This window comes from Streptomyces sp. M92, assembly GCF_028473745.1.
Taxonomy (GTDB): domain Bacteria; phylum Actinomycetota; class Actinomycetes; order Streptomycetales; family Streptomycetaceae; genus Streptomyces.
This window is the reverse complement of the sequence record NZ_CP101137.1, coordinates 4956944-5068717: the sequence shown is the minus strand read 5'-3', so window position 1 is coordinate 5068717 and position 111774 is coordinate 4956944. Positions and strand designations below refer to the sequence as shown.

Sequence of the window (111774 nt, the reverse complement as noted above, 5' to 3'; positions counted from 1 at the left end):
GTCGATGCCGATGGTGACGATGGTCTGCACGTGGGCGGCGTGCGGGTCGGTACCGCCGACCCGCTGCAGCACCAGCCGGTCCAGCGCGCCCGCCACGGCCGCCGTCACGACGACGGCCAGGGCCAGCGCCCCGGCGAATCCGAGGTCGTCGTGGAGGACGGCGACGAGGTAGCCGCCGAGCAGCAGCAGCGAGCCGTGGGTGAAGCTCAGGACGCCGGAGGCTTTGAAGATGGTGACGAAGCCGAGGGCGATCAGGGCGTAGACGGAGCCCAGGGACAGGCCGTTGAGGAGGGCGTCGAGGAAGCCGGTCATGCCGCGTCCTCCCCGGGGGGCGCCGGTGCCGAGGTAGGCGCGCAGTACCTCGGGGTCGCGCCGGACCTCGTCGGGGGTGCCGTGGGCGATGGCCCTGCCGAAGTCGAGGACGGTGACCTCGTCGGCGAGGCGCATGACCAGGCCCATGTCGTGCTCGACCAGCACGAGGGACAGGCCGAGTTCGGCGCGGATCTCCCGGACGACCTCGGTCATCCGGACACGTTCGGCGGCGTTCATGCCGGCCACCGGTTCGTCGAGCAGCAGTACACGGGGCTCCAGACAGAGGGCACGGGCGAGTTCGACGCGCTTGCGGTCGCCGTACGACAGCAGGGACACCGGCGAGTCGAAGTGGGGGCCGAGGCCGGTGAGTTCGGCGATCTCCCGGGCCTTGGCGAGGTGGGCGCGCTGTTCGCGTACGGCGCTGGGCAGACGCAGGGCGCTGGCGGCGAAACCGGCGCGGGACAGGGCGTGTCGGCCGAGCATCAGGTTGTCGGCGACGGTGCCCTGGGTGGTGACGATGTTCTGGAAGGTACGGGCCACCCCGAGGAGGGCGATCCGGTGCGGGGCGAGCCGGGTCAGTTCGGCCTCGCCGAGGCGAACGGTGCCGGCGCTGGGCCGGTACAGGCCGGACAGGACGTTGAAGCAGGTGGACTTGCCCGCGCCGTTGGGACCGATGACGGCGTGCACGGTGCCCGGGGCGACGGTGAAGGAGACGTCGTCGAGGGCGACGAGCCCGGCGAAGCGCACGGTCACGTCGCGGACCTCGAGCGCCGGTGGTGCGGCGGTGCGGGTGGTCACGCGGCCCCCTTGCCGTTGGTCTCAGCGGCGGCCTCGGTGTCGTCCGTGGCCTCGGCGTTCTCGGCGTTCTCGGCGGTCTCGGTGTCCTCGGCGGTCTCGGTGTCCTCGCCGAGGTAGAGGCGGCGTACGGCGTCCGTCCGGGCGAGTTCGGCGGCGGGACCGGACAGCCGGATCTCGCCGACCTCCAGGACGTGGGCGTGCTCGGCCAGGGAGAGCGCCATGCCGGCGTTCTGTTCGACGAGGAGTACGGCGGTGCCCTGGGCGTTGATCTCGCGGACGACCTCGGCGATGCGGTCCACCATCAGCGGGGCGAGGCCGAGGGAGGGCTCGTCCAGCAGGAGCATGCGGGGCGCGGCCATCAGGGCGCGGCCGATGGCCAGCATCTGCTGCTCCCCGCCGGACAGCAGGCCGGCGGCCTGGCGGGTGCGCTCGGCGAGCCGCGGGAAGAGGGTGAAGACCCGCTCCCGGGCTTCGCGGACCTGGGCCGGGGCGCGCCGGTTCAGGCCGAGTCCCCCGGCCCGCAGGTTCTCGTCGACGCTGAGTCCGGCGAACACCCGCCTGCCCTCGGGCACCTGGACGACTCCGGCGCGTACGGCGGCGACCGGGTCCCGGCCGTCCAGGGCCGTGTCGCCGTAGCGGACGCGGCCGGCCGTGATCGCGCCGCGGTGCAGGCGCAGGGTGCCCGACACGGCCCGCAGCAGCGTCGTCTTGCCGGCGCCGTTGGCGCCGAGCAGTGCGACGACACCGCCGTGCGGGACGGTCAGGGACACGGAACGGAGGGCGGACAGGGCGCGACCGTACGTCACGTCGAGGCTCTCGACGTGCAGCGCGGGCTCGCCGTCCGGTGGTGCTGCGGGCATCGCGGCTCCTTGGGACCGTGCCGGGGCCGGCACGGTGACGGCTGAAGGGGGGAGCTCACGACAGCACGGGCCCGGGTGCCCGTACAGGGGTTGCCGGCCGGGTCGCTGCGGCGTCCCAGTCCGGGGGTGGAGAGTCTGTGCGGGTGCCCAGGGCGGGCCGGCACTGGTGGTGGCGGAGTGGGCGGGGACGCGGGTTTCCTCGGGGTGGGGCGGGCTGCGCGATACGCGGGGGCGCTGCCGCCGGGCCGGGCGGCAGGGGCGGGGTGGTGCGGCTTTGGTCCCGCCGGGCGCGTTGCGGGTACGTTGCGGGTCCGCGCCGAGGACCTGCTGCGGGGCCGGTCACCGTGCCGTCTCGGCCGACGCCGACAGCGCCCCCGACGCCCGCCGCCCCCGACGCCCGCCGCGCCCGCGACCGCCAGCAGCCCGGGGCCAGGGGACCGAGCCGCGGTGCGGTGCGGTGCGGCGCGTGGTGTGCTGTGCCGACCTGGGCCTCCGGGCCAGACAGCGCCGGGCCAAGTCGTGCTGTGCCGCGCCGCGCCAGATCGACCGAGACCGAGCCGCGCCGCGTAGCGCTCAGCCAGACCGCGTCCTGCCAGGTGGCGCTGGGCGGGGCCGAGCCTGACCGATGGCGCCCCGGCCGCTCCTGACCAGGCCGGACCAGGCCGGACTAGCCGCGCTGTGCCGGGCCAGGTCGTGCTGTGTCGCGCCGCGCCAGATCGACCGAGACCGAGCCGCGCCGCTTCTGACCGCTCCTGGTCGCTCCTGGTCGCTCCTGGTCGCTCCTGGTCGGACCGAAACGAGGCCGAGCCGCGCCGCGTAGCGCTCAGCCAGACCGCGTCCTGCCAGGTGGCGCTGGGCGGGGCCGAACCTGACCGATGGCGCCCCGGCCGCTCCTGACCAGACCGGATCAGGCCTAGCCGCGCTGTGCCGTGCCGGGCCCGGATCGTGTCGTGCCTGGCCCAGACCGACCCGGACCGGGCGGGGCCGGGCCGGTCTGGCCGCTCCCGACCGGACCGGACCAGGCCGCGCTGTGCCGTGCCGAATCGCGCCTCAGCCGGGCGGGCTGTGCGCGGCGCGGCCCGTGTGGCGTCCGCGTGCTCCTCAGTCGCGCAGGACCCGCCGGGCGGTCAGCGCCAGGCTGATCTCCACCACGTCGGCCGGGCGGGCCAGCGAGCGGCCGGTGAGCTGCTCGCAGCGGCGGAGGCGGTTGAGGACCGTGTTGCGGTGGCAGTAGAGGCGTTCGCCGGCCCGTTGCGCGGAGCCGTCGCAGTCGAGCCAAGTGGTGAGGGTGTCCAGCAGCACCTCGCGGTCGGCGGGCTCCAGCCGCAGCAGCGGACCGAGCACCCGTTCGGCGAGGGCGCCGCCGAGTTCTGGGCTGGAGGCGACGAGGGCGGCGGGGAGGTGCTCGGCCAGTCTCACCGTGCCGCCGGTCTGCGGGCATATCTCCAGGGCGGTGTCCGCGAACCGGCGGGCGTCACCGACCGAGGCCAATCCGTCGACCGCGCTGCCGATGCCGATCCGGACGCCGTGGACCGGGGCGTACGCCCCGCCCGCGGGCACCGACGGCTCCAGGAACCCTTCCTCGTCGTCCGCGTCGGCCAGGACGATGCCGTAGTCGACGTCCGCCCCCGCGTGCCAGTGGACGCGGGCGCCCGGCGCTACGGCGGCGCGGGCGGCGTCCGACCGGGTGGGGCGCGCGCCGGTGACGGCGACGACGACGTACCGGCCGTGTTCCGGCAGGCCCAGGGCCTGGGCGGCCTCGGGCAGGTCGGCGATGCGGCTGGTGCCGTCGAGCAGGCCCGCCGCCAGCAGCCGGGCCCGGTTCTCACGGAGCCGGCCGATCCGCCACTCGGTCTGCCGGTAGGCGTCGGCGACGAGGGTGCAGTGCTCGTCGACGAAGTTCCACACGTCGGCGGCCACATGGACGAGCAGGCGCACGTCCTCGGGCGCGGTACGGGAGGTCTCCTCGACCAGCCGCTGCCACACCAGCGAGCCGCCGAGGCGGAAGGCGTGCAGCAGGGCGTCGAGCGGGAGGCCCTGCTCGGCGCGGGTGGCGCCGATCCGCCAGGTGCAGCGGTGGGCCGCGTCCCGGGAGCCGCGGGGGTCCAGGAGTGAGGCCACGCTGTGCCGCAGGGAGCGGTGGACCTCCTGCCAGGTGGCCGTCGGGTCCTTGGTGAAGGCCACGCGGTACGCCGGTTCCTGTTCCCGCAGCAGGGCGGTCAGCCGGTCGGTCAGGTCGGGCAGGTCGTCGAGCAGGGCGCGGGCGGCCCGGTGCAGGACCCGCAACGCGTCGGCGTCCATCAACGACGCGACGCTCGGTGTCCGCGGGCGTGGAACGGGCGTCAGTCCGGTGCGGATCGCTGCTCGTGACCGTACGGCGTGCTGCATCGCGGTCCTCCCCCAGGCCAGGGCTTACGGAGGTGCCCCGCGGCGGGCCGTCCGCCCGTGCCGGGCATGCCCCCTGACTCGTCCTGCCCCGAAGGATGGCATACCGTCCGGTCGGTCCCTAGGGTTGTGCACCGGTCTTTTCAGACCTTCCGGCCGCTTGGGCCCGTTCGGCGTGCTCCACCATGCGGGCCAGTTCCAGGCGGGACCGTACGCCGAGCGCGGCGAAGACCTTGCGGAGGTGGTAGTCGACGGTGCGGGTGCTCACCGCGAGGGTGAGCGCGACCTCCCGGTTGGTGGCGCCCTCGGCGACGTGCCGGGCGATGCGCAGTTGCTGCGGCGTCAGGCGGGTCAGCGGTCCGGCCTCCCGGGTCCGCGGCGCGGCCCCGAGCGCGCGCAGCTCCGCGCTGGCCTGCGCCGCCCAGGCCCCCGCGCCGCACCGGTCGAACCCGGCGAGCGCGGTGCCGAGACAGCCGCGGGCCTCGCGGGGTCTGCGCCGCCGGCGCAGCCACTTGCCGTACAGCAGCGCGGTGCGGGCCCGCTCGAAGTCGCCGCCCGCCTCGTCGTGCCGGGCGAGCGCGCGCCGGTAGAGGTCGTCGGCGCGGTCCGGCGGGGCCAGCAGGGCGTGGCAGCGGGCCAGTTGCGCGGCGGCCTGCGGATCGGCGCCGAACGCCGCCCAGCCGGCGAAGTCCGTGAGGACCTCGTGGGTGTCCTCGGGGTGGCCGGCGAGGGCCGCGGCCTCCACGAAGCACGGCACGGCGAGCCGCCACACCGCGAAGTGCCCGCGTCCGGGCCCGGGCAGGACCAGGAGGCCGAGCCGGTCGGCCGCGTCATGGGGGCGGCCCCGGCCCAGGTCGGCGCGGGCCGCCGCCCACTCCGCGAGGGTGGCCGCCTGGGCCAGCCCGTGGCGCCGGGCCGTGGCCAGCGCGGCCGTCACGTGCCTGGCCACCGCCTCCGGCTCCTCCTCGATCGACGCCGCCAGGGCCAGTACGGCCTGGTGGTGGGCCGCGGTGTTGCGCTGCCCGACGCGCAGCGCGGTGCGCAGGCCGTCCTCCGCGTGGACACGCGCCTGGGGGTGTCGGCCGGCGCGCAGTTCGGCGTAGGCGAGGTATTCCAGCGCCTGCGGCACCAACGCGTCCGACCCGGACTGCCGGGCGGCGGCCAGCGCCCGCGCGCCCGCCCGCCGGGCGGCGTCCACGTTCCCGAGCAGCAGGGCGGCGGAGGCGGCCCGCAGCAGCCGCTCGGGCCGGTCGTCGTTCCGGGCCCGCTCCACCACCTGCCCGAGTGCGGGGGCGGCCCGGTCGAGCCGCCCTTCGAGCAGCGCACGCATTCCGGCTCGGTGATCGCGCACGGGGTCGGGTTCCGGGGCGCGCACGTGCGCCCCTCCGGGCCCAGGTCCGGCGGCCGGGTTCGGCCGGGGCTGGACGCCACCGGTGGCGCCACCGCCGTTGCCGCCGGGCGACGGGGCAGTGGGGGGCTGGGCCGTGGGGGGCTGGACCGTGGGGGGCTGTGAGGCCGGAAGGCCATTCAGGTCTGGGGGCTTCACCGGGTTCGAAGAATCACCCAGGACCGGAGCGCCGACCGGCCCAGGAAGCCGACCCTGGACGGACGCCTCAGCCGGACCCGTGAGCTCACCCGGGGCCAGAGGGACGCCCGGGAAAGTAGGGACGCTCGAGCCTGGGGCACCAACCGGGACCGGAGCGCCGACCGGCCCCCGAGACTCACCCGGGACCGGGATGCCGACCGGCCCCCGAGACTCACCCGGGACCGGGGCGCCGACCGGCCCAGGAGGCTGGCCCTGGGCCAACGCCTCAACCCGGCCGGGAGGTTCGGCCGAGGCCGTGGGAGGATCCAGGGCCGTGAGGGCCCCCGACCCTTCGGAGCCGGCCGGGGCCGGAGCGTCGGCCGGTCCGCAGGGCTCGTCCGGGGTCAGGATGCCGGTCGGGGCCGGGGCAGCGTCCGGAACCGATGGCGGGCCGGGCGCCAGGGTGGACAGGCAGGACGGCAGGTCGCCCGCCGCCCAGGCCGCGTCGGCGGCGGCCAGTGCGGCGGTGGCGGCGTCGGCGGGGGCGTCCTCGGCCAGCAGGGTGGCGGCCAGCAGCAGGGACTGGTGGGCGTCGCCGACGGGGCCGTCCCGGAGTTCCGCCAGGCCCCGCACCAGTTCGGCCCGCCCCCGCACCGCGGCCGGTGCGGCGCAGCCGCGGGCCGCCGCCAGCAGGGGACGTGCCCGGTCGGGGCGACCGGCGAGCAGGGCCTGCTCGGCGGCGGCCGTGTACCGCTCCGCCCGGACCGGCGGGTCGGCCGTCAGTTCGGCGGCGCGGGCGTACGCCGTACCGCGCAGCCCGTGGCAGGCAGGTTCCGCTCCGTCCGCGGCGGCCACCGCCAGCCGCTCCGCGAGCCGCACTGCCGGTCCCGGGCCGGGCAGCGACCAGGAGCGGTGCAGCAGCGCCGGCAGCCGGTGGCCGCCGGTCTCCAGTACGTCGGCCAGCGCGCGGTGCGCGGCCCGGCGCCGCTGCGGCGCGGCGGTGACGTGGACGGCCCGGCACAGCAGCGGGCTGTGGAAGCGGAGCCGGTCGCCGGCCCCGGCAAGGAGATCCGGGAGGGGCTCAGGGAGGGGGTCGGCGGTGGGGGCGGGTGCGGTAGCGGCGCGCAGGCGTCGCAGGGCGTCCAGGACCAGGCCGGTGTCCGCGTCCGGGCCGTCCGACGCCCGTACGGCCGCCGCCACCGTCAGCAGCAGGTCGTGGACGTCCGGGGACCGGCCGGACAGCGCCGGGCCGGCCACCGCCGCCAGGGCCCCGGCGTCGGCCAGCGGGTGGGGCAGCGGCCGGTGCCCGCGCAGTTCGGCGGGCGAGAGCCGGCGGACGAGGGCGAGGAGCAGGGCCGGGTTGCCCTCCGCCTCGGCCAGCAGTTGCTCGCGGACGGCCGGGGCGGTGGCGCCGCCGGTCACGTCGTCGAGCAGCGCGTCGGCGTGCGACGGCGCGAGCGGGTCGAGGCGGGCGACGGGGAGGCGGGCGTACTCCGGGGCGACGGCACGGTGTCCGGCGACGGAGAGGAGCAGCGCCACGCGTCCCACGGTGTGCAGGCGTTCGGCCGCGCGGCCGAGGGCGGCTCGGGCCGGCGCTTCCCACAGGTCCGCGTCGTCGGCGCAGACGAGGAGGGGGGCGTCACCGGCCGCCGCCCTCAGGGTGCCGAGCAGTTCCCCGGCGGTGGCGTGCGCGCCGCGGTCCGCACCGGGCCCGAGGTGCAGTACGGGGCCCGCCCGGAAGGAGTGGGCGGCCCACTGGAGGAGGGCGGTCCGGCCGAGCCCGGGTTCGCCGGTCACGACGAGGTGGCCGCTGTGGGTGCGCACCCCGTCCAGCAGGGCCCGCACCGCCTCCCGGTGCGCGCTTCGGCCGTGGATCCGCACGGCCGTACGTACGGTCGTCTCTCCGGTCATCCACGGGAGGTTACGCGTGCGTAACCTGACGCGGAAGCCGTCGGTCCGCCGAGACCCGCCGGGGTGTCGGCCGTGCCACCTGCGGTTGTGCGGCGTACGACCGGAAGGGGCACTGTGCCGCTGCCCAGCGGTCCCGGCCACCGGCCGTGCGGCGGCACAGCGGGCCGGCGGCGGCCGCGACGTGCGCGCGACCGCCGCCGGCCGGTGCCGGGAGGGACGTCAGGAGCCGTGCGGGCAGTTGCCCCGGTACTCCTCGATGGTCAGGCTCGGCCGGGGCAGCGGGCACAGGAACTGCTCGTAGCGGGTGTCGTTGTCGATGAACCGCTTCAGCCAGGAGATGCTGTACTTCGCGATCGTCGTGTTCGACGTGTTCGGCGAGAAGTGGCTGGCGTTGTTCAGCTCCAGGTAGGCGCGGTCCGTTCCGGACGGCAGGCTGGAGTAGAACGGTTCGGAGTGCGAGGAGACGGGCGCGATCGTGTCGCCGTCGGCCCCCACGATCAGGGTCGGCGTGCTGACCTCCGGCCAGCTCTTGTCCAGGTTCCAGGGGGTGAGCGGGATCGCCGCCTGGAGCGAGGGACGGGACTTGGCGGCCTCCAGCGAGCCGCCGCCGCCCATGGAGTGGCCCATGACGCCGAGCCGGCTGCTGTCGATCCGTCCGCGGACGGAGCTGCGCTCGGTCAGGTAGTCCAGGGCGGCCAGCAGCTGGCGGCCGCGGGAGTCGGGCTGGTCCAGCGTGGTGTTGGTGTCGATGGTGAAGACCACGAAGCCCTGCGAGGCCAGCCGCGGGCCCAGCCAGGCGATGGACGACTGGTACGCGGTGAAGCCGGGCGATATGACGACGGCGCCGAAGGTGCCGTCGCTGGTGCTGGTCGGGTAGTAGATGGTGCCGCCGCCGAAGCCGGTGACCCAGAGCGAGGAGACGGTGGTGTCGGCCACGGAGTACGGGCCGCGCAGGGCCTCGATGCTGGACTCGGTGGGCGCCGGGCCGCGCTCGTACGGGTTGTCGGCGGCGGCCTGGGCGCCGGGGCCGGTGAGGGTGGTGAGCGTGACGGCGGCGGCCACGGCGGCCGTGAGTCCGGCGAGCCGCCGGCGGGCACCGCGGAAGGCCGGACGCGCGGCGGGGGTGTGGGGGTTCTGCTGCACGGGGAGTGGTCCTCTCTGTCGTGGCGAGGGGACCGGCCGGTGGTCGCACACGTCCCGGGGCGCGTGGGGTCGCGGCCCAGGACATCCACCGCCGGACGTCGCCGATGAGCTGGCGGTGCCACTGTCGGGGCGGGGTGCGGCCGGGGGGATCGGCTGAATTACCGGTCTTCCGCGACGGGTTCGGGCGCGGGACCGTGGGCTTGCCCGGGCACCCGGTCGGTGTGGCACGCTCGGCGTCGGCCGGGCGGCGCGCGCCGGCCGGTGTGAGGAACGTCAGCGGGCCCGGTACCGGGTCCGGCACGGTGGAGAGGCGACGGTATGCGGATCGGACTGCTCGGCACCGGACCCTGGGCGGACATGGCGCACGCCCCCGCGTTGCGTCTGCACGAGGGCCTGGACTTCGTGGGGGTGTGGGGCCGCCGTCCCGACGCCGCCGGGGAGTTGGCGCGGCGGCACGGCACCAGCGCCTACGACGACCTCGACGCCCTGCTCTCGGACGTGGACGCCGTCGCGGTCGCGCTGCCCCCGGCGGTGCAGGCCGGCATGGCGGTGCGGGCGGCGCGGGCCGGCTGCCACCTGCTGCTCGACAAGCCGCTCGCGGCGACCGTGGCGCAGGGGCGGGCGGTGGTCGAGGCGGCCGGTGAGGCGGGCGTCGCCTCGGTGGTCTTCTTCACCGCCCGGTTCCAGTCGGAGACGGAGGCGTGGATCACCGAACAGGGCGCCGTGGCCGACTGGTTCACGGCGCGGGCGCAGTGGCTCGGGGCGGTGTTCGGCGGGGACAGCCCGTTCGCCGACTCCCCGTGGCGGCGGGAGAAGGGTGCCCTGTGGGACGTGGGGCCGCACGCCCTGTCCGTGCTGCTGCCGGTCCTCGGGGACGTGCGGCGTGTGTCGGCCGCGGCGCCCGGGGCGGGGGACACCGTCCATCTGGTCCTCGACCACTCCGGCGGTGCGTCCAGCACGCTCACGCTCAGCCTGACGGCACCGCCGGCGGCGGCGGGCGCGGCGGTGGAACTGCGCGGCCGGACGGGGGTGACGCTGCTGCCCGAGACGGCGGAGGGGCCGGTGCCGGCGCTGGTGCGGGCCGCGGACGCGCTCCTCGACGCCGCCGAAAGCGGGGAGCCTCACCCGTGCGACGCCCGGTTCGGTCTGCGGGTCACCGAGATCCTCGCCGAGGCGGAAGCCCTGCTGGACGGGCGGCGGTGAACCGGGGTCAGCCGCCCCTCCCCTCCCCCGCGAACGGTTCGTCCCTCCACCTGGACCAGGCCCGTTCGCCCCGGATGCGCAGTAGGAACTCGGCGACCGCGCCTCACCCCTGACGGCACCGTCGCACCCGTGGCGCTGTCGGACGACGGAGCCGACGGCTACACCGACTGCGCGATCCAGGACACGGCGCCCACCGGCTCCGGCTGACCCTCACCGCGTTCCAGCCACCCCGCGGCAGCCCCGTCCGGGCCCGGCGTGCGGGAGGCTGGGCGGCGTAGGACCGTGGTGGGTGTGCGAAAGGTGCCGGCCCCGCCACCGCGCCGGGGCGAGGAGCGGCGGAGCTGGCTGAGCGGTGCTCCGCCGCCCCGCTGGGTGCGGGTGCTCCCGCCGGTCCTCGTCGGGGTGATCTGCGCGGCGACGCTGCTCAGCGACGACCGGCTCGACATCGGCTTCCTGCTGGGCGCCATCCCGCCGCTGGCCGTCCTGTCGTACGGTCCGCTGGTGACGGCGCTCCTGTGCGGGGCGGTGGTCGCGCTGCTGACCGTCCCGGCCTTCCAGCTCGACCGTCCGGGCGACGCAGACCTGCTGACCGTGGTGTTCGTCTCCGTGCTCAGCGTCTTCGTGTCCTTCGTGCGCAGTCGCCGCGACGCCCAGCTGGACCTGGAGCGCACGGTCGCCGAGGCCGCGCAGCGGGCCGTCGCGCCGCCGTTGCCCGAGCGGGTCGGCGCGGTGCGCTGCGCGGGACTGTACCGGGCGGCCCAGCGCGGCACCCTGGTCGGGGGCGACTTCTTCGACGTACGGGACGGGCCCTTCGGCGTACGGGCCGTGATGGGCGACGTACAGGGCCACGGGCTGTCGGCGGTGTCGACGGTCGCCTCGCTGCTGGGGGCGTTCCGGGAGGCGGTGCTGGACCGGCCGGACCTGGCGTCGGTGGCGGGGCGGCTGGACCGCAGGCTGCTGGTGGACTCCTCGGGCGCGCGGCACGCCGAGCTGTTCGCGACGGCCGCGCTGCTGGAGTTCTCCGCCGACGCGCTGCGGGTGCGCGTCGTGGTGTGCGGCAATCCGCCGCCCTTCCTGCTGCGCGGTGCCCGTGCCACGGAGCTGGAGGTCTCCCCGTGGACGCCGTTGGGGCTCGGGCTGGCGGACGCCGGCGCGATCGAGGCGTGCACGGTGGCGCTGCGCCCCGGGGACCGGCTCTTCCTCGCCTCCGACGGGGTGGTCGAGGCCAGGGACGGCAGCGGCGCCTTCTACCCGCTGGCCGACCGGCTGACCGCGCTCCTCGCCGAACGGGACGCGGATCCCGCCGCGCTCCCGGAGCGTGTCTGGGCCGACCTCGTGCGCTTCTGCCCGGACGTGGAGGACGACGTCACGATGCTCGTTCTCATGCCCTCACCGCCGTGACGGGGTGCGGCGCGTCCGGTTCTCCGGATGCGCGGTCCGCTTCGGCATTGAATGGTGATATCGGGATATTCGGGACCGACAACAGCACGGCACCGAAGCAGCGAACCGGATGCGAGGAGCACTGATCATGTCGACGTCACAGCCCGACGCCTCCCGGCCGTCCGAACCCCGCGCGGGAGACGACCGCGCCACACCGGACGACCTGCTCCACGCCCGCACCGGCACCGACGTGTCCCCCGAGGACGTGGTGCTCGCGGCCGGCCGGGACATCACACCGGCCAACCTCGAATGGGCCCGGCGCAAGCTGGCCGAGGAGGGCCCCGCCGCCCTGGACAAGCTGCTGCCCTGACACCGGGCGGCCGTCGGCCCCCGGCGTCGACCGGGCCGGGCCGGTGTGCGGCGCGCACCGGCCCGGCCCAGTCGACGGGTGTGCCCCTCCGGGTCAGGGGCGGATCAGACGGACCGGCCGGGTCGGACGTCCCCGCCCTCCGGCAGCTCCGTCTCGTCCTCCACCACGTGCACGGCGGCCTCCTCCGCGCCCGCGGCCCCGCCGTCGATGCCGACGTCCTCGGCGACCGTCTCCTTGGTGGTGTCGGCGCGTACGCCCTCGTCCGGGGCGACCAGCCGCCCCGAGCGGTCGGTGCCCGCCTCCGGGTCCACCGGCTCGCCCTCGCCGCCGGGCTGGTCGCCCACGCCGTCCCCGACGGGCCCCGGCTCGTCCGGCACCTCCTGGGAGAGCCGCTGGTCCAGGGTCTCGCCGTCGTGCTGCTCGGCGGCCGTGGTGCCGTACTTGGTCACGCCGAGCGGCTTCTCCGGCGGGGAGTAGCCCTCGTCCAGCGTGTCGTCGTAGGTCCGCTCGTCGACGGCGTCCTGGAGGTCGAGGGGCGCGGCGTCCTCCTGCTCCTCGTTGTTCCCGGTGGGCTGGTAGGCGTCGTCGGCCATCGGGTCCGTGCCCATCGCTGCCTCCCTCTCGCGCTGCGTCGGCATGGTGGTCTCGGTGTCCGGTTCGCGTTTCCCGATACGCGATCTCTAACCCGTTCCGGGAGGGTGGTCTTCACCCGCGCGGCGCGACCCGGACGGTCAGATCGGTGATCCGGTACGGCGTCCAGTCGCGGGCGTAGCCGGGGGTGCCGCCGCCCGGGCCGGTGATGGCGGCGACCGGGAGCCGGCGGGCGGTGTCCACGATCTCGGCGGCGGTGATGTTCTCGTTGTTCCCGCTGGTCGAGCCGGAGGAGCAGCCGGTGTAGTAGCCGATCGGGATGGACTCGTGCCCGGTGATCAGGCAGGGCGGGCGGACCCCGAGCCGGTGCAGTTCGTCGGCGACGTGGGCCCAGTCCTCGCGGCTCGCGACATTGCGGTCCACGGTGCCCTCGACGACGGCGAACTGCACGGCCAGGTGACCGGCGACCGCGAGCGCGACCAGGGGCGCGGCCACCCGCCGCCACCGCCCCCGCGCCGTCCTGACCAGGTGCCACAGCGCGTCGGCGACCGGGATCGCCAGGAGGGCGTAGGCGGGCTGGAGGAAGCGCGGCGCCGCGTAGCCGATCATGAAGAGGTAGGGCGCCGCGGCGGTCACCGCGCAGGCGAACGGGATCAGGGTGCGGGCGGCGCGCCGGGCCCGGACCGCGACGGCGACGCCGAGGACGGCGACGAACGGCAGGACGACCCACCAGGCGGTGACCACCGGGTGGGGCATCGAGCCGGTGCAGGGACGGCACAGGCCCCGGCCGCCCAGGCTGCGCATCTGGTCGTCGACGGCGACGTTCCAGCCGAGGCCGCCCTGGATCTCGGAAGCCCTGGACAGTCGTTCGCCGAGGCCGCCGTACCAGCCGTACGCCTCGATCACCCACTCCACTCCCCCGGCGGCGAGGCCGCCCGCGAGGGCGAGCAGCAGCATCCACCGCCGGCGTACGAGGACCAGGACGAGCAGGGGCACGGTCACCCAGACCGCGTCGGTGGGCCGCATCCACGCCATCAGCGCGGCGCCGGCCACCACGCCCCACAGCGCGGCCCGCCCGGAGCGCCCCTGCCGGTACCGCAGGAAACAGCCCACGCAGATCAGGGCTCCGACCGCGACCCAGTAGTTGGGCATGGCCTGCGGACCGTAGAACAGGGTCACCCACAGGGTGGCGAAGAACGCCCCGGCGGTGGCCAGCACGCGGGCCGGGAACAGCCCCTTCCAGGCGCGCAGGGCGAGGTACAGGCCCACGCCGGACAGCACGGCGAGGTAGACGCGCAGCAGTTCGGTGGAGGCGGACCAGGAGGCGACGGGCGCCACCAGCAGGGAGACGCCCCGGGAGCGCGGTGCGCTGAAGAAGGCGGCCGGATGGTGGGTGGTGACCTGACTGGTGTACACGATCTCGTCCCAGCCGAGGCCCATCCACGGATGGACGAAGATGAGCTGGGCGAGCGTGAACACGGCGGCCACGGCCGCGATCAGGGCGTCGCCGCGCAGGCGTCGCGGGATGCGGGGCGGTGTGGCCCGCTCGCCGCGTCGTCCGCCGGCGAGCACGGCGTTCGCGCCGTCGGTCATCGTGCACCCCTTTGCCCCCGCGCGTCGCGGGGTCGTTCGTCCTGTCCTCACCTCCTGCCGCCACTGGCGGGAGCCCGGAAGTCGGATTACATGGTCAAACTAGTGCGTGTGCCACGGCCGCGCAGGGCGGAACTCGGCCAGCCGCGCGGTTTGCGCCGGTCCCGGCCCCGGTCCGGCGGTCAACGGGCGTTGGGGCGGCGGTGCGGGGGCTGTTCGGGTGTGGGGCGCCGTACGGGCGCGGGGATGGCGCGGGTGACGGGTCCGTCGCCGTTCACGGCCAGCGCCTTGCCGTGGTGATGGATTGTCAGCGGCTCGCCCTGGAGCAGGGTGTACGTCGCCTCGTCGGCGCGGACCTCCACGCGCAGGCACCGGCCGCGGAACTGGAGCCGGAAGGCGAGCCGGCTGAACTTCTCGGGCAGGCGCGGCGTGAACCGCAGGCTGTCACCGTCCCGGCGGGTGCCGCCGAAGCCGGCGACCAGCGCCATCCACGTACCGGCGAGCGAGGCGATGTGGAGCCCGTCGCGGGTGTTGTGCTCCAGGTCCGCGAGGTCCATCAGGGCGGCCTCGGCGGCGTAGTCGTAGGCCAGGCGCAGGTGCCCGGTCTGGGCGGCGACGACGGCCTGGCAGCAGGCGGACAGGGAGGAGTCCCGCACGGTCAGCGGCTCGTAGTAGGCGAAGTTGCGGGCGATCTGGTCCTCGTCGCAGTGGGCGTCGAACCAGCTGCCGCAGGTGTACATCGCCAGCACCAGGTCGGACTGTTTGATCACCTGCTTGCGGTAGAGGTCGAAGTAGGGGAAGTGCAGCATCAGCGGGTACTGGTCGGCGGCGGTGCGGGCGAAGTCCCAGCGCTGGTGGCGGGTGAAGCCGGAGTGCTGCTCGTGGACGCCGATCTCGTCGTTGTAGGGGATGTGCACGGACTCGGCGGCGTCGCGCCAGGCGGCGCTCTCCTCGTCGTCGACGCCGAGCCGGGCCGCGTCGTCGGGGTGGCGTTCGCACACGTCGGCGGCGGCGAGGAGGTTCGAGCGCGCCATGAGGTTGGTGTAGGTGTTGTCGTAGGCGATGGCGCTGTACTCGTCGGGGCCGGTGACGCCGTCGATGTGGAAGACGCCGTGGTGGTCGTGGTGGCCCAGCGAGCGCCAGAGCCGGGCCGTCTCCACCAGGAGTTCGAGGGCGGTGTCGCGTTCGAAGGCGGTGTCGCCGGTCGCCGCCGTGTAGCGCACCGCGGCGTGCGCGATGTCGGCGGCCACGTGGAAGGCGGCGGTGCCGGCCGGCCAGTACGCGGAGCCCTCCGAACCGTCGATGGTCCGCCAGGGGAAGGCGGCGCCGCGCAGCCCGAGCTGGGTGGCGCGGTCCCGGGCGGCGGGCAGGGTGTCCCGGCGCCAGCGCAGCGCCTCGGCGACGGCCCTGGGCTCGGTGTAGGTCAGCACGGGCAGCACGAACATCTCGGTGTCCCAGAACGCGTGCCCGTCGTAGCCGGACCCGGTCAGCCCCTTGGCCGGAATCGCGCGCTGTTCGGCGCGGGCCCCGGCCTGCAGCACGTGGAACAGGGCGAAGCGCACGGCCTGCTGGATCTCCTCGTCGCCGTGCACCTCGACGTCCGCCCGTCCCCAGAAGTCGTCGAGGTAGGAGCGCTGTTCGGCCACCAGGCCGTCCCAGCCGCTGTGCGCGGCGGCGGCCAGCGCGGCCTCGACCTGGTCGCTCATCGCGGGCCGGGAGCGGGCGCCCGACCAGCCGTGGGCGACCGTCTTGCGCACCCTTAGCCGCTGGCCGGGTTCCAGGACGGAGGTGATGGTCAGGCGGGCCACGTCCTCGTTGCTCTCGCTGCTGGTGGTGATCTCCCCCGGGGTGTCGACCTCGTGGTCGGCGGCGACGGCGACCCGCAGGCCGCTGCGCCGGGTCCGGTGGACCAGGCGCAGCCGGGAGCCGACGGCCATGTCCTCCTCGGGTTCCAGCGGGGACCTCAGCGCCTTGGCCGTGCGGGGGTCGCCGTCGGGGTCGGGCAGGCTCTCGTTGGCGACGAGTTCGGACTGGATGACGACCCTGGTCCGGCGGTCGAGGGGCTCCACCTCGTAGGAGACGGCGGCGATGGCCCGCTGGGTGAGCGAGACCAGCCGGGTGGAGCGCACCCGGACGGTGGTGCCCGCCGGGGAGGTCCACTCGCAGGTCCGCTCCAGCACGCCTCGCCTGAGGTCCAGGGTGCGTTCGTGCTTGCCGAGCCGGCCGTAGCGCAGGTCGAAGGGTTCGTCGTCGACCAGCAGGCGCAGCAGTTTGCCGTTGGTGACGTTGATGACCGTCTGGCCGGACTCGGGATAGCCGTAGCCCGCCTCGGCGTAGGGCAGCGGGTGGAGTTCGTAGACGCCGTTGAGGTAGCTGCCGGGCAGGCCGTGCGGTTCGCCCTCGTCGAGGTTGCCGCGCCAGCCGATGTGTCCGTTGGACAGGGCGAAGACGGACTCGCTCTGGGCGAGCAGGTCGAGGTTGAGGGCCGTCTCGCGCACGGACCAGGGTTCGACGCTGTACGTACGGTTGGTGATCACGCCTCGCCTCCCAGCTCGGCCAGGTCCTTGACGACGCGGTCGGCGCCGTGGGCGTAGAGGGCGTCGGTCTGGCCGACGCGGTCGACTCCGACGACGTAGCCGAAGTGCCCGGAGCGTCCCGCGTCCATGCCGGCCAGGGCGTCCTCGAAGACGGCCGCCCGGGACGGCTCGACGCCGAGGTCGCGGGCGGCGGCGAGGAAGGTGTCGGGGCGCGGTTTGCCCGGGAGCTTCCGCTCGCGGGCGACCACGCCGTCGATGCGTACGTCGAACAGGCGCTCGGCGTCGATGGAGCGGAGCACGTCTCGGGTGTTGGCGCTGGAGGAGACGATCGCGGTGGCGAGGCCGGCGGCGCGGACCGCGTCGATGTAGCGCAGCGTGCCGTCGTAGGGTTCGACGCCGTCGGTGCGGATCTTCTCCAGGACCAGTGCGTTCTTGCGGTTGCCGACGCCGTTGACCGTCCGCTCCTCGGGTGGGTCGTCGGGGTCGCCCTCGGGCAGTTCGATGCCGCGGGAGGCGAGGAAGGTGCGCACGCCGTCGGCGCGGGGCCGGCCGTCGACGTACTGGTCGTAGTCGGAGTCGGTGAAGGGCCTGAAGCCCGTGCCGTCGCGCTCGCGCAGGAAGGCGTCGAAGGTCTCCTTCCACGCGGCGGCGTGCACCACGGCCGTCCTGGTGACGACCCCGTCGAGGTCGAAGAGGCAGGCCCGGATGGAGTCGGGAAGTCCCAGCTGCGTCGTCATACCCGACACAGTTCCCCGCCGGGGCGGGTCCGATCAGGTGACACACTCTGCGATGTGCCGCTGACTTTCGACGACCTCCTCGCCCGCGCCCGCGCCCTGCCCCGTGGCGGACGGCGCGCGATCCTCGGCATCGCCGGCAGCCCGGGGGCCGGCAAGTCGACGCTCGCCGAACGCCTGGTACGGGAGTTGAACGGGGCCGGCACGCCGTGGGCGGCGCACGTCCCGATGGACGGTTTCCACCTCGCCGACGCCGAACTGGACCGGCTGGGCCGCCGGGACCGCAAGGGCGCGCCGGACACCTTCGACGCGGCCGGGTACGCGGCGCTGCTGGGCCGGTTGCGCGAGGAGGCAGAGGACGGCGGGGCCGCGGACGGCGACGTCGTGTACGCACCGGCTTTCGAGCGGGTGCTGGAGCAGCCGGTCGCAGGCGCGGTGCCGGTGCCGCCATCGGCCCGGCTGGTCGTGACGGAGGGCAACTACCTGCTGCTGGGCACCGGCGCCTGGGCGCGGGTGCGTGCCCGGCTCGACGAGGTGTGGTTCTGCGAACTCGCTCAGGCGGAGCGGGTCCGTCGCCTGGTGGCCCGGCACGAGCGGTTCGGCAAGTCCCACGAGGACGCGGTCGCCTGGGTGCGGGACAGCGACGAGCGCAACGCCGAACTGGTGGCCGCCACCCGGGACCGCGCCGACCTCGTGGTGCCCGAAGGGGCGATGCCGGTCAACCGGTCATGAACCCGCGTGCCTCGGGGGCTTCGCGTGGGGGAAGCCCCCGGCGCTCACGTGCGGCAGCACGCCGCTCGCCACGCGGTAGCGCCCGCCCCCCGGGACGTCGCCCGACCTGGTGACGTGCACGGCCAACGGGCCGGTCCACTCGTAGCCGCGCCGTTCGGCGTGCCGGGCCAGGCTGTCGGTGAGCACCTGGCCCACCTGGCCGCCGCGGCGCGCCAGCTCGTCGTGGACCGCGCCGGCGAGGGCGACGTCGTAGGCGTTGGGGACCAAGACCCGCCCCGCGGGCGAGACGACGGCCTTGCTGTCGCACTCGGTGCGCAGGGCGTCGAGGAGTTCGACGGGGTCCTTGTCGAAGACCCGCGCCCGCAGCGCTTCCACACGGTTCTCGATCGTCTTCTCCAGCGCACTGATCGCGCCCATGCGTATCACCCCGCGGTCATCGCTCGTCGTAGTCGTCGGGGCGGACGTGGGCCTCCTCCAGCGCCTCGCGCATGGTGCGGCCGGTGCCGCCCTGCTGCCGGAGGGTCTCGTCGTTCTCGCGCTGCTCGAGGACGTCGTCGGTGGTATCGGTCTTCGGCCGGTTCTCTTCCGGGACGGTCATGACGGTGCCTCTCGTGCTCGCCGTGGTCGCTTGCCAGACCACGGGTTCCCGGAGGGCGGGGGGCTATCCCCGCCGGATGCGACCGCCCTGCCGGTGACGAGGGGTGAGCTATGTTGACCTCCGTGGGAGACAAAGGAGGCGCACCCGTGCCATCGCCGCAGCAGGCCCGCGCACAGGCATCGGCGATCACCTCGGGACGTACGGCCGAGGAGGCGGAGGTCTCCGCCACGTCCCGGCTCAGGACACTGTTCGACCGGCCGCGTCTGTCCCCGGGGCAGCGGCGCATCGCCCAGTACCTGATCGAGCACCTCACCGAGGCGGCGTTCCTGTCGATCACCGACCTCGCCGACCGGGTGGGCGTCAGCCAGCCGTCGGTGACGCGGTTCGCCTCGGCGGTGGGCTTCAGCGGCTACCCGGCACTGCGCGAGCGGCTCCAGTCGATCGCACTGGGCAGCCGGGGCGGCACCCCGGCCGAGGAGTACCGGGGCAACGAGCTCCAGGCGGCCGTCGACGCCGAGATCGAGAACCTGGAGAACCTGCGGCGCGACTTCGCCGACGCCGACCGGGTGATCGACGTCGGCCGCAAGCTGGCCGGCTCCGCCCCGCTGACCGTCCTCGGCCTGCGCATCTCCGTCTCGCTCGCCGAGTACTTCGCCTACGCGGCCCGCCGGGTCCACCCGGACGTGCGCCTGGTGACCCGCGGCGGCAGCGTCGCGTACGACGCCCTGCTCCAGTCGCGGGAGGCGGGCGGCACCTGGGTGCTGGCCTTCTCCATGCCCCGGCACGCCCACGAGACGCTGAACGCCGTCCGGGTGGCGCGCGGTGCCGGGCTGAGGGTGGCGCTCATCACCGACCTGGCGCTGGGCCCCGTCGTCGACGAGGCCGACGTCACCTTCGCGACGGGCACGGGGTCCCGGCTGGTCTTCGACTCCTACGCGGCGCCCGGCGTGATGTGCGCGGCCCTGCTGCAGGCCATGACCGACGCCGATCCGGAGCGGACGCAGGCCCGGCTGGAGGAGTACGAGCAGGTCGCGGACCAGCACCAGTTCTTCCTGCGGGACTGACCCGGCCGCCGCTCGCGGGTGCGGTCCCGGCGATTGGTCGGCGCAGACAGGGGCCATCCGGTTCAAAGCAGGCATGAATGTTTTCATACGTCTTGCAAAGCGGATGGCATATATAAATACTGCTCACGGATCGCGACCCGGCCGCCCCGGAGCGCGTCCGCACCTGCGCGAACATCCCTGGCCGCCGACTCCTACCCGCTCCGGCGGGTCCGGGATGTTCCGTCGGGCATCGCCTGTGCGAGCGCCCGCGGCGGTCCCGGTCGTCCCCTGGACCGGGACCGCCCCCACCCGTCGCCCACCCCGTCGACGCCGCCACACCGGAAGCGATGATCATGCCCCTGACGACCACGCGCACCCACCCGGACTGGCCCTGCCAGGTGAAGGCGCCCGGCAGTTACGACTGGGAACGCTCGGCGGCCAAGTGGCTGCGCGAGCTGGTGCCGTCGCGCTACGCCGGCTATCCCGCGCTGATCCGCCACCCCGTGCTCCTCGCCCGCCACGCGCAGATCCAGGTCCAGCACGAGATCCGAGTGGCGCGCACCGCCCTGCAGACGGCGCGGGCGGATCTGCCCCGGCTGGGGCTGCACGAGTCGGTCATCGAGCACACCATCAAGCTGTACGCGGCGGAGGTCCTGCAGTTGCAGCACATCGCGCGCAGCGTGCGGGCGGTCACCGAGGCGCTGGTCGAGCGCGGCTCCGGGCGCTGAACCGGCCGGCCCGCCGGGAGCGGGCCTCAGTCCACCGGGTGGCCCGGCGCGATGTCCGCGGCGTCGGAGATCCGCAGCAGCGGGCCGCCGGACTTGCCCCGCCCGCCCCATTCGACGGGGTCGAGGACGAACCCCACGTGGTCGCCGCCGGGGACACGCTCCACGACGCGGCCGACGAACCACGCCTCGGCGTCCTCCAGCACCAACGCCCCGCCGTGGCCGGTGCGCCACCGGGCCCGCTGGAACTTGTCCACCTCGTCGCCGGTCCGCCCGCCGAACAGCTCGGCCGTCTCGTGCTGGTCGCGGGCGAGGAGGTGCACGGCCAGTACGTCGGCGGACCGCGCCACCCGGTAGGTCCGGTTGACCTCCGAGAGCCACACGGCGTACCGGACCGGGTCGAGGGAGCACTGCGAGGAGAACCCGACCAGGCACCCGGCCCGCTCCCCGCCCGCGGCGGCCGTCACCACGCACATGTCCGGGTCGAGCCGGTCGACGAACACGTCCATGCCCGCCATGGTAGAGGCGTTCAGGCCGCGAGGAGGCGCCTGAGGGCCGCCCGCAGGGCGGTGACGAAGGAGTCCCGGCGTGTCTCGTCGAGGGCGTCCAGCGACAGGTAGGGGTTGAGGTCCTCCAGCTCGACCAGGAGCAGCTCGCCGCCGGGGGCGCGGCAGGCGTCGACGCGCTGGATTCCGTGGTCGATGCCGTTCCACTCGATGAACCGCCGGGCGAACTCGAGGTCCCGCGCGGTGGCGTCGTACGGTTCCAGCCGCCAGCGCCGGCCGGGGTCCGGCGCGTACAGGGCGTACTGGAACGCGTCGTCGACGAAGTAGAAGGAGACCTCGTACGCGAAGTCGACGCGCGGCTGGACGAGCACGTCCCCGGCGTCGTCGTCGCGCAGTGCCTGCCGGAGGCCGTCCGCGGGCACGATGCGCAGGCCGGCCGAGTCGGCGCCGAGCCGGGGCTTGACGACGTACTCGTCCGCCGTCGGCAGCAGGTGCAGGTCCTCCGGCCGGCCGACTGTGGGGATGACCGCCTCGCCCGCGGCGCTCAGGTCGAGCAGGTACTGCTTGCCGGCCATGTCGGCCCGGCCGGTGAGCTGGTTGTAGACGCGGGTGGAGCGCTCGGCGGCGCGCTCGCGGAAGGCTTCGTACGCGGCCCGGTGACCGAGCACGGGGCCGCTGTTGCGGACGACGACGGCGTCGAAGGCGTCGAGCAGCGCGGCGGCCTCACCGGGATGGCACAGCGCCAGGTCGAACTCGTCGCGCAGGCGGGAGCTCAGGAAGATGTCCTCGTCGCAGTAGCGCCGCCCGCGCGCCTGGTAGGCCAGGTCCGTGACGTAGAGGAGACGGGGGCGGGCGGACGGCATGCGGAACACCTCGCGGCTGATCGGAACTCCTCGGGACTGACCGGAAGTGATCGTATGCGATCGGCGCTGCGATCCCCACGAGTGCACTCAGTTCCCTCCTCCGGCTGCACTGAGTGCCATGAAGGGCGGTGAGCTGCTACGTTCCCCCTCATGAGCTCCAGCAGTGCGGCGCCCGGCCGCGGGGACGGCACCGCCGCGGCGGGTGCCACGGATGCGGCGGGCGGCCGTCCGCCGATGCGCGAGGCACTGGTCGCGGCGGCGTTCCGACTGTTCCTGGAGCGGGGCTACGAGCAGACGACCATCGACGACATCGTCGCGCTCGCGGGAGTCGGACGGCGGTCGTTCTTCCGCTACTTCCCGTCCAAGGAGGACGTGGTCTTCCCCGACCACGAGCGGTGCCTGGCGGACATGACGGCGTTCCTGGCCGCCTCGCCCGAGGACGCCGACCCGGTGGCGCGGGTCTGCGACGCGGCCCGGCTGGTGCTGCGGTTGTACGCCGAGAACCCGGACTTCTCGGTGCAGCGCTACCACCTCACCAAGAAGGTCCCGGGGCTGCGCGCCTACGAGTTGTCGGTGGTGTGGCGCTACGAGCGCGCCCTCGCCGAGTACCTGCGCGCACGCCTCGGCGCACGGCCGGACGGGACCCTGGAGGCGGACGTGATCGCGGCCGCGGTGGTCGCGGCGCACAACAACGCCCTGCGGTCCTGGCTGCGTTCGGACGGGCGGGACGACGCGGGCGCCGCGGTCGACCACGCGCTCGGGTACGCGCAGTCCGCCTTCGGCAGCTCTCCCGCGCCGCCGCCGGCCGCCGGGCAGGAGGACGTGGTCGTGGTCGTCACGCGGCGCGGCGCACCCCTGTGGCAGGTCGTGCGGGAGGTCGAGGCGGCGTTCGCCGGCGACTGACCGGCCCTCGGCGACGGAACCGCTCCGCCCCGCAATCGAGGGTACCGAGTGCCTTTACCTGTGGCACGCAGTGCCATAGCCTGAGCGTGTGCACGGTGGCACGGTCACCCGCACACGCGTGCCCGGGCGACCGCGCACGCGGATTCCGGCTCGAGTGCAGGGAGTTGACCAGCGTGTACCACCACTCAGGAAACGTCGCTCAGCAGACGGCCGGCTCCGCGACGGGCGTGCTCGACCCCAGGGCCCCGGAGTCCGAGGCGATCCACTTCCAGCGCTGCACCTGGTGCGGCACCGCCATGTACCACCGGGTGCTGTGCCCCGTCTGTCGCGGCAGCGACCTGCGGACCGAACGCAGCGAGGGCACGGGGACGGTGCGGCACGCCACGGTGGTGCACCGCAACACCCCGGCCGCGCGCAACGTGTCCCTGATCGAGATGGCCGAGGGCTTCGTGCTGCGCGGCCGGGTCATGGGCCCGCTCATCGGCATCCACAGCGGCGACCGGGTCCGGCTGTCCACGGCCCAGGACCCGGTGCGGGGCGAGCCGGTCTTCCAGCTGGTCGACGAACCGTACCGCGCCTGGACGTGAGGGACACGGCGCCCCGGCCGCTCAGGGAGCGGAGGTGATCCGGATGCCCACGGTGCCGTCGGGGCCGCGGCGCAGCCGGCTGCCCAGGAGGGTGAGCCGCCCGACGACTCCGTACTTGCGGGCGATGAGCCGGCGGTAGCGGCCGGTGGTGGCCGGGTCGCAGATCTCCGCCGTCGCCGGGACCTGGTCGCCGGTCGGCCGGCCGCGCAGGTCGCAGGGGCCGACCAGGACGTCCGCGCGGTTGCGGATCCGCTTGACCTTCCAGGAGCCGGCGGCCGTCCAGACGCCGAGCGCGTCCCCGTCCCGCACGACCCACACCGGGGTGGCGACCGGGGTGCCGTTCTTCCGGAACGTGGTGACCAGCAGGTACTTGCCGGCACTGAGCCGGGCCATCGAGACGTCGTCCATGCCGGGAGTCTAGGTGCGCACCGGTCCGGTGGGCGGCCCGGCATCTCCCCTCAGTCCCGGTCCAGGGCCGCCGCCATCCGCCGTACCGCCTCCGTGATCACCTCCGTCGACGTCGCGAGGTTGAGCCGCAGGTGTCCCGCGCCGCCGGTGCCGAAGGGGATGCCGGAGCTGAGGGCCACCCGGCCGCGCCGCAGGAAGACGTCCGCCGGGTCGTCGCCGAGGTCCAGCGGGCGGCAGTCGAGCCAGGCCAGGTAGGTCGCCTCGCCGGGACGGTGGACCACGCCGGGCAGGTGCTCGGCGAGCAGGCGGGTGAGCAGCCGCCGGTTCTCCTCGATCCCGGCCAGCACCGCGTCCAGCCAGGCGGTGCCGTCGCGCAGGGCCGCCGTGTGGGCGAGGACGCCGACGTGGCTCGCTCCGTGGCCGACCTCCTCGGGCATCCGCGCCAGGTCGGCGCCGGCACCGGGCCCGGCGAGGGCGAGCGCCGCCTTGAGCCCGGGCAGGTTCCAGCCCTTGGACGCGGACATCAGCGCGAGGCCCCGCTCGGCGCCGGGCACGCTCAGGTACGGCACGAACCGCGCGCCGGGGCCGGTGACGACCGGGGCGTGGATCTCGTCGGCGACGACCCGGACGCCGTACCGCTCGGCGAGCGCGGCGACGGCGGCCAGCTCGTCGGCGGTGTGGACCGTGCCGGTGGGGTTGTGCGGGTTGCACAGCAGGTAGGCGGCGCGCCCTCCCCCGGCGACGGCCCGCCGGAACTCCTCCTCCAGCACGCCGAGGTCGAGGCGCAGGCCGGCGTCGAGGGGCGCCTCGACGACGCGCCGGTCCACGTGGGTCACGAACGCGTAGAACGGCGGGTACACGGGCGGGTTGACGATCACCGGGTCGCCGGGTCCGGTGACCAGCTCGAGCATCTCGACGACGCCCAGCATCACGTCGGGCACGATCGCGGTGCGTTCCACGGCGAGGTCGTCCCAGCCCCAGCGCTTGCCCGCGAAGGCGGCCAGGGCCTCGGCGTAGGCGGTGCCCGCGGGGTAGCCGGTGTCGCCGAGTTCCATGGCGTCGGTGACGGCGCGCACGACGGGCGCGGCGAGCGGAACGTCCATCTCGGCCACCCACAGCGGCAGCACGTCCGCCGGGTGGGTGCGCCACTTCATGCTCGTACGGCGGCGCAGCTGGTCGGGCGTGAGGGCCTGGAGGGGGTTCGTCTCGCCGGACTGGTGCTCCTCGAAGCTGGTCATGGGCACAAGATAGGCGGCGACGGTGCGCGCGGGAAACGGTACCGGAGGGGCGCCGGGGACCGGACGGGGCCGCCCGCACGGTGAACGCGGACGTGCCCGCCCCCGTATGGGAGGAGGGCGCTCGATGTCCGGAGGGCCCCCGCGGCGGTGACGCCGTGAGTACCGGGTTCGGGAGCGCACGCATGAGGCACGCACGACGACGCATCGTCCGGCGAGTCGCACGACTGGCGGCCGTCGGCGGACTGCTGCTCGGGGGGACGATGGTCACCCGGGCCGTGGCGGGCGAGCCTCCCGACGCCGCCGTGCCGCACACCCTGGCGCGGTCCGCGTCGGGCACCGGCGCGGGCCTGGTGTCGCGGCTGGGCACCGACCGTACGGCGGGCCACTGGGTCGGCTCCGACGGCCGGCCGGTCGTCGCGGTCACCGACGAGCGGGCCGCGCGTGAGGTGCGCCGGGCCGGCGCCGAGGCGAAGGTCGTGCGGCACAGCATGTCCGAGCTGAGGTCCGCGACGTCGACGCTGCGTTCGGCACCTCGGGTGGCCGGGACGGCGTGGGCACTCGACTACCGGACCAACGAGGTGGTGGTGCGGGGCGACAGCACGGTCTCCCGGTCCGACTGGTCCCGGCTGACGGACGTCGCCGAGGGCATCGGCGGCTTTGTCCGCATGGAGCGCACCGAGGGAGCCTTCACCACGCGCCTGAACGGTGCCGAGCCGATCCTGTCCACGGCCGGGCGCTGCTCGGCGGGCTTCAACGTGACCGACGGGCGCGGCGACTTCATCCTCACCGCGGGCCACTGCGGGCCGACGGGGTCGGTGTGGTTCGGGGACGGCCGGGGCGAGCGGCGGGTCGGCGCGACCGTCGCCGGGAGCTTTCCGGGGGACGACTTCTCCCTGGTGGAGTACGCGGACGGCGAGGCGGGCGACGGCGCCGACGTGGTGGCCGTCGGCGGGGGCAAGGGGGTGCGCATCACGGGTGTGGGTGAACCGGCCGTGGGCCAGCGGGTGTTCCGCAGCGGCAGCACCAGCGGGCTGCGCGACGGCCGGGTGACCGCGCTCGACGCGACGGTCAACTACCCGGAGGGGACCGTCACCGGGCTGATCGAGACCGACGTGTGCGCGGAACCGGGCGACAGCGGGGGGCCGATGTTCTCCGAGGGCATCGCGCTCGGCGTCACCTCGGGCGGCAACGGCGACTGCGACAAGGGGGGCACGACGTTCTTCCAGCCGCTGCCGGAGGCCATGGCGTCGCTCGGTGTCCGGCTGCTCGTCTCCGAGGAGGAGGAGGGGGCGGCGCCGGGAGCGGCGCCCTCCGCGCCGGCCGGTGCCGGCGGCGGTGCCGCTCCGGGCGCCGCGGCGCCGGTGACGGGTGTCGACGGCTCGACGCTCCTGTCCCGGCTCACCGACCGCAGGAACGTGGGTCCCGGCATGCTCGTCGTCGCGGGCAGCATGGTCGCCCTGGTGGCGACGCGCTGGATCCGCGCGGAGCAGGACCGCAAGGCGTACCGGCGGCGCTACTCGGCGACGTGGGGGTGATCCCGGGCCGGGGCCGCGAGGCGCGGAGGAGGCCCGGGCCGCCGGTCAGGCGGCGTGCTCCGGGTCCGCGGCGGCCCACTCCATGACGAGCCGCTGGTACTCCTCACGCTGCTCGACGCTCAGTGTCCCGCCCGACCGGAGCCACAGGGCCCGGATCTCCTCGTTGACCTCGGCAGCCGATCGCTCGGAGGAGGGTTCAACAGTGGTGGACATGCTGTGAAGCATACGGCGCCGGGCGTGAAGGCGATGTGAGTAATCGCCAGCCAATCGGACATAACGGACCGTGTTGCTGGTCACGTCGATCTTCTCATCTGTCAAGAGCTGCGGGCGAGTTCGTTACCCGCGGCTGTGTTCTGCCGCACATGCCCCGCCCGTTGTGTTCTCCACCACTTCCCCGCCCGCCTCCGGCCCGACCGCGCGCCGGAACCCGGTGTTCACGGCGGTCAGCCCGCCGTCGACGACCAGTGTCGTGCCGGTGATCCAGGAGGCGTCCCGGGAGGCGAGGAAGGCGACGGCCGCCGCGATGTCCTCGGGTTCGCCGACCCGGCCCAGCGGATACAGCCCCCGGACCGCCGCCAGGTCCTCGTCCCGGCCCTCCCACGCGGTGGTGCGCACGGTGCCCGGCGTCACCAGGTTGACGCGGACACCGCGCGGCGCGGCGTGCCCGGCGAGGGTACGGGTGAGCGAGGCGAGGCCGGCCTTGGCGGCACTGTAGGCGTGGTTGCCGAAGTCCTGGACGCCGTTGACCGAGCCGACGCTCACGATCGCGCCGCGTCCCGAGGCCGCGAGGTGGGGCAGCGCGGCGCGGCAGCAGCGGTAGGCGCCGGTGAGGGTGACGTCGAGGTCGCGGGCCCAGGCCTCGTCGGCCTCGTCCTCGAAGAACGGGGCGTCCGGCGTACAGGCGTAGGCGTTGTTGACCAGGACGTCGAGGGTGCCGAAGGTGTCCGCGGCGTGGGCGACGGCGGCCTCCACGGACGCCCGGTCGGTGACGTCGCAGCCGAAGGCCTCGACGCCGAGTCCCTGCTCGGCCAGTTCCCGCGCCGTCCGCCGCGCGGCGGCGAGGTCGACGTCGGTCAGCAGTACCCGCGCCCCCTCCGCGGCCAGCCGCCGGGCGGTGGCCGCGCCGATGCCGCGGGCCGCGCCCGTGACCAGTGCTCCGTGGTTCGTGAAACGCCCTGTCTCCGTCATGGGCACCGACCGTACTGCCGGAACGATCACCGCGGCGGCTAACGTGCCCGCATGTCCGTGTTCTTGCAGCAACTGCCCGCGCTCATAGGCGTCGTGATCGGTGCCCTCGGTTCGTATCTCGCCGTGGTCCGCAGTGACCAGGCCCGGTTCCGCCGGGAGACGGCGGCGCGCTGGGAGGAGCGCAGGCTCGCGGTGTACGCCGACTACGCCCGGGCTCTGAAGGCCTCCGTCACGCTGACGTACCGGATCGCCGCCCACCTCGGCAACGACCCGCACCCCCATCCGCTGAGCCCGGAGGAGGCCGCGTCGGCCCAGGCCGAGGCCACGCTCGCCCGGGACCCGGCCGGGGAGGCGCTGCTCCTGCTGGGCAGCAGGGAGGTCGTGGAGATGGCGCGGGTCTGGGTCGTGGCGGTACTGGACATGGAGCGCTTCCTGCGCGAGGGGACGCGCGACCCGGAGGCCTGGCAGGTTCTGCTGGACCGGCAGCGCGCCGGCCGCGAGGGTTACTACTCGGCCGTACGCGAGGATCTGGCCCTGCCGCCGGGTCACGCGGCCCGGTGGCCGCTGCCGCCCGTCAGCGGTAGCCGGTGACGTCGGCCGGCTTGCCCGCGTCCTGGACCTCGACGAGGTAGCGCCAGGCGTCCGGGCGGCTGCCGTCGAGGTCGGTGAAGCCGTACTCCCGCGCCAGGCCTCCGCTGGACAGGGACTTCCCGTTGAGGCGCGACACGTGCGGGTCGGTGGCGAGGGCGGTGACGGCGCGGCCGACGTAGCGGGGTGTCTCCGAGATGGCGAAGTGCGGGACGCGGTCGAGGGCGTCGCGCCAGTTGTCCTCGCGCACGCCGAAGTGGTCGAGCATGATCTCCGAGCGCAGCCAGCCCGGGGTCAGCGCGACGGCGGTGGCGCCGTGCGGGCCGACCTCGTGACCGAGGGCGAAGGCCATGCGCAGGACGGACGTCTTGGCGAGGTCGTAGAAGAACGAGACGCGGTAGTGGTCGCGGTTGTAGTCGTCGGTGCCGTCGGTGACCTCCACGACCAGTCCGCCGGGGCGGCGCAGCAGCAGCGGCAGGGCGTGGTGACTGGTGACGGCATGGGTCTCGACCGCGAGCCGCAGCAGCCTGAGCCCCTTGTCGAGGTCGTGCTCCCAGACGGGGCTGTCCCATGCGAAGAGGTGCTCGCCGCCCCAGATGTCGTTGACCAGGACGTCGAGGCGGTCCTGCTCGCGGGCGACGCGGTCGACGAGCGCGGCGACCTGCGTGGGATCGAGGTGGTCGGTCGGTACGGCGATGCCGTGGCCGCCGGCCTCGGTGACCAGGTCGGCGGTGTCCTCGATGGTCTCCGGGCGGTCGTACTCGGAGCGGCGGGCGCGGGTGCTGCGGCCGGTGACGTAGACGGTGGCGCCGGCCGCGCCCAGTTCGACGGCGATGCCGCGTCCGGCGCCGCGGGTCGCTCCGGCGACCAGCGCGACCCTGCCCGCCAGCGGCTTGTTCGGTGATTGTGCCATGTCCGGCTTCCGTTCCTCTCCCACGACTGCTGCTGATCTCGTGTTCGAGGGTGCCTCGGAAGCCGGACATCTTCTGTCACCTTTTACGGGTGTTTCCCGCCGGTGCCGTCGCGCACCGGGTCAGTGACCGCGCTTGATCCACTCCTCCAGGTGCGGTGCCTCGGCCCCGATGGTGGTCGGGTCGCCGTGACCGGTGCGGACCTCGGTCTCGGGCGGGAGCACCAGAAGCCGGTCGCGGATCGAGTCGATGATCGTCGGGAAGTGGGAGTAGGAGCGTCCGGTGGCGCCGGGGCCGCCCTGGAAGAGGGTGTCGCCGGTGAAGACGGTGCCGAGGCCCGGGTCGTAGAGGCAGACCGCGCCGGGCGCGTGCCCGGGGGTGTGCAGGACGGTCAGGTCGGCGCCGGCTGCCTCGATGACCTGGCCGTCGGTCAGCCAGGCGTCGGGGTCGCGGTCGGGGTGGGTCCGCTGCCACAGGGGCATGTCGTCGCGGTGCAGCCAGATGGTGGCACCGGTGCGCTCGGCGAGGGCGGGCGCGGCGTTCACGTGGTCGTTGTGGGCGTGGGTGCACACGATGGCGGTGAGCCGGCGGTCGCCGACGGCCTCGGCGATGGCGTCGGCGTCGTGGGCGGCGTCGATGACGATCACCTCGTGGTCGTCGCCGACCAGCCAGACGTTGTTGTCGACGTCCCAGCTGCCGCCGTCGAGGCTGAACTGCCCGGAGGTGACGAGGCGTTCGATGCGGGCGGTCATCACAGCACCACCACCGAACGCAGCACGTCACCGGCGTGCATCCGCTCGAAGGCCTTCTCGACCTCGTCGAGCCGGATGGTCTCGGTGACGAACTTGTCCAGGTCCAGGCGGCCCTGGAGGTGGAGGTCGATGAGCATCGGGAAGTCGCGGGAGGGCAGGCAGTCGCCGTACCAGGAGGACTTCAGGGAGCCGCCGCGGCCGAAGACGTCGAGGAGCGGCAGCTCCAGATTCATCTCGGGCGTGGGGACGCCGACGAGGACGACGGTGCCGGCCAGGTCGCGGGCGTAGAAGGCCTGCCGGTAGGTCTCCGGGCGGCCGACGGCCTCGATGACGACGTCGGCGCCGAAGCCGCCGGTCAGTTCGCGGACCGCCTCGACGGGGTCGGTCTCGCGGGAGTTGACGGTGTGGGTGGCGCCCATGGAGCGAGCGGTCTCCAGCTTGCGGTCGTCGATGTCGACGGCGATGACCTTCGCGGCTCCGGCGAGGTGGGAGCCGGCGATGGCCGCGTCGCCGACGCCGCCGCAGCCGATGACGGCGACGGTGTCGCCGCGGCCGACGTTGCCGGTGTTGATGGCGGCGCCGATGCCGGCCATCACGCCGCAGCCCAGCAGGCCGGCCACCTGAGCGGAGGCACCCGGGTCGACCTTGGTGCACTGTCCGGCGGCGACCAGCGTCTTCTCGGCGAAGGCACCGATGCCGAGGGCCGGGGAGAGTTCCTGGCCGGTCGAGGCCAGCGTCATCTTCTGCTCGGCGTTGTGGGTGTCGAAGCAGTACCAGGGGCGTCCGCGCAGACAGGCCCGGCACTTGCCGCACACCGCGCGCCAGTTGAGGATCACGAAGTCGCCGGGGGCGACGTCGGTGACGCCGGCACCGACCGACTCGACCACGCCCGCGGCCTCGTGGCCGAGCAGGAAGGGGTAGTCGTCGCTGATGCCGCCCTGCTTGTAGTGCAGGTCGGTGTGGCACACCCCGCAGGCCTGGACACTGACCACGGCCTCGCCCGGTCCGGGATCGGGCACGACGATCTTCTCGATCCGCACCGGTTCGTCCTTGCCCGGTGCGATCACGCCGCGTACTTCCTGCGCCATGGTCTGGACCCCTTCTTCGGCCGTTCAGCGTTCCCCCCGAGCCTACGCGCAACTGATCGCCAAGGAACGCTCCGACCGTGTTCGGGGCCCACGTAGCCTGATGTCTCCGCCCACCTGCCGAAGGAGTGCCGTGAGCACCGCTGGGACAGAAGCCGGTCAGCCCGCCTGGCGGCAGCTGCTGACGTACGTACGGCCGCACCGCAGGGCCCTGTTCGCGGGCGCCGTGCTCTCCCTCGTCACCGGCGCCACGGGGCTGATGCTGCCGCTGGTGGCGCGGGAGCTGATCGACGACCTGTCGCACGACCGTGCCATCACCGGCGCGCTGCTGGCCATGTCGGGACTGGTGGTCGCCAACGCGGCGCTGGGCGCGCTGGGCGGGTACGTGCTGCGGCGCACCGCCGAGTCCGTGGTGCTCGGCGCGCGGCGCACCCTGTCGTCGTATCTGCTGCGGCTGCGGATCACCGCGGTGGACCGCACCGAGCCCGGCGACCTGATGGCCCGGATCACCTCCGACACGACCCTGCTGCGCGAGGTCACCACCGACTCCCTCGTCGGCCTCGGCACCGGCGGGCTCACGCTGGTGGCGACCCTGGTGATGATGGGCCTGGTCGACCCGGTGCTGCTCGGGGTCACCCTGGCGGTGGTCGCCGGGGCGGGGACGGTGCTGGGCCTGATCGTGCCGCGCATCAACCGGGCGAGCCGGCAGGCGCAGGACGCGGTGGGCGTGATGGGCGCCGCGCTGGAGCGGATACTCGGCGCGCTGCGCACGGTGAAGGCGTCCGGGGCCGAGCCCCGGGAGGAGCGTGCGCTGCACGAGGCCGCCGAGGAGTCCTGGCGGCAGAGCGTGCGCGCCGCCAAGTGGTCGGCGGCGGCGGGCAACACGGCCGGGCTGGCGATGCAGACCGCGTTCATCACGGTGCTCGCGGTGGGCGGGGCCCGGGTGGCGACGGAGGCGATCGACATCGGCACGCTGGTCGCGTTCCTGCTGTTCGTGTTCTACCTGATGTCGCCGATACAGGAGGTCGTCTCCGCGATCACGCAGTACCAGACGGGCAAGGCGGCGCTCGCCCGCATCCAGGCCGCGCTGAGCCTGCCCGCGGAGCCCGCGGCCCGTCCCGCGCCCCTGCCGTCGCCGGGCTCGGAGCCTGCGTCCGTCGCCTTCCGTGACGTCCGCTTCCGCTACGCCGACGACCTGCCCTACATCCACCACGGGGTGACCTTCGAAGTGCCGTCCCGGGGGATGACGGCTTTCGTCGGTCCGTCCGGAGCGGGCAAGACCACCGTATTCTCCCTGGTCGAGCGGTTCTACGATCCGGTCTCGGGGGAGATCTCGCTGGACGGCCGGAGCCTTGCGGACTGGGACCTGGCCTCGCTGCGGGCCGCGATCGGTTACGTGGAGCAGGATGCGCCGGTGCTGTCCGGTTCGCTGCGGAACAACCTGCTGCTGGGCAACCCGGAGGCGGACGACGCCGCCGTCGCCGCGGTGGTGAAGACGACCCGCCTCGATTCCCTGGTGGCGCGGCTGCCGGACGGCCTCGAGACGCTGGTCGGGCATCGCGGCACCAAGCTGTCGGGCGGTGAACGCCAGCGGGTCGCCATCGCGCGCGCCCTGCTGCGCCGTCCGCGGCTGCTGCTGCTCGACGAGGCCACCTCGCAGCTGGACGCGGTCAACGAGGCGGCGCTGCGCGACACGGTGGCCGACGTGGCCCGTACGACGACGGTGTTGGTCGTCGCGCACCGGCTGTCCACGGTGACGATGGCCGAGCGGATCGTGGTGATGGACGCGGGCCGGGTCCGGGCCGTGGGCACGCACCGGGAACTGGTCACCGCCGATCCGCTGTACGCGGAGCTGGCGGCCACCCAGTTCCTGGCCGCCGGCGGCTGAGTCCGCCCGCGGCACGCCGCCGAGGGCCGCCCGGTGCCGGGCGGCCCTCGGCGGCCTGGTGCGCGCGGGTCGTCAGCCGAGCGCGGGGACGGCTCCGAACAGCGGGGAGACGAGCCCGGTGACCTGCTGGAGCTGGTTGAGGTCGTTGAGCCGGTTCAACTGCTGGGAGGGCCGCGGCATCCGGGCCCGGTCCTCGGCGGGCATGTCGCTCACCGCGAGCGAGTCGAGCGTCTTGGTCACGCTGAGCTTGTCGGCGCCCAGCGCGCCACCCTCGGCGGCGCTCGCCATCGGCGCGGCGAGGCCGGCGACACCGGCGGCGAGCCCGACGGCGGCGGCGATACGTCGTGTTGAAGTCATGTCCTGAGCAACGGTGCCGGGCACCGGACGGACACGGGCGGGCGGCGCCGCTCACCCGACGGGACCAGTCGCCCGGCCGCGTTGCCGTGGGCGCCCGGACGGAGGAGGCTCGGAGTAAGGGCCCGTGCGGCCCGCCCCCTCGGGCCGCGGTCTTCGAAAGGAGGTCGTCATGAGCGCTCAGGCCGGCCCCGGCTTCGACGTCGAAGCACTGCGCCGGGGCATCGAAGGAGAGACGGCGGCGCCCCTGGTGTCGCTCTACGCGCCGGACGCGGAGGTCCGCATCGTCGACCGGTACGACCAGCCCAGCCGCCCCAAGGTCCTGCACGGCCGGGACGAGATCGCCGAGATGCTCGACGACGTGTACAGCCGCGACATGTCGCACCGGCTGACCCGGTGCCTCGTGCAGGGCGACCAGGTCGCCTTCACCGAGGAGTGCGTGTACCCGGACGGCGTGCGGGTGCTCGCCGAGTCGATGCTGTCGCTGCGGGGCGGCGCGATCGCCGAGCAGACCACCGTCCAGGCCTGGGACGAGTGACCGGAAGCGGATCGGTCTCCGGTCACGTCTGGCCGGCCCCCCAGCCGGGGGGCCGGAGCACGGCCAGGAGCTGGCGGACCAGTTCGTCGACGACCTCGTCCAGGGTCGCGTCCACCCAGCCCGCGCTGTAGTCGTGCAGCAGGCCGTTGACGCCGCCGATGAAGGCCGTGGCGGCGAGCCGGTAGTCGCGGGACGCCGCCTCTCCGCGCGCGGCGGCGGACTCGGCCTCGGCGCGGATGAGGTCGACCCAGCGGGCGCGGCGGGCCAGCCGCTGCTCCTCCAGGCGGGGGCTGACCCCGATGATCTCGACGAAGGTGATGCGCACGCGACGGGGATCGGAGGTGACGTCGGCGGCGTAGGCGCGGAAGATCGCGCCGGCGCGTTCGGGCAGGGGCAGCCCACGCGCGTCGGCCGCCGCCGCGAGGACGGCTCGCTCGGCCCAGTCGTTGACCTGGAGGTGCAGGGCGGCGAGCACGTCCTCCAGGGTGCGGAACTCCTCGTAGAACTGGCGGGTGGACAGACCCGCGGCCTCGCTGAGGGCGGCGACGGTCGTGGCGCGGTAGCCGGGGGTGTCGCCGAAGAGCTGGAGCGCGGCGTCGAGGAAGCGCCGGCGGCGCTCGGCCTGGCGTTGTGCGGCGGACTTGCCGCCGTAGCGTCCCGTGGGCGCCCTGAGCCTGCCCGCCACCCGCACCCCCTGCCCGCCACCGCCATTTCCCCACCCGCGGCCAATTTTGTCGTGTACGCGGTCTTGTGGAGAAGGGCGTTCCTTCCTTACTTTGCAGTAAGTTCACTCTGAAAGCGGCTGTGTTCAGAATGCGCGCGCCAGCGCGCCAGCGCCCCCGCCACGCCCACCGCCAGAGGAGAGCAGCATGCCCGCCCATCGAACCAGGCTCCTCCGCGCCGCCGCCGTCGCCACCGCACTCGCCCTCGCCGCCGCTCCCGTGACCGGCGCGGCGGCCGCCCCCGACTCCCCTGCCGCTCTGCGCGAGGTGATGTTCGTCGGCAACAACTGGGACGGCACCGCCGACGTCATCCGGTCCACCGGCGACTTCGCGAGAATCGGCCGGATCGACGTCATCCCGGACAAGGCGGAGCGGATGGCGGAGATCAACGCCGACCCGATCAAGTGGATCTACTTCCAGGCCATCCGCAACAGTGTCGGCGAGGGGCATGACCAGTTCGTCGATGACATGTACTCGACACCGGACGGCTCGTCGGTGGTGGTCTCCCGGCCGAGCTTCGCGGACGTCGTGTCCGTGGACCTCGCCACCGGTGACATCAACTGGCGCTTCCCGGTCTCCGGCTACCGCTCCGACCACATGGCGGTCTCCCCCGACGGCACCCGGGTCGCGGTGTCGGCGTCCACCTCCAACACCGTGCACGTGCTGGACATCGAGTCCGGGGAGGAGCTCGGCTCCTTCCGTACCGGCGACAAGCCGCACGAGAACATCTTCACCCGCGACGGCAGGTACATCTGGAACATGTCCATCGGCGAGGTGAACACCGCGCTCGACGCCCCCTGGCTGGACTGGACCAAGGGCGACCGGCGCATCACCGTCGTGGACGCGACGACGTACGAGCAGGTCAAGGTGATCGACATGCGCGAGCGCCTCGACGCGATCGGTCTCGGCGACCGGTCCGACGCCGTGCGGCCCGCCGTCTTCTCGCCGGACGAGTCCAAGCTGTACTTCCAGGTGTCGTTCTTCAACGGCTTCTTCGAGTACGACATCGCCACCGACCGGATCACCCGCACCAAGACCCTGCCGGAGAACCCGGCCACCGACGACGACCGCACGACCTGGGTCAACGACTCGCGCCACCACGGCATCTCCATGAGCCCGGACGGCACCAAGCTCTGCGTCGCGGGCACGATGGACGACTACGCGACGGTCGTGGACCGCGCGACGCTGCGCGAGGGCCCGCTGGTCAACGCCGCGAAGCCGTACTGGGCCACGGTCAGCGGCGACGGCACGCACTGCGTGGTCTCCGAGAGCGGCGCCGACCAGGTGACCGCCATCGACTTCGCGACCGGCGAGAAGTCGGTGTCCGTCCCCGTGGGCGACCACCCCCAGCGGGTGCGGATCGGGCACGTGGCGGCGGACTGGACGGGCCCGTCCGGCGGCTGAACCGGCCCGCTACCGCCGCGGCAGCCGGTGCAGTTCGACGTCCCCGAGCCGGCCGTCGGCGACCGTGGCCGTCATGTAGGTGCAGTACGGCTGTCGGCGCCGGTCGGTCGGCGAACCCGGGTTGAGCAGCCGCAGGCCGGTGTCGGCGGTGGTGTCCCAGGGGATGTGGCTGTGTCCGAAGACCAGGACGTCGAGGTCCGGGAAGCGGGCGGCGCAGCGCCGCTCGCGCCCCTGGGCGGCGCCCGTCTCGTGGACGACGCCGAAGCGCAGGCCGCCGAGGTCCGCGTATGCCACCTCGGGCAGCCGGGCACGCAGGCCGGGCCCGTCGTTGTTGCCGTACACGCCGACGAGCCGTTGGCTGCGGTGCTCCAGCAGGTCGAGGGTGTCCGTGTCGACCCAGTCCCCCGCGTGCACGACGACGTCGGCGCGCGGGATCTCCGCCAGCAGCGCTTCGGGCAGTTCCTTCGCCCGCTTCGGCAGATGGGTGTCTGACATGAGCAGCAGTCGCACGGAACCAGCCTATGGGGCGGACCCCGTCCTTTGCTTGAGCGTCTCCCACCAGGCCCGGTTGGCCCGGTACCAGGCGACGGTGCCGGCCAGCCCTGCCGTGAAGTCCCGGCCGGGACGGTAGCCCAGTTCGTCGCGGGCCTTGCTCCAGTCGACCGAGTAGCGCAGGTCGTGGCCCTTGCGGTCGGCGACGTACTCGATCCGGTCCCGGCCGGCGCCGCAGGCGTCGAGAAGCAGGCCGGTGAGTTCGCGGTTGGTCAGTTCGGTGCCGCCGCCGATGTTGTAGACCTGGCCGGCCCGGCCCCGGGTACGGACCAGGTCGACGCCATGGCAGTGGTCGTCCACGTGGAGCCAGTCGCGGACGTTGCGCCCGTCGCCGTACAGCGGGACCTTCCGGCCGTCGAGGAGGTGGGTGACGAACAGCGGCACGAGTTTTTCGGGGAACTGGTACGGGCCATAGTTGTTGGAGCACCGGGTCACCCGCACGTCCAGGCCGTGGGTGCGGTGGTAGGAGAGGGCGAGCAGGTCGGCCGACGCCTTGGAGGCGGCGTACGGGGAGCTGGGCCGCAGCGGATACTCCTCCGTGGCCGAACCGGACTCCAGCGAGCCGTAGACCTCGTCGGTGGAGACGTGCACGAAGGTGTCCGCGCCGTGCCGCAGGGCCGCGTCCAGCAGGGTCTGGGTGCCGACGACGTTGGTGAGCACGAAGTCGGCGGCGGCGCCGATCGACCGGTCCACGTGGGACTCGGCGGCGAAGTGCACCACTTGGTCGGTGCCGGCCATCAGTTTGTCGACCAGCGCGGTGTCGCGGATGTCGCCGTGCACGAAGTCCAGCCGGGGGTGGCCGAGTGGGAGGGCGTCGAGAGTGCCGGCGTAGGTGAGGCTGTCCAGAACCGTGATCCGCGGCGCGTCGGGGGCGTCCGGGGCGAGCAGTGTCCGGACGTATCGGGAGCCTATGAATCCGGCTGCGCCGGTGACCAGGAGGTTCATGGACGGTTCGGTGCCTTGCAGGGGGTGGGGCGGGCGGGCGGGAGCCTTTCGCCGACATTACCCGCGGGCCGCCCGTGGCGGCGGCCGGTCCGGACGCGCACCGCGCCGGCACATGGCCGGCGCGCTGGGGTGTCCTTCGTGTCTCCGGGACGGTTCAGTCCTCGCCCCTGACGATGTTCGACTCCTGCCCCGTCCGCGGTGCGTGTGCGCTCGTGCCGTCCTCGACGGCCGGTATCCAGGTGCGCATCGCACCCCGGCCACGCAGCCGTCGGGCCGTGGACCAACCGGTCTCCTGGCGGCGGGCGACGGGTTTCTCACTGGTGTCCGTGGTCACGGAGCATCATCTTCCTTCTGCTTTCTGTGTCCGGCACCGTCGCCCGACGGGTCCCCCGGCGCATTCTCGTGAAACACCGGGCCCGGCGCCTACGGGTTGGGCCGGGCCACGCTGATGTCGCCCAGTGCCGACTCCGGATCGCGCTCCATGGCCAGGTCGCCGAGGGAGACGATGCCGACGGGGCGGCCGTCGTCGACGACCGGTACCCGGCGCACGGCGTGTTCGCGCATCACCTCGACGGCGTGGTCCAGCTGCTCGTCGGACCGTACGGTCACCAGGTCGTCGCTGCACGCGCCGGCCACTGTGGTCTGCTCCGGGTCGCCGCCGTCCGCGACGGACCGGATCACCAGGTCGCGGTCGGTGACCAGTCCGCGCAGTGCGTCGCCGTCCGTGACCAGGACGGCACCGAGGTCCCGGTCGCGCATGAGGCGGGCCACCGCGGTCACGGAGGTCTGCGGCTCCACGGTCACCGGGTGGCCGGTCATGATGTCGCGGACGTACTGGGTCATGACGTGATCCCTCATTCTGCTGCTCGGTCGTGGTGTGGGCGCCGGGTACCCGGCCGGGCGGCGCCGGCACCTATCCACGGCCGCGGCCCACCGGGACCTCGCTCCAGACCTGTTTGCCGCCGCTGACCGGCAGGGTCCCCCAGGTCGCCGACATCGCCTCGACCAGGAGGATGCCGCGTCCGCCGGTGGCCTCCCAGCCGATGCTGGTCGGCTTGACGGGCGTACGGGGCGAGGCGTCGGCGACCGCGACGCGCAGCCGGCCGTTGATCAGGGCGAGGTCGAGGCGGACCTGGCCGTCGGTGTGCACGAGGGCGTTGGTGACCAGTTCGGAGACGATCAGGAGGACGCCGTCGACGTCGACGTCCGGCACGCCCCAGGAGCGCAGGGTGCGCCGGGTGAAGCGGCGGGCGTGGCGTACGGCCTCGGGCAGCCGCCACACCGACCAGCTCTCCCGCAGCGGCCGCACCGCCATCCCGTCGTAGCGCACCAGCAGCAGGGCGACGTCGTCGCTGCGGCGGGCGCCTCCGAGCAGGGCGTCGGCGACCAGCCCCAGGTGGGCGGGGTCACAGACGGCCAGCGCGTGTGCGAAGCGCTCGATGCCCTCGTCGATGTCGGCGTCGGCGGACTCCACGAGGCCGTCCGTGGTGAGGGCGATCAGTGTGCCGGGGCGCAGGCGCAGCGGGCTCATCGGGAAGTCGGCCTGCCGGACCACGCCCAGCGGCGGGCCGCCCTCCACCTCCGCGATCTCGGTGCTCCCGTCGGGGTGGCGCAGCACCGGCGGCGGGTGCCCGGCCCGCACGCACCAGGCGGAACCGGCCTCCATGTCGAGGTCGACGTAGACGCAGGTGGCGAAGAGGTCGGTCTCCATGTCCATGAGCAGCCGGTTGGCGTGCGAGACCACCACGTCCGGCGGGTGGCCCTCGGCGGCGTAGGCGCGCAGGGCGGTGCGCATCTGGCCCATCAGGGTGGCGGCGCCCGCGCTGTGCCCCTGGACGTCGCCGATGACGAGGGCCACGTGGTGGTCGGGCAGCGGGATGACGTCGTACCAGTCGCCGCCCAGCTCCAGTCCGGCCGTGCTGGGCAGGTAGCGGGCGACGGCGACCGCGCCGGGCAGCTTCGGCAGGCGGCGCGGCAGCAGCTGGCGCTGGAGCATGCCGACGAGCTCGTGCTCGGCGTCGAAGGCGTGGGCGCGCATCAGGGCCTGACCGGCGAGGCCCGCGGAGGCGGTGAGCAGGGCGCGTTCGTCGGGGCCGAAGTCGTGCGGGGTGTCCCAGCCGATCAGGCAGGCGCCGGCCATGCGGCCGCCGGCGGGCAGCGGCAGTACGGCGAGGCCGCCGGGGCCGACGTCGGCGAGGGCGGGCTCCAGGTCGCCGGTGCCGGCGGGCCAGATCCGGGCGCGGCCCTCGCGCAGCGCGGCGGCGAGGGTGGGCATGGCCCGCACCGGCGCGTCGGGCCACTCGGTGCGCCACTCCAGCCGCCACAGCTCGGGCCAGGACTCGGGCTCGGGCGGGTCGAGGACGGTGACGACGAGACGGTCGTTCTCCAGCTCGGCCAGCGCGATCCGGTCGGCGCGCAGCGGCCTGCGCAGGGCGGCGACCACGGCCTGGCTGACGTCGCGGACGGTGCCGGCGGTGGCCAGCGCGGCGGCGAGGCGCTGGACGCGGGCCACGTCGGTCACGTCGGGTCGCAAGGTGGAGGCGTCGGCGACGGTGCCGACGAGGCGGGCGGGCCGGCCCTCGCCGCCGGGCAGCAGGCGCCCGCTGAGCCGCAGCCACTTCGGCGGGCCGGTGGGCTGGAGCACGCGGAACTCCAGCTCGCGGTCGCCGATGGACATGTGGTCGGCCTCCGTGACCGACATCAGCGAGGGCAGGTCCTCGGGCACGGTGAGGCCGAGCAGCGTCTCGACCTTGCCGTCGAACTCGCCCGGCGCGAGGCCGAACAGCCGCAGGATGTCGTCGCCGACCTCGACCCGGCCGGTGTCCATGGCCAGCGAGAAGGCACCGGGCCGCAGTTCCTCGCCCTCGGCGGCCACGGCCGGGGCCGGGCAGGTGACGGTCTGGGCGATCAGTTCCAGGCAGGCCCGGTCCTCGGCGCCGAAGCCCTCCGGGCGCTCGGTCAGGACCAGGAGGCAGCCGCCGCCGTCGCCGCGCACGGGCAGGGCGGCGAGGGAGAAGCCGCTCGACGGCACGTGCCGGGACTCCGCGGAACCTGCGAACTCCTCGGGTCCGAGCCACACCGGCGTTCCCTCGCGGTGCGCGTCGGCCACCGGGGAGCCGCCCGAGGAGGGGTAGCCGTCGCGTACGCCGTACAGGGTGCGCGGCACGCCCACCGACTCCGCCAGGCAGAGCAGCTCGGTGTTCTCACCGGGTGTGTAGAGGGCGGCGAAGGAAGCTCCGGCGAAGACCAGCGCCTGTTCGAGCACCCGGCGCAACCGCTCCGCCGGGTCCGGCACGGAGACGATCGCCTTCAGGGCACCCTCGGCACGCAGCGTCCTCGCTCCGCGTTCCACCGCGCCCTCACTGACCACGCCGCCATTACAGCGCTTGTGGGGCATCGGCGCAGCCCCTGCGGGGCGGGAAGAGTCGATCGGGAGGAGAAAGGGGCCGGGCTGGGCGGGCGGCGCGGAACGCGAGCGGGTGAGGGTCGCCTCGCGTGCCGGTCCGGCCCTCCGGCGGGAGGGCCGGACCCGCTACGGGTGCCGGTGCGCGGTGTCGGGATCAGCCCGTGGGACCAGAGCCGTCATCGCCGCCGGCACCCGCGCCGGCGCCCGCGCCCCCGGCTCCGGCACTGTCCTCACCGACCCCGGCAACGGCACCGCCCTGCCCGTCACCACCGCCGACGGTGTCACCACCGCCGACGGCGTCACCGCCCCCGGCCGCATCCTCGCCGGTCTGGTCACCCGCGCCGGCCTCGTCTCCCCCGGCCAGTCCGTCGCCGCCGGCATCGCCGCCCAGCGTGGCGCCCACGGCCTCCAGCGCGGTGGTGACCGGCTGGAAGAAGGTCTCGCCGCCGACCGCGCAGTCGCCGCTGCCGCCCGAGGTCAGGCCTATCGCCAGGCCGTCCTGGGTGAACAGGGAGCCGCCGCTGTCGCCCGGTTCGGCGCACACGTTCGTCTGGATGAGGCCGGTGACCGTGCCCTCGGGATAGTTGACGGTGGCGTCCAGGCCGAGGACCTGCCCGTCGGCCAGCCCGGTCGTGCTGCCCATCCGGAAGACCTGCTGCCCGACCGTCGCCTCGGCGGCCCCGCTGATCCGGATCGTCTGGTCCCCGAGGTCGACCTCGCTCGGCGCCTGGGTCGCGGGATCGTCGTACCGGACGAGCGCGAAGTCCCCCTGGCCGGGGAAGACCGCCTCGTCGACGGTGCCGATCGGCGCTCCGCCCTGCGCGTCGGACCACTGGTCGTCCGCGACGCCGCAGTGACCGGCCGTCAGGAAGGCGGGGGTGCCGTCGCCCGCGGTGACGTTGAAGCCGAGCGAGCAGCGCGCGCCGCCGCCGAAGATGGCGTCGCCGCCCGACACGAAGGTCTTGAAGGTGCCGGCGGACCGCTTGACGGTCGCCATGCCCGCGCCGAGTTCCTCGACCGTGGACTCCAGCCGGTCCCATTCGGCGCCGGTGACGGTGCTGTCGGCGGTGACCAGGATCTTGTTGGTGCGCGGGTCGATCGCCCACGAGGTGCCCGGGATGGTCGCCTCGGACTTCAGGGTCCGCGCGCCGGTCCGCAGCTCGCTCATGCTGTTGTCGACCTCGCGCACGTCCGCGCCGGCCTGCTTCGCCTGCACGATGACCTGGTTGTTGTCGCCGGGCACCACGTTGACGACGAGCTGCTGCTCGTCGGCGTCGTAGTAGGAGCCGGCGAAGGCGTCGCCGAGCAGGCCGGCGAGCTGTGAGGCGAGATCCGACGCGTCCGCCGCCTTGAGGGTCCTCGGTGCCGCCGCGTCGTCGGCTCCGGCGCCGTCCTGGGAGGCGTTGGCGTTGGGCAGCAGGACGGCGGCGGCGCCGAGTGCCACCACGGCGCCCGCCGCCATCGCGGCCCTGCGCTTCGGAATTCGCTTGTGACTCAACCTGCTCGACCTCCTGGGACGGGGTCCGTGCCGCCTAACCGGCGGCTGCCTGGGGGCGTCTGGACGGCACTTGGTACGCACGGGCGGGGCGGGGCGTTCAGCCGGGCCGTGCGATCACCCCGGATCAGCACTCTCCGCATCCGGTCGGCAACGGTCCGTTCCGATCACGGAGCGGAATCTCTGCTTCAGTGAATCTGCACATCGAATGCCCAACCCGGTCACCCCCGTTGGAGGATCTGCACAACCCCGCACCGCGCCGTACGCCTTTGGGGCGGGAGTGCCGGATTCGCCTGGGTACGGGCAAGGGGTCGCGCGGGCCGATGTCGTGGCCCGTGTGAAGAAGTCGCCGCGAAGGCGTGCCCACGCCTGCACGCTTGGGCGCCTGGGCGTCGCAAGTGCCCTGGTGAGAGGGGGTGATTGATTGGAAGGCCGGACCGGCCGCGTGCTTTGATCCATCGCACCGCGGGGGCCGCGGAGGGCTCCGGAAACGGGCGCCCGGCGCCCGCGGTCGCGGCCGTCATCTGTCCCCAGAGGGGGCCGCTCCCCCCTTGTGAAATGGCTATACGAAGGGAAGTTCCATCATGAACTCCACCCCCCAGGTTGAGACCGTCGAGATCTCCGACGCCGACCTCGACAACGTCTCCGGCGGTCTGAACGTGAACGCCGTCGGCACCGTCACCGGCCTGGTGGACGGCATCGCCCCGGTCTCCGGCCTGGTCAACACCGCCGTCGGCACCGTCGAGGGCGTCACCGGCCTGAACACGGCCCCGGTCACCAACCTGGTCGCCGGTCTCTGATCGCGCCCTGGTACCGCTGAGTCCCGGAGCCTGCCAGGCTCCGGGACTTCTCGGCGGTTTCCCCGCGCCTTTCCGCAAGACACTGGGATACGTCCGACGTGCAGTTCCGCCAACAGGCCCTCGCCAAACTCCAGTCGCCGGAGGAGCTCGACCTCCCGGTCCGCTTCGCCCGCCCGCAGGGCTGGCTGGTGCTCTCCGTGACCGTTGTCGCCATGGCCGCCGCGTCCGTGTGGGCGGTCGGCGGCTCGGTGGCCTCCACCGTCAGCGCCCCCGCCGTCCTCACCCACGGCCAGGGCAGCTACCTCCTCCAGAGCCCCGTCTCCGGCCAGGTCACCGCCGTACTCGCCCGCCAGGGACAGCGACTGCCCGCCGACTCCCCCGTGCTGAAGGTGCGCACGAGCGAGGGCGAGGCCGTGGTCCGCACGCTCGAGGCGGGCCGGGTCAGCGCGCTCGCCGCCACCGCCGGACAGATCATCCGGACCGGCGCGAACGTCGCCGCCGTGGAGAGGGTCGCCCACGCCGACGACCCGCTCTACGCCACCGTCTACGTCCCCGCCGAGAACGCCGCCGCCATCCCCGCGCACGCCTCCGTCGACCTGACCGTCCAGTCGGTGCCGGCGCAGCAGTACGGCGTGCTGCACGGGGAGGTGAAGTCGGTGGACCGCTCGGCGCAGTCGGCGCAGTCCATCGCCGCGTTCCTCGGCGACAGCGGGCTCGGCGAACAGTTCACCAAGGAGGGCAGGCCGGTGGCCGTGACGGTCCGGCTGGACACCTCGAAGTCCACGAAGAGCGGCTACCAGTGGTCGTCCGCGGACGGGCCCCCGTTCGAGCTGACCTCCATGACCATGGCCACCGGGTCCATCCGGCTGGCCGATCAGCGTCCCGTCGACTGGCTGCTGCCGTGAGCGCCGCACAGAAGACCACCGCACGGGAGACCCGGGGCAGACGCCGCGCCGCCCCGCCGAAGCGCAGCGTGCCCAAGGCGCGGGCGAAGACGGTGCGCACGCCCACCGTGCTCCAGATGGAGGCCGTCGAGTGCGGCGCCGCCTCCCTCGCGATGGTGCTCGCCCACTACGGCCGGCACGTCCCGCTGGAGGAGCTGCGCATCGCCTGCGGCGTCTCCCGCGACGGCTCGCGCGCCAGCAACCTGCTCAAGGCGGCCCGGAGTTACGGATTCACCGCCAAGGGCATGCAGATGGACCTGGCCGCGCTCGCGGAGGTGACGGCGCCGGCCATCCTCTTCTGGGAGTTCAACCACTACGTCGTCTACGACGGCATGGGGCGCCGCTTCGGCCGCCGCGGGGTGTTCGTCAACGACCCCGGCAAGGGCCGCCGTTTCGTCTCCCTGGAGGAGTTCGACGGGTCGTTCACCGGGGTCGTGCTCACCATGGAGCCCGGTGAGGACTTCACCCGGGGCGGCCGCAGACCGGGCGTGCTCGGCGCGATGCCGGCCCGGCTGCGCGGCACCGCGGGCACGCTGCCCGCCGCCCTGCTGGCGAGCCTGCTGCTGGTGGCGGTCGGCGCGGCCGTGCCCGCGCTCAGCCGTACCTATATCGACATGTTCCTGATCGGCGGGCAGACCTCGCTGCTGGGCGTGCTGTTCGCGTCGATGGGCGCCTGCGTGCTGCTCACGATCGTGCTGACCTGGCTCCAGCAGGCGAACCTGCTGCACGGCCGCATCATCTCCTCCACCCTCTCCAGCGCCCGCTTCCTGCGCCACCTGCTGCGGCTGCCGGTGACCTTCTTCTCCCAGCGCAGCCCGGCCGACCTGGTGCAGCGACTCCAGTCGAACGACGCGGTCGCCGAGACCCTGGCCCGGGACCTCGCGGCGGCGGGCGTGGACGCGATCGTCGTCGTCCTGTACGCCGTCCTGCTGTACACGTACGACCCCCAGCTCACCTTCGTCGGCATCGGCGTGGCGCTGCTCAACATCCTCGCGATGCGGATCGTCATCCGGCTGCGCGCGACCCGTACGGCCAAGCTGCGGGCGGACACGGCGCGGCTGACCAACACCGCGTACACCGGTCTCCAGCTGATCGAGACGATGAAGGCCACCGGCGGTGAGGACGGCTACTTCCGCAAGTGGGCGGGGCAGCACGCCACCACGCTGGAGGAGCAGCAGCGGCTCGGGGTGCCGAGCGCCTGGCTGGGCGTGGTCGCGCCGACGCTGGCGACGCTCAACAGCGGGCTGATCCTGTGGATCGGCGGCATGCGGGCGGTCGAGGGGCACATCTCGGTCGGTCTGCTGGTCGCCTTCCAGGCTCTGGTGGTCCGCTTCACGGCTCCGCTGACCCGGCTGAACGGCGTCGCGGGCCGCATCCAGGACTTCGCGGCCGACGTGGCCCGGCTCAAGGACGTGGAGAACTTCCGCGCCGACCCGCTCTACGACCGGCCGGGCGGCGCCGCCGACTCCACCCGCAGGCTGCACGGCCACGTCGAGCTGCAGAACGTCTCCTTCGGCTACAACCCGCTGGACAAGCCCCTGCTGACCGGCTTCGACCTGACCGTCGGACCGGGGCAGCAGGTCGCGCTGGTCGGCGGGTCGGGCAGCGGCAAGTCCACGGTGTCCCGGCTGATCTCGGGCCTGTACGCCCCGTGGGACGGTGTCATCCGCGTCGACGGGCAGCGGCTGGAGGACATCCCGCGCGGGGCGCTCGCGTCCTCCGTCTCCTTCGTCGACCAGGACGTCTTCCTCTTCGAGGGCACCGTGCGCGACAACGTGGCCCTGTGGGACCCGTCGATCCCCGACGACGCCGTGGTGGACGCGCTGCGCGACGCCGCGCTGTACGACGTCGTGATGCGCAGGCCGGGCGGCATCCACAGCAGGGTGGAGCAGGACGGCCGGAACTTCTCCGGCGGGCAGCGCCAGCGGCTGGAGATCGCGCGGGCCCTGGTGCGCCGGCCGAGCATCCTCGTACTCGACGAGGTGACCAGCGCCCTGGACGCGGAGACCGAACTGGTGGTCATGGACAACCTGCGCCGGCGCGGCTGCGCCTGTGTGGTGATCGCGCACCGGCTGAGCACGGTGCGGGACAGCGACGAGATCGTCGTGCTCCAGCACGGCACGGTCGTGGAGCGCGGGCGGCACGAGGCGCTGGTCGCGCACGGTGGCGCGTACGCGGCGCTGGTCAGGGAGCGGTGAGATGACAGCCGTGCACGAAGGGCAGGGCGACCTCGTCCTCGGGGCGCTCGGTTCGCTGGGCACCCGCGTGGACTGCGCCGGGTTCGGCCGCCTCGACCTGGAAGGGCCGCAGGTGCTGTGGCTGGTGGCGTCCGGCGCGGTGGACCTGTTCGCGGTGGACGCCGGGGAGCAGGGCCACTGGCACCACCTGGGCAGGCTGGAGGCGGGCTCGGTGCTGCTCGGGCCGGTCGCCGGCCCCCGGCACACCCTGGTCGCCCGTCCGCTGCGGGACTGCGTGGTGCACCGCATCGAACTGCGCGAGCTGTACCAGCCGGCGAGCACCCAGACCTGGTCGTACGACGAGTACGGCGATCCGCAGTACGTGCCGCCCACGACGAGCCCGCTGGAGTACGCCCTCGCCCTCGGTGTGGGCCGCGGTCTGACCGTCCTGTTCCAGGCGCCGATGGCGAGCGAGCGGGCGGCGGCGCCCACCGACGACGACGTGTTCTGGATGCAGGTCCCGCCGGGCAGCGTGCAGTACGGGGCGCTGTACGGCGAGGAGGCCGCGGCCGACCTGCTGATGGACCCCGCGCTGTGGCAGAGCATGGTCGACCAGCAGCACCGCCTGCTGACCACGCTGGACCGCTGGATCGAGCAGCTGGAGCGCACCCACGAGACCCGTACGGCGGCCGGCATCAAGGCCGGTGAGGCGGTGCGCGCGCAGGCGGACCGGACACTGCTGGCCTCCATCGGCAAGCGGTCGGGACAGCGGAGCACGGCAGCCGACGCCGACGCCACGTACGCGGCCTGCCAACTGGTCGCCCGCGCCGCCGGGATCCCCCTCGCCGAGCCCGCGCGGAACGGCACGGAGAGCGACCGGATCGATCCGGTCGAGCGGATCGCCGTCGCCTCGCGCCTGCGCACCCGCACCGTGCGGCTGGACGGCCGCTGGTGGCGGGACGACGTCGGGCCCCTGGTCGGCCACCGGGCCCTGTCGGGCGCGCCGGTCGCGCTGCTGTGGCGGCGCGGCGGCTATGTGGCCGTCCATCCGGCGACCGGGCGCCGGACGCCGGTCGAGAAGGCGAACGCGGAGGAGTTCGAGCCGCGTGCGGTGATGTTCTACCGGCCGCTGCCCGAGCGGCGGCTCAGCCCGCTGCGGCTGCTGCGCTTCTGTCTGACGGGCACGCGCGGTGACCTGACCGGGCTGGTCCTCGCCGGGCTGGTGACGGTGGCGCTGGGCGCGCTGGTGCCGGTCGCGACCGGCAAGGTGCTCGGCGAGTTCGTGCCGAAGGCGCAGACCGGACTGATCGCGCAGGTGTGTCTCGCGGTGATGCTCAGCGGTGTCGTCGCGGCGGCCTTCATGCTGTTGCAGAACCTCACCATCCTGCGGCTGGAGGGCCGCGTCGAGGCGACGCTCCAGCCCGCCGTGTGGGACCGGCTGCTGCGGCTGCCGACCAAGTTCTTCACCGAGCGCTCCACCGGCGAGCTGGCGAGCGCGGCCATGGGCATCAGCGCCATCCGCAGACTGCTGGCGGGCGTCGGTCCGACGGTGGCCCAGTCGGTGACGGTCGGGGCGATGAACCTCGCGCTGCTGCTCTGGTACAGCGTGCCGATGGCGCTCGCGGCGATCGGCATGCTGGTGGTCGTCGCCGGCGTGTTCCTGGGGCTCGGACTGTGGCAGGTGCGCTGGCAGCGGCGGCTGGTGAAGCTCACCAACAAACTGAACAACCAGGCGTTCCAGACCCTGCGCGGGCTGCCCAAGCTGCGGGTGGCGGCCGCCGAGAACTACGCCTACGCGGCATGGGCGGAGCAGTTCGCGCGCAGCCGGGAGCTCCAGCGGCGGGCGGGGCGGATCAAGAACCTGAACTCGGTACTCGGCGCGGTGTACCTGCCGCTGTGCACGCTGCTGATGTTCATGCTGCTGGCGGGTCCGGCGCGCGGTTCGATGTCGGCGGCCGACTTCCTCACCTTCAACGCGTCGGTGACGATGCTGCTGACCTCGGTCACCCAGTTGACCGGCGCGTTCGTGTCGGCGGTGGCCGCGCTGCCGCTCTTCGAGGAGATCCGTCCGGTTCTGGACGCCACGCCCGAGGTGCGCACGGCCAGCACCCGGCCGGGGCCGCTGTCGGGGGCGGTCGAGGCGCGGCGGCTGTCGTTCCGGTACACCGACGACGGGCCGCTGGTCCTGGACGACGTCTCCTTCGCCGTACGGCCGGGCGAGTTCGTCGCGGTCGTCGGCCCCAGCGGCTGCGGCAAGTCGACCCTGCTGCGGCTGCTGATCGGCTTCGACCGGCCGCTGTCGGGCAGCGTCCTGTACGACGGCCAGGACCTGGCCGCGCTCGACCAGTCGGCCGTGCGCCGGCAGTGCGGGGTGGTGCTCCAGCACGCCCAGCCGTTCAACGGCTCCATCCTGGACGTCATCTGCGGCACCGAGCCGTACACGCCCGAGGAGGCGATGGCGGCGGCCGAGATGGCGGGGCTCGCCGAGGACATCAAGCGGATGCCGATGGGGCTGCACACCATCGTCTCGGGCAGCGGGGCGGTATCCGGCGGCCAGCGGCAGCGGCTGATGATCGCACAGGCGCTGATCCGCCGGCCGCGCATCCTCTTCTTCGACGAGGCGACCAGCGCCCTGGACAACGAGACGCAGCGCCGGGTGATCGAGTCGACCAAGGCCATCGACGCCACCCGGGTGGTGATCGCGCACCGCCTGTCCACGGTGCTGGACGCCGACCGCGTGATCGTGATGGAGGACGGCAAGGTCGCCCAGCAGGGTCCGCCCGCCGAGCTGCTCGCGGACACGGGGGGCCGGCTGCACGAGCTGGTGCGGCGGCAGCTGGCCTGACCCGGACCGTGCGGTTTCCGGCCGTACCCGCCGGGAAGGCCCTTGGACCGGCCGGAAACGGGTACCTGCGCCTCATGCGTATCAGCGTGGTGGACGTGGGGTCGAACACGGTCCGGCTCATGGTGGCGGACGCGGAGGGCGGGGTACCGCTGCCGGTCCACACCGCGAAGTGGCGGCTGCGGCTGTCGGAGCAGGTCAAGCCGGGTGGCCCGGTGCCGGAAAAGGCCGTGGAGCGGCTCGTCGAGGCGGTCGAGGGCGCGAGCCGGACGGCGGCCCGGTGGGGCGCGGCCGGCCCGCTGGCCTTCGCGACGGCCGTGGTGCGGGCCGCGCCCAACCGGCGGGAGGTGCTGCGCACCGTTCGTGCCCGTACGGGCGTCGCCCTGTGCACCCTGCCGGGCGAGGTGGAGGCGGAGCTGACCTTCCTCGGGGCCCGGCGCTGGATGGGCTGGCGGGCCGGGCCGCTCGCGCTGCTCGACATAGGCGGCGGCTCGCTGGAGATCGCCTTCGGCCGCGGCCGGCTGCCCGACTTCGTCGCCTCGCTGCCGCTGGGCGCGGCCCGGCTGACCCACGAGTTCCTGGAGGGCGGCGAGCAGGCGCCGCCGCCCGAGCAGGTGCGGGCGATGCGCCGCAAGGTCCGCCACCAGCTGCGGGACGTCGCCGCGCGGATCCGCTGGGAGGGCCCGCGCACCGCGGTGGCGACCTCCCGGACCTTCCAGCAGCTGGGCCGGCTGTGCGGGGCGCCGCCGGGCCGGCACGGTCCGTTCGTGGAGCGCCGGATGCTCTGCTCGGACCTGGGTGAGGCGGCCGACCGCCTCGCCGCGCTCACCGCCGACGAGCGGGCCCGGCTGCCGGGCATCTCCGCGCCGCGCGCGGCGCAGAGCCTGGCCGGGGCGGTGGTCGGGCACACCACGATGAAGCTGACCGGCCTGGAGTCGGTCACGCTCTGCCCCTGGGCGATCCGCGAGGGCGTCCTGCTGCGTCACATCGAGGACGGCCCCGCCTGGTGGGCGGAGGTCACCCGCCACAGCGACGAGGTGACCGCCCCGGCCGCGGTGCCCCTGCGCATCGCGGGCACGTCGGGCTGACCGCGTGAACGGGCCGGGCCGAAGGGGTCCGGTCGTACGAGGAGAGGAGCATCCGTGTCCCGGAACGGCGATTCCGACCACAACGAGCCCGAGACCGCCATCGACGAGGTCCTGCGTGAGATCGAGGAGGTCAGGCCGCGCGACGCCGAGTCCGACGAGGGCCCGCGCCGGGGCGAGGCGGGCGACGCCACCTCGCCCAACACCGGAGCCCAGGAGGACGCCGAAGGAGAGTGAGACGCCGCCCGCCGTGCGCGGGCAGGGGTGCCGCGGTGCCGTCCGGGTACCCGCCGCACATGGAGTTCGACCGCGAAGGACCACGGCCGCCGACGGCCCGGGGCCCGCTCTCCGAGGCCGTCGGCGCCCATCTGCTCGGGACGGGCCCGCTCCCGGACCCGGAGACGGTCGCCGCCGCGTCACCCTACGGCGACGACCTGCAACTCGCCCTGTACCAGTGCTACGAGCTGCACTACCGGGGCTTCGCCGGTGTGTCCCCCGGCCTCGAGTGGGACCCCGCCCTGCTGCGTGTCCGGGCCGCGCTGGAGGACCGCTTCCTGTCCGCGCTGCGGGCCGACGCCCCGGTCCACGACAGCGTGGCGGAGGCGGTAGGGGCGCTGCTCGTGGAGCCCGTCGACGGGAAGGGCGTCAGCCACTTCCTGCGGGACGAGGGCGAGCTGTGGCAGCTGCGCGAGTACGCGGCCCAGCGGTCCCTGTACCACCTCAAGGAGGCCGACCCGCACGCCTGGGTGCTGCCGCGGCTGTGGGGCAGGGCGAAGGCGGCGATGGCGGCGGTGGAGTTCGACGAGTACGGCGGCGGCCGTGCCGAGCGGGTGCACGCCCGGCTGTTCGCCGACCTGATGACGGACCTGGGCCTGGAGACGGCGTACGGGCGGTATCTCGACGCGGCCTCGGCCGAGTGCCTGGCCACGGTCAACATGATGTCGCTGTTCGGTCTGCACCGGTCCCTGCGCGGCGCCCTGGTCGGCCATTTCGCGGCGGTCGAGATCACCTCGTCGCCCGGTTCGCGGCGGCTCGCCGAGGCGATGCGCCGCACCGGCGCCGGTCCCGCCGCCGAACACTTCTACGACGAGCACGTCGAGGCCGACGCGGTGCACGAGCAGATCGTCCGGCACGAGGTGATCGACGGCCTCCTGGAGCAGGAACCTCAGCTCGCGGCGGACGTCGTCTTCGGCATCGACGCCACCGGCTTCCTGGAGGACCGCTTCGGGGCCCGGCTGCTCTCCGACTGGCGAAGCGGCAGGTCGTCCCTGCGGACCCGGCTGCCCGACCGGTCCCCCGAGCCGTCCGGCGCGGCCCATACTCCGTGACGGGCGGGGTACCTGGGTTCCGTGAATTTCATGGTGCTTCCGGGCGTCTACGCCCCTCAGGAGGACACCGCCCTGCTGGCCGGGGCGCTGTCCGACGAGTCGCTCCCGCCGGGCGCGGCCGTACTCGACGTGGGGACCGGCACGGGCGCCCTGGCGCTGGCGGCGGCCCGGCGGGGCGGCCGGGTGACCGCGGTCGACGTGTCGTGGCGCGCGGTGTGCGCCGCCCGCCTGAACGCCGCGCGGGCCGGGCTGCGCGTCCGTGTCCAGCACGGCAACCTCTTCACGCCCGTGCGCGGCGAGACGTTCGATCTGGTGCTGGCCAATCCGCCGTACGTGCCGGCACCGGGTGCGAGGCGCCCGCCGCGCGGTGCGGCCCGGGCGTGGGACGCGGGCCACGACGGCCGGCTGGTCCTGGACCGGATCTGCCGGGAGGTGCCCGGCCTGCTGCGCCCCGGCGGCGTGCTGCTGCTGGTGCAGTCCGCCCTCAGCGATCCGGAGCGGACCGTGGGCAATCTGCGCGAGGCCGGGCTGAAGGCGGCGGTGACCCGGCGGCGACGGATCGCGTTCGGTCCCGTGGTGCGCGGCCGGGAAGGCTGGCTGCGGCAGCGCGGGCTGCTGTCCCTGGCCGACGACGAGGAGGAGCTGGTGGTCGTCCGTGCCGAACTCCCCGTCTGACTCTTCTCGCCCCTCGTCCGGCGACCCGGTCCGGGTCAAGGTCCAGCGCCGGGGGCCGCTGCTGGTGGAGGGGCCGGTGGAGGTGGAGCTTGAGGACGGGACGACGGTGTCCTCCGATCGCTTCCGGGTCGCGCTGTGCACCTGCCGCCGCAGCCGGCGCTACCCCTGGTGCGACACCAGCCACCGCGCGAGGTCGTCCGGCCCCGGCGACGGGCCGTCGGCGGGGAGCTGATCCCCCGGCGACGGGCCGTCGGTGAGGAGCTGATCCCCCGCCGACCGCCCCACTGCCTCCCGGTCCCGGAGAACGGCGGACGGCCCCACTCCGTCCGCCGTCCCCGGTGCGGGGCCGCGCCTCCCGTACGGCGGCCGCTCGCACTCCCCAGTAGCGAGCAGCCGGTCACACCGCACGGGCCGGGCGGCCCCGGTCCTAGAACGTGAAGACGCTGTCGCTGCCCGCGTTCTTCACGCACTCGTTGGCGAAGGTGCGTTCGTAGGAGACGTGCCTGCCCTGCCAGACGCCGGCGACGGTGACGACGACGGGGGCGTACTCGCGGGTGCAGAAGACGCCGGGGTCCGCTCTGAGGGCGTCGAAGTCGCCGCCCGCGCCGCGCAGTTCGGCGCAGGCGGCCTCGGCGTCGGGATGGGTTCCCAAGGCCCTGGGGGTACAGGTCAGGGTGACCGCGCGTACCGGTGCGGCGACGGCAGCGCTCTCTCCGTGGCCCACGGTCAGCACGAGGGCCGAGGGGGCGTAGAGCGACGCGGGGGCGGTGGCCGGGGAGGCGAGGGAGGCCCCTGCGAGGGGCCCGCAGACGGCGGTGGCCGTCAGGCCCAGAGTCGCTGCCCAGCGCGCGGTGTTCCGCATTGTGTGCATCCTTCCGCTCGGGATGAGGGTGGTCGCCGGTCCGCACCGGTGGGTGCCGGAACGGCGAGCGCGAGTCTGCCGAGTCCGGCCCCGAAACTCATCTCGACCCCATGGATTTCGGTAACCTTGCGTATTGAATCAGTGGCGCGAAGTCACAGAGTTCGAACGTTCCAAGTCCGTAAGAGACCGGTTCTTGATCGGTACTTGAGTCGCGAACTGACCGGATGGCGTGATCCGCACGTTCCTCAATAGGCCGGAAACGTCCCCGAAACAGGCCCGTCACCCCAGGCCGCGGGGTCCGGCATACCCGTGGGTATGGTGCTGGCGGCATGCGAGCTCGACGACGAGAGGCGGGACTTGGGATGGCGAAGCACTGGGCGGACTTCCAGTACGAGATCTACCTCAACGGCATGACGGGGGCCGTTCCTCGCCTGCCCACGGACCTGACCCGGCTGGAGGAGCTCACCGAGCGGCGCCTGGGTCCGGGCCCCGTCGGCTACGTCGCCGGCAGCGCGGGCGACGGCAGCACCGCGCGCGCCAACCGGGCGGCTCTCGACCGGCGCCGGATCGTCCCGCGCATGCTGCGGGACGTGCACGAACGGGACCTCTCGGTCGAGGTTCTGGGTCGCCCGCTGCCCGCCCCGCTGGCGCTCGCGCCGGTCGGCGTCCTGTCGATCATGCACCCGGACGCGGAACCGGCCGCCGCCCGGGCCGCCGCCGCGCAGGGCGTGCCGTACGTCCTCTCGTCCGCGTCCAGCACGCCCATGGAGCAGGTCGCCGAGGCGATGGGCGACGGGGAGCGCTGGTTCCAGCTGTACTGGCCCAAGGACCGCGAGGTGGCCCGCAGTTTCCTGGAGCGGGCGAAGGCGGCCGGGTACAGCGCGCTCTTCGTCACCCTGGACACTCCCCTGCTCTCCTGGCGCCCGCGCGATCTCGACCAGGCGTATCTGCCGTTCCTGCACGGGGTGGGCACGGCGAACTACTTCTCCGACCCGGCGTTCCGGGCCGGTTTGGCCAAGCCCGTGCACGAGGATCCGAACGCCGCGGTAATGCACTTCGTCGGCATGTTCTCCGACCCCGCCAAGTCCTGGCCGGACCTGGCGTTCCTGCGGGAGAACTGGGACGGCCCGATCGTGCTCAAGGGCATCCTGCACCCGGACGACGCCCGGCTGGCCGCCGACGCCGGGATGGACGGGGTGGTGGTCTCCAACCACGGCGGCCGTCAGGTGGCCGGCTCCGTGGCCGCGGCCGACGCCCTGCCGCGCGTGGTGGAGGCGGTCGGCGACCGGCTCGCCGTGCTGTTCGACAGCGGCGTGCGCACCGGCGACGACGTATTCAAGGCGCTGGCGCTGGGCGCGCAGGGGGTGCTCCTGGGGCGCCCCTACGTCTACGGTCTGGCGCTGGACGGGCAGGCGGGCGTGGAGCACGTGATCCGCTGCCTGCTCGCCGAACTCGACCTGACCCTGGCCCTGTCGGGCCACGCCTCCCCACTGACGCCGGGCCCCGGGGACCTCACGGAGAGCCCCGTGTAACCCGCCGGGTTCGACGACGAGCAGCACCGGCGAGGTATCAGGAGCGGAGGCCGTCCTCCGATCTCGCGCCGCCGTCGCGCCCGTGGCCGCCCGACGGCGGTCGCCGGGCCCGCCACCGCTGGGGACCACACTCCGGGGACCTCGACGAGGGCATCGTGTACCCCCCTGCCGGCGCCCGTCCGCCGTGTCGAACCGGACGGTCCCGGCCTGACTCCTCGGCACGGCCTCGGTCCGCGCCCCTGACATCCGTTCCCGAAGTCTGGCGAACGTGCCGTCGGCTCCCCACCGCTCTCCGGACGCCGGCGGCGCACCGGATCTGGCGGACCCGCTCGGCCGCCCGGCAGTCCCACGACCGGGCCGGGCCGCCGACACGGACGACGGACCCCGTCGCACGGGCGCGGAACGGGCCGCCCCGCGCGAGGACCCGGCCCCCCTCGTCCGGCACCGGGCGCGCACACCCGACGCACCCACGGCGCACCGGCAAACCCCCGCGCCCCCGTTCAGCCGCCCGGCAGTCCCACCGCCAGCCCGCCGACACGGACGACGGGCCGGGAACGACCGGCGCACGCACCGGAGGCAGGCACGGAACGGGCCGCCCCCGCGCGACACGGCCGCCCGCAGGGTCCTGCCCCCCCCTCGTCCGGCACCGGGCGCGCACACCCGACGCACCCACGGCGCACCGGCAAACCCCCGCGCCGCCGTTCAGCCGCCCGGCAGTTCCACCGCCCGGGCGGCCGGAGTCCCGGTGCGGGCGACGGTCAGGGAGCCCTCCGCCGGTGCCGGGTCGATCCGCCAGCGCTGGGTGTCGGAGCCGTCGTGCACCTTGACCACGACGTCGGTGTCCGGAGCGGTGGTGGTGGCGGCGAGGGCGAGCTGCCGCTGCCAGCGCGGCACCAGCTCGCCCCGCCCGGTGAGGTCGTAGCGCACGTGGTCGCCCCGCTCGGTGCCCTCGTCGGCGCAGGGACCGAGAATGACGACTCCGGCGTCCGCCTGCGAGTCCAGGCACAGCCCCGGGTCGGCGACGCTGCGCAGCAGCCCGTCGTCCTCGTGGGTCCACTGCTGGGTCCAGGCCTCGGAGCACTGCGCCAGGCGGGCACCCGCACCGGCCCTCGGCTCGCCCCGGACGTCGAGGCAGAGGTCCGCGGCGACGTTGCGCAGCCGCGCCCGGTCCGCCGCCGTGGGCAGTCCGGCGGCGCCGGGCGGCTTCGGCCGGCTGGTGGCGGAGGCCGTGCCCTCCTCCCCCGCCGCACTGTTGGAGGCGGCCGGATCGGCGCCGCCGCCGTCGTACGACCACACGCTCACCACGAGCACGACGGTCAGCACTCCCGCCGACGCGGCGCCGAACTGTCTGAGCATCGCCCGGCCGGAGCGCGGCCGGCCCGGCGGCCGGCGTACGGGGACGGGGATGCGGGCCAGCAGGCCCGGGCGTCCGCCGCGATGCCGGGCGTTTCCCTTGGCGAGGCCGCCCGGACTCGCCCGTCCCGGACGGGAGTCGAGATAACGCCGGGCGCCCCAGCCGAGCACCGCTTCGGCGATCAGCGTGTCCAGCCCGCGCTCGAAGTGGCCGAGTTGTTCGGCCGCGTGCCGGCAATGACGGCAGTCGGCCAGATGCCTGCGGACGTCCGGGAGCAGGGCACCGCCCCGGCGGATCGGTACGTCGAGGAGACGGCCGTGGAAACGGCAGTCCTGGGAGGGAGCGAGTTGCCGGTGGGCGTCCAGGCAGCCTTCGCGGAATTTCTCCCGCGCCTGTTCGAGAGTGACCGACGCGGTGTCGGTATCCATGCCGAGCAGACCGGCCGGGACACTTATGTGTTCGGCTTCGACCTCCGTGTGCCAGAGCAAACAGCGGGCCGGTCCGGGAAGTGACGCGAATGCCCGGGCGGCCAACGTGCGGTTTTCCGGAGTCATGGACTTCGCCGCCCGCATACCGCGCCCGCCGGCGGGTTTGAGCAACTCCGGGAGAACGGCGGACACCCCCTCGTCCGCGGACCACTGGCGGACCGTGTCCCGCACGGCCACCAGCAGCCGCGGACGCAGGGCCGTGGCCTGCTCGCCCTCGGCCAGCCGGTCCAGGACCCGATGCCAGGCGGCACCGGTGACCATGCCGGTGACCTGGGTCGACGTGGCGAGACAGAGGGTCGCGTAGTCGTGGGCGGGCCGCCAGTGCCGCGCCATGAGGAGGGCCGCGGCCCGGGATGCCTCGCTCTCCGGACCGTCCCGCAGGCACGCGGCCAGCAGCTCGTCGGACTCCCCGGGGTGACCGCCCGAGGGCGGATGGGCGGGTCGAGGGGGGTGGGGGGTGGGCACTGAGGTCGTTCCTTCCCACGCACATGTGACTCAGAAGTTCCGGTCGCCGAAAAGGGATCGCCGATTGGTGTATACCTTTTGGACGTGGTGTGGGGAGCGTGAATTCGCCACGGCGAAATTCGGACTGGGAACCTCAACGCGCGTGCGAGACCCGGCCTTTACCCCCCGCACGGGTGCTTCACTCTCGCACAAACCACTCATGGCCAACAAGGCGACCGGGAAACATCGGCCTGCTTTGAAAGAAGGTCAGATTCTGCGGCAACTCCTGCCGCCCGCACCGGCTTTCGCTTTTCCTCCCGCCCTTCCGCGCGGGCGGAGATCAGATCTGCCAGGAGCGCAGCCGGTCCGCCGCGCCGTAGACGTCGGCCTTGCCCGACATCAGGTCGCGGGCGAGGTCGACCAGGGCGCCGTAGGGCGGGTCGATGCCGACGTCACTGGCGTACATGTAGGCGACGGCCGTGGCGCAGGCGAAGCGGGCGTTGGCCGCGGGCAGCGGCTTGAGCACGGCGAGAGTGTGCAGCAGGGCGGCGGCCCGCCAGGCCGGGTCGGAGTCGACCCCGAGGCGGGGCGGGTCGACCCGGTGCCGCGCGACGGCGGCGACCAGTGCGGAGAAGTCGTTGATCGTGGGCTGCTCCGGCAGCACTTCCTCGTGGCGCTGGAGCAGCCAGGGCACGTCGATGTGCAGGACCGCTGCCATGGGTCAGGCGGCCCGTCCCTCGCCCCTGAGGGGCGGTGGCTCGTCGTCGGGGAAGGCGGCCGCGAACTCGTCGGCGTGTGCCGAGAAGAAGCGGCGGAAGGCCTCCGCGCCCTCCTGCAGGGCCCGGTGCCGGGCTATGTCGGCGGCGGCGGCCTCCCGCACGAGCGCCTTCATCGACGTACCGCGTTCCTTGGCGATCTGCCGCAGGTCCTCAAGCTCGCGGTCGCTGAACTCCACGTTCAGAGCTGGCATGCCTCCCACGGTACCGCGCGGGTACTGACCAGTAAATAGCCACAGGTCAGGACGGTGGTGCAGCGGTACCGCGGGAGGCGGGCGGGACGTGCGTGCCGGTCAGCCCTGGTCCGCCACGAAGGAGGCCATCCGGGCCAGTGCGGCGTTCCAGTTGATGGTGTGCTCGTTGGTCGACCAGGACTGGATGTCGTCGATGAAGCAGAACTGGGCGACACAGCCCTGGAGCTTGCTCTGTGCGTAGGGGTCCTGGATGTTCGAGTTCGGTCCGCCGGACAGGGTCCCGTCGGGCGGGGCGGGCAGCGTCGGGTCCAGCTGCTTGGCGTACCAGCGGCTGTGCTGGTTGTGCGCGTTGACCTCGCCGTAGCCGGTCACGTACGACATGTTGAGCGCGTTGCGGCCCAGGATGTAGTCCATGCTCTGGAGCGCGCCGTCACGGTACTTCGAGGCGCCGGTGATGTCGTAGGCGGTGGCGAGGACGACGGCGTTGTTGAGGATCTGGTGGCTGGAGCCCCAGTCGTAGACGTTGTCCTCGGGGGCGTACGGCATGCCGTACGGGTGGGCCCTGAGCGTGGCCAGGTACGTGTCGGCGCCCTGGACGACGGAGCGGCGCACCTTGTCCCGGCCGGGGAGCCGGTTGGGGACGGTCGCCAGGTCCAGGCGGGCCGCCGCCGCGGTGCGGGCCCAGTCGAAGCCGAGCGGGCCGAAGATGTCGGCGGTGTGGACCGGGGAGTTCAGCACGTACTCCTTGAAGTCCCGCTCCCCCGTCGTCAGGTAGAGCTCGGCCGCCGCCCAGTAGAACTCGTCCTCGACCCGGCCGTCGGGGTAGGCGCCGCCGCCGATGCCGTCGCTCTCGTCGGCGAGCACGTCCGGGTGGGCCAGCGCGGCCGACCACGCCGTGCGGGACGCGTCGAGTGCCTTCGCGGCGAACTCCCGGTCGTAGGGGCGGTAGAGGCGGGCCGCCTGTGCCGCCGTGGCGGCCAGGTTCAGCGTCGCCGCGGTGGTGGGCGGGTGCAGCTCGCGCTTCTGCGGGTCGTCGCTGGGCAGCAGCGGAAGGCCTGTCCACGCCTCGTCGTGGATCTTGTGGTGGGCCATGCCGGCCAGCGGCTGCCCCTCGGGCACCTGCATCTTCAGCAGGAAGTCCAGTTCCCAGCGGACCTCGTCCAGGATGTCCGGCACCTTGTTGCCGCTCTCGGGGATGCCGAGGGTGCCGTCGCCGAGCTTCGACGGCTCGCCCGTGCGGGCGTGCAGCGAGCGCTCGTAGGTGCTCAGCAGCTCCCAGGTGGAGATGCCGCCGTTGACGACGTACTTGCCGTGGTCGCCCGCGTCGTACCAGCCGCCGGAGACGTCAAGGGTGTAGTCGCACACACCCGGCTGGCAGGGGACCTCGGTGTCGCCCTGGTTGGGTGCCACGCCCACGTGTCCGGCGGGGCGGCCGTAGCCGGGGCGCAGTTCGTCGCTGATCGGGGTGCCGCTGCGCTGCGTGTAGTAGTACTTCGCGGAGTCGGTGCGCAGCCGCTCGTAGGCGGCGGTGCCGATGTCGAAGGGGCGGCTGGTCTCGCCGTCGGCGACCAGGGTGTAGCCCTCGCCGCGCTTCTTGTAGCGGCCGAAGTCGATCGAGTGGACGTTCTGCCCGGAGGAGGCGTCGACGCCGCGCGGTTTGCTCCAGCCATGGGCGACGACCCGGCCGCGGTCGTTCTTCAGCTGCCAGCGCAGGCGCGAGGTCGCCTCGGTGACGACGGTGGCGTTCTTCGGGCCGGAGGGGAGGTAGCCGACCTGGTTGACCCGGACCCGGGGCCCGGTGTCCGGCACGTACGGCTCGGGCGCCACCCCGCCCAGCAGCGACACGTCGTCGACGCAGAACCGCCAGGCGTCGGGTGTGCCGCCCAGCTGGAAGCCGACCTGGCCCTGGGTGGTGTCGACGGGCGAGGTGAAGGTGTAGGAGTAGGTGTTGCCGGAGACGCTGAGCTGCGGGCTGACCTCGTGGTAGGTGTCGTACGGGGACACCGACAGGCCCACGATCGCCCGGACCACGTGGTCGGCGGGCGTACCGGTCGCGGTGAAGGAGAAGCGGTACGACTCCCCCGCGACCAGGGTGATGTCGTTCTGGCCGACGGCCGCGTCCCAGCGGTTGGCCGTGCCGCCGGGGGCGTCGGCGCACAGCCGGCCGTCGGTGACGGCCGCGGTGACGTTGCTGCTGGCCCACCAGGACTCGGTGCCGTTGTCGAAGGTGCCGTTCTTGACCTGCTCGGCCTCCTCGGCGCCCGCCGGTGCGGCGGGCAGCGCGGTGACGGCCGCCGCCAGCAGCGCGGTCAGGGAGACGAGGGCGGTTCTGCGTCGGGGCAGGCGTTGCGTCAGGCGTCTTGTCACGTCCGAGCTCCTAGGGGAGGCGGCGCTCAGTTATGGGAGCGCTCCCAACACGGTCGCGGAACATGCTTGTGCGAGACATGACACCCCGTCAACGGTGCGGACGGGACTGGTTCCCGTCCGCACCGCGGACCCTGCCCGGCGGGCCGCATACGAGACGGGGAAAGACGGGGAAAGTGCCCTCGCTTTGTCTAGACCTTTTTTGTCTAGACCTCTTGCCCAGCCCATGACCTGCGGGCTACGTTTCGCGCTGTTCGGAGCACTTCACGTTTCCTTCGATTCCCTTGACGAGCAAGGCTGGAAGGAGCATGTCCGCATGCAGGACCGGAGTCTGTCCAGACGAACCGTTCTCGCCTCCGCGACCGTGGTCGCCGCGAGTGCGACGGGCGTCGTGGGTGTGACGGCCACCCCCGCGGTCGCACGCGGGCGCGATCACCGCCTCAGGAGAATCATCTCCCGGATGAGCGTCGAGGCGAAGATCGGCCAGCTCTTCGTGCCGTACTTCTACGGCACCTCGGCGACCTCTCCCAGCCGGTTCGACCAGGACCGCAACCTCAGGGAACTCGGCGTCCGCACCGTGGCCGAGCTCATCGCCAAGTACCACATCGGCGGTGTCATCTACTTCTCCGGCTGGGCGAACAACATCGAGGACCCGCGCCAGGTGGCGGAGTTGACGAACGGTGTGCAGCGGGCCTCACTCGCCCTGCCCACCCCCGTCCCGTCCCTGATCTCCATCGACCAGGAGCACGGTGCCAACGTCCGCATCGGCAGCGGCGCCACCCAGCTGCCGGGCGCGATGGCGCTCGGCGCGGGCCGCTCGCTCTCCGACGCGCGCACCGCCGGCCGGATCTCGGGCACCGAACTCGCCGCCCTGGGCATCCACCAGAACTTCGCCCCGGTCGCCGACGTCAACGTCAATCCGGCCAACCCCATCATCAACGTCCGTTCCTTCGGCGCCGACCCCAGCGCGGTCGGCCGCATGGTGGCGGCCCAGGTGACCGGGTACCAGCACGCCGGCGTCGCGGCCTGCGCCAAGCACTTCCCGGGCCACGGGGACACCGGGCAGGACAGCCACACCGGACTGCCCGTGATCACCCACAGCCGCGAGGAGTGGGAGCGCCTCGACGCCCCGCCCTTCAGGGCCGCGATCGCCGCCGGCGTCGACTCGATCATGACCGCGCACCTCCAGGTCCCCGCGCTCGACCCCAGCAACGACCCCGCCACCCTCTCGCCGGCGATCCTCCAGGGCGTGCTGCGCGGCGAACTCGGCTTCGACGGCGTGATCGTCACCGACGCGCTCAACATGCAGGGCGTACGCACCAAGTACGGCGACGACCGCGTGCCCGTCCTCGCCCTCAAGGCAGGCGCCGACCAGTTGCTGTTCCCGCCGGACATCGACGTGGCCTACAACGGTGTCCTGGCCGCCGTCCGCAGCGGAGAGATCACCGAGGACCGGCTGGACGAGTCGGTCCTGCGCATCCTGCGGCTCAAGGACAAGGTCGGCCTGCTCAGCGGCAGCCCCTACGTCTCCCGGAGAGAGGTCGACCGGGTCGTCGGCGCCCGCCGTCACCTGCGCGCCGCCGCCCGGATCGCCGAGCGCACCACCACCCTGCTGGTCAACGAGGACGAGGCGCTCCCGCTGCGCCGCGGGCAGCGGAAGCTGCTCGTGGTCGGCGCCAGCCCGGCCTTCCCGACCGACGCCACCCGCACCACGGTGCCCGAGCTGGCCGGGGCGTTCGACGAACTGGGCTACAGCACCGCCCACCTCGCCACCGGCCGGGCGCCCGACGCGGCGAAGATCGACGAGGCCGTGGCCGCCGCGCGGGGACGGGACGCGGTGGTGGTCACCACCGACAACGTCGGCGCCACCAGCGCCCAGCGCACCCTGGTGTCCCGGCTGCTCGCGACGGACGTCCCCGTCGTCCACCTCGCGGTGCGCAACCCCTACGACATCGCCCACCTCGGTGACGTCCCGGCCTCACTGGCCTCCTACTGCTGGACCGAGGTCGAACTGCGCGCCGCCGCCCGGGTGATCGCCGGCCGGGTCGAGCCGCGAGGCAAGCTGCCCGTGCCCGTCCAGCGGGCCGACGACCCGGCCGAGGTCCTGTTCCCCGCCGGGCACGGCCTGTCGTACGACGACTGAGGCCCGCGTCCCCGCACTGTCTTCGCGCCCCGGTGCCCCTGGACATTCGCCTGGGGGAGCGCCGGGGCGCGACGTCGGAGGAGGTCGGGTGCTCGGCGCCGGGCACTTCGGTCGTGCGAGACCGTCGGTTCCGGTCCGTACGGGCCCCGGACGCACTACGCTTGTGCTCAGGTGACGCGCTGTTCACTGTGGGTGTGCGCAATGGAGTGGCGACGATGAGTCCGGTCAACCCGTCCGACGATGCCGCCACCGCCCGTGCGGTCGTCGACGACTCCGGCACCCTGCGGGAGTGGAACGAGGGCGCGAGGCTGCTGCTGGGCCACACTGCCGCCGACGTCGTGGGGCGCCCCGCGGCCGGGCTGCTGGCCGACGGCGCGCAAGGCACCGCGCCCGGCCCCGGTGACGAGAGATGGAGCGGCACCCTGACGCTGCGGCACCGCGACGGGCGGGCGGTGCCCGTGTGGGTGCTCGCCCACCGCAGACCGTCCGAGGACGGCGGCCCGGGCACGTGGCTCGCCGTGGCCCCGCTGTACCACGGTCCCGAGCACCCCGACGACCCGCTGGTCAGGGCGGCCCTCACCCAGTCGCCCTGCGCCACGATGATCTTCGACGACCGGCTCCGGCTGCGCGGCGTCAACGACGCCATGGCACGGCTGCTCGGGCTGCCGGCCGACCGGCTGCGCGGACTGCGGCCCACCGACATCGGCAGCCGGACGCAGCACACGGAGCTCGAAGAGCACATGCGCCAGGTGCTCGCCACCGGCCGCGGGCACGACATGCACACCCACCTGAAGGCCACCGGCGAGAGCCGTGCCCACGCCTGGCACGCCCGCGTCGCGCCCCTCACCGGCACCGACGGACGGGTGCGCGGCATCTGTGTGAGCGCCCACGACTTCACCGAGCAGCACCTGGCGCGGGAGCGGCTGCAACTGGTCAACGAGGCCAGTGTGCGCATCGGCACCACGCTCGACGTGACCCGCACCGCGCAGGAGCTGGCGGACGTGTGCGTGCCCGCGCTCGCCGACTTCGTGAGCGTCGACCTGCTGGACCCGCAGGAGCACGGCGACGAGCTCCCCACCGTGCCCACCCCACCGGTGGGCCTGCGCCGCTCGGCCCACCAGTCGGTCAACCCGGGCTGCCCGGAGGCCGTCGCCGAGCCCGGCCGGCTGGACTTCTACCCGGCCGGCTCGCCCCAGGCGGACTGTCTGGCCGCCGGGCGCGCGATCGTGGCCGCGGTGCCCTCCGGCGACCTGGAGCGGTGGCGTCAATGGGACCCCGTACGGGTCCGGCGGGTGGAGGAGTACGGCATCCACTCCACGATGTCCGTGCCGCTGCAGGCCCGCGGCACCACCCTGGGTGTCGCGGTGTTCACCCGGCACCAGCGGCCGTACCCCTTCACCGACGACGACCGGCTGCTGGCCGAGGAGGTCACCGCCCGCGCCGCCGTCTGCATCGACAACGCCCGCCGCTACTCCCGCGAGCGTGAGACGACGCTGACCCTCCAGCGCAGCCTGCTCCCCCGCTGGCTGCCGCCCACCGCCGCCGTGGAGGCCGCCTCCCGCTACCTTCCGGCGGCGCGCTCCGGGGTCGGCGGCGACTGGTTCGACGTGATCCCGCTGTCCGGGATGCGGGTCGCCATGGTCGTCGGGGACGTCGTCGGCCACGGCATCCAGGCCTCGGCCACCATGGGCCGGCTGCGCACCGCCGTGCGCACCCTCGCCGACATCGACCTGACGCCCGACGAACTCCTCACCCACCTCGACGACCTGGTCGTCCGGCTCTCCGAGGAATCCGGCGACAACGGCGCCGGCGAGGTCGGCGCCACCTGCCTGTACGCGGTCTACGACCCGGTGTCGCGGCGCTGCTCCCTGGCCCGCGCCGGACATCCGCCGCCCGTGCTGGTGCCGCCGGACGGCCCGCCCCGGCAGGTCGAGCTGCCCTCGGGGCCGCCACTGGGGGTGGGCGGGCTGCCGTTCGAGTCGGCCGAGCTGGAGCTGCGCGAGGGCAGCGTGCTGGCGCTGTGCACGGACGGGCTGATCGAGGGCCGGGACCGGGACGCCGACGCCGGTCGGGCGCTGCTGCGCGAGGCCCTCGCCGGACCCGCCGAGTCGCTGGACGCGACCTGCGACCGGGTCCTGCACGCCCTGCTGCCGTCGGGCGGCGCCGCCGACGACGCGGCGCTGCTGCTGGCCCGCACCCGGGGGCTGCCCGCCGGCCAGGTCGCCACCTGGGACATCCCGGCCGACCCGTCGCTGGTCGCCCCCGTACGCAAGCAGGTCGTCGAACAGCTGTCCTCCTGGGCCCTGCTGGAGGCGTCCTTCACCGCCGAGCTGGTGGTGAGCGAACTGGTCACCAACGCCATCCGGTACGGCTCCCCGCCCATCCGGCTGCGGCTGATCCACGACACGGCCACACTGATCTGCGAGGTCTCCGACACCAGCCACACGGCGCCCCATCTGCGCCGGGCCAAGACCTGGGACGAGGGCGGGCGCGGGCTGCTGCTGGTCGCCCAGCTCACCCAGCGCTGGGGCAGCCGGCACACGGCCGAGGGCAAGACCATCTGGGCGGAGCTGGGTCTGCTCGACGAGGAGTGAACCCGCGGGGCGCGCGCCGTGGATCGCGTACGGGCGCCGGGCAGTGCCCCCGGGGAATGCTCGCCCCTCGTTTCCCGGCCGGTGCCGCGGGACACTCGAACCCACGGGGCACACCGTGCGCCCGCGCGGCAGCCCCGCGCGAGAAACCGACGGGAGTGTGGAGAAGCGATGGCCAACACGTCACGGCCCGTACGCCGCACCGCCCTGCTGGCGAGCGCGGTCGCGCTCCTCGGCCTGGTGGGCGCCTGCGGTACCGAGAGCGGTACGCCGAGTGCCCCGCAGCCCACCAAGGCCCCCCGCACGACCGGCCCGGCCACCGGCACGGCGGCCGGCAACGCCACCGCTCCGGCGACGACCGCGGCACCGAGCGACACCGCCGGTTCCGCCTCCGCGCGCACCGACGGCCGCTGCCACACCTTCGAACTGCGCGCCGCGGTCGGCCGCGTGAACCCGGGAGCCGGTCAGCGGAACTTCCCGATCGTGCTGACCAACACCTCCGAGCGCACCTGCACCCTGTACGGCTACCCGGGCGCCGCCTTCGTCGACGCCTCCGGCGAGCAGCTGGGCCCGGATCCGGAACGCGCACCCGCCTCCCCTCAGACGGTCACGCTGGCGCCGGGGAAGAGCGCCTGGGCGGGCCTGTCGTTCTCCAGCCCGCAGATCAGCGGCGCCCGCACCGCCACACCGGCGGCGCTGCTGGTGACGCCGCCGGACGAGCACGACCCGATCAAGGTGAAGTGGACGGCCGGCGAGGTCCCGGTCGGCGGCAACGAGTCGTCCGTGAAGGTCACCGCCGTCGAACCCGGCACCGGCCCCTGAGACGTCCGTGGACACCGGCCGGCGACCGCCGGGATCAGTGCCCGGCGATCGGGTGCGGCGCGTACGGCCGCTCCAGCTCCTCGATCTCCTTCTCGGTGAGCACCAGTTCGGCCGCCGCCACGGCGTCGTCGAGGTGCCCCGGCTTGGACGCCCCGACGATCGGCGCGGTCACCGTGTCTTGGTGCAGCAGCCAGGCGAGGGCCACCCGGGCGCGCGGCACGCCGCGGTCGCCGGCGATGCGGGTGACCGCCTCCACCACGGCCCGGTCGCCCTCCTGGTAGAGCGTGCTGCCGAAGTTGTCGGTGGCGCTGCGCTCGGTGGCCGTGTCCCAGTCGCGGGTGAGCCGGCCGCGGGCCAGCGGGCTCCAGGGCAGCACGCCGACGCCCTGGTCGGCGCAGAGCGGCAGCATCTCGCGCTCCTCCTCGCGGTAGAGGAGGTTGTAGTGGTTCTGCATGGAGACGAACTTGGTCCAGCCGTGGCGCTCGGCGGTGTACTGCATCTTGGAGAACTGCCAGGCGTACATCGAACTGGCCCCGAGGTAACGGACCTTGCCGGCCCTGACCAGGTCGTGCAGCGCCTCCATCGTCTCCTCGACGGGCGTGTGCGGGTCGAAGCGGTGGATCTGGTAGAGGTCGACGTAGTCGGTGCCCAGGCGCGCGAGGCTGTGGTCGATCTCGGTCATGATCGCCTTGCGGGACAGTCCGGCGCCGTTGGGGCCGGGCCGCATCCGGCCGTTGACCTTGGTCGCCAGCACGATGTCGTCCCGGCGGGCGAAGTCGCGCAGCGCCTTGCCGACGATCTCCTCGCTGGTGCCGTCGGAGTAGACGTTGGCCGTGTCGAAGAAGGTGATGCCGGCCTCCAGCGCCTGCCGGACCAGCGGGCGCGAGGCCTCCTCGTCGAGGGTCCACTCGTGGGTGCCCCGGTCGGGAACGCCGTACGTCATGCAGCCCAGGCAGATCCGCGACACGTCCAGGCCCGTCGAACCGAGCTTCACGTACTGCATCGTTGCTGCTCCTGTCTTCGGGATCATCAGTACCGGGGGCGAGCGTACGTCTTCGTGCGGGCTCCAGGCGTGGCGGGTCAGCCGCGTTCGAGCAGGTCCAGCGCCCGCTCCCAGGCGAACCCGGGCCGGCCGCCGTCCTCGCCCTCCCCCGCGTACGGGTCACCGAAGCGCACGCCCGTCCCGCGCAGCCGGGTCAGGCTCTCCCGGTAGGCAGGGTGGGAGGCCAGCGCGTCGGCGACGCACGGCAGGACGGCGACGGGGACGCCGAGGCCGCACGCCTCGCACAGGGTGGCCAGGGCGAGGTTGTCGGCGATCCCGGCGGCCCACTTGTTGACCGTGTTGAAGGTGGCGGGGGCGACCACCACGGCGTCCGGCGCCGGGAAGGGGCGCGGGTCGCCGGGGCGGCGCCAGGCCGACCGGACGGGCCGTCCGGTCCGCGCCTCGACGGCGGCGGTGTCGAAGAAGCCGTTCAGGGCGGCCGGCGTCGCGAACACGCCGACCGCCCAGTCTCGCTCGTGCGCGGCGGTGATCAGCTCACCGACCCCGGAGGCCACGCCGGCGGCGCAGACGACGACGTACAGGAACGGCTTGCGGGTCTGGTCGCTCACCCGGAAACCCTACTGAACGGGCAGGGGTCGGCGGGCCCGGCCTCAGCCCGCCCGCTCCGACACGCTGACGGCGCCGACCGGGCACGCCCGGGCCGCCTCCCGTACCAGGGCGCCGCCGCCGTCCTCCGCTCCGGGCCGCACCGTGCTGTACCCGTCGTCGTCCTGGGCGAACACGTCCGGGGCGGTCAGGGCGCACTGGCCCGCGCCGATACAGGTGTCCCTGTCGATGGTGATGTCCATGTCCGAAGCCTCCTACCAGGCCACGGGGAGTTCGAGCATCCCCTGGATCGTGTCGCCGGGTTTGAAGGGGATCTCCTGCGGCGAGGCGGCCAGGCGCAGCGTGGGCAGCCTCTCGAAGAGGGTGCCCAGGGCGATCTCCAGTTCGGCGCGGGCCAGGTTCTGGCCGAGGCACTGGTGGATGCCGAAGCCGAAGGCCACGTGGTGCCGGGCGGGGCGGTTCCAGTCGAGGGCGTCCGGCTCGGGGTAGACGGTCTCGTCGCGGTTGATGACGGAGGTGGAGAAGACGACCCCGTCCCCGGCCCGGACGGTGGTGCCGTCCACGTCGATGTCCTCGGTGGCCAGGCGCAGCAGCCCGTCCGCGATCGACAGCACGCGCATCAGTTCCTCGACCGCGCCGGGCAGCAGTGACGGGTCCGCGCGCAGTTCGGCCAGGCGCCCGGGATGCCCGAGGAGGGTGTAGGTGCCCAGCGAGATCATGTTGGCGGTCGTCTCGTGGCCGGCGACCAGCAGGATGACGGCGAAGGCGACGAGCTGCTCGCGGTCGAACTCGCCTTCGGCCACCTGTTTGCGGACGAGGTCGTCCAGCAGGCCCTCACCGGGCGAGTGCCGCTTGCGGTCGATCAGCTCGCCCAGGTAGGTCTCCAGCCGGTCGCGGGCGTCCTGGACGTCGGCGGGCCCGGGGCCGCGCAGCAGGCGGCGGGACTGTTCCTCGAAGAAGTCGTGGTCGGCGTAGGGGACTCCGAGCAGCGCGCAGATCACCATCGAGGGCACGGGCAGGGCGAAGGCCGACACGAGTTCGGCGGGCGGTCCCTGCGCGGTCATCGCGTCGAGCCGTTCGTCGACGATCCGCTGGATGCGCGGGCGCAGGGCGGTGGCGCGCCTGAGGGTGAACTCGGGCAGCACCAGCTTGCGCTGGGCGTGGTGTTCCGGGTCGTCGACGCCCAGGAGGGCGGTCCTGCGCGGGCGTACGGCGGCGAGGCGGGCGGAGGTGGCGGGGAAGCCGTCACGGGTGCGGTCGGTGGACAGCCGCGGGTCGGCCAGCAGCCGGCGGGCGGTGGCGTGTCCGGTCACCAGCCAGGCCGGGCGGCCGTCGAAGAGGGTGATCCGGGCCAGCGGCCGGGTGGCGCGCAGCGGGTCGTAGGCGGCGGGCGGGTGATAGGGGCAGGTCCGGTCCTGGGGGAAGGCGACGGGTCGCGTCGCGTTCCCGGCCGTCGTCGTGTCGGTGTCCGTCATGGAAGACCTCGCAGACGAAGTGTGCGTCGTGCCGATCTTCATTAGATGCCCCGGGCACCTATGCGACGACGTCAAGTTCGGCCAGATCGGCGGTGGGGACGGACTGGCCGGAGTTCGCCGTAGCGCCGCCGCACGGTGAACACCTGTGCCCCCGTCGGGCCGTCCGCGGACGGCGGACGTGGCGCGATAGGACCGCCCGCCCGCCGTGGCGGTGCGCCGGATTCCGTCACGGTGACGGCGCGCCGGGTCGTGGACCGGGGCGCGGCGGCGGGTATGGATGGATCGGGCACCGGCCGGTGTTGAACCACGGTGCCGGTCAGCCGTACGACGTGACGATGGGACGGATGCCATGCCTCTGGACGGCGAGTACGAACCCAGCCCGACGCAGTGGGTGCGCGAACAGGTCGAGCTGTACGAGAGCTCGGGCGGTACGAAGGGCACGACCCTGCTGGACACGGGCATGCCCGTGATCGTGCTGACCACCCGGGGAGCGCGCAGCGGCAAGATCCGCAAGACGCCGCTGATGCGCGTCGAGCACGAGGGCCGGTACGCCGTGGTCGCGTCCCTGGGCGGGGCGCCGAAGCACCCCGTGTGGTACCACAACGTCAAGGCCGATCCCCGTGTGGAGCTCCAGGACGGGCCGGTGAAGCGGGACATGACGGCCCGTGAGGTCACGGGCGCGGAGAAGGCCGCGTGGTGGGAGCGCGCCGTCGCGGCGTATCCGCCGTACGCGGACTACCAGAAGAAGACGGACCGGGAGATCCCGGTCTTCGTGCTGGAACCGGCCGGCGGGAGCTGAGCCGGGCCGGAACGTGTTGTCCGGATTCGGTGCGCATGGAGCGGCGCCGACCGGGCACACGTGGGTCAGGCCCCGCCGCGTTCCCCCGTCGCGGCGGGGCTTTCCGCCGCCTCGCGCGCCCGCCGGTCGGTGACGTCGAGGAAGATCTGCTCCGCCTCGGGGACGGTGTGGGCGATCGACCGCTTGATGCGCACGGCGACCTCCTCCACCTGCTCGCTGTCCAGGCCTGGCATCAGGTCGACGCGGGCGGCCACCAGGGTGGAGTCGAGTCCCGTCTTCATGGTGAACAGCGCCTCGACGCTGTCGATCTCCGGCTGCGCCCGCAGCAGCGAGCGGATCCGGCCGCTGGCCTCCGGGTCGGCGGCCTCGCCGATCAGCTGGTCGCGGGCCTCGCGGCCCAGCCGGTAGGCCACGTAGACGAGCAGCGCGCCGATGGCGAGTGAGGCGCAGGCCTCCCACACGACCTGACCGGTGACCATGTGCAGGATCATGCCGGTCATGGCGAGGGTCACCCCGAGCACCGCGGTGCCGTCCTCGGCGACGACCGTGCGCAGCGCCGGGTCTCGCAGACCGGCGGCGACCCCGCCCTGGCCCCGCACCTGGTACAGGGCGCGCAGCAGGGAGCCGCCCTCGGCGAGCAGGGCGACCGCGAGCACGATCAGACCGGCCACGTAGCCGCTGAGCTCCTCCTGCCCTCCGGTGCGCAGGGCCTCCACTCCCTGGTAGAAGGAGAAGCAGCCGCCCATGACGAAGATGCCGACGGCGGCCAGCAGCGACCAGAAGAACCGTTCCTTCCCGTAGCCGAAGGGGTGCCGCCGGTCGGCGGGCCGACGGCTGCGGCGCAGCGCGGCGAGGAGGAAGACCTCGTTCAGGCTGTCGGCCACCGAGTGCGCCGCCTCGGACAGCAGGGCGGGCGACCCTGCGAGGAAGCCTCCCACCGCCTTGGCCACGGCGATCACCAGGTTGGCGGCCAGGGCCACCAGCACGGTGACGCGTGTCCTGCGGTCGGTCTTCCGCTCCGGCGCCCGTTTTGAGGCCGTCACGCTCGCTGTCGCACTCGTCGTCGCACTCACGAGGGGCCGACTGCCCCCACCCGCGTGGCTCACACCCGCCTTGCGGGTGGCCCGCCGGGGCCCACCAGTGCCGACGGCCGAAAACGGGGAACGTGTCCACCAGAGCACACGGACGACCGGAGGGCAGGGGTATGAGCGGTGACGACGGGACGCCCGGCAACAGCGGCTACGGCAGGAAGGCGTTCAAGCGGTCCAGGAGCCACTTCGCGGACCGGATCACCGCGGACGGCCGGGACGGCTGGCCGGTGGCGCCCGGCCGCTACCGGCTGGTGGTGAGCCGGGCCTGTCCGTGGGCGAGCCGGGCGCTGGTCTCCCGCCGGCTGCTCGGCCTGGAGGACGCCCTGTCCCTCGCGGTCGCCGACCCGGTCCAGGACGACCGCAGCTGGCGGTTCACCCTGGACCCGGACGGCCGCGACCCGGTCCTCGGCATCCGCTACCTCAGCGAGGCCTACGACCGCCGGGAGACCGGCTACCCGGGCGGGGTCAGCGTGCCGGCGATCGTGGACGTGCCCAGCGGGAAGCTGGTCACCAACGACTTCCAGCAGATCACCCTGGACCTCGCGACCGAGTGGACGTCCCTGCACCGGCCGGGCGCCCCCGACCTGTACCCCGAGGCGCTGCGCGACGAGATCGACGAGGTCATGGCGGGCGTCTACGAGGACGTCAACAACGGGGTCTACCGGGCGGGCTTCGCCACCGGCCAGGAGGAGTACGAGCAGGCGTGCGCGGGCGTGTTCCGGCGCCTGGAGCAGTTGGTGCCCCGCCTGGAGCGGCAGCGCTACCTCGTCGGCGACACGATCACCGAGGCGGACATCCGGCTGTTCACCACGCTGGTCCGCTTCGACGCCGTGTACCACGGCCACTTCAAGTGCAACCGCTGGAAGCTGGCCGAGAACACGGTGCTGTGGGGGTACGTCCGCGATCTGTTCCAGACGCCGGGTTTCGGCGACACCGTCGACTTCGACCACATCAAGCGTCACTACTACCAGGTGCACACCGGCATCAACCCGACCGCCATCGTGCCCCTCGGCCCGGACCTGTCCGGCTGGCTCACGCCCCATCACCGTCAGGAACTGGGCGGCAGCCCGTTCGGCGAGGGCACCGCGCCGGGGCCGGTCCGCACCGACGAGGAGGTGCCGGTGCGGGGCAGGGCCTGATCCGGGACATCCGTACGACCATTCGGCGCACACGAGACAACACGAGACAAGGAGACCCCATGGCGAAGAAAAAGAAGAAGCTCCCCCTCGCCTACAAGCCCGTCGGGTTCGCGCTCGGCTGGCTGGGCGGCACGCTGGCCGGGATGACGTTCCAGAAGACCTGGAAGATGATCCGGCACGAGGACGACGCGCCCGACGCCCTGGACCCGGACCGCGGCTGGGGCGAGATCCTGCTGGCCGCGGCGATCCAGGGCGCCATCTTCGCCGCGGTGCGCAGTGCGGTGGACCGCACGGGCGCCAAGGCCATCGAGCGCTCGACCGGCGTCTGGCCGGTCCCCGAGAAGGGCGGCCGGGACTGACCCGCACCCTTAAGGACAGCCCCTAGCCCTGCTTGGGCGCCGTCGGCGCGGTACGACGCAAGGTGAACGAGTGGCCCGAGGGGTCGGAGTAACCGCGCTCCTCGTGCATGCCGAGCGCGTCCTTCGCCTCCACCGGGCGCCCGCCCAGTTCGACGACACCTCGTTCCGCCTCATCCAGATCGTCCACCCAGAAGTCCAGGTGGGCCTGGAGGGAGTTCTCGGGGCGGGGCCAGCTGGGCGGGGTGGCGTTGACGTCCCGGCGGAAGGCCATGCGGAAGCCGTCGGGCCCCTGGATCTCGATCCGGTTGGCGGTCGCCTCGCTCTCCTCGGCGCCCAGCAGTCCCTTGTAGAACTCGGCGAGCTTCTCGGGCTCGGCGCAGTCGAGCACCACGACGCCCGCGTTGACCAGTGCCATGTCTCCTCCGAAAGGTTCCGGGCGCGGGGCGGTCGTGCCCCGCGTCCCGTACCTTGCGGATAACCCGGTCCCGCCGGATCAGTCGGCCGGCAGCCACCGGCCCTCGCGCATCAGGTCGCGGCCCTCCAACTCGTCGGCCTCGCGCCAGGCCTGGACGCGCCGCGGGTGGACGCGGAAGTACAGGTAGGGCGTGGCGAGCGACCGCGGGTCGAAGCCGGTCTTGGCTGCGAACAACTCGGCGTCCTGCTCGGGAAGTTCCTCGGGGGCCACGGTCTCCACGGTGCCTTCGACCATCACCACGTCGCGGGTCGGCCCGATGCCGACCCGCGCCCGTCCGCTCGCGGCCAGGTTGCGTCCGGTGGGGCTGGCGGCGGGAGTGGAGAACAGCAGGCAGGAGCCGTTCCAGAGGAAGGACAGCGGGACGAGCCAGGGCATGCCCGAGGCGCCGTCGGCCGTGGCCACCCAGGCGTCCACGTCGTGGTCCAGACGGTGCAGGGTGTCGTGCCGGCGCTGCTCGGCACTGCGGGCCGGTGACGGGGTCATCTGCGGGGCCTCCTGATGTGGCGTCGTGATCGACCGAACCCGATCGTGCCACGGCTCCCGGGCAGTAACGAAGATCACGACCGGGCGTCGTGCAGATCATGTGAGGTCGGGCGGTCTCGCACCGCTTGCCGGTTCGATTTTCGACCCGGGAAGCCCAGTTCGAGAGTGCGGGCGGTCCGGTGACCGCCCGCTCGCAGGGCGAGGGCTCTGCGTTCCGCCTCCCGCCGACGGCCGGGTGAGGTCCGCTCGCGCTTCCGGGTGCCCGGCGCTGCGGGGAATGACAGGATCTCGTCGGAGGTTGCAGTCCGTGCCGTTGGAGCCCCTCTCCCCTTTGCGAGGTTCTTGATGAACACCATGCGCGCCGTCAGCCAGGACGTCCTCGGCGGTCCGGAGGTCCTGAAGGAGGTGCGGCGCGACCGCCCCGAGCCCCGTCCGAACGAGGTGCTGGTGCGGATGCGGGCCGCCGGGGTCAACCCGACCGACTGGAAGCACCGGGCGAACGGCGGCTTCCTCGGCGAGCCCCCGTTCGTCCTGGGCTGGGACGTCTCGGGCGTGGTGGAGGCGGTCGGGATCGGGGTCGCCGCCTTCCGGCCGGGCGACGAGGTCTTCGGGATGCTGTCCTACCCCTTCGGCCACGGCTCCCACGCGGAGTACGTCACCGCCCCCGCGCGCACCTTCACGCACAAGCCGGCCGGGATCGACCACGTGCAGGCCGGTGCCCTGCCCCTGGTCTCACTGACGGCGTGGCAGGCCCTGGTGGAGCGGGCCGACGTCCGGCCGGGACAGCGGGTGCTGGTCCACGCGGCGGCCGGAGGCGTGGGCCATGTGGCCGTGCAGATCGCCAAGGCCCGCGGCGCCCATGTGATCGGCACCGCCAGCGCCGCCAAGCACGAGTTCCTGCGCTCCCTGGGCGTGGACGAGCCGCTGGACTACCGGGAGACGGACTTCGCCGAGGCCGTGAAGGACGTCGACGTGGTCCTGGACACGATCGGCGGCGACACGTCCCTGCGGTCGCTGCGCGTGCTGCGCCCGGGCGGCGTGGTCGTGTCGATCCTGCCGGTCGGGTCGGACGAGTTCTACGAGGAGGCCGAGCGGCTGGGTGTGCGCGCGGTGCGGATGCTGGTCGACGCCGACCGGGCCGACATGCGGGAGATCGCCGCCCTGGTGGAGTCGGGGAAGCTGCGGGCGACGGTCGAGCGGACGTTCCCGCTCGCCGACGCGGCCGAGGCGCACGCGCTGGGCGAGACGGGCCGTACGACGGGCAAGCTCGTGCTCGTCATGGACTGACCGACTGATCGACCGGCCGACCGGCCGACTGGCCGACTACTGGCCTCCGGTGTGAGATTTCGATGACATATGTCAATCGAACATGCTCAAACTCGCTCGATCGGGGTAACTTCCCGAGCGGAACAGACGGTTGTGACCCGGAAGGCTGGAGGCGAGGTCGTCGTGCGGCAGTTACCCGCGTCGCCCACCCGGCACCTGCGTGTGCGCCGGGAGCGGGGGCACACCGTGCTGGAGTTCCGGGGGGAGATCGACATCGCGTCGGCCTCGGAGATGGCCCCCTTCCTGGACCGGGAGACGGACCGCCCCGGCGCCCGGGTGGTGCTCGACCTCGGCGGCGTCGAGTTCTTCGACTGCTCCGGGCTGCGGCTGCTGTACCGGGCCCGGCACCGGGTGCTCGACGGGGGCGGGGAGGTGCACCTGGTGTGCGCCCACCCGCTGACCCTGCGCATGCTGCGGATCACCGGCCTGGCGGGGGTGCTGCCGCCGCGGCCGACCCTGGAGGAGGTGTTCGGCGTCAGCCGGCCTGCGGGGCGTCGAACAGGGCACTGACCGACTCCCCGTTGTGGATGCGGCGCACGGCCTCGGCCAGCGCCGGGGCGATGGACAGCACGCACAGCTTGTCCGTGTGACCGTCCACCGGCACCGGGACGGTGTTGGTGCACACGATCTCCAGCACGTCCGGCTGCTCGCCGAGCCGCCCCAGCGCACCGGCCGCGAACAGCCCGTGCGTGCAGGCGAGGCGGATGGTGCGCGGCCCCGCCTCCCGCAGCCGGTCGAGCAGCTCCAGCACCGTGCTGCCCTTCGCGATCTCGTCGTCGAGCACGATGACGTCGCGCCCGGCGACGTCCCCGATCACGGCGCTGATGCTCACCCGGTCGTCGGCGAACCGCTGCTTGGCACCGGCCGCGACCTGGGCGCCGAGCATCCGGGCGAACGCCGCGGCCTCCTTGGCGTTGCCCAGGTCCGGCGAGACGACCGTCGTACGGGAGAGGTCGTACCGCCGGAAGTGCGCGGCCAGCTCCCGCAGGGCGTGCAGGTGGTCGACCGGGACCGTGAAGAAGCCGTGGACCTGCGGCGAGTGCAGGGTCATGGCGAGCACCCGGCTCGCGCCCGCCGCCACCAGCAGGTCCGCGACCAGCCGCCCGCCGAGCGAGATGCGCGGCGCGTCCTTCTTGTCGGAGCGGGCGTAGGAGTAGTGCGGCATGACGACGGTGATGCGGCCGGCCGACGCCCCGCGGGCCGCGTCGCACATCATCAGCAGCTCGACCAGGTGCTCCTGGACCGGCTTGACCAGCGGCTGGATCAGGAAGACGTCCCGCTCCCGGCAGTTGGCCCGCAGCTGCACCTCCAGGCAGTCGTTGGCGAACCGGCTGACCCGGGTGGGGCTGAGGGGCACCCCCAGGTGGGCGCAGACCTCCTCGGCCAGCTCGGGGTGGGCGCTACCGCTGAACACGGCGATGTCTCGCACGGACCGCTCCTCGCGTGATCCTGTCCGGCCGGGAGCCTCAGCTTACGGAAATCCGGTTGCGGAGAACCCGGGGCATGACGCCATGATGGCGCCGTCCGTGTTCCCACAGGTCAGGATCGTTCGCATGCGCCGACTCCTCGGAAACCCCCAGTGCCCCTTCCGGCCCACGGTTATCGAGGAGTCCACCCCGCATGCAGACCCCGCACGCCCCGCGCACCCTGAACATCGGCATCCTGGCCCACGTCGACGCCGGTAAGACCAGCCTCACCGAACGGCTGCTGTTCGACCACGGCGCCGTCGACCGGCTCGGCGGCGTCGACACCGGCGACACCCGTACGGACGACGGCGCGATCGAACGCCGCCGCGGCATCACCATCCGCTCCGCCGTCGCCTCCTTCACCGTGGGCGACACCCAGGTCAACCTGATCGACACCCCCGGGCACTCCGACTTCGTCGCCGAGGTCGAGCGCGCCCTGGAGGTCCTCGACGGCGCGGTGCTGCTGCTGTCCGCCGTGGAGGGCGTACAGGCGCGGACCCGGGTGCTGATGCGCACCCTGCGCCGGCTCCGGCTGCCCACGCTGGTCTTCGTCAACAAGATCGACCGGGCCGGCGCCCGCACCGACGGCCTGCTCGCCGACGTCCGACGCCTGCTGACCCCGCATGTGGCGCCGCTGACGGAGGTGACGGACGCCGGCACCGCGCGGGCCCGGGTGGCCCGGCGCCCCCTGGACGGGCGGACCGCCGAGGCGCTGGCCGAGGTCGACCCGGGCATCCTGGCGGCACTGGTGGACGGTCCCGCGCCGACCGCCGGGGACCTGGCCGCCGCACTGGCCGCCCGCACCGCCGACGGGTCCTTCCACCCGCTCCACCACGGCTCCGCACTCGGCGGCCAGGGCGTCGCCGAACTGGTCGCGGACCTGGTCCGGCTGGTCCCGGCCGCCCAGCCCGCGACGGAGGGCAGCACGACACCCCGGGGCACGGTGTTCGCCGTGCGCCCCGGTCCCGGCGGCGGGCGGACGGCGTACCTGCGGCTGTACGACGGTGAGGTGCGCCCGCGGCAGCGGCTGACGTTCCTGCGGCGCGAGTCGGACGGCCGGACCACCGAGGTCCCCGGCCGGGTCACCCGCCTGGACGTGGTCGGCGGGGCCGGCACGCTCACCGCCGGGAACATCGCGGCCCTCGGCGTCCCCGGCGGCCTGCGCGTCGGCGACCGGCTCGGCGGCCTCACCGGCCGCGCCCCGCAGTTCGCCCCGCCGACCCTGCAGACCCTGGTCCGGGCCCGGCACCCCGGGCAGGCGGCGCCGCTGCGCTCGGCCCTGCTCGCGCTGGCCGACCAGGACCCGCTGCTGCACGCCCGTCCCGAGGCGTCCGGCGCCACCGCGCTCCTGCTGTACGGCGAGGTCCAGATGGAGGTGCTCGCGGCGACGCTGGCCGAGGACTACGGCATCGCGGCCGAGTTCGCGCCGGGCCGCGTCCGGTTCCTGGAGCGCCCGGTGGGCACCGGCGAGGCGGCGGAGGAGATGCCGTGGCTCGACCACACCCGGTACTGGGCGACGGTCGGGCTGCGGGTCGAGCCGGGGCCGCGCGGCTCGGGCGGGGTGTTCGCCTACGAGACGGAGCTGGGCGCCCTCCCCCGCGCCTTCCACCAGGCCGTCGAGGAGACGGTCCACTCCACCCTGCTGACCGGCCTGTCCGGTGCCGCGGTCACGGACTACCGGGTCACCCTGACCCGGTCCGGTTTCAGCTCCCCGGTCAGCACCGCCGCCGACTTCCGCGGGCTCACCCCGATCGTGCTGCGCCGGGCCCTGCGGCGGGCGGGGACGCGGCTGTACGAGCCGTACCACTCCTTCGAGGCGGAGGTGCCGGGGGACGCACTGGCGCCGGTGACGGCCCAGCTCGCCGCGCTGGGCGCGGACTTCACCGGCACGACCGGCGGCGACCCGGCCTGGCTGGTCACCGGCGAGCTGCCGGCCCGGCGGGTGCGGGAGGCGGAGCTGCGACTGCCGGGGCTGACCCGCGGGGAGGCGGTCTGGTCGTCCCGCCCGTCCGCGGACCGTCCGCTGAAGCCGCCCCACTGAGCCGCCGAACGCTCCCGCATGCCCCGCGCTCCCCCGCCGGGCGCCAACTGCCCGGTCTGGCACGGGAGATGGGGGGCATGCGGACAGCAGGAAGGAGGGCCGTCGCCATGACGACTCCCGTCAGGAAGCTCCCCGGGCGGATGCCCGGCTGGGCAAAGGTGCTCACCGCGTTGTTGCTGGTCCTCGTCGTGCTGTTCGCGGGATTCCGGCTGAGCCTCGTACCGGGGCTCAAGGACGTGTTCGGCACCGAGACCCACGACCGCTCGGGCCCCGCGCTGCTGGATTCCGTCCGGGACATCAGCCGCTACGAGGCCGCCTCCGGCAACTTCCAGGTCGTCGTGGACCTGGAGAAGGACGCGAAGTTCCTGCCCGACGCCGTCCGGGGCACCCGCACCCTGTACGTCGGCGCGGGCACCGTCGACGCCCACGTCGACCTCGGGAAGGTCGGCGAGGACGACGTGACGGTCGACGGCGACCGCACCTCGGCCACGCTCCGGCTGCCGCACGCCGCGCTCGGCGAACCGGCCCTCGACCCCGAACGCTCCTACGCCGTGTCCAAGCAGCGCGGGCTCCTCGACCGCCTCGGCGACCTGTTCTCGGACAACCCGAACGGTGAGCAGGCCGTGCAGCGGCTCGCGGCCCGGCACATCGCCGACGCCGCGAAGGAGAGCGAGCTGAAGGCGCGCGCGGAGAGCAACACCACGGCGATGCTCAAGGGCCTGCTGCACTCCCTCGGCTTCGAGAAGGTGCGGGTGACCTACGGGCCATGACGGGCGGGAGCCGCTTCCCGCATCCTCGCCGTGCCCGCGGGTAACCGCACCACGCGAGGAAGCCGACGACGACTGGAGGACCGAAATGGCTCGTACCGCTTCAGGGCCGCGTTCGTCGCAACGCTCCCGCGCCACCGAGGCCGACGACGACGTCGACCGGCGCGAACGGCGTCCGCTCGCCCTGCTGTTGCGCCTGCTCGCGACGGCGTGCGCGTTCGTCTTCATGGTGGCGTTCGCGGTGGTGCTGGCACGGCTGACGCTGCACCCCTCCCCCGCCTCGGAGGCGCTGACCCACACCAACTTGCGTCCCGGCAGCTCGCTGCGGGCCTATCTGGACCAGCCCGCGCTGCGGGACGCCGTGAAGCAGATCGGCGGCAACCTGCTGCTGGGCGTCCCGTTCGGCGTGCTGGTGCCGCTGGTCGCCCCGCGCGCCCGGGGGCTGCTGAGGGTGCTGCTGCTGACGGCCGTGGTGATGCTGCTGGTCGAGTTCGCCCAGGGCGCCCTGGTCACCGGGCGGGCCTTCGACATCGACGACGTCATCCTCAACACCACGGGCGCGCTGGCGGGCTACCTGCTCCTGGGCCGGCGGATGAGCCGCGCGGTGCACGCGCGCCGGCCCACCCCGGACGGCCGGGGAGCCGGCCCTAGTGCGGCGTCCAGGTGAACTTGTCGCCGCCGACCCAGCGGACCACGTCCGGGTCGTCCAGGTCGTGGACCGTGATGCCGAAGGCCGCGGCGGCCTCCAGCACGTCGGTGACGTCCCTGGCCTCACCGACCACCTGGCCGTCGATTTCCACGATCCGGAACGGCGGCGTTCCCGGCTGCACGCGGAGCACGAGGATCCGCGGACTGCCGATGTGCGGGCTCCTGATTTCGGTCATGCATCGAGGGTAGGCCGCAACCCGCGGTGGCGCGGGCTCACGGACGCCGCCAGTCGTCGCCGCGCAGATGGGACCCGGCCATCGGGCCCATCCGGAGCATCCCGCCGTCCACGCTCCACGACGCGCCCGTCACGTACGAGGCGTCGGGGCCGGCGAGGAAGGCGATCACAGCGGCCACCTCGCGGGCGTCGCCGGGCCTGCCCAGGGGCACACCGGGGCGGCGCTCGGTGTGCGGGTCGGTGTCCTCCTGGCCGGTCATGGGCGTGGCGATCTCGCCTGGGGCGACCGCGTTGACGGTGATGCCGTGCTCGGCCAGCTCGATCGCCATGACCTGCGTGAGCAGGCCGAGGCCACCCTTGGCCGCGCAGTACGGGGCCGCGCCCACCCGCGGCTGGTGCTCGTGGACGGAGGTCACGTTGACGATCCGGCCGCCCCCGCCCTGCTCGATCATGCGCCGGGCCGCCAGCTGGCCGCACAGGAACGGACCGGCGAGGTCCACGTCCAGGACGCGCCGCAGATCGTCCAGTCCCAGGTCGAGGAAGGGCGTGGCGGTGCCCGTGCCGGCGTTGTTGACCAGGACGTCGACGCGGCCGAGCCGGTCGCACAGCCCGTCGACGGTCTCCGCGGCCCCGGGCAGCCGGGTCAGGTCCACCCGGGCGGTCTCGGCCCGGCGGCCCAGGGCCCGGACCTCGTCGGCGGTCCGTTCGGCACCCTCCTCGTCGGTGTGCCAGGTGATGCCGACGTCCATGCCCGCCTCGGCCAGCTTTACGGCGGTGGCGCGGCCGATGCCGGAGTCGGAGCCGGTGATCACGGCCACCTTGGCGGCGGACGGGCTGGGGCTGGGCATGGCGGCCTCCTCGTGGGCGCTCCTCGGCTTCTCGTCCCGGTACCACGGCCCCGCGGTGGCCGGCGGTGCGCAGGGCGTCGCAGTACCCGGGGCACGGCACGGACAAACCGTCCGGCCCGTGGTGCGGTAGCCGGGACGGTGGGGAACCCTGGACGTGCCGGAGGAGGAGGTGGCGATGGAGCCCGTCGAGGCGCTGGAGCGCATCGCGTTCCTTCTGGAGCGGACCCAGGCACCGACGTACCGCGTCCGCGCCTTCCGCACCGCGGCCCGGGTGCTCGCCGAGCTGCCCGCCGCCGAGCTGCGCGAACGGGCCGGGTCGCTGGAGTCGCTGAAGGGCGTCGGGCCCAAGACGGCGCAGGTGGCGCGGGAGGCGCTGGCCGGGCAGGTGCCCGGATACCTGGAGAAGCTGGAGGGCGAGGCGGACACGCCGCTCGCCGAGGGCGGTGAACGGTTGCGGGAGCTGCTGCGCGGCGACTGCCACCTGCACTCCGACTGGTCGGACGGCGGCAGCCCGATCGAGGAGATGGGCCGGGCCGCGGCGGCGCTCGGGCACGAGTGGGCGGCGCTGACCGACCACTCGCCGAGGCTGACGGTGGCGCGCGGTCTGGCGCCCGAGCGGCTGCGCGAGCAGCTGGACGTGGTGGCGGAGCTCAACGAGTCCTGGGCGCCGTTCAGGCTGCTGACGGGCATCGAGTGCGACATCCTCGACGACGGCTCGCTGGACCAGGAGCCGGAGCTGCTGGAGCGCCTGGACGTCGTCGTGGTGTCGGTCCACTCCAAGTTGCGGATGGACGCCCGCGCTATGACGCGCCGCATGGTGCGGGCCGTACGCGATCCGCACGCGGACGTCCTGGGGCACTGCACCGGCCGGCTGCTGACCGGCCGGGGGCGGCCGGAGTCGGAGTTCGACGCGGACGAGGTGTTCGCCGCCTGTGCCGGGTCCGGCACCGCCGTGGAGATCAACAGCCGGCCAGAGCGGCTCGACCCGCCGCGTCGGCTGCTGCGCCGGGCCGTGGACGCGGGGGTGCTGTTCTCCGTCGACACCGACGCCCACGCGCCCGGCCAGCTGGACTGGCAGCTCCACGGGTGCGCGCGGGCCGAGGAGTGCGGGGTGCCCCCGGAGCGGGTGGTCACCACGTGGCCGCTGGACGACCTGCTCGCCTGGACCCGGCAGGGCCGCGTTCCGTCCGGAGTGGCGGGCCGCTGACGTGGTACCCGCCGGCCGAGCCACGGACAGGAAGGGAGCGGTGCATGGAACGAGCAGCCGTGTTCGACGTCGACGGGACCCTCGTCGACACCAATCACCTGCATGTGACGACCTGGTGGGAGGCGTTCAGGCAGGCGGGCCATCACGTGCCGATGCACGCCGTTCACCGGGCCGTGGGACTCGCCTCGACCGACCTCATCGGCCATCTGCTGGGCGAGGACCGGGACACGGACCAGGACGCGCGGCTCAGCGCCGCCCACAAGGCGCTGTACGGGCAGTACTTCGACCGCCTGCCGGCCCTGCCGGACGCCGGGGAGCTGCTGCGCCGGCTGGCCCGCGACGGCTGGAAGGTGGTCCTCGCCACCTCGGCGGGCGGCGCGGAGCTGGGCGCCCTGCGGCGGGCGATCGACGCGGACGACGCCATCGCCGCCACCGCGAGCGCGGACGACGTGGCGGCCGGGAAGCCGGCGCCCGAGCCGGTTGAGCAGGCCCTGGAGCTGGCCGGGGTACCGGCCGAGCGGGCCGTGTTCGTCGGCGACACCGTCTGGGACATGCGCGCGGGCAGCAGGGCCGGGGTGCGCTGTGTGGGCGTGCTGTGCGGCGGGCTGCCCCGCGCCGACCTCGAGGAGGCGGGCGCGGACGCCGTCTACGCCGACCCGTCCGGCCTGCTGGCCTCGCTGAAGGAGAGCCCGTTCGCATGAACCACCGTGTCGAACCCCGCCCCGGGACGGGTCGTCCCGTCGAGCGGATTCCCGGCGCCGCATGACCGCTGTGACGCGTACCGTCCGCGAGGTGTTCCGGGGACGGCGGCCGCTGGCCGCGGTGTGGTGGGAGGCCTGTGCCGTCGGGCGGGCGGTCCGGGCCGCCTGGCAGGGGCCCGGACGGGAACGCGATCTGGTCGTGCAGTCCCTGAAGGCCGCCGGCGCCGCCCTGATCGCCTGGACCGTATCGGGTGTCTGGCTGGGCGATCCGATGGCGCTGATGGCGCCCTGGGTGGCGCTGGTCCTCGTGCAGGCCACCGTCTACAGCTCGGTGCGGCAGGCCGGGCAGCAGTTCACGGCGATCTGCGCCGGTGCGCTGGTGGCGTCCGGGGCGCAGGCCCTCACGGACGACAACACCGGGGCGCTGGCGCTCTCCCTGCCGGTGCTGATGCTGATCTCGAACTGGTCCCGCTTCGGCGGACAGGGCATCTACACGGCCACCACCGCGGTGTTCGTGCTGGCCTCCGGCACGGCCGTCTCGGCGTCGGCGGTCGGGCACCGAGTGGGCCAGGCGGCGCTCGGCGCGGTGATCGGTGTCGCGGTCAACGCGTTCGTCCTGCCGCCGATCCACCTGCGCGACGTACGGGAGAACCTCGCGGGGCTGGCCCGGGAGGCGGGCGACGTCCTGCACACGGTCGCGGCGGACCTGCCGGAGTCCGAGTGGGACACGCAGACCGCGGCCGGCTGGTCGCACGACGCCGCGCGGCTTCAGCGGCGGCTGGCGGCGCTGGAGTCGGCCCGGTCCTGGAGCCGGGAGAGCCTGCGCCTGACCTCCCGGCCGCTGCGTGCCCTGCACCGCCCGCCGACCGCCGTACCGCCCGAGGAGGAGGACCGGCGCTGGAGCCGGGTCACCGGGAACATCACGGCACTGACCCGGACGCTGGCCGTGGCCGCCGACGAGAACCGGACGCCGAAGCCGCCCGGGGGCCCGGCGCTGGACCTGTACGCCCGCCTGCTGCGGCTGATCGGCGACTCCTGCCACGCGGAGGCCGACCGGCTGCTGGGCGAGGCCGCCGATCCGCGTCCGCGGGAGGCGACGGAGGAGACGATGGAGGAGCTGCACCGGCGGTTGCAGGAGGGCCTGCAGGAGCACGCCGGGCAGGGAGCGGCACGGACAGCGGTACTGGGCACGCTGCTGCTGCAGGCGGAGAACCTGTGGGCCGAGATCGTCCCCGAGACCCAGTCGCAGTGATGCGCAGTGACGCACATCACCTCAAAACGTGACAGACGGTGGAACACCGGCAGGCCCCGCCCCGTTGAAGAGGGCGTGGGTACGGATGGGACAGTGTCCCCGGGCCTCACCTATTGCCCACAGGGACGATCGTTCGGCTGAAGCCCTGTGGAGCCTTTCGCCGAGAGGCGACCGCCATCCGTATCCACCTCGGGCCGCCCCGACCGTGATTCCCCCGTCGCGGTCGGGGCTTCTTCCTGCGTGCCCGGCCGACCAGGCGGGTACCCGGTGACGTCCGCAGGGACGAGTCGCCGAGAGGAGCGCAGGGTGAGCAGCGCAACGGGCACCAGGATCGTGGTCACGGGGGCCACCGGCAACGTGGGCACCAGCGTCGTACGGCTGCTGTCGGAGGATCCGGAGGTGGTCTCCGTACTGGGGCTGGCCCGGCGGATTCCCGAGTGGTCGCCCGCGAAGACGGAGTGGGCGGCGGTGGACCTGGCCTCGGACCGGGCAGATCTGACCGGACACTTCGCCGGCGCCGACGCCGTGGTGCATCTGGCCTGGGCCTTCCAGCCGACGCACGACCCGGCGACGACCTGGCGCACCAACGTGCTCGGCTCCATCCGGGTCTTCGAGGCGGTGGCCGCGGCCGGGGTGCCGACGCTGGTGCACGCCTCGTCGGTGGGCGCCTACTCACCGGGGCCGAAGGACCGTGCGGTGGACGAGTCGTGGCCGACGCACGGCTGGCCCGACGCCGCGTACTGCCGGGAGAAGGCCTATCTGGAGCGGGCCCTGGACACCTTCGAGCGCGACCATCCGGGGATCCGGGTGGCGCGGATGCGGCCTGCGTTCCTCTTCAAGCGCGAGTCGGCCAGCGAGCAGCGCCGGATCTTCGGCGGCAAGTACCTGCCCGGCCCGCTGGCCCGGCCGGGTCTCCTGCCCTTCCTGCCGGACGTCCCCGGCCTGCGGGTGCAGGCCCTGCACACGGACGACGCGGCGAAGGCCTACCGGCTCGCGGTGCGCTCCCAGGAGGCCAGGGGGCCCTTCAACCTCGCGGCCGAGCCTCCGGTCGACGCGGCGCTGCTGGGCGAGATGACCGGCGTACGCCCGGTGCGGCTGCCCCGCACCGCGGCCCGCTCGGCGATCGCGGCGGCGTGGGGGCTGCATCTGCTGCCGGCCTCCCCGCACCTGTTCGACGCGGTGCTGCGGCTGCCCTTGATGGACTGCACCCGGGCACGGGCCGAGCTGGGCTGGCGTCCGGTGCACACGGCCACGGAGGTGCTGGAGGAGTTCCTGCGGGGCTTCCAGGAGGGCGCGGGGGCGGCCACGGAGCCGTTGCGGGGGCGCAAGGTCGGCTGACGCCGCGCCCCCGACCAGTGCCCGGCGGGTCCTCAGCCGGAGGACTCGTCGGGCACCGGGTGCTCCGGGTGCACGGCGCCCGACCGCGGGGCGCCCTGACGGCCCGTGCCGGCCTCGTCCGTGTCGGGGACGTCGGCGCCGTCGTCGTCGCCGGTCGCGTCGTCGCCGGCGTCCTCGTCCGTCTCGGGACGCTGGCCCTGCTCCATCTGCTCCCGGGTGGGCGCGGCGGCCTCCCACGGATCGTCGCGGGTCCCGGCCTGCTGGTCAGGCATGTCCCGCGGCACGGGATCGCCGCTCTCCCCCGGTCCTTCGAGGCGGTGGTCGGCCACTGCGCACTCCCTTTCTGCGGTCCTTCGGGTCGCCGGCGGTTCGGGCCGCCCGAACGCCGACGGGTACCACCGCCCCGGTCGGTGAAACGCGGGAACGAGACGCCCGCTTCGAAAATCACTGGCCCGCCCGCATGCGGCTACCTACGCTAGGCAGAAACCTAGGAGCCCTAGGTTCCTCACTGCTCCAGTACTGCCGAAAGCACGGGAAGATCCATGAGACCCCTCACCGAGCGGGACATCCGCGCCTCCTTCATCAACTGCTCCAAGGGCGAGGCCAAGCGCCTGACGGTCCCCCGCGATCTCGACGAGCGCCCCTGGGACCACCTCGACTTCCTGGGCTGGCGCGATCCGGGAGCACCCGACCGCAGCTACCTGGTCGGCGAACACGACGGGCGCCTCACCGGCGTCGCCCTGCGTTTCCAGCCGGGCCGCAGCGGCTTCTTCCAGCGCAGTCTGTGCGCGCTGTGCCTGACGACCCATCCGCGGGGCGGGGTGTCCCTGATGACGGCACGCAAGGCGGGCCCGGCGGGAAGGGAGGGCAACTCGGTCGGCCTGTACATGTGCACCGATCTCGCCTGCTCCCTGTATCTGCGGGGCCGGAAGGCGCCGGAGGGCGGTGCCCGCTTCGAGGAGAGCCTGACCCTGGAGGAACAGGTCGCCCGGACCATGGGCAACCTGTCCGCCTTCCTCGCCAAGGTGATCACCTGACGATCACGGACGCGCGGCGGCGCCCGGCGCGTGAGACCCCTGTTCGCCCCCTTCGTCCGGTTACCGTCCTGTCCGGATACGTTCGAGGCGCCCGGGGAAGGGAACGGCCCGAGGATGCGCGATGTACGCAAGAGTGCCGCGGCGGCCCTGCGGCGGGTGAAGTGGCTCAGGGACCCCATGGTCGTGCAGGCGCTGCGCTCGGCCGCCGCCGCGTCGATCGCCTATGTGATCGCGGTCCGCCTGACCCCCGACAAGTCGGCGGCGCCGCTCACCGCGCCGCTCACCGCGCTGCTGGTCGTCCAGGTCACCCTGTACGCCACGCTCAAGATGAGCTTCCGCCGGGTCAACGCCGTGGTGGCCGGCGTGCTGGTCGCCATTCTCTTCAGCCGGCTGGTCGGACTGAGCTGGTGGAGCCTGGCCCTGCTCATCGTGGCGGCGCTGGGCGTCGGCCACCTGGTGCGGGCGCACGAGTTCGTGGCCGAGGTGGCGATCAGCGCGATGCTGGTGCTGGGCGTGACCTCGCACGGGAGTCTGGCGTGGGCGCGGGTGGTGGAGACGCTGATCGGGGCGGTGGTCGGCCTGGCCTTCAACCTCGTGCTCGCGCCCCCGGTGTGGGTGGAGCAGGCGGGCGAGTCGATCGAGGGACTGGCCCGGCGGGTGCGGCAGCTGATGCTGCGGATGGGCGAGGAGGCCGCGGGCAGCTCGGCGTACCACGAGGCGGCGGCCCGGCTGCACGAGGCCCGCCGCCTCGACCACGACATCGGCGAGGTGGACGAGGACCTGCGGCAGGCCGAGGACAGTCTGCGGCTCAACCCCCGGGTGCGCGAGGGGCTGCTCCACCGGGTGGTGCTGCGTTCCGGTCTGGACACGCTGGAGATCTGCACGGTGGTGATGCGGGTCCTGGCCCGCACCTTCACCGACCTCGCCAAGGAACGGGAACCCGAGCCGCTGTTCCCGCCCGAGACGGGCGCCACCATCGAGCAGCTGCTGTCCGAGATCGCCGACGCCGTGGTCAGCTTCGCGGTGCTGGTCACCACCAGTGCCAGCGATGACGCCGAGTCCGCGGAGGAGCGGCTCTCCGCCCAGCTGCGGCAGGCCGCGGTCACCCGCGACAGACTGGCCGGGCTGCTCCTGGAGGAGGTGCGGCGCGACCAGCGGCAGTGGCAGTTGCACGGCGCGGTGCTGACCGAGGTCAACCGCATCATCGACGAGATGGACACCGAGCACCGTTCGCGCCGGCTCCTGGAGGAGCTGGACCGGCACACCCGCGAGCAGCGCGAACGCATGCCGCGGCTGACCGGGCTGCGCGACCGGGCGCGGTCCCGGCTCCGGAAGCGGAAGCGCGGCGCCGCCGCGCGGCGTTCCTCCTGAGAACACCCGACGACGGCCCGCCCGGCTCAGCCGTCGCCGTCGGTGCGCTGCCGTTGCAGGGGGCGGGGGCAGGCGGCGGCGCTCGCCTGGGACAGCAGTACGTGCATCCGCTCCGTGAGCTGGGCGACGTCGTCGGCGGGTGCGTGGAAGGGGAGCCGTACGTCGCCGTGGGCGCGGACGCGTTCGATGCGCAGCGTGAGTCCGTGCCGGTCGACGGCGAGCGGCCGCACCCGGACCGCGCCGTGCAGGCTGTCCACCTCGACGAGCTTGGTCAGCCGCTCCACCGCGTCACCGTGGCAGTCGGCGAGATGGGTCAGCAGCCGGGCCTCGGCCAGGGCCAGCGGGTCGGGCGCGGCGGCGGCGAACTCGTCGGGGTCGACCACCACGGCACCGGACGGCTGCCGCAGCACCACGCGCGTGGGCGTGAACGCCAAGTGACCGTCCTGAAGGGCGAACCAGCCGGCCAGCCAGAGCCGCGCCCTGATCCGGCCCCGGACCGGTACGGGCGCCACGTCGGCGAACTCCAGCACGGCGGACGGCTCTCCGCGGGGCGCGCAGATCGCCGCCGCGAGCAGCGCGCTGTCCTCGGGCACCTGGAGCGTCACCCGGCCGTCGTCGGCGACACCGTGCGCGCCGACGAACTCCTCGCGCCCGCCCTCCGCGGTCACCGCACAGGACCAGGCGGCGGCGAGCACGGAGCGGGCACGTTCCGCAGCGGCAGGCGCGGCCGTCCAGGAGTGGCTGTCGCCCATCCCCAACCTCCGTCGTCAATTCGGTCGTCACTTGAGCCGTCACCTCATTAGGTAAGGCTCACCTAACCTATCGGAGATCGGGGCGTGCGCCAACCAGAACCCGGACACTGCGGTGTTTACGGCGCGATGGCGCCCAGCAGGGCCCGTGCGCACAGGTCGCGCACCTGCTCCGGGGCCGGCTCCGGATCCCGCAGCCACTCCAGGCAGACCGCGGTGGTGAACGCCAGCCACCCTCGCACCGCCAGCCGCACCTCGGCCCGTTCCCCGAAGGCCGGCCCGAACTCCGGGTCGGCGGCCAGGGCGGCGAGGATCTGCCGCTCCTGCGCGGCCAGCGCCTGCCGGTAGACCCTGCGCACCGCCTGGTCCCCGGTCGCGTCGGCACGGTGGAAGGCGCGGTAGCCGTGCGCGTGGGCCCGGACGTACTCCAGGTACGCGTCGAGGCCCGCCGCGAGCTGTTCCCGCACCGGCACACCGGGCACGGCGGCCGTCATCCGCAGCATCCGCCCGCTCTCGCGCTCGACGACCGCCGCGAAGAAGTCCCGCTTGTTCGGGAAGTAGTGGTACAGCAGCCCGCGGGAGACCCCGGCGATCTCGGCGACCCGCTCGATCCAGACGTCGTCGTAGGGGCTCTCCGAGAACAGCCGCGCGCCCACCGAGAGCAACTGCTCCCGGCGCTCCCCGGTACTGAGCCTGCGGCGGGTGCGCTCGCCCTGGTTCGCGGCCATGCCCCGCACCTTACTTGACGTCGGTTCAACAACGGGTCGAGACTGAGCCACGTTATTGAATCCATGTACAACACGCTTGCCCGGCACGTGCAACACGCCGCTGCGTAAAGGGAGATCGCGTCATGGCTCGGACGACGGAACGACTGGCACCGGACGGACTTCCGAAGGGATTCCGCAGCGCCGAGCTGGGCTGGCCCGAGCTGCACCGCATCCCGCGCCCGCCCTACCGGCTCCCGTTGCTCGGGGACGTGGTCGGGGCGAGCCGGAGCACCCCCATGCAGGATTCGCTGCGGTACGCCCGGCGGCTGGGGCCGATCTTCCGGCGGCGGGCCTTCGGCAAGGAGTTCGTGTTCGTGTGGGGTGCCGCGCTCGCCGCCGACCTGGCGGACGAGACGCGCTTCGCCAAGCACGTGGGCCTGGGCGTGGCCAACCTGCGGCCGGTCGCCGGCGACGGGCTGTTCACGGCGTTCAACCACGAGTCCAACTGGCAGCTCGCGCACGACGTGCTGGCCCCCGGGTTCAGCCGGGACGCCATGGCGGGCTACCACGTGATGATGCTGGACGTGGCCGGACGGCTCACCGGGCACTGGGACCGGGCCCTGGCGGAGGGCCGGCCGGTGGACGTGCCGGGGGACATGACCAAACTGACGCTGGAGACGATCGCGCGCACCGGGTTCGGGCACGACTTCGGCTCCTTCGAGCGCTCCCGCCCGCATCCCTTCGTGAGCGCGATGGTCGGCACGCTCAGCTACGCGCAGCGGCTGAACACGGTGCCCGCGCCGCTGGCGCCGTGGCTGCTGCGCGCCGCGAGCCGCCGCAACAGTGCCGACATCGGGTACCTCAACCGCACGGTCGACGACCTGGTACGCGCCCGCCGGACCGCCGGCGGGAGCGGCACCGGCGACCTGCTCGACCGGATGCTGGAGACGGCCCACCCGCGGACGGGCGAGCGGCTGTCGGCGCAGAACGTCCGCCGCCAGGTCATCACCTTCCTGGTCGCCGGGCACGAGACCACCTCGGGCGCGCTCTCCTTCGCCCTGCACTACCTCGCCCGGCACCCCGAGGTGGCGGCCCGGGCCCGCGCCGAGGTCGACCGGGTCTGGGGCGACACCGAGGCACCCGGCTACGAGCAGGTGGCCAAGCTGCGCTACGTGCGCCGGGTGCTGGACGAGTCGCTGCGGCTGTGGCCCACCGCGCCCGCCTTCGCGCGGGAGGCCCGCCGGGACACGGTGCTGGGCGGCACCCATCCGATGCGCCGCGGGGCCTGGGCGCTGGTGCTGACCGGCATGCTGCACCGCGACCCCGAGGCGTGGGGGCCGGACGCCGAACGGTTCGATCCCGACCGCTTCGACGCCAAGGCCGTACGGGCACGTGCCCCCCACACCTACAAGCCGTTCGGCACCGGCGCGCGGGCCTGCATCGGACGGCAGTTCGCGCTGCACGAGGCGACGCTGGTCCTCGGTCTGCTGCTGCGCCGCTACGAGCTGCGGCCGGAGCCGGGCTACCGGCTGCGGGTGACCGAGCGGCTGACGCTGATGCCGGAGGGACTGCGGCTTGGCCTGGAGCGGCGGTCCGCGCCCTCCGGGCCCGCCGCCGCCCCGGAGGGCACGTCCGCGACCGAGGAAGCCGCGTCAGCTTCCCGCTGTCCAGTGCGCGGGGTGGGTGACTGAGTCCGGCAGCCTGGTGCCGGCGCTGCCCCGAGCCGCGGTGAGCTGCGGCTGGGTCAGGAAGAAGGCGCCCGTGAGGTCGGCGTCCGTCAGGTCGGCGTCGCGCAGGTCCGCGCCGATCAGGTCGGCGCCCCGCAGGTCCGCACCGGTGAGGTCGGCGGCGATGAGGTAGGCGCCGCGCAGGTCGGCGCCGGTGAGGTCGGCGCCCACCAGCCGGGCGCCCATCAGGTCGGCGCCGCGGCGGTTCTTCTTCCGGCCGCGGGCGCCGGCCCGCGCCAGTTCGCTGGTGCGCAGCAGGAGCACGTTGACCCGCTGCCGGTGCGCGGCCACGTCCAGGGCGGCCAGCTCCTCGGGGGTCCCCTCGGCGAGCCGCTCGGTGTCGGCCAGGAGCCGGCGCAGGTCGGCGTGGACCGGGCGGGCCGCGGGCAGGGCCAGCGCCTCGGTCAGGTACCAGAGCAGCTCGTGCAGCTGGCGGACGACCGGGAACACGTCGAACATGCGGCGGCCGTGCTCCGGCGGTCCGCCGCGCCAGTCCCGGCCGCCGAAGGTGACCTGCGAGACACGCTGCCCCGCGCCGAAGCAGTCGTAGACCGTGCAGCCGGTGAACCCGCTCTGCCGCAGCCGTGCGTGGATGCCGCAGCGGTGGTCGTCCCGGAGGTTGGCGCAGGGCTTGCCGGCCTCCTTGTCGACCGCGAAGTCCGCAGACCGGGAGAAGGGCAGCGCCACGCAGCACAGACCGAAGCACCGCTCGCAGTCGCCGCGCAGTTCCGCCTGGTCAGCAGTGTGTTCTCGCATGCCGTCGAGCATACGGGCCGTTGGAGGGGGCGCCTTGGGGGCGCCCCCTCGCTCGCCGTGGACGGGTGCGGGCGCATGGGGCCCCTCGCGCCCACGCGGCGCAGCCGCTCCCGGACACAGCCCCGCGTCCCAGGCCTCGGCGGGGCCTCGGCCCGGTGGTCTCGATCCGGTCCGGCGCAGCGCCGGGTGAGGGCGGCTACGGGGCGCCTCTCGTTCGCCGTGGGCGGGTGCTTCCTGTGACCACCGGTCCGGTCCGGCGCGGTCAGGTTCGCAGGCCGGACACGTCCAGGCCGGCCAGCCGGTCGGGGTCGGCCAGGATGTACATGCCGGTGATCAGGCCGTCGACGACGGTGACGTAGGTGACCGACCGCGGGCGTCCCTCGACCACGGCGACGGTGCCGACCGCGCCGTTGACCAGGGCGAGGCGGGCGAACCCGGCGAGGTGCCGGAAGTGGAACGCCCCGGTGGCGACCGTCCGGGCCCCGCGCAGCACCTTCGACGCCGCGACACCCGAGGCCAGTGCTCCGGCGTCGGCCCGCAGCACCACGTCCGGGTGGAGGACGGACACCAGCGCCTCGAAGTCCCCGGCGCGGCTCGCGGCCAGGAACGCCTCGACCGCCCGGCGCTGTCTGCCGAGGTCGGGGTCGGCCACCGGAGTGGCGTCCCGGACCCGGCGGCGGGCCCGGCTGGCCAGTTGCCGGGTGGCGGCCGGGCTGCGCTCCAGGACCGGCGCGATGTCGTCGAAGGGGACGGCGAACATGTCGTGCAGCACGAACGCCAGCCGCTCGGCGGGTTCCAGGGCCTCCAGCACGACCAGCAGGGCCACCCCGACCGAGTCGGTGTGCAGGGCGGCCTCCTCCGGATCGCCCTGCGGCAGCGCCCGCAGCACGGGATCCGGGACGAAGGTGTCGAAGCCCTCGGTCATCGGCTCCTCGCGCCGCGCGGTGCGTGAGCGCAGCAGGTCCAGGCAGACCCGGCCGGTCACCGTGGTCAGCCAGGCGCCGAGGTTCCCGATGCCGTCGGCGCCGGCGCGGTCGAGCCGCAGCCAGGCCTCCTGGACGGCGTCCTCCGCCTCGCTCAGTGAGCCGAGCATGCGGTAGGCCACCGCCTTCAGCTGCCCGCGGTGCTCCTCGAACCGCTCCGCGAGCCGCCGGTCGCCCTGCTCCCCCGCCGTGTGTTCCGCCGTCACGCTCTCCCCCGCCATGTGCTACCGCCCGAAGACTTCGAAGGTCACCGCGGGCTTCCCGCCGAACCGCTCGCCCGCGGTCTCGGCGAACCCTACGAGGAAGCCGCGCACGTACGTCTCGGGGTCCTCGTCGGTCAGCGCCTCGATGTAGGTGCGGTGTTCCAGCAGGGAGCGCACCGCCCGCTCCAGTCCCGGGGTGGCGTCCACGGCGTGCGTGGGCGAGGAGGAACCGGCGACCGCGACCCAGCGCACGCCGTCCCAGGGTTCGAGCCCCCGCTCGGTCAGCTCCGGGAAGATCCACCGGTTGCCCGCGTCGCCCGCCGCGTCGAGGGTGGCGCGCCCGACGGCCACGTGGTCCGGGGTGTTCCAGGCGACACCGCCCCAGGTGTCGCGGTGGTTGAGGGTGATGACCAGCTCGGGCCGGTACCGGCGGATGGCCGCGGCGATGTCCCGCCGCAGCGCGGTGCCGTACTCGATCACGCCGTCCCGGTGGTCGAGGAACTCCACCTCGCTCACCCCGACGACGGCCGCGCTCGCCCGCTGCTCACGCTCCCGCAGCGGGCCGCACTCGGCGGGCGCCAGGGTGTCGATGCCCGCCTCGCCCCGGGTCGCGAGGACGTAGGCGACCTCGCGGCCCTCGTCGGTCCAGGCCGCGATCGCCGCCGAGCAGCCGTACTCCAGGTCGTCCGGGTGGGCGACGACGGCCAGGGCGCGCCGCCAGTCGCCGGGCATGGGCTCCAGTCGCGTACTCGTCGGCTCCGTCATGCCCGCACACTAACCCGTGCCGCCGACATCCCACCCGGAATTCGAACGCTCCGCCGTTCAGGCCTCGTCGCGGGCGAGGGCGAGCAGCCGGTCCAGGACGCGCGGGCCGCCGGCCCGGACCCCGTCGTGCTCGAACTCGTCGGTGACCCAGGTGCGCAGACCGCGGATGGTGCGGGCGGTGGTCAGCGCGTGGGCGGTGTCGACGTACATGTCGTCGTGGTAGACGGCCGCTGCGGCAGACACCGCGTTGGCGGCGAGGCGGGCGGGGTCGTAGAGCGGGGTCCAGTCGGTGCGGGCGGCGAGCAGTTCCGCGGTCTCGCGCAGGGGGCGCAGCGCCGGGTCGCAGTCGAACATCCAGGGGTGGACCGACTCGCCGGTGAACAGCAGCGGTTCGTCGCCCGCGAGGGCCTTGGCGGCGTCGAACCGCGGGAACTCGGCGCGGACGCGCTCGGCCGACCAGTTGGTGGGGCGTGCGTCCTGGCCGTAGATGGCCTCGTGGACGAGCGCGTACAGCGGGTGGCCCGCGTACGAGAGCAGGGACTGCACCTCCTCCTGGAAGGCGTCGGACAGCTCGTGCCCGCGCGGGGTGCGGACGAAGGCGTCCTCCAGGAGGAAGTGCAGGCGGTGGCTGCCCTCGCTGCCGCCGAGCAGGATGCCGAGCGACTGGAAGGCCTCGACGGTGAGCCGGTAGCCGTTCGGCAGGACTACGTCGTGGGTGAGCAGGTGGTCGGCGATGCGGCGGGCGCGCTCGACGTCCTGCGGGTAGCGGGCGTAGTGCGCGGCGACCTTGCGCTCGATGCGGGGGTAGGCGGCCCGGTAGACGTCGTCGGCGTGGGCGTCCAGGGAGGGGAGGCCGCCGGTGATCAGGGCCGTGCTCAGGCCCTGCGGGGCCAGCGACAGGTAGGCGACGGCGCAGAAGCCGCCGAAGCTCTGGCCGAGGACGGTCCAGGGGGCTCCGCCGGTGACCTGCGGGCGGATGGTCTCGCAGTCGCGGACGATGGCGTCGGCGCGGAAGTGGGTGAGGTAGTCGGCCTGCTCGGCCGGGCCGCCGCGCAGCGGGAGCGTCTGACGGTTGGCCGGGGTGGAGGCGCCGGTGCCGCGCTGGTCGAGGAGGAGGACGCGGTACTCCTTCAGGGCGCGGCCGAGCCAGGCGGGACGGCCGATGAAACGGTTCGCCCCGAAGCCGGGACCGCCCTGGAGGTACACCAGCCACGGCAGGTCGGCCCGGTGCGCCTGGTCGCTCGCCACGGCCTCGCGGGCGTACAGCTCGATCGTCTCGCCGCCGGGGTCGGCGTGGTCGAGGGGCACGGTGAACCGGCGGTCGGTGAGGACGACGCCGGGCTGGCGGTAACTGACGCTCAACGGGGGCTCCCGGGACGGACGGATCGCACGGTCGGACCGTACGAACGGATCTTTCGGCCGTGTCCCAGTTCAGCACACGTCCTTGCGGGGCCCGACCCCCGGGACCGGCATTCGTGCTGAACGGGCGGTCAGTGGCGACGGTCAGCGGGCGGCGAGACTGGAGCGCCGCACCACCAGTTCCGGCTGGAGCACCACGCGGCGGTGCGGGTGGGTGCGATCCTTTCCCGCCAACTCCATCTCCTCCAACAGCAGTTCGGCGGCCATGGCGCCCATGGTCACGGCGGGCTGGCGCACGGAGGTGAGCGGGACGGCCGCGGCGGCGGCGAACTCGATGTCGTCGTAGCCGACGATCGCCAGGTCGTCGGGGACGCCGACGCCCGCGGCGTACAGCGCCTGGAGGACGCCGAGGGCGAGCAGGTCGTTGGCGCAGAAGACGGCGGTGGGCCGGTCGGCGAGGCCGAGCAGGCGGGCGCCGGCGTCCCGGCCGGCGGCGACGTCGAGGCGTTCGGTGGGCAGCTCGCGCAGGGTGTCGGGGCCGAGGCCGGCCTCGGCGAGGGCGGCCAGGGCGCCGGTGCGCCGGTCGCGGACCTGGTTGAGGCCGGGCGGTCCGCTGACGTACGCCACGGAGCGGTGGCCGGCGTCCACCAGGTGGCGCACCGCGAGCGCGCCGCCCGCGACGTCGTCCACGGAGACGGAGCACTCGGTGGTGCCCTCGGCGACCCGGTCGACCAGCACGAAGGGGATGTTGTGGCGCCGGAAGCCCTCGATGTTGCGGCCGGTGGCGTCGGCCGGGGTGAGCAGGACGCCCCGCACCCGCTGCTCGGCGAAGAGCGAGAGGTACTCGGCCTCCTCCCCCGGGTCCTGGGCGCTGTTGCAGACCATCACGCCGAGCCCGGCGTCGCGGGCGGCCCGCTCGGCGCCGCGAGCGACGTCGACGAAGAACGGGTTGCCCATGTCCAGGACGAGCAGCCCCATGATCCGGCTGCGGCCCGCCCGCAGCTGGCGGGCGGACTCGCTGCGGACGTAGCCGAGCCGGTCGATCGCGGACAGCACGCGCGCGCGGGTCTCGGCCGCGACGGTGTCGGGGCGGTTGATGACGTTGGAGACCGTGCCCACGGATACTCCGGCGGCGCGGGCGACGTCCTTGATACCCACCGAATGGGCCATCGAACAGGGACCTCCAGGGTCGGGCCGGGGGAAACGCACCCAGGGACGCGGGCGGCCGGATGACCTTCACATTACCCGCGCCGTCCTCGGAAGACCTCCACCGTCCGGACGGGCGGGCTCCTGGCCGGGGCCGGGGCGTCAGGCGAGGTGGAACACCTCGGTGAGCGGTTTCATCGCCTCGTCGGGACGGGCCCCGTCGAGGGACTCGAAGAGCGGGCCCATCTCGGCCTGCCAGCGGGCGTTGACCTCGGTGGCCTCCATGGCGGCCCGGGCGGCGGCGAAGTCCTCGGTCTCCAGGTAGCCGACGAGCAGGCCGTCGTCGCGCAGGAAGAGCGAGTAGTTGTGCCAGCCGGTGGCCCTCAGTGCCTCGCACATCTCGGGCCACACGGCGGCATGGCGTTCGCGGTACTCCGCGATGCGGTCCTGTCGGACCTTGAGCAGGAAACAGACGCGCCGCATGAAGTACCGCCCTCGGGTCGCAACGTGTGGTCGGAAGCAGGTGCGGGTCAGAAGTCGTACTGGTCGATGTTCCCGGCGTCGAACACGGTCGGCTCGCCGAGGTCGATCACGCCGTCCGCGCCGATGGTGTACTCGCCCATCGCACCGGCCTCGAAGGTCTCCCCCTCCTTGCCGGTGATCTGCCCGGAGACCAGGGCGACGGCGGTGCGCGCGGCGAGTTCGCCGAGCCTCGCCGGGTCCCAGAGCTCGAACGCCTCGACGGTGCCGTTCTTGACGTACTCGCGCATGTCGTTGGGGGTGCCGAGGCCGGTCAGCCTGACCTTGCCCTTGTACTTGGAGCCGGACAGGTACTGGGCGGCGGCCTTGATGCCGACGGTGGTCGGGGAGATGATCCCCTTCAGGTCCGGGTACTCCTGGAGCAGGCCCTGGGTCTGCTGGAAGGACTTCTGGGCGTCGTCGTCGCCGTAGGCGACCTCGACCAGCTCGATGTCCTTGTACTTCGGGTCCTTCAGCTCGTCCTTCATGATCTCGATCCAGGCGTTCTGGTTCGTCGCGGTCTGCGCGGCGGAGAGGATCGCGATCTCGCCCTTGTTGCCGATCTGCTCGGCGAGCAACCGCACCTGGGTGCGGCCGAGGTCCTCGGCGGATGCCTGGGAGACGAAGGCGTTGCGGCACTCCGGGTTGGTGTCGGAGTCGTAGGTGACGACCTTGATGCCGGTCTTCATGGCCTGCTTGAGGGCCGTGCACAGGGCGCCCGGGTCCTGTGCGGAGACGGCCATGGCGTCGACCTGCTGCTGGGTGAGGGTGTTGACGTAGGAGACCTGGCCGGCGGTGTCGGTGCCGCTGGAGGGGCCGACCTCCTTGTAGCTGGAGCCCAGTTCCCTCAGGGCCTTCTCGCCGCCCTTGTCGGCGACGGTGAAGTACGGGTTGTTGACCTGCTTGGGCAGGAAGCCGACGGTCAGTCCCTTCTTCGTGGGGGCGTCCGGGTCGGCCTTGCCGGCGGTGGCGGCGGAGGCGTCTTCGTTCGCGACGTCCCCCTTGGTGGTGCCGCCGCAGGCGGTGGCGGCCAGGGCGAGGGAGGTGACGGCGGCGAGGGCCGCGCAGGCGCGGCTCGGGGACTGCTTGCGCATGGTCGGGTTCCTTACGGGGGCGGGACGACTACGGAGTGGGCGCGGGTGTCTTCCGCGGGGGCGTCGTCGCCGCCCCGCGTCCGGCCCGCGCGACGGCGATCTGCCGTGCGACCCGGGGGCCGAGCACGGAGAGCACGAGCAGGACGCCGGTGACGACGATCTGCGACTGGGCGGAGACGTCCTTCAGGCTCATGACGTTCTGGAGGGCCCCGAGCAGGAACACCCCGGCGATCGCGCCGCCGAGCGTTCCCTTTCCGCCGTCGAAGTCGATGCCGCCCAGCAGCACCGCGGCGACGACGGAGAGTTCGAGGCCGGTGGCGTTGTCGTAGCGGGCGCTGGCGTAGTGCAGGGCCCAGAAGACGCCGGTGAGCGCGGAGATCAGGCCGGTGAGGGTGAACAGGATCAGCTTATGCCGCCTGACCCGGATGCCGGCGAACCGCGCCGCCTCCTCGCCGGCACCGATGGCGAACAGCGACCGGCCGAACGGCATGGCGTGCAGGGCCACCACGGCGACGACGAGCAGTACGAGGAAGGGCGGGAAGGCGTACGGGACGAAGGTGCCGTCGATGCGCCCGGCCGCGAAGTCCAGGTACGGGGAGGGGAAGTCGGTCACCGCGTCCGAGCCCAGCACGATCTGCGCGATGCCCCGGTAGGCCGCCAGGGTGCCGATGGTGACGGCGAGGGAGGGCAGGCCGAGCCGGGTGACCAGCAGCCCGTTGACCAGGCCGCACACGACGCCGAGGAGCAGACAGACCGGGATGATCGCCTCGATGGCCATGCCCTGGTTCCACAGCGCGCCCATCACCGCGCCGGACAGGCCCGCGGTGGAGGCGACCGACAGGTCGATCTCGCCGGAGACGACGAGCAGCGTCATCGGCAGGGCGATGAGCGCGATGGGCAGGGTGTTGCCGATGAGGAAGGACAGGTTGAGGGCGTTGCCGAAGCCGTCGACGAAGCCGAAGGAGAGCAGCAGGACGACGATGAGGAGGGCGCCGACGACCGTGTCCCAGCGGACGGCGCGCAGCAGGGAGCGGTCAGCCATGGCGGGCGTTCCTCTTCTTCAGGGCGTCGGCGACGCGGAGCGCGACGATCCGGTCGGCGGCGATGGCGAGGACGAGCAGGATGCCGTTGATCGCGAGCACCCACACGGAGCTGACGCCGAGGGCGGGCAGCACGCTGTTGACCGAGGTGAGCAGGAGCGCGCCGAGGGCGGCGCCGTAGACGCTGCCGGAGCCGCCGGTGAAGACGACGCCACCGACCACGACGGCGCTGACGACGGTCAGTTCGTAGCCGTTGCCGGTGCCGGAGTCGACGTTGCCGAACCGGGCCAGGTAGAGGGCGCCGGCGAGTCCGGCGAGGGCGCCGCAGAAGGTGTAGGCGGTCAGGACGCGCTTGCGTACGGGGATACCGGCGAGCCGGGCGGCCTCCGGGTTCGAGCCGAGCGCGTACAGCTCGCGTCCGCTGCCGAAGTGCTTCAGGTAGTACGCGGTGGCGACGAGCACCGCGAGGGCGATCAGGGCCAGCCACGGCACGGCGGAGATCCCGCCGGAGCCGAAGTCGACGAAGCCGGCGGGCAGGTCGGCCGCGGTGATCTGGCGGGAGCCGACCCAGATGGAGTCGATGCCGCGGATGATGTAGAGGGTGCCGAGGGTGACGACCAGGGCGGGGACCCGGCCGAGGCTGACCAGCAGCCCGTTGAGCAGGCCGAAGCCGACACCCGTGAGCACCGCGAGGAGCACGGCGACGGCGGAGCTGCCGCCGCCCTGGAGGTGGGTGCCGGCGGCGAAGGCGCTGATGCCGAGGGTGGAGCCGACGGACAGGTCGACGTTGCGGGTGATGACGACCAGGGACTGGCCGGTGGCGACCAGGACCAGGATGGTCGCGTTCAGCAGCAGGTCCTTGACGCCCTGCTCGGACAGGAACTCGCTGTTGCCGGCCTGGGTGACGGCGATCATCACCAGGAAGACCAGGAGGATGGCGAGTTCGCGCATCCTGAAGACGCGGTCGACGAGCCGGGCGGCGCCGGCCGCGGGCACGTCGGCGCGGGAGGCCTGGTCGGGCGCGGTGACCGTCATGCGGCGGCCCTTTCGGTGACGTGCTGGACGGCGGGGGCGGCGCTCATGCGGCGGCCCTCCCCGTGGCCGCGGCCATCACGGTCTCCTCGGTGGCGTCGGTGCGGGCGATCTCCGCGGTCAGCCGGCCCTCGCGCATCACCAGGACGCGGTCGGCCATGCCGAGGATCTCGGGCAGGTCGGAGGAGATCATCAGGAGGGCCACACCGTCGGCGGCGAGTTCGCTCAGCAGCCGGTGCACCTCGGCCTTGGTGCCGACGTCGATGCCCCGGGTGGGTTCGTCGACGATCAGCACCTTGGGACCGGTGGCCAGCCACTTGGCGAGCACGACCTTCTGCTGGTTGCCTCCGGAGAGCGTGGCCACGGCGTCGGCGATGCGGGCGTACTTGACCTGGAGCCTGACCGCCCAGTCGAGGGACCGGCTGCGCTCGGCGCCCCGGTCCATCAGACCGGCCCGCACGGTCGTACGCAGCCCGGTGAGGCCGATGTTGCGCTCGATGGACATGCCCATCACCAGCCCCTGGGCGCGCCGGTCCTCCGGGACCAGGGCGAGGCCCGCGGCCATCGCGGTGGACGGGGCGCCGTTGACCAGGGGTCTGCCGTCGACGGTGACCTCGCCGGCGTCCCAGCGGTCCACGCCGAACACGGCGCGGGCGACCTCGGTGCGCCCGGCGCCGACCAGTCCGGCGAGGCCGACGATCTCGCCGCGCCGCACCTCGAAGGAGACGTCGGTGAAGACGCCCTCCCGGGTCAGGCGGCGCACGCCGAGGGCGACCTCGCCGGGGCTGACCTCCTGCTTGGGGTAGAGCTCGTCGAGGTCGCGGCCGACCATGCGGCGGACCAGGTCGTCCTCGGTCATGCCGGCCAGCGGCTCGGTGGCGACCCGGGCACCGTCGCGCAGGGTGGTGACACGCGCGCAGATCCGGAAGATCTCCTCCAGCCGGTGCGAGATGAAGAGCACGGCGGCGCCCTGCTCCCGCAGGGTGCGCACGACGCCGAAGAGCCGGGCGACCTCGCCGCCGGTGAGCGCGGCGGTCGGCTCGTCCATGATCAGGACGCGGGCGTCGAAGGAGAGCGCCTTGGCGATCTCCACGATCTGCTGGTCCGCGATGGACAGGCCGCGCGCGGGACGGTCGGGGTCGAGTCGGACGCCGAGGCGCCGCATGAGCCCGGCGGTGGCGTCGCGGGTCGCCCGGTGGTCGATGCGGCCGAGGGCGCGCCGGGGCTGCCGGCCCATGAAGATGTTCTCGGCGATCGACAGGTCGGGGAAGAGGGTCGGCTCCTGGTAGATCACGGCGATGCCGGCGTCGCGGGCGTCGCCGGGGCCGTGGAAGAGGGCCGGTTCGCCGTCGAGCAGCACCTGGCCGGCGTCCGGCCGGTGGGCTCCGGCGAGCGTCTTGATGAGGGTCGACTTGCCGGCACCGTTCTCACCGGCCAGGGCGTGCACCTCGCCGGGGAACAGTTCCAGGGAGACGTCCCGCAGGGCGCGGACCGCGCCGAAGGACTTGGAGACGTCCCTGAGCGCCAGAACCGGTGCCGTACCCGTGTCGGACGGGGGGGTCATGGGGGCTCCTCGACGACACCGGGCGGGACGGTCCTCGCGGCATCGTGAAAGGTTTCAACTGGATTGCCGGGACGTTAGGCAGGCAGGGCAGGTCGCGTCAATGGGTCCGGGCCGAAAAACTTTCGACAGCCGCGGGTCGCGCCCCAGTCACGGACAGCGGGTACGAGCAGAAGGGTTGACACCCCTTCGGGTGACTCATAGCTTCACGTTCTGAATCGTTTCATACATGGTCGTACGCAGAGTCGGTCTCGGGACCGGCCGCGACCCGATGTCACAGGAGCGCCGAAGTGACCGAGCTCGCCGCGGTGAAGGCCGCGCTCAAGGCCCAGGCAGTCGAGACGCCGTCGTGGGCGTACGGGAACTCCGGCACCCGGTTCAAGGTGTTCGCCCAGGCGGGCGTACCGCGCGACCCGTTCGAGAAACTGGACGACGCGGCGAAGGTGCACGAGTTCACGGGCGTGGCCCCGACCGTCGCCCTGCACATCCCGTGGGACAAGGTCGAGGACTACGCGGCACTGGCCGAGCACGCGAAGGCGCGGGGCCTGCGCATCGGCGCCATCAACTCCAACACCTTCCAGGACGACGACTACAGGCTCGGCAGCGTCTGCCACCCCGACGCGGCGGTGCGCAAGAAGGCCGTCGGCCACCTGCTGGAGTGCGTCGACATCATGGACGCCACCGGTTCCCGGGACCTGAAGCTGTGGTTCGCCGACGGCACCAACTATCCCGGGCAGGACGACGTGCGCTCCCGGCAGGACCGGCTGGCCGAAGGGCTGGCCGAGGTGTACGAGCGGCTGGGCGAGGGGCAGCGGATGCTGCTGGAGTACAAGCTCTTCGAGCCGGCGTTCTACACGACGGACGTGCCGGACTGGGGCACGGCCTACGCGCACTGCCTGCGGCTGGGCGAGAAGGCGCAGGTCGTCGTCGACACCGGGCACCACGCTCCGGGCACGAACATCGAGTTCATCGTGGCGACGCTGCTGCGGGAGGGAAAGCTCGGCGGGTTCGACTTCAACTCGCGCTTCTACGCCGACGACGACCTGATGGTGGGGGCGGCCGATCCGTTCCAGCTGTTCCGGATCATGCACGAGGTGGTGCGCGGGGGCGGGTTCACCTCCGACGTGGCGTTCATGCTGGACCAGTGCCACAACATCGAGGCGAAGGTTCCGGCGATCATCCGGTCGGTGATGAACGTTCAGGAGGCCACGGCGAAGGCGTTGCTGGTCGACGCGGACGCGCTGTCGGCCGCGCAAACTTCGGGGGATGTGCTGGGCGCCAACGCGGTGGTGATGGACGCCTACGACACGGATGTGCGGCCGCTGCTTCGTGAGGTGCGCGAGGAGATGGGGCTCGCCCCGGATCCCATGGTCGCGTACCGCGAGAGCGGGTGGGCGGAGACGGTCGTCGCCGAGCGGGTGGGTGGGGAGCAGGCGGGGTGGGGGGCGTGAGCGGCTGCCGGGTCTCTGTTGTTCTGCGGCTGCGGGCCGGTTGAGGCTGGTCGCGCCCACGCGGCGGAGCCGCACTTCAATACCGTCCCGCGCCCCTGAGGGCACTTCACCACCCCGCGATCGGAAGGCACCGTCATGACATCTCACCCTGAAGCCTCCGCACTCCTCGCCCGCTCCCACCGGCTCGGTTCCGACCCCCGGAACACCAACTACGCCGGCGGGAACGCCTCCGCCAAAGGAACCGCCACCGATCCCGTCACCGGGGGTGATGTGGAGCTGATGTGGGTCAAGGGATCCGGCGGGGATCTCGGGACGCTCACCGAGGCGGGGCTCGCCGTGCTGCGGCTGGACCGGATGCGGGCGCTCAAGGGCGTCTACCCGGGCGTCGAGCGCGAGGACGAGATGGTCGCCGCCTTCGACTACTGCCTGCACGGCAAGGGCGGCGCCGCGCCATCGATCGACACGGCGATGCACGGGCTGGTGGAGGCGGCGCACGTGGACCACCTCCACCCCGACTCCGGGATCGCGCTGGCCTGCGCGGCGGACGGCGAGAAGCTGACCGCCGAGTGCTTCGGCGACACCGTGGTGTGGGTGCCGTGGCGGCGGCCCGGTTTCCAGCTGGGGCTGGACATCGCGGCCGTGAAGGAGGCCAACCCCCGGGCGATCGGGTGTGTGCTCGGCGGGCACGGCATCACCGCCTGGGGCGACAGCTCCGAGGAGTGCGAGCGCAACTCGCTGCACATCATCCGCACCGCCGAGGCCTTCCTCGCCGAGCGCGGGAAGGCCGAGCCGTTCGGCGCGGTGGTCGACGGGTACGAGGCGCTGCCCGAGGCCGAGCGGCGGGAGCGGGCGGCGGCCCTGGCGCCGTACGTCCGTGGCCTGGCCTCCCGGGACCGGCCGCAGGTGGGGCACTTCACCGACTCGGAGGTGGTGCTGGACTTCCTCGCCCGTGCCGAGCACCCGCGGCTCGCCGCGCTCGGCACCTCCTGCCCCGACCACTTCCTGCGCACCAAGGTGCGGCCGCTGGTGCTCGACCTGCCGCCGACCGCGCCGCTGGACGAGACCGTCGCCCGGCTCAGGGAACTGCACGCCGCCTACCGCGAGGAGTACGCCGCCTACTACCGGCGGCACGCCGAGCCCGGCTCCCCCGCGATGCGCGGCGCCGATCCGGCGGTCGTGCTGGTGCCGGGCGTCGGCATGTTCAGCTTCGGCAAGGACAAGCAGACCGCCCGGGTGGCCGGCGAGTTCTACGTCAACGCGGTCAACGTGATGCGCGGGGCGGAGGCGGTGTCGGCGTACGCGCCGATCGAGGAGTCGGAGAAGTTCCGCATCGAGTACTGGGCGCTGGAGGAGGCCAAGCTCCAGCGGATGCCGAGGCCCAGGCCGCTGGCGACCCGGGTGGCGCTGGTGACCGGCGCGGGCAGCGGGATCGGGAAGGCCATCGCTCGGCGGCTCGTCGCCGAGGGCGCCTGCGTGGTCGTCGCCGACCTGAACGGGGAGAACGCCGCGGCGGTCGCCGAGGAACTGGGCGGGCCGGACAAGGCGGTCGCCGTGACCGTGGACGTGACGGACGAGGAGCGGATCGCCGAGACCTTCCGGGCGGCCGTGCTCGCCTTCGGAGGGGTCGACCTGGTGGTCAACAACGCGGGCGTCTCCATCTCCAAGCCGCTGCTGGAGACCTCCGCCGAGGACTGGGACCTCCAGCACGACATCATGGCCCGCGGTTCCTTCCTGGTCTCGCGCGAGGCTGCCCGGGTGATGACGGCGCAGGAGATGGGCGGCGACATCGTCTACATCGCCTCCAAGAACGCCGTCTTCGCGGGCCCCAACAACATCGCCTACTCCGCGGCCAAGGCCGACAAGGCCCACCAGGTGCGCCTGCTCGCCGCCGAGCTGGGTGAGCACGGCATCCGGGTGAACGGGGTCAACCCGGACGGTGTGGTGCGCGGCTCGGGGATCTTCGCGGGCGGCTGGGGCGCCCGGCGGGCGGCCGTGTACGGGGTGCCGGAGGAGAAGCTGGGCGAGTTCTACGCGCAGCGGACGCTGCTGAAGCGGGAGGTGCTGCCCGAGCACGTCGCCAACGCCGTGTTCGCGCTGACCGGCGGCGACCTGACCCACACCACCGGTCTGCACGTCCCGGTCGACGCCGGCGTCGCCGCCGCGTTCCTGCGATGAGCGGCGGCACGCGCCTCCGGTCGTACGCCGCGGTCGACCTCGGTGCGTCCAGCGGGCGCGTCATGGTCGGCCGCGTCGACCCCGACCGGCTGGAGCTGACCGAGGCGCACCGCTTCCCCAACCGGCCGGTCCGTACGCCGGAGGGGCTGCGCTGGGACGTCCTGGCGCTTTACGCCGGGGTGCTGGACGGGCTGCGGGCGGCGGGACCGGTGGACTCGGTGGGCGTGGACAGCTGGGCCGTCGACCACGGTCTGCTGGACGCCGACGGGGCGCTGCTCGGCAACCCGGTGCATTACCGCGACGCCCGCACCGAGGGCGTCGCGGAGAAGGTATGGACCACGCTGCCCGCCGCGGAGCTGTACGCGGCGACCGGGTTGCAGTACGCGCCCTTCAACACCCTTTACCAGCTGGTCGCCGCGCGGGGCACCGCCCAGTTCGCGCAGGCCCGGCGGCTGCTGCTGATCCCGGACCTGCTGACGTACTGGCTGACCGGCGAGCAGGGCACGGAACTGACCAACGCCTCCACCACCCAGCTGATCGACCCCCGCACCCGGCACTGGTCGCACGACGTCGCCGACCGGCTCGGGATCGACCTGGCTCTCTTCGCCCCGCTGCGTCAACCGGGCGATCCTGCCGGTGTGCTGACGCCCCGGGTGCTGGAGGAGACGGGACTGGACGGGCCCGTGCCGGTGACGGCGGTCGGTTCGCACGACACCGCGTCCGCGGTGGCCGCCGTGCCGGCCTCGGGCGAGCGGTTCGCGTACATCTGCACCGGGACCTGGTCGCTGGCCGGCCTGGAGCTGACCGCTCCGGTACTGACGGAGGAGAGCCGCGCCGCCAACTTCACCAACGAGCTGGGGCTGGACGGCACGGTCCGGTACCTGCGCAACATCATGGGTCTGTGGCTGCTCCAGGAGTGCGTACGGGCCTGGGGCGAGCCGGATCTGGGTGGGCTGCTGCTCTCGGCGGCCCGGGTGCCGGCGCTGCGGTCGGTGGTGGACGCGGGCGACGCGGCGTTCCTCGCGCCGGGGCGGATGCCGGAGCGGATCGCCGAGGCGTGCCGCGCCTCGGGGCAGCCGGTGCCCGCGTCGCCCGCCGAGGTGACCCGGTGCATCCTCGACTCACTGGCGCTGGCCCACCGCGGGGCCGTCGAGGACGCCCAACGGCTCGCGGGGCAGGCGGTGGACGTCGTGCACGTCGTCGGCGGCGGCACCCGCAACGCGCTGCTGTGCCAGCTGACCGCCGACGCCTGCGGGCTGCCGGTGGTGGCGGGACCGACGGAGGCCGCCGCGCTCGGCAACGTGCTCGTGCAGGCCCGCGCCCACGGGCTGGTCGGCGATCTCGCGGACACGCGCCGGCTGCTGGTGCGCACCCAGTCGCTGACCCGGTACGAGCCCCGGGGCCCCGCGGCGCGCTGGCGGGCGGCCGAGGCCCGACTCGCCGACCGGTGAACGGGGGTCTCCCGCGGCCCCGCCGCGCCGACTACCCTGCGATTCATCCGATGATCAACAAATTCCGTCGATCACGTTCCACCGGGCACGTTCCCGGTCACGTTCATCGGTCACGTTTCATCGATCACGAGGAGCCGCGATGCGTGTCGCCCTGTTCCTGACCTGCGTCAACGACACGCTCTATCCGGACACCGGCCGTGCCGTCGTCAAGCTGCTGACCAGACTGGGTGTCGAAGTCGACTTCCCGATGGGCCAGACCTGCTGCGGCCAGGCGCACTACAACACCGGTTACCGGCACGGGGCGGAGCCGCTGGCCCGGCACTTCGCCGAGGTCTTCGAGGAGTACGACGCGGTGGTGACGCCGTCGGGCTCGTGCGGGGCGATGGTGCGGGAGCTGTATCCGCGCATGGGTGAACGGGCGCGCGCGGAGGGGCGCGGGGACGGCCTCGCGGCGACGCTGGCGCCGGTGGTGCCGAAGACCTACGAGCTGACGGAGTTCCTGGTGGACGTGGTGGGGGTGACGGACGTCGGGGCGTACTACCCGCACACGGTGACGTACCACCCGACCTGCCACGGACTGCGCGGCCTCGGACTCGGGGACCGGCCGCGGCGGCTGCTGGAGGCGGTGGAGGGGCTGGAGCTGGTCGAGTTGCCGGGCGCGGAGGAGTGCTGCGGCTTCGGCGGCACCTTCGCCGTGAAGAACGCGGACGTGTCGGCGGCGATGGGCGCCGACAAGGTGCGCAACGCCGAGTCGACGGGCGCGGAGGTGCTGTGCGCGGCCGACAACTCCTGCCTGATGCACATCGGCGGCACGATGACGCGGCTGCGCACGGGCATGCGGCCGGTGCACATCGCCGAGATCCTGGCGAGCACCGAGGAGGCGGTGGCCGTATGAGCGGCACGTATCTGGGGATGCCGGCCTTCCCGGAGGCCGCGCGTACGGCGGTGCGCGACACCACCCTGCGCGGCAACCTGCGCCACGCCACCCACACCATCCGGGACAAGCGGGCCCGCGCGGTCGCGGAGCTGGACGACTGGGCGGAGCTGCGCGAGGCAGGCCGGCGCATCAAGGACCACACGCTGCGCCACCTCGACCGGTACCTGGTGCGGGTGGAGGAGGCGGTCACGGCGGCCGGCGGGACCGTGCACTGGGCCGCCGACGCGGACGAGGCCAACGCGATCGTCGCCCGGCTGGTCGAGGAGACCGGCGAGCGGGAGGTGGTCAAGGTCAAGTCGATGGCGACGCAGGAGATCGGTCTCAACGAGGCTCTGGAGGCGCTGGGCATCCACGCCTACGAGACGGATCTCGCCGAGCTGATCGTGCAGTTGGGCAAGGACCGGCCCTCGCACATCCTGGTCCCGGCGATCCACCGCAACCGCGGGGAGATCCGGGACATCTTCCGCTCCGAGATGAGCGAGTGGGGACGCCCCGCACCTCAGGGCCTGACGGACACGCCCGCCGAACTCGCGGAGGCGGCCCGGCTTCACCTGCGGGAGAAGTTCCTGCGGGCCAAGGTCGGCATCTCCGGCGCGAACTTCGTCGTCGCCGAGACCGGCACGCTCGTCGTCGTGGAGTCCGAGGGCAACGGACGGATGTGCCTCACCCTGCCCGAGACGCTGATCTCGGTCGTCGGCATCGAGAAGATCGTGCCGAGCTGGCAGGACCTGGAGGTCTTCCTCCAGACACTCCCCCGCTCCTCCACCGCCGAGCGCATGAACCCGTACACGTCCATGTGGACCGGCACCACCGACGAGGACGGCCCGCGCACCTTCCACCTGGTCCTGCTGGACAACGGCCGCACCGACACCCTCGCCGACGAGGTCGGCCGCCAGGCGCTGCGCTGCATCCGCTGCTCGGCCTGCCTGAACGTCTGCCCGGTGTACGAGCGGGCCGGCGGCCACGCCTACGGCTCGGTGTACCCGGGCCCGATCGGCGCGATCCTCAGCCCGCAACTGCGCGGCACGGGCAGCGAGATCGACGCGTCCCTGCCGTACGCGTCGTCGCTGTGCGGCGCCTGCTACGAGGTGTGCCCGGTGGCCATCGACATCCCCGAGGTGCTGGTGCACCTGCGGGAGCGGGTGGTGCAGGGCGGTCCGGCCGTCCGGCGGGGCAACCGGGTCGTCCTGAAACCGGCCAGGGGGCACGCGGCCGAGCGGGCGGCGATGCGGGCGGCGCAGTGGGCGCTCGCGCACCCGGGCGCGCTGCGGACCGGCCAGCGGCTGGCGTCGCGGACCCGCCGGCTGCACCCGCGGACGCTCCCCGGGCCCGGCCGGGCCTGGAGCGGCACCCGCGATCTCCCCCGGGTGCCCGCGGAGCCGTTCCGCGACTGGTGGCAGCGCACGCGCGGTGGGAAGGACGGGGCGAAGTGAGCAGCAGGGAACGGATTCTGGGCCGGGTACGGCGCGCCCTGGCGGACGTGCCGGCCGACGAGGCGCCGATCGCGCGGGACTATCTGCGCGAGCACGGGCGGCGGAGCACCGCCGAGACGGTGCGACTGCTCGCCGAGAACCTGGCGGACTACCGGGCGATCGTGCACCGCTGCACGGACGAGCAGTTGCCCGAGCTGCTGATGCGGCTCCTGGCGGCGCACGGCTCGCGGAGCGTGGTGGTTCCGCCGGAGCTGCCCGTGTACTGGCTCGAGGCGGTCGACGCGACCCGCGTCCACGACCGCGCGGCGAACACCCCGCAGGACCTCGACCGGGTCGACAGTGTGGTCACGGGCTGCGCGGTCGCCGTCGCCGAGACCGGCACCATCGTCCTGGACGGCTCCCCGGACCAGGGCCGCCGCCGCATCACCCTCGTCCCCGACCACCACGTCTGCGTCGTACGGGTGCCGGACCAGGTGGTGTCGTCGGTGCCCCAGGCCCTCGAACGCCTCGACCCCGCACGCCCGTTGACCTGGATCTCCGGTCCGTCGGCCACCAGTGACATCGAGCTGGACCGGGTCGAGGGGGTGCACGGTCCGCGCACGCTGGAGGTGGTGCTGGTGGAGGGGTGAAGGTGTCACTGAGTGCACCTCCCGATACGGGCTCCGCGCCCGGTGTGCCGCGGGTCCGCGCTCCGTAGCGTCGTCGGCGGGGCACCGCACAGGGCGTGCCGCACGGAAGGTGATGACGATGTTCCGCACCGGCGCACCAGGCAACCACGACCCGGGCCCCGCCCCCGAGGCCTCCGCCTCGTCAAGGTCACCAGGACCTACGGCACCGCCGAGAACGAGGTGACCGCGCTGGACGAGGTGACGCTGGGCCTGGGGCGTGGCACCTTCACCGCGGTGATGGGGCCGTCCGGTTCGGGCAAGTCCACGTTGCCGCAGTGCGCGGCGGGTCTCGACCGGTCGGACAGCGGCATCGTGTGGGTGGACGGCACGGAGCTGACGGGCGGCACCGAGGCGGAGCTGACCAGGTTCCGGCGCGGCCGGGTCGGGTTCGTGTTCCAGCAGTACAACCTGCTGGAGACGCTCACCGTCGCGCAGAACACGGTGCTGCCGCTGAAGCCGGCCGGGCGCCGCGTCGACCGGAAGCGGGCGCGGGAGGTCCTGGCCGCGGTCGGTCTCGGGGACCGGCTCGGGCACCGGCCCGGCCAGTTCTTTGGAGGGCAGCGGCTGGGGGTGCCCCAGGCCGTCAAGGCACTGGGGGAGGGTGGCGATCGCCCGCGCGCCGGTGACCGAACCCCGGGTGGTCTTCACGGACGAGCCGACGGTGTTCTTCGGCACGGTGGCCGCGCCGGCCGGGGCCGCGCAGGACGTGGTCGTGCCGGCCGGGGTCGTGCCGTTCACGGTCGTGCGGACCGACGCGCTGCTGCCGGAGCGGTTCCTCACCGTGTGGCTCGCGATGGTCGCGGTGCCGGCGGCGGTGACGCCGGGGACGAGCCTGGGGGCCGCCCGGCGGGTGCCGCGTACGCCGGCGGTCGGGGCGGTGGCCTCTTCCGCGTGCGCGACACGTCGAGGAGGGGGTGACCGTCGAGACGGTCACCCCCTCCCCGCGTACGCGCTCCTAGTCGGCCTTGGCGTACTCCTTCGCCATGCCGCCCGCGAAGTCGTAAACGACGCACTGCGCGTCGCCCACGACCCAGGCGTCGTGACCGGGCGAGCAGACGAACACGTCGCCGGGGCCCACCTCGCTCTCGGTGCCGTCGTCCATGCGGACGTGCATCCGGCCCTCCACCACGTAGCAGTTGTGGTGGATCAGGCAGCTGTCGGTGCCCGCGATGGGCCCCACGGACTCCGACCAGCGCCAGCCCGGTTCGAAGGTGGCGACGGCGAAGTCGAGTCCTTCCATGTGCACGGCCTCGATGTGCCCCCGGGGGAAATCGCGCCGCTCGTCCGGCTTGTCGAGCGTCTTCGCCTCCAGCATGACGCTCCTCCTTTCCCAGTCCCCACCACCCCATCGTCCGCCTGTCAAGCCGGCGCCGCCATCCGGGGAAGTTGACATCCGCGAACCATCTGATCATGCTTCTACTAATGAATTAATGAAAGCATGGAAGGTGACGTGGTCGAGTACCGGATCGATCGACGCGGCGGCGTACCCGCCTACGTACAGATCGTGCGGCAGACCGAGCAGGCGCTCCGGATGGGCGTGCTGCGGGTCGGGGACAAGCTCCCGACGGCCAAGGAGGTCGTCGCCGCCACCGCCATCAACCCCAACACCGTGTTCCGGGCCTATCGCGACCTGGAGCAGGCCGGTCTGGTGCGGTCGCGGCGCGGGCTCGGCACCTTCGTGACGCGGTCGCTGGCGCGGCCCGGCGCGGAGGACGACTCGCCGCTGCGCGCGGACCTCGCCGAGTGGGTCGCACGGGCCCGGTCGGCCGGGCTCGAGCGGGACGACGTCCTCGCCCTGGTCACGGCGGCCCTGGACGCGCACGAGCCGGACGGGCCCGAGGGGCGCGGGCACGAACCGCGCGAGCAGGAACCGCACGAGCACGAACCGCGCGAGCGGCACGATCAGGACCCGGGTGACCGGGGACGGAGACAGGAGGACGCATGACCGGGCCGGACGAGCCCGCCGCGCTGCACGCCACGGAGCTCGGGTTCCGCTACCGGGCACGCGGCGACTGGGCCCTGCGGGACTGCAAGTTCACGGTGCCCCGCGGTCGGATCACCGCGCTGGTGGGCCGCAACGGCGCGGGCAAGAGCACCCTGCTGCATCTGGCCGGCGGCCTGCTGCGGCCCACCCACGGAGAGATCCGGGCCCTGGGCACCGCGCCGGACTCCGCCGCGGCCCGCACCCGGGTCGCCCTGCTCACCCAGGACAAGCCGCTCTACCCGCGCTTCACGGTGGCCGACACCCTGCGCATGGGCGGCAAGCTGAACGCCGTCTGGGACCGGACGGTCGCCGAGCGGGTCGTGGGCGAGGGCGGCATCCCCCTCACAGCCCGCGTGGGCGAGCTGTCACCGGGCCGGCGCACCCGGGTCGCGCTCGCCCTGGCCCTCGGCAAGCGGCCGGAGCTGCTGCTCCTGGACGAGCCCCTCGCCGACCTCGACCCGGTGGTGCGCGAGGAGATCATGGCGACCCTGATGGCCGAGGCGGCCGAGCGCGAGGTGAGCATCGTGCTGTCCTCGCACGTCCTGCCCGACCTGGAGCAGACCTGCGACCGGGTACTGCTGCTGCGGGCCGGCCGGGTCGCGCTGGACGAGGACACCGACGCGCTCCGCGAGGGCCACGCC

The 111774-nt window shown here is 73.6% G+C and carries 106 protein-coding genes and 3 pseudogenes (2 of these 109 only partly in view); 51 read left to right on the top strand and 58 right to left on the bottom strand.

The genetic code is table 11. The annotated features are described in order from the left end of the window. The 6 genes and pseudogenes from M6G08_RS22770 to bdeA all read right to left on the bottom strand — a co-directional run. Positions 1-312: the 5' end (the start) of a branched-chain amino acid ABC transporter permease gene (locus tag M6G08_RS22770; protein ID WP_272589012.1), read on the bottom strand. It extends 588 nt beyond the left edge of the window; 312 of the gene's 900 nt are visible here — the first part of the coding sequence; it begins with the start codon at positions 310-312; the stop codon falls past the left edge of the window. Next, positions 309-1110 (bottom strand): annotated as a pseudogene (locus M6G08_RS22765) (ABC transporter ATP-binding protein). Before M6G08_RS22765 ends, M6G08_RS22770 begins: the two are co-directional and overlap by 4 nt. Beyond that, complete coding sequence (locus M6G08_RS22760; RefSeq protein WP_272589011.1) at positions 1107-1970, bottom strand: ABC transporter ATP-binding protein; 864 nt, start codon at positions 1968-1970, stop codon at positions 1107-1109. The pseudogene M6G08_RS22765 and the gene M6G08_RS22760 overlap by 4 nt, the downstream one beginning before the upstream one ends. Positions 1971-3071: 1101 nt before the next feature. Next, on the bottom strand, positions 3072-4358 hold the full coding sequence (locus M6G08_RS22755; RefSeq protein ID WP_272589010.1) for a PucR family transcriptional regulator: 1287 nt from the start codon (positions 4356-4358) through the stop codon (positions 3072-3074). A 118-nt stretch (positions 4359-4476) separates the two neighbouring features. Next, entirely contained in the window at positions 4477-7791 is a 3315-nt protein-coding gene (locus tag M6G08_RS22750) for a helix-turn-helix transcriptional regulator (RefSeq protein ID WP_272589009.1), read from the bottom strand. A gap of 219 nt (positions 7792-8010) precedes the next feature. After that, positions 8011-8934 (bottom strand): bis(hydroxyethyl) terephthalate hydrolase, encoded by a 924-nt coding sequence (bdeA, locus tag M6G08_RS22745; RefSeq protein ID WP_272589008.1) that lies wholly within the window; start codon positions 8932-8934, stop codon positions 8011-8013. Positions 8935-9252: 318 nt separating this feature from the next. Here bdeA and M6G08_RS22740 point away from each other — a divergent pair, with 318 nt between their 5' ends. The 3 genes from M6G08_RS22740 (at position 9253) to M6G08_RS22730 (ending at position 11887) form a co-directional block, all read left to right on the top strand. Further along, complete coding sequence (locus M6G08_RS22740) at positions 9253-10137, top strand: Gfo/Idh/MocA family protein (RefSeq protein WP_272589007.1); 885 nt, start codon at positions 9253-9255, stop codon at positions 10135-10137. 291 nt (positions 10138-10428) lie between these two features. Then, the gene (locus tag M6G08_RS22735; RefSeq protein WP_272589006.1) at positions 10429-11538 is read left to right on the top strand and encodes a PP2C family protein-serine/threonine phosphatase; all 1110 of its coding nucleotides are present in this window, start codon (positions 10429-10431) and stop codon (positions 11536-11538) included. Positions 11539-11665: 127 nt separating this feature from the next. Further along, on the top strand, positions 11666-11887 hold the full coding sequence (locus tag M6G08_RS22730) for a hypothetical protein (protein ID WP_073728736.1): 222 nt from the start codon (positions 11666-11668) through the stop codon (positions 11885-11887). A gap of 104 nt (positions 11888-11991) precedes the next feature. Here the strand turns inward: M6G08_RS22730 and M6G08_RS22725 are convergent, their stop codons facing one another. The 4 genes from M6G08_RS22725 to M6G08_RS22710 form a co-directional block, all read right to left on the bottom strand. Beyond that, positions 11992-12495, bottom strand: a complete 504-nt coding sequence (locus M6G08_RS22725; RefSeq protein WP_272589005.1) for a DUF5709 domain-containing protein — start codon at positions 12493-12495, stop codon at positions 11992-11994. Positions 12496-12592: 97 nt separating this feature from the next. Further along, positions 12593-14071 (bottom strand): hypothetical protein, encoded by a 1479-nt coding sequence (locus M6G08_RS22720; protein WP_272589004.1) that lies wholly within the window; start codon positions 14069-14071, stop codon positions 12593-12595. 179 nt (positions 14072-14250) lie between these two features. Next, on the bottom strand, positions 14251-16605 hold the full coding sequence (locus M6G08_RS22715; RefSeq protein WP_272589003.1) for a glycoside hydrolase family 65 protein: 2355 nt from the start codon (positions 16603-16605) through the stop codon (positions 14251-14253). Continuing rightward, on the bottom strand, positions 16602-17342 hold the full coding sequence (locus tag M6G08_RS22710) for an HAD family hydrolase (protein WP_272589002.1): 741 nt from the start codon (positions 17340-17342) through the stop codon (positions 16602-16604). Before M6G08_RS22710 ends, M6G08_RS22715 begins: the two co-directional genes overlap by 4 nt. 54 nt (positions 17343-17396) lie before the next feature. Here M6G08_RS22710 and M6G08_RS22705 point away from each other — a divergent pair, with 54 nt between their 5' ends. Next, positions 17397-18071: a nucleoside/nucleotide kinase family protein gene (locus M6G08_RS22705; RefSeq protein ID WP_272589001.1), complete on the top strand. Its 675-nt coding sequence runs from the start codon at positions 17397-17399 to the stop codon at positions 18069-18071. Here the strand turns inward: M6G08_RS22705 and M6G08_RS22700 are convergent. Both M6G08_RS22700 and M6G08_RS22695 read right to left on the bottom strand, forming a co-directional pair. After that, on the bottom strand, positions 18066-18488 hold the full coding sequence (locus M6G08_RS22700) for a DUF3662 domain-containing protein (RefSeq protein WP_272589000.1): 423 nt from the start codon (positions 18486-18488) through the stop codon (positions 18066-18068). The genes M6G08_RS22705 and M6G08_RS22700 overlap by 6 nt on opposite strands. Before the next feature lie 16 nt (positions 18489-18504). Continuing rightward, a complete protein-coding gene (locus tag M6G08_RS22695; RefSeq protein WP_272588999.1) occupies positions 18505-18669 on the bottom strand; it encodes a hypothetical protein in 165 nt (54 codons plus the stop codon). Between the two features lie 146 nt (positions 18670-18815). On the opposite strand from M6G08_RS22695, the gene M6G08_RS22690 reads away from it, so the two are divergent. Both M6G08_RS22690 and M6G08_RS22685 read left to right on the top strand, forming a co-directional pair. Then, complete coding sequence (locus tag M6G08_RS22690; protein WP_272588998.1) at positions 18816-19733, top strand: MurR/RpiR family transcriptional regulator; 918 nt, start codon at positions 18816-18818, stop codon at positions 19731-19733. Positions 19734-20059: 326 nt separating this feature from the next. Next, on the top strand, positions 20060-20440 hold the full coding sequence (locus tag M6G08_RS22685; protein WP_272588997.1) for a hypothetical protein: 381 nt from the start codon (positions 20060-20062) through the stop codon (positions 20438-20440). A 26-nt stretch (positions 20441-20466) separates the two neighbouring features. Here the strand turns inward: M6G08_RS22685 and M6G08_RS22680 are convergent, their stop codons facing one another. Together M6G08_RS22680 and M6G08_RS22675 are read right to left on the bottom strand one after the other, a co-directional pair. Then, positions 20467-20955, bottom strand: coding sequence for a flavin reductase family protein (locus M6G08_RS22680; RefSeq protein ID WP_272588996.1), 489 nt, complete (start codon positions 20953-20955; stop codon positions 20467-20469). Between the two features lie 11 nt (positions 20956-20966). Continuing rightward, positions 20967-21806, bottom strand: coding sequence for an ATP-grasp domain-containing protein (locus tag M6G08_RS22675; protein ID WP_272588995.1), 840 nt, complete (start codon positions 21804-21806; stop codon positions 20967-20969). A 150-nt stretch (positions 21807-21956) separates the two neighbouring features. On the opposite strand from M6G08_RS22675, the gene M6G08_RS22670 reads away from it, so the two are divergent. Next, a complete protein-coding gene (locus tag M6G08_RS22670; protein WP_272588994.1) occupies positions 21957-22709 on the top strand; it encodes a TetR family transcriptional regulator in 753 nt (250 codons plus the stop codon). Between the two features lie 173 nt (positions 22710-22882). Then, positions 22883-23296 (top strand): Zn-ribbon domain-containing OB-fold protein, encoded by a 414-nt coding sequence (locus M6G08_RS22665; RefSeq protein WP_272588993.1) that lies wholly within the window; start codon positions 22883-22885, stop codon positions 23294-23296. A gap of 21 nt (positions 23297-23317) precedes the next feature. Here the strand turns inward: M6G08_RS22665 and M6G08_RS22660 are convergent, their stop codons facing one another. Both M6G08_RS22660 and M6G08_RS22655 read right to left on the bottom strand, forming a co-directional pair. After that, a complete protein-coding gene (locus tag M6G08_RS22660; RefSeq protein WP_272588992.1) occupies positions 23318-23704 on the bottom strand; it encodes a PPOX class F420-dependent oxidoreductase in 387 nt (128 codons plus the stop codon). A 50-nt stretch (positions 23705-23754) separates the two neighbouring features. Continuing rightward, positions 23755-24942 carry a MalY/PatB family protein gene (locus M6G08_RS22655; RefSeq protein WP_272588991.1) on the bottom strand — a complete coding sequence of 396 codons (1188 nt, stop codon included), beginning with the start codon at positions 24940-24942 and terminating at the stop codon, positions 23755-23757. A gap of 182 nt (positions 24943-25124) precedes the next feature. On the opposite strand from M6G08_RS22655, the gene M6G08_RS22650 reads away from it, so the two are divergent. Continuing rightward, positions 25125-26477, top strand: coding sequence for a S1 family peptidase (locus tag M6G08_RS22650; protein ID WP_272588990.1), 1353 nt, complete (start codon positions 25125-25127; stop codon positions 26475-26477). 45 nt (positions 26478-26522) lie between these two features. On the opposite strand, the gene M6G08_RS22645 is transcribed toward M6G08_RS22650, so the two are convergent. Together M6G08_RS22645 and M6G08_RS22640 are read right to left on the bottom strand one after the other, a co-directional pair. Beyond that, on the bottom strand, positions 26523-26702 hold the full coding sequence (locus tag M6G08_RS22645; protein WP_073728706.1) for a hypothetical protein: 180 nt from the start codon (positions 26700-26702) through the stop codon (positions 26523-26525). A gap of 111 nt (positions 26703-26813) precedes the next feature. Further along, positions 26814-27665, bottom strand: coding sequence for an SDR family NAD(P)-dependent oxidoreductase (locus M6G08_RS22640; RefSeq protein ID WP_272588989.1), 852 nt, complete (start codon positions 27663-27665; stop codon positions 26814-26816). Between the two features lie 51 nt (positions 27666-27716). On the opposite strand from M6G08_RS22640, the gene M6G08_RS22635 reads away from it, so the two are divergent. Then, positions 27717-28256 carry a hypothetical protein gene (locus M6G08_RS22635; RefSeq protein WP_272588988.1) on the top strand — a complete coding sequence of 180 codons (540 nt, stop codon included), beginning with the start codon at positions 27717-27719 and terminating at the stop codon, positions 28254-28256. Here the strand turns inward: M6G08_RS22635 and M6G08_RS22630 are convergent. From M6G08_RS22630 to M6G08_RS22620, 3 genes are all read right to left on the bottom strand, one after another. Continuing rightward, positions 28240-29166 carry an SDR family oxidoreductase gene (locus tag M6G08_RS22630; RefSeq protein ID WP_272588987.1) on the bottom strand — a complete coding sequence of 309 codons (927 nt, stop codon included), beginning with the start codon at positions 29164-29166 and terminating at the stop codon, positions 28240-28242. The two genes, M6G08_RS22635 and M6G08_RS22630, sit on opposite strands and share 17 nt — an antisense overlap. 120 nt (positions 29167-29286) lie before the next feature. Then, the gene (locus tag M6G08_RS22625; RefSeq protein WP_272588986.1) at positions 29287-29916 is read right to left on the bottom strand and encodes an MBL fold metallo-hydrolase; all 630 of its coding nucleotides are present in this window, start codon (positions 29914-29916) and stop codon (positions 29287-29289) included. Further along, a complete protein-coding gene (locus M6G08_RS22620; protein ID WP_272588985.1) occupies positions 29916-31004 on the bottom strand; it encodes an S-(hydroxymethyl)mycothiol dehydrogenase in 1089 nt (362 codons plus the stop codon). The genes M6G08_RS22625 and M6G08_RS22620 overlap by 1 nt, the downstream gene beginning before the upstream one ends. Before the next feature lie 130 nt (positions 31005-31134). On the opposite strand from M6G08_RS22620, the gene M6G08_RS22615 reads away from it, so the two are divergent. Further along, the gene (locus M6G08_RS22615) at positions 31135-32889 is read left to right on the top strand and encodes an ABC transporter ATP-binding protein (protein ID WP_272588984.1); all 1755 of its coding nucleotides are present in this window, start codon (positions 31135-31137) and stop codon (positions 32887-32889) included. 72 nt (positions 32890-32961) lie between these two features. On the opposite strand, the gene M6G08_RS22610 is transcribed toward M6G08_RS22615, so the two are convergent. Beyond that, positions 32962-33246 (bottom strand): hypothetical protein, encoded by a 285-nt coding sequence (locus tag M6G08_RS22610; protein ID WP_272588983.1) that lies wholly within the window; start codon positions 33244-33246, stop codon positions 32962-32964. Between the two features lie 169 nt (positions 33247-33415). Here M6G08_RS22610 and M6G08_RS22605 point away from each other — a divergent pair, with 169 nt between their 5' ends. Next, complete coding sequence (locus M6G08_RS22605; protein WP_272588982.1) at positions 33416-33781, top strand: nuclear transport factor 2 family protein; 366 nt, start codon at positions 33416-33418, stop codon at positions 33779-33781. Between the two features lie 22 nt (positions 33782-33803). On the opposite strand, the gene M6G08_RS22600 is transcribed toward M6G08_RS22605, so the two are convergent. Further along, a complete protein-coding gene (locus M6G08_RS22600) occupies positions 33804-34466 on the bottom strand; it encodes a TetR/AcrR family transcriptional regulator (RefSeq protein ID WP_272588981.1) in 663 nt (220 codons plus the stop codon). A 184-nt stretch (positions 34467-34650) separates the two neighbouring features. Here M6G08_RS22600 and M6G08_RS22595 point away from each other — a divergent pair, with 184 nt between their 5' ends. Further along, on the top strand, positions 34651-35907 hold the full coding sequence (locus tag M6G08_RS22595) for a YncE family protein (RefSeq protein WP_272588980.1): 1257 nt from the start codon (positions 34651-34653) through the stop codon (positions 35905-35907). A gap of 9 nt (positions 35908-35916) precedes the next feature. Here the strand turns inward: M6G08_RS22595 and M6G08_RS22590 are convergent, their stop codons facing one another. The 6 genes from M6G08_RS22590 to M6G08_RS22565 all read right to left on the bottom strand — a co-directional run bounded on the left by M6G08_RS22590 (position 35917) and on the right by M6G08_RS22565 (position 42308). After that, positions 35917-36417, bottom strand: a complete 501-nt coding sequence (locus M6G08_RS22590; protein WP_272588979.1) for a metallophosphoesterase family protein — start codon at positions 36415-36417, stop codon at positions 35917-35919. 9 nt (positions 36418-36426) lie between these two features. Then, the gene (gene rfbB / locus M6G08_RS22585) at positions 36427-37404 is read right to left on the bottom strand and encodes a dTDP-glucose 4,6-dehydratase (RefSeq protein WP_272588978.1); all 978 of its coding nucleotides are present in this window, start codon (positions 37402-37404) and stop codon (positions 36427-36429) included. A 154-nt stretch (positions 37405-37558) separates the two neighbouring features. Next, positions 37559-37738 carry a hypothetical protein gene (locus M6G08_RS22580; protein ID WP_272588977.1) on the bottom strand — a complete coding sequence of 60 codons (180 nt, stop codon included), beginning with the start codon at positions 37736-37738 and terminating at the stop codon, positions 37559-37561. Positions 37739-37827: 89 nt separating this feature from the next. Further along, on the bottom strand, positions 37828-38247 hold the full coding sequence (locus M6G08_RS22575; protein ID WP_272588976.1) for a CBS domain-containing protein: 420 nt from the start codon (positions 38245-38247) through the stop codon (positions 37828-37830). A gap of 70 nt (positions 38248-38317) precedes the next feature. Continuing rightward, positions 38318-40801: a SpoIIE family protein phosphatase gene (locus M6G08_RS22570; protein WP_272588975.1), complete on the bottom strand. Its 2484-nt coding sequence runs from the start codon at positions 40799-40801 to the stop codon at positions 38318-38320. Between the two features lie 163 nt (positions 40802-40964). Continuing rightward, complete coding sequence (locus tag M6G08_RS22565; protein ID WP_272588974.1) at positions 40965-42308, bottom strand: S1 family peptidase; 1344 nt, start codon at positions 42306-42308, stop codon at positions 40965-40967. Between the two features lie 581 nt (positions 42309-42889). Between M6G08_RS22565 and M6G08_RS22560 the strand changes: the two genes are divergently transcribed. The 9 genes from M6G08_RS22560 (at position 42890) to M6G08_RS22520 (ending at position 52388) form a co-directional block, all read left to right on the top strand. Continuing rightward, positions 42890-43105, top strand: coding sequence for a hypothetical protein (locus tag M6G08_RS22560; protein ID WP_019327743.1), 216 nt, complete (start codon positions 42890-42892; stop codon positions 43103-43105). 98 nt (positions 43106-43203) lie between these two features. After that, positions 43204-44010 carry an HlyD family efflux transporter periplasmic adaptor subunit gene (locus M6G08_RS22555; protein ID WP_272588973.1) on the top strand — a complete coding sequence of 269 codons (807 nt, stop codon included), beginning with the start codon at positions 43204-43206 and terminating at the stop codon, positions 44008-44010. Positions 44011-44078: 68 nt separating this feature from the next. Further along, on the top strand, positions 44079-46247 hold the full coding sequence (locus tag M6G08_RS22550; RefSeq protein ID WP_443049016.1) for an NHLP family bacteriocin export ABC transporter peptidase/permease/ATPase subunit: 2169 nt from the start codon (positions 44079-44081) through the stop codon (positions 46245-46247). A 1-nt stretch (position 46248) separates the two neighbouring features. After that, positions 46249-49071 carry an NHLP bacteriocin export ABC transporter permease/ATPase subunit gene (locus tag M6G08_RS22545; protein WP_272588971.1) on the top strand — a complete coding sequence of 941 codons (2823 nt, stop codon included), beginning with the start codon at positions 46249-46251 and terminating at the stop codon, positions 49069-49071. A gap of 74 nt (positions 49072-49145) precedes the next feature. Continuing rightward, a complete protein-coding gene (locus M6G08_RS22540; RefSeq protein WP_272588970.1) occupies positions 49146-50156 on the top strand; it encodes a Ppx/GppA family phosphatase in 1011 nt (336 codons plus the stop codon). A gap of 54 nt (positions 50157-50210) precedes the next feature. Further along, the gene (locus M6G08_RS22535; RefSeq protein ID WP_272588969.1) at positions 50211-50390 is read left to right on the top strand and encodes a hypothetical protein; all 180 of its coding nucleotides are present in this window, start codon (positions 50211-50213) and stop codon (positions 50388-50390) included. A gap of 59 nt (positions 50391-50449) precedes the next feature. Then, positions 50450-51481 (top strand): iron-containing redox enzyme family protein, encoded by a 1032-nt coding sequence (locus tag M6G08_RS22530; RefSeq protein WP_272588968.1) that lies wholly within the window; start codon positions 50450-50452, stop codon positions 51479-51481. Between the two features lie 30 nt (positions 51482-51511). Then, a complete protein-coding gene (locus tag M6G08_RS22525; protein WP_272588967.1) occupies positions 51512-52156 on the top strand; it encodes a HemK2/MTQ2 family protein methyltransferase in 645 nt (214 codons plus the stop codon). Beyond that, complete coding sequence (locus M6G08_RS22520; RefSeq protein WP_272588966.1) at positions 52137-52388, top strand: CDGSH iron-sulfur domain-containing protein; 252 nt, start codon at positions 52137-52139, stop codon at positions 52386-52388. The genes M6G08_RS22525 and M6G08_RS22520 overlap by 20 nt, the downstream gene beginning before the upstream one ends. Before the next feature lie 195 nt (positions 52389-52583). Here M6G08_RS22520 and M6G08_RS22515 read toward each other — a convergent pair whose 3' ends face one another. Continuing rightward, positions 52584-53018 (bottom strand): protease inhibitor, encoded by a 435-nt coding sequence (locus M6G08_RS22515; protein WP_272588965.1) that lies wholly within the window; start codon positions 53016-53018, stop codon positions 52584-52586. Positions 53019-53380: 362 nt separating this feature from the next. Here M6G08_RS22515 and M6G08_RS22510 point away from each other — a divergent pair, with 362 nt between their 5' ends. Next, positions 53381-54550: a lactate 2-monooxygenase gene (locus tag M6G08_RS22510; RefSeq protein ID WP_272588964.1), complete on the top strand. Its 1170-nt coding sequence runs from the start codon at positions 53381-53383 to the stop codon at positions 54548-54550. A 702-nt stretch (positions 54551-55252) separates the two neighbouring features. Here M6G08_RS22510 and M6G08_RS22505 read toward each other — a convergent pair. The 4 genes from M6G08_RS22505 to M6G08_RS22490 all read right to left on the bottom strand — a co-directional run bounded on the left by M6G08_RS22505 (position 55253) and on the right by M6G08_RS22490 (position 60149). Further along, positions 55253-56857, bottom strand: a complete 1605-nt coding sequence (locus M6G08_RS22505) for an RICIN domain-containing protein (protein WP_272588963.1) — start codon at positions 56855-56857, stop codon at positions 55253-55255. A gap of 319 nt (positions 56858-57176) precedes the next feature. Continuing rightward, entirely contained in the window at positions 57177-57554 is a 378-nt protein-coding gene (locus M6G08_RS22500) for a toxin Doc (protein ID WP_073728655.1), read from the bottom strand. 3 nt (positions 57555-57557) lie between these two features. After that, the gene (locus M6G08_RS22495; RefSeq protein ID WP_272588962.1) at positions 57558-57806 is read right to left on the bottom strand and encodes a hypothetical protein; all 249 of its coding nucleotides are present in this window, start codon (positions 57804-57806) and stop codon (positions 57558-57560) included. A gap of 99 nt (positions 57807-57905) precedes the next feature. Continuing rightward, entirely contained in the window at positions 57906-60149 is a 2244-nt protein-coding gene (locus M6G08_RS22490) for a glycoside hydrolase family 9 protein (protein WP_272591406.1), read from the bottom strand. 337 nt (positions 60150-60486) lie between these two features. On the opposite strand from M6G08_RS22490, the gene M6G08_RS22485 reads away from it, so the two are divergent. From M6G08_RS22485 to M6G08_RS22475, 3 genes are all read left to right on the top strand, one after another. Next, entirely contained in the window at positions 60487-62313 is a 1827-nt protein-coding gene (locus M6G08_RS22485) for a glycoside hydrolase family 3 protein (protein WP_272588961.1), read from the top strand. 215 nt (positions 62314-62528) lie between these two features. Beyond that, positions 62529-64907, top strand: coding sequence for a SpoIIE family protein phosphatase (locus tag M6G08_RS22480; RefSeq protein ID WP_272588960.1), 2379 nt, complete (start codon positions 62529-62531; stop codon positions 64905-64907). Between the two features lie 168 nt (positions 64908-65075). Continuing rightward, a complete protein-coding gene (locus M6G08_RS22475; protein ID WP_272588959.1) occupies positions 65076-65726 on the top strand; it encodes a DUF4232 domain-containing protein in 651 nt (216 codons plus the stop codon). A 34-nt stretch (positions 65727-65760) separates the two neighbouring features. Here M6G08_RS22475 and M6G08_RS22470 read toward each other — a convergent pair whose 3' ends face one another. The 4 genes from M6G08_RS22470 to M6G08_RS22455 all read right to left on the bottom strand — a co-directional run bounded on the left by M6G08_RS22470 (position 65761) and on the right by M6G08_RS22455 (position 68810). Then, positions 65761-66729: an aldo/keto reductase gene (locus tag M6G08_RS22470; protein WP_272588958.1), complete on the bottom strand. Its 969-nt coding sequence runs from the start codon at positions 66727-66729 to the stop codon at positions 65761-65763. Between the two features lie 77 nt (positions 66730-66806). Further along, complete coding sequence (locus M6G08_RS22465; protein WP_272588957.1) at positions 66807-67337, bottom strand: flavoprotein; 531 nt, start codon at positions 67335-67337, stop codon at positions 66807-66809. A gap of 42 nt (positions 67338-67379) precedes the next feature. Beyond that, a complete protein-coding gene (locus tag M6G08_RS22460; RefSeq protein WP_272588956.1) occupies positions 67380-67577 on the bottom strand; it encodes a ferredoxin in 198 nt (65 codons plus the stop codon). A gap of 12 nt (positions 67578-67589) precedes the next feature. Beyond that, positions 67590-68810 (bottom strand): cytochrome P450, encoded by a 1221-nt coding sequence (locus M6G08_RS22455; protein WP_272588955.1) that lies wholly within the window; start codon positions 68808-68810, stop codon positions 67590-67592. Positions 68811-69159: 349 nt separating this feature from the next. Here M6G08_RS22455 and M6G08_RS22450 point away from each other — a divergent pair, with 349 nt between their 5' ends. Beyond that, positions 69160-69609, top strand: coding sequence for a nitroreductase family deazaflavin-dependent oxidoreductase (locus tag M6G08_RS22450; RefSeq protein WP_272588954.1), 450 nt, complete (start codon positions 69160-69162; stop codon positions 69607-69609). A 65-nt stretch (positions 69610-69674) separates the two neighbouring features. Here the strand turns inward: M6G08_RS22450 and M6G08_RS22445 are convergent, their stop codons facing one another. Then, a complete protein-coding gene (locus M6G08_RS22445) occupies positions 69675-70595 on the bottom strand; it encodes a cation diffusion facilitator family transporter (RefSeq protein ID WP_383140573.1) in 921 nt (306 codons plus the stop codon). A gap of 218 nt (positions 70596-70813) precedes the next feature. Between M6G08_RS22445 and M6G08_RS22440 the strand changes: the two genes are divergently transcribed. Both M6G08_RS22440 and M6G08_RS22435 read left to right on the top strand, forming a co-directional pair. Beyond that, positions 70814-71839: a glutathione S-transferase family protein gene (locus tag M6G08_RS22440; protein ID WP_272588952.1), complete on the top strand. Its 1026-nt coding sequence runs from the start codon at positions 70814-70816 to the stop codon at positions 71837-71839. 59 nt (positions 71840-71898) lie between these two features. Then, positions 71899-72198 (top strand): DUF4235 domain-containing protein, encoded by a 300-nt coding sequence (locus M6G08_RS22435; RefSeq protein ID WP_272588951.1) that lies wholly within the window; start codon positions 71899-71901, stop codon positions 72196-72198. Positions 72199-72220: 22 nt separating this feature from the next. Here the strand turns inward: M6G08_RS22435 and M6G08_RS22430 are convergent, their stop codons facing one another. Both M6G08_RS22430 and M6G08_RS22425 read right to left on the bottom strand, forming a co-directional pair. Next, positions 72221-72613 (bottom strand): VOC family protein, encoded by a 393-nt coding sequence (locus M6G08_RS22430; RefSeq protein ID WP_272588950.1) that lies wholly within the window; start codon positions 72611-72613, stop codon positions 72221-72223. Between the two features lie 78 nt (positions 72614-72691). Continuing rightward, entirely contained in the window at positions 72692-73156 is a 465-nt protein-coding gene (locus M6G08_RS22425) for a pyridoxamine 5'-phosphate oxidase family protein (RefSeq protein ID WP_272588949.1), read from the bottom strand. Between the two features lie 345 nt (positions 73157-73501). On the opposite strand from M6G08_RS22425, the gene M6G08_RS22420 reads away from it, so the two are divergent. Then, on the top strand, positions 73502-74443 hold the full coding sequence (locus M6G08_RS22420; RefSeq protein WP_272588948.1) for an NADP-dependent oxidoreductase: 942 nt from the start codon (positions 73502-73504) through the stop codon (positions 74441-74443). Between the two features lie 162 nt (positions 74444-74605). Continuing rightward, positions 74606-74992, top strand: a complete 387-nt coding sequence (locus tag M6G08_RS22415) for an anti-sigma factor antagonist (protein WP_272588947.1) — start codon at positions 74606-74608, stop codon at positions 74990-74992. Here the strand turns inward: M6G08_RS22415 and M6G08_RS22410 are convergent. Continuing rightward, a complete protein-coding gene (locus tag M6G08_RS22410) occupies positions 74958-75911 on the bottom strand; it encodes a ribose-phosphate diphosphokinase (protein ID WP_272588946.1) in 954 nt (317 codons plus the stop codon). The genes M6G08_RS22415 and M6G08_RS22410 overlap by 35 nt on opposite strands. Before the next feature lie 191 nt (positions 75912-76102). On the opposite strand from M6G08_RS22410, the gene otr(A) reads away from it, so the two are divergent. The 3 genes from otr(A) (at position 76103) to M6G08_RS22395 (ending at position 79423) form a co-directional block, all read left to right on the top strand. Next, on the top strand, positions 76103-77989 hold the full coding sequence (otr(A), locus tag M6G08_RS22405) for a tetracycline resistance ribosomal protection protein Otr(A) (RefSeq protein ID WP_272588945.1): 1887 nt from the start codon (positions 76103-76105) through the stop codon (positions 77987-77989). A gap of 107 nt (positions 77990-78096) precedes the next feature. Further along, positions 78097-78759 (top strand): DUF4230 domain-containing protein, encoded by a 663-nt coding sequence (locus M6G08_RS22400; protein WP_272588944.1) that lies wholly within the window; start codon positions 78097-78099, stop codon positions 78757-78759. A gap of 85 nt (positions 78760-78844) precedes the next feature. Next, complete coding sequence (locus M6G08_RS22395) at positions 78845-79423, top strand: VanZ family protein (protein WP_272588943.1); 579 nt, start codon at positions 78845-78847, stop codon at positions 79421-79423. On the opposite strand, the gene M6G08_RS22390 is transcribed toward M6G08_RS22395, so the two are convergent. Together M6G08_RS22390 and M6G08_RS22385 are read right to left on the bottom strand one after the other, a co-directional pair. After that, a complete protein-coding gene (locus tag M6G08_RS22390) occupies positions 79404-79640 on the bottom strand; it encodes a hypothetical protein (RefSeq protein WP_272588942.1) in 237 nt (78 codons plus the stop codon). The genes M6G08_RS22395 and M6G08_RS22390 overlap by 20 nt on opposite strands. 37 nt (positions 79641-79677) lie before the next feature. Next, positions 79678-80487, bottom strand: a complete 810-nt coding sequence (locus M6G08_RS22385; RefSeq protein WP_272588941.1) for an SDR family oxidoreductase — start codon at positions 80485-80487, stop codon at positions 79678-79680. A gap of 175 nt (positions 80488-80662) precedes the next feature. Here M6G08_RS22385 and M6G08_RS22380 point away from each other — a divergent pair, with 175 nt between their 5' ends. From M6G08_RS22380 to M6G08_RS22365, 4 genes are all read left to right on the top strand, one after another. Further along, entirely contained in the window at positions 80663-81694 is a 1032-nt protein-coding gene (locus M6G08_RS22380) for a PHP domain-containing protein (protein ID WP_272591405.1), read from the top strand. Positions 81695-81738: 44 nt separating this feature from the next. Beyond that, on the top strand, positions 81739-82395 hold the full coding sequence (locus M6G08_RS22375) for an HAD family hydrolase (RefSeq protein ID WP_272588940.1): 657 nt from the start codon (positions 81739-81741) through the stop codon (positions 82393-82395). 61 nt (positions 82396-82456) lie between these two features. Beyond that, positions 82457-83647 (top strand): FUSC family protein, encoded by a 1191-nt coding sequence (locus M6G08_RS22370; protein ID WP_272588939.1) that lies wholly within the window; start codon positions 82457-82459, stop codon positions 83645-83647. A gap of 306 nt (positions 83648-83953) precedes the next feature. Then, positions 83954-84985, top strand: coding sequence for an SDR family oxidoreductase (locus tag M6G08_RS22365; RefSeq protein WP_272588938.1), 1032 nt, complete (start codon positions 83954-83956; stop codon positions 84983-84985). 32 nt (positions 84986-85017) lie between these two features. Here the strand turns inward: M6G08_RS22365 and M6G08_RS22360 are convergent, their stop codons facing one another. Continuing rightward, positions 85018-85314 carry a hypothetical protein gene (locus tag M6G08_RS22360; RefSeq protein ID WP_272588937.1) on the bottom strand — a complete coding sequence of 99 codons (297 nt, stop codon included), beginning with the start codon at positions 85312-85314 and terminating at the stop codon, positions 85018-85020. A gap of 213 nt (positions 85315-85527) precedes the next feature. On the opposite strand from M6G08_RS22360, the gene M6G08_RS22355 reads away from it, so the two are divergent. Both M6G08_RS22355 and M6G08_RS22350 read left to right on the top strand, forming a co-directional pair. Continuing rightward, on the top strand, positions 85528-86022 hold the full coding sequence (locus tag M6G08_RS22355) for an FBP domain-containing protein (RefSeq protein ID WP_272588936.1): 495 nt from the start codon (positions 85528-85530) through the stop codon (positions 86020-86022). A 114-nt stretch (positions 86023-86136) separates the two neighbouring features. Then, positions 86137-87393, top strand: coding sequence for an FUSC family protein (locus M6G08_RS22350; RefSeq protein ID WP_272588935.1), 1257 nt, complete (start codon positions 86137-86139; stop codon positions 87391-87393). A 26-nt stretch (positions 87394-87419) separates the two neighbouring features. Here the strand turns inward: M6G08_RS22350 and M6G08_RS22345 are convergent, their stop codons facing one another. Then, entirely contained in the window at positions 87420-88145 is a 726-nt protein-coding gene (locus tag M6G08_RS22345) for a DUF2470 domain-containing protein (protein ID WP_272588934.1), read from the bottom strand. Between the two features lie 116 nt (positions 88146-88261). Continuing rightward, positions 88262-88870, bottom strand: coding sequence for a TetR/AcrR family transcriptional regulator (locus tag M6G08_RS22340; protein WP_272588933.1), 609 nt, complete (start codon positions 88868-88870; stop codon positions 88262-88264). 122 nt (positions 88871-88992) lie between these two features. Here M6G08_RS22340 and M6G08_RS22335 point away from each other — a divergent pair, with 122 nt between their 5' ends. Beyond that, complete coding sequence (locus M6G08_RS22335; RefSeq protein ID WP_272588932.1) at positions 88993-90540, top strand: cytochrome P450; 1548 nt, start codon at positions 88993-88995, stop codon at positions 90538-90540. Here M6G08_RS22335 and M6G08_RS22330 read toward each other — a convergent pair. The 10 genes from M6G08_RS22330 to M6G08_RS22285 form a co-directional block, all read right to left on the bottom strand. After that, positions 90502-91332, bottom strand: coding sequence for a pentapeptide repeat-containing protein (locus M6G08_RS22330; protein ID WP_383140502.1), 831 nt, complete (start codon positions 91330-91332; stop codon positions 90502-90504). The two genes, M6G08_RS22335 and M6G08_RS22330, sit on opposite strands and share 39 nt — an antisense overlap. 262 nt (positions 91333-91594) lie before the next feature. After that, on the bottom strand, positions 91595-92536 hold the full coding sequence (locus tag M6G08_RS22325) for a sigma-70 family RNA polymerase sigma factor (RefSeq protein ID WP_383140500.1): 942 nt from the start codon (positions 92534-92536) through the stop codon (positions 91595-91597). A 3-nt stretch (positions 92537-92539) separates the two neighbouring features. Further along, positions 92540-93283: a PIG-L deacetylase family protein gene (locus tag M6G08_RS22320; RefSeq protein ID WP_272588929.1), complete on the bottom strand. Its 744-nt coding sequence runs from the start codon at positions 93281-93283 to the stop codon at positions 92540-92542. Positions 93284-93340: 57 nt separating this feature from the next. After that, positions 93341-94645, bottom strand: a complete 1305-nt coding sequence (locus M6G08_RS22315; RefSeq protein WP_272588928.1) for an alpha/beta fold hydrolase — start codon at positions 94643-94645, stop codon at positions 93341-93343. Positions 94646-94786: 141 nt separating this feature from the next. Next, a complete protein-coding gene (locus M6G08_RS22310) occupies positions 94787-95812 on the bottom strand; it encodes a LacI family DNA-binding transcriptional regulator (protein ID WP_272588927.1) in 1026 nt (341 codons plus the stop codon). Between the two features lie 138 nt (positions 95813-95950). Next, the gene (locus M6G08_RS22305; protein WP_272588926.1) at positions 95951-96271 is read right to left on the bottom strand and encodes an L-rhamnose mutarotase; all 321 of its coding nucleotides are present in this window, start codon (positions 96269-96271) and stop codon (positions 95951-95953) included. Positions 96272-96318: 47 nt separating this feature from the next. Next, positions 96319-97401 carry a rhamnose ABC transporter substrate-binding protein gene (rhaS, locus tag M6G08_RS22300; protein WP_272588925.1) on the bottom strand — a complete coding sequence of 361 codons (1083 nt, stop codon included), beginning with the start codon at positions 97399-97401 and terminating at the stop codon, positions 96319-96321. Positions 97402-97429: 28 nt separating this feature from the next. Further along, the gene (locus M6G08_RS22295; protein ID WP_272588924.1) at positions 97430-98443 is read right to left on the bottom strand and encodes an ABC transporter permease; all 1014 of its coding nucleotides are present in this window, start codon (positions 98441-98443) and stop codon (positions 97430-97432) included. Continuing rightward, entirely contained in the window at positions 98436-99476 is a 1041-nt protein-coding gene (locus tag M6G08_RS22290) for an ABC transporter permease (protein WP_272588923.1), read from the bottom strand. The genes M6G08_RS22295 and M6G08_RS22290 overlap by 8 nt, the downstream gene beginning before the upstream one ends. A gap of 43 nt (positions 99477-99519) precedes the next feature. Beyond that, positions 99520-101037: a sugar ABC transporter ATP-binding protein gene (locus M6G08_RS22285; protein ID WP_272588922.1), complete on the bottom strand. Its 1518-nt coding sequence runs from the start codon at positions 101035-101037 to the stop codon at positions 99520-99522. Positions 101038-101324: 287 nt separating this feature from the next. On the opposite strand from M6G08_RS22285, the gene rhaI reads away from it, so the two are divergent. The 8 genes and pseudogenes from rhaI to M6G08_RS22245 all read left to right on the top strand — a co-directional run. Beyond that, positions 101325-102485, top strand: a complete 1161-nt coding sequence (gene rhaI / locus M6G08_RS22280; RefSeq protein ID WP_272588921.1) for an L-rhamnose isomerase — start codon at positions 101325-101327, stop codon at positions 102483-102485. Between the two features lie 135 nt (positions 102486-102620). Then, the gene (locus tag M6G08_RS22275) at positions 102621-104660 is read left to right on the top strand and encodes a bifunctional aldolase/short-chain dehydrogenase (protein WP_272588920.1); all 2040 of its coding nucleotides are present in this window, start codon (positions 102621-102623) and stop codon (positions 104658-104660) included. Continuing rightward, a complete protein-coding gene (locus M6G08_RS22270; protein ID WP_272588919.1) occupies positions 104657-106111 on the top strand; it encodes a rhamnulokinase in 1455 nt (484 codons plus the stop codon). Before M6G08_RS22275 ends, M6G08_RS22270 begins: the two co-directional genes overlap by 4 nt. A gap of 139 nt (positions 106112-106250) precedes the next feature. Then, positions 106251-107006, top strand: a complete 756-nt coding sequence (locus M6G08_RS22265; protein ID WP_272588918.1) for a (Fe-S)-binding protein — start codon at positions 106251-106253, stop codon at positions 107004-107006. Beyond that, positions 107003-108481, top strand: a complete 1479-nt coding sequence (locus M6G08_RS22260; protein ID WP_272588917.1) for a LutB/LldF family L-lactate oxidation iron-sulfur protein — start codon at positions 107003-107005, stop codon at positions 108479-108481. Before M6G08_RS22265 ends, M6G08_RS22260 begins: the two co-directional genes overlap by 4 nt. Continuing rightward, entirely contained in the window at positions 108478-109110 is a 633-nt protein-coding gene (locus M6G08_RS22255; RefSeq protein WP_272588916.1) for a LutC/YkgG family protein, read from the top strand. The genes M6G08_RS22260 and M6G08_RS22255 overlap by 4 nt, the downstream gene beginning before the upstream one ends. A 118-nt stretch (positions 109111-109228) precedes the next feature. Beyond that, positions 109229-109834: pseudogene (locus M6G08_RS22250) on the top strand (ABC transporter ATP-binding protein); the annotation flags it as partial. Continuing rightward, positions 109811-110041 (top strand): annotated as a pseudogene (locus tag M6G08_RS22245) (hypothetical protein); the annotation flags it as partial. The pseudogenes M6G08_RS22250 and M6G08_RS22245, both read left to right, overlap by 24 nt. Positions 110042-110104: 63 nt before the next feature. On the opposite strand, the gene M6G08_RS22240 reads toward M6G08_RS22245, so the two are convergent. Next, the gene (locus M6G08_RS22240; RefSeq protein WP_272588915.1) at positions 110105-110464 is read right to left on the bottom strand and encodes a cupin domain-containing protein; all 360 of its coding nucleotides are present in this window, start codon (positions 110462-110464) and stop codon (positions 110105-110107) included. 123 nt (positions 110465-110587) lie between these two features. On the opposite strand from M6G08_RS22240, the gene M6G08_RS22235 reads away from it, so the two are divergent. Both M6G08_RS22235 and M6G08_RS22230 read left to right on the top strand, forming a co-directional pair. Continuing rightward, positions 110588-111094: a GntR family transcriptional regulator gene (locus tag M6G08_RS22235; RefSeq protein WP_272588914.1), complete on the top strand. Its 507-nt coding sequence runs from the start codon at positions 110588-110590 to the stop codon at positions 111092-111094. Beyond that, positions 111091-111774: the 5' portion of an ATP-binding cassette domain-containing protein gene (locus tag M6G08_RS22230; RefSeq protein WP_272588913.1), read on the top strand. 204 nt of this gene lie beyond the right edge of the window; only the first 684 of its 888 coding nucleotides appear in the window; its start codon is at positions 111091-111093; its stop codon lies off the right edge, out of view. The genes M6G08_RS22235 and M6G08_RS22230 overlap by 4 nt, the downstream gene beginning before the upstream one ends.

What these genes read in the sequence shown, in the direction of transcription:
- M6G08_RS22760 (WP_272589011.1), bottom strand. Translation starts at nt 1,970, where the DNA reads ATGCCCGCAGCACCACCGGACGGCGAGCCCGCGCTGCACGTCGAGAGC.
- M6G08_RS22755 (WP_272589010.1), bottom strand. Translation starts at nt 4,358, where the DNA reads ATGCAGCACGCCGTACGGTCACGAGCAGCGATCCGCACCGGACTGACG.
- M6G08_RS22750 (WP_272589009.1), bottom strand. Translation starts at nt 7,791, where the DNA reads ATGACCGGAGAGACGACCGTACGTACGGCCGTGCGGATCCACGGCCGA.
- M6G08_RS22740 (WP_272589007.1), top strand. Translation starts at nt 9,253, where the DNA reads ATGCGGATCGGACTGCTCGGCACCGGACCCTGGGCGGACATGGCGCAC.
- M6G08_RS22730 (WP_073728736.1), top strand. Translation starts at nt 11,666, where the DNA reads ATGTCGACGTCACAGCCCGACGCCTCCCGGCCGTCCGAACCCCGCGCG.
- M6G08_RS22725 (WP_272589005.1), bottom strand. Translation starts at nt 12,495, where the DNA reads ATGGGCACGGACCCGATGGCCGACGACGCCTACCAGCCCACCGGGAAC.
- M6G08_RS22720 (WP_272589004.1), bottom strand. Translation starts at nt 14,071, where the DNA reads ATGACCGACGGCGCGAACGCCGTGCTCGCCGGCGGACGACGCGGCGAG.
- M6G08_RS22710 (WP_272589002.1), bottom strand. Translation starts at nt 17,342, where the DNA reads ATGACGACGCAGCTGGGACTTCCCGACTCCATCCGGGCCTGCCTCTTC.
- M6G08_RS22700 (WP_272589000.1), bottom strand. Translation starts at nt 18,488, where the DNA reads ATGGGCGCGATCAGTGCGCTGGAGAAGACGATCGAGAACCGTGTGGAA.
- M6G08_RS22695 (WP_272588999.1), bottom strand. Translation starts at nt 18,669, where the DNA reads ATGACCGTCCCGGAAGAGAACCGGCCGAAGACCGATACCACCGACGAC.
- M6G08_RS22685 (WP_272588997.1), top strand. Translation starts at nt 20,060, where the DNA reads ATGATCATGCCCCTGACGACCACGCGCACCCACCCGGACTGGCCCTGC.
- M6G08_RS22680 (WP_272588996.1), bottom strand. Translation starts at nt 20,955, where the DNA reads ATGGCGGGCATGGACGTGTTCGTCGACCGGCTCGACCCGGACATGTGC.
- M6G08_RS22675 (WP_272588995.1), bottom strand. Translation starts at nt 21,806, where the DNA reads ATGCCGTCCGCCCGCCCCCGTCTCCTCTACGTCACGGACCTGGCCTAC.
- M6G08_RS22670 (WP_272588994.1), top strand. Translation starts at nt 21,957, where the DNA reads ATGAGCTCCAGCAGTGCGGCGCCCGGCCGCGGGGACGGCACCGCCGCG.
- M6G08_RS22660 (WP_272588992.1), bottom strand. Translation starts at nt 23,704, where the DNA reads ATGGACGACGTCTCGATGGCCCGGCTCAGTGCCGGCAAGTACCTGCTG.
- M6G08_RS22655 (WP_272588991.1), bottom strand. Translation starts at nt 24,942, where the DNA reads ATGACCAGCTTCGAGGAGCACCAGTCCGGCGAGACGAACCCCCTCCAG.
- M6G08_RS22650 (WP_272588990.1), top strand. Translation starts at nt 25,125, where the DNA reads ATGAGGCACGCACGACGACGCATCGTCCGGCGAGTCGCACGACTGGCG.
- M6G08_RS22645 (WP_073728706.1), bottom strand. Translation starts at nt 26,702, where the DNA reads ATGCTTCACAGCATGTCCACCACTGTTGAACCCTCCTCCGAGCGATCG.
- M6G08_RS22640 (WP_272588989.1), bottom strand. Translation starts at nt 27,665, where the DNA reads ATGACGGAGACAGGGCGTTTCACGAACCACGGAGCACTGGTCACGGGC.
- M6G08_RS22635 (WP_272588988.1), top strand. Translation starts at nt 27,717, where the DNA reads ATGTCCGTGTTCTTGCAGCAACTGCCCGCGCTCATAGGCGTCGTGATC.
- M6G08_RS22630 (WP_272588987.1), bottom strand. Translation starts at nt 29,166, where the DNA reads ATGGCACAATCACCGAACAAGCCGCTGGCGGGCAGGGTCGCGCTGGTC.
- M6G08_RS22625 (WP_272588986.1), bottom strand. Translation starts at nt 29,916, where the DNA reads ATGACCGCCCGCATCGAACGCCTCGTCACCTCCGGGCAGTTCAGCCTC.
- M6G08_RS22620 (WP_272588985.1), bottom strand. Translation starts at nt 31,004, where the DNA reads ATGGCGCAGGAAGTACGCGGCGTGATCGCACCGGGCAAGGACGAACCG.
- M6G08_RS22610 (WP_272588983.1), bottom strand. Translation starts at nt 33,246, where the DNA reads ATGACTTCAACACGACGTATCGCCGCCGCCGTCGGGCTCGCCGCCGGT.
- M6G08_RS22605 (WP_272588982.1), top strand. Translation starts at nt 33,416, where the DNA reads ATGAGCGCTCAGGCCGGCCCCGGCTTCGACGTCGAAGCACTGCGCCGG.
- M6G08_RS22595 (WP_272588980.1), top strand. Translation starts at nt 34,651, where the DNA reads ATGCCCGCCCATCGAACCAGGCTCCTCCGCGCCGCCGCCGTCGCCACC.
- rfbB (WP_272588978.1), bottom strand. Translation starts at nt 37,404, where the DNA reads ATGAACCTCCTGGTCACCGGCGCAGCCGGATTCATAGGCTCCCGATAC.
- M6G08_RS22575 (WP_272588976.1), bottom strand. Translation starts at nt 38,247, where the DNA reads ATGACCCAGTACGTCCGCGACATCATGACCGGCCACCCGGTGACCGTG.
- M6G08_RS22570 (WP_272588975.1), bottom strand. Translation starts at nt 40,801, where the DNA reads ATGCCCCACAAGCGCTGTAATGGCGGCGTGGTCAGTGAGGGCGCGGTG.
- M6G08_RS22560 (WP_019327743.1), top strand. Translation starts at nt 42,890, where the DNA reads ATGAACTCCACCCCCCAGGTTGAGACCGTCGAGATCTCCGACGCCGAC.
- M6G08_RS22545 (WP_272588971.1), top strand. Translation starts at nt 46,249, where the DNA reads ATGACAGCCGTGCACGAAGGGCAGGGCGACCTCGTCCTCGGGGCGCTC.
- M6G08_RS22540 (WP_272588970.1), top strand. Translation starts at nt 49,146, where the DNA reads ATGCGTATCAGCGTGGTGGACGTGGGGTCGAACACGGTCCGGCTCATG.
- M6G08_RS22530 (WP_272588968.1), top strand. Translation starts at nt 50,450, where the DNA reads ATGGAGTTCGACCGCGAAGGACCACGGCCGCCGACGGCCCGGGGCCCG.
- M6G08_RS22525 (WP_272588967.1), top strand. Translation starts at nt 51,512, where the DNA reads ATGGTGCTTCCGGGCGTCTACGCCCCTCAGGAGGACACCGCCCTGCTG.
- M6G08_RS22515 (WP_272588965.1), bottom strand. Translation starts at nt 53,018, where the DNA reads ATGCGGAACACCGCGCGCTGGGCAGCGACTCTGGGCCTGACGGCCACC.
- M6G08_RS22510 (WP_272588964.1), top strand. Translation starts at nt 53,381, where the DNA reads ATGGCGAAGCACTGGGCGGACTTCCAGTACGAGATCTACCTCAACGGC.
- M6G08_RS22500 (WP_073728655.1), bottom strand. Translation starts at nt 57,554, where the DNA reads ATGGCAGCGGTCCTGCACATCGACGTGCCCTGGCTGCTCCAGCGCCAC.
- M6G08_RS22495 (WP_272588962.1), bottom strand. Translation starts at nt 57,806, where the DNA reads ATGCCAGCTCTGAACGTGGAGTTCAGCGACCGCGAGCTTGAGGACCTG.
- M6G08_RS22485 (WP_272588961.1), top strand. Translation starts at nt 60,487, where the DNA reads ATGCAGGACCGGAGTCTGTCCAGACGAACCGTTCTCGCCTCCGCGACC.
- M6G08_RS22480 (WP_272588960.1), top strand. Translation starts at nt 62,529, where the DNA reads ATGAGTCCGGTCAACCCGTCCGACGATGCCGCCACCGCCCGTGCGGTC.
- M6G08_RS22475 (WP_272588959.1), top strand. Translation starts at nt 65,076, where the DNA reads ATGGCCAACACGTCACGGCCCGTACGCCGCACCGCCCTGCTGGCGAGC.
- M6G08_RS22470 (WP_272588958.1), bottom strand. Translation starts at nt 66,729, where the DNA reads ATGCAGTACGTGAAGCTCGGTTCGACGGGCCTGGACGTGTCGCGGATC.
- M6G08_RS22460 (WP_272588956.1), bottom strand. Translation starts at nt 67,577, where the DNA reads ATGGACATCACCATCGACAGGGACACCTGTATCGGCGCGGGCCAGTGC.
- M6G08_RS22455 (WP_272588955.1), bottom strand. Translation starts at nt 68,810, where the DNA reads ATGACGGACACCGACACGACGACGGCCGGGAACGCGACGCGACCCGTC.
- M6G08_RS22450 (WP_272588954.1), top strand. Translation starts at nt 69,160, where the DNA reads ATGCCTCTGGACGGCGAGTACGAACCCAGCCCGACGCAGTGGGTGCGC.
- M6G08_RS22440 (WP_272588952.1), top strand. Translation starts at nt 70,814, where the DNA reads ATGAGCGGTGACGACGGGACGCCCGGCAACAGCGGCTACGGCAGGAAG.
- M6G08_RS22435 (WP_272588951.1), top strand. Translation starts at nt 71,899, where the DNA reads ATGGCGAAGAAAAAGAAGAAGCTCCCCCTCGCCTACAAGCCCGTCGGG.
- M6G08_RS22430 (WP_272588950.1), bottom strand. Translation starts at nt 72,613, where the DNA reads ATGGCACTGGTCAACGCGGGCGTCGTGGTGCTCGACTGCGCCGAGCCC.
- M6G08_RS22425 (WP_272588949.1), bottom strand. Translation starts at nt 73,156, where the DNA reads ATGACCCCGTCACCGGCCCGCAGTGCCGAGCAGCGCCGGCACGACACC.
- M6G08_RS22420 (WP_272588948.1), top strand. Translation starts at nt 73,502, where the DNA reads ATGAACACCATGCGCGCCGTCAGCCAGGACGTCCTCGGCGGTCCGGAG.
- M6G08_RS22400 (WP_272588944.1), top strand. Translation starts at nt 78,097, where the DNA reads ATGACGACTCCCGTCAGGAAGCTCCCCGGGCGGATGCCCGGCTGGGCA.
- M6G08_RS22395 (WP_272588943.1), top strand. Translation starts at nt 78,845, where the DNA reads ATGGCTCGTACCGCTTCAGGGCCGCGTTCGTCGCAACGCTCCCGCGCC.
- M6G08_RS22390 (WP_272588942.1), bottom strand. Translation starts at nt 79,640, where the DNA reads ATGACCGAAATCAGGAGCCCGCACATCGGCAGTCCGCGGATCCTCGTG.
- M6G08_RS22385 (WP_272588941.1), bottom strand. Translation starts at nt 80,487, where the DNA reads ATGCCCAGCCCCAGCCCGTCCGCCGCCAAGGTGGCCGTGATCACCGGC.
- M6G08_RS22380 (WP_272591405.1), top strand. Translation starts at nt 80,663, where the DNA reads ATGGAGCCCGTCGAGGCGCTGGAGCGCATCGCGTTCCTTCTGGAGCGG.
- M6G08_RS22375 (WP_272588940.1), top strand. Translation starts at nt 81,739, where the DNA reads ATGGAACGAGCAGCCGTGTTCGACGTCGACGGGACCCTCGTCGACACC.
- M6G08_RS22370 (WP_272588939.1), top strand. Translation starts at nt 82,457, where the DNA reads ATGACCGCTGTGACGCGTACCGTCCGCGAGGTGTTCCGGGGACGGCGG.
- M6G08_RS22355 (WP_272588936.1), top strand. Translation starts at nt 85,528, where the DNA reads ATGAGACCCCTCACCGAGCGGGACATCCGCGCCTCCTTCATCAACTGC.
- M6G08_RS22350 (WP_272588935.1), top strand. Translation starts at nt 86,137, where the DNA reads ATGCGCGATGTACGCAAGAGTGCCGCGGCGGCCCTGCGGCGGGTGAAG.
- M6G08_RS22345 (WP_272588934.1), bottom strand. Translation starts at nt 88,145, where the DNA reads ATGGGCGACAGCCACTCCTGGACGGCCGCGCCTGCCGCTGCGGAACGT.
- M6G08_RS22340 (WP_272588933.1), bottom strand. Translation starts at nt 88,870, where the DNA reads ATGGCCGCGAACCAGGGCGAGCGCACCCGCCGCAGGCTCAGTACCGGG.
- M6G08_RS22335 (WP_272588932.1), top strand. Translation starts at nt 88,993, where the DNA reads ATGGCTCGGACGACGGAACGACTGGCACCGGACGGACTTCCGAAGGGA.
- M6G08_RS22330 (WP_383140502.1), bottom strand. Translation starts at nt 91,332, where the DNA reads ATGCGAGAACACACTGCTGACCAGGCGGAACTGCGCGGCGACTGCGAG.
- M6G08_RS22325 (WP_383140500.1), bottom strand. Translation starts at nt 92,536, where the DNA reads ATGGCGGGGGAGAGCGTGACGGCGGAACACACGGCGGGGGAGCAGGGC.
- M6G08_RS22320 (WP_272588929.1), bottom strand. Translation starts at nt 93,283, where the DNA reads ATGACGGAGCCGACGAGTACGCGACTGGAGCCCATGCCCGGCGACTGG.
- M6G08_RS22310 (WP_272588927.1), bottom strand. Translation starts at nt 95,812, where the DNA reads ATGGCCCATTCGGTGGGTATCAAGGACGTCGCCCGCGCCGCCGGAGTA.
- M6G08_RS22305 (WP_272588926.1), bottom strand. Translation starts at nt 96,271, where the DNA reads ATGCGGCGCGTCTGTTTCCTGCTCAAGGTCCGACAGGACCGCATCGCG.
- rhaS (WP_272588925.1), bottom strand. Translation starts at nt 97,401, where the DNA reads ATGCGCAAGCAGTCCCCGAGCCGCGCCTGCGCGGCCCTCGCCGCCGTC.
- M6G08_RS22295 (WP_272588924.1), bottom strand. Translation starts at nt 98,443, where the DNA reads ATGGCTGACCGCTCCCTGCTGCGCGCCGTCCGCTGGGACACGGTCGTC.
- M6G08_RS22290 (WP_272588923.1), bottom strand. Translation starts at nt 99,476, where the DNA reads ATGACGGTCACCGCGCCCGACCAGGCCTCCCGCGCCGACGTGCCCGCG.
- M6G08_RS22285 (WP_272588922.1), bottom strand. Translation starts at nt 101,037, where the DNA reads ATGACCCCCCCGTCCGACACGGGTACGGCACCGGTTCTGGCGCTCAGG.
- M6G08_RS22275 (WP_272588920.1), top strand. Translation starts at nt 102,621, where the DNA reads ATGACATCTCACCCTGAAGCCTCCGCACTCCTCGCCCGCTCCCACCGG.
- M6G08_RS22270 (WP_272588919.1), top strand. Translation starts at nt 104,657, where the DNA reads ATGAGCGGCGGCACGCGCCTCCGGTCGTACGCCGCGGTCGACCTCGGT.
- M6G08_RS22265 (WP_272588918.1), top strand. Translation starts at nt 106,251, where the DNA reads ATGCGTGTCGCCCTGTTCCTGACCTGCGTCAACGACACGCTCTATCCG.
- M6G08_RS22260 (WP_272588917.1), top strand. Translation starts at nt 107,003, where the DNA reads ATGAGCGGCACGTATCTGGGGATGCCGGCCTTCCCGGAGGCCGCGCGT.
- M6G08_RS22240 (WP_272588915.1), bottom strand. Translation starts at nt 110,464, where the DNA reads ATGCTGGAGGCGAAGACGCTCGACAAGCCGGACGAGCGGCGCGATTTC.
- M6G08_RS22235 (WP_272588914.1), top strand. Translation starts at nt 110,588, where the DNA reads ATGGAAGGTGACGTGGTCGAGTACCGGATCGATCGACGCGGCGGCGTA.